Here is a 109,021-nt window from a genome sequence, read left to right on the forward strand (position 1 = left end):
TCTTCAGTTCCTGGTCGGAACTTAAGCTCTTTGACCTGGGTCTGCTTCTGCTTTTTCTTCGCAGCAGCCTTGGCCTTCTTCTCATCGAAGATTTTCTTGCCGTAGTCCATTATCTTACAGACGATCGGATCGGAATCCGTAACCTGAACCAGGTCAAGAGACGCTTCTTCGGCCTGCTTGAGTGCATCTTCGATCGATACGACACCGACCTGATTGCCTTCGGCATCGATCAGACGGACTTCCGTTGCGTCAATATTCTCATTGATCGGCGCTTTTGGTGTACGCCCACCCCGATTCGCTCGCTGTTTAATAATCAGATCTCCGTTTTGGTTCTGCCTTTGCGTTTGATTTCGTCAGCCATCAGCTGCTCAAACGCTTCCAGCGATAAAGTCCCTAAATCTTCGCCTTTACGGGTTCTCACCGCAACGGCGTTGTTCTCGACTTCTTTGTCACCGACAACAACAAGGAAAGGGACTTTGTTGATAGTATGCTCGCGGATTTTAAAGCCGATCTTCTCGTTTCTCAAGTCGGCATTAACCCTATAGCCAAGGGAATCCCATTTTTTTGCGAGATTCTGGCAATAATCACGCTGATTGTCGGTAATATTCAGCACCGCAATCTGCGTTGGGGCCAGCCAGGTCGGGAAAGCACCCTCGTATTCTTCGATCAGGATCCCGATAAACCGTTCGAAAGAGCCCAGAACGGCCCTGTGCAACATAACAGGAGTCTTACGCTCTGAGTTGTCTGCAACGTATTGCGCACCCAGGCGTCCCGGCATGGAAAAATCGACCTGAATGGTACCACACTGCCATACCCGACCGATGCAGTCTTTCAGGGAAAACTCGATTTTTGGGCCATAAAAGGCGCCTTCGCCCGGCAACAGCTCCCAGTCAACGCCTTCGCGATTCAGAGCCTCTTCCAGGGCTGCTTCCGCCTTATCCCAGACTTCATCAGACCCTACCCGCTTTTCCGGCCGGGTTGAAAGCTTATAGAGAATTTCGGTGAAGCCAAAATCTTTGTAGATCTCGTGAAGCATTTCAATAAATGCCGAGACTTCCTGCTGAATCGCATCTTCTTCGCAAAAAATGTGGGCGTCGTCCTGCGTAAACCCGCGTACCCGCATCAGGCCGTGCAAAGCACCAGACGCCTCGTTGCGGTGGCAGGAGCCGAATTCCGCCAGCCTCAGAGGCAGATCCTTGTAGCTCTTCAGGCCCTGATTGAACACCTGGACGTGACACGGGCAGTTCATGGGCTTGATGGCGTAATCGTGCTTCTCGGACTCCGTGGTAAACATGTCGTCCTTGAACTTGTCCCAGTGCCCGGACTTTTCCCACAACGACCGGGAGACTACCTGCGGCGTCTTGATTTCCTGGTAGCCGTGCTCGTGCTGCTTGCGGCGCATGTACTGCTCGATTTCCTGGTACAGGGACCAGCCATCCGGATGCCAGAACACCATGCCTGGTGCTTCTTCCTGCATGTGGAAAAGGCTCAGCTTTTTGCCGATCTTGCGGTGGTCCCGCTTCTCTGCCTCTTCCAGGCGATGGAGATAGGCCTTCAGGTCTTTCTTGTTGCCCCAGGCGGTACCATACACACGCTGCAGCTGTTCGTTGCTGGTGTCACCGCGCCAGTAGGCCCCGGCCACCTTGGTCAGCTTGAACGCCTTCAGCTTGCCAGTGCTGGGCACGTGGGGGCCACGGCACAGGTCGATAAAGTCACCCTGGCGGTAAAACGATAAATCTTCCTCACCGGGAATGTCTTCAATGATGCGGACTTTGTACTCTTCGCCCATCTCATCAAACAGGCGCACCGCTTCGTCCCGGGACATCACTGATCGGGAAACCGGAATATCCTGCTTCGACAGTTCTTCCATCCGCTTTTCAATCCGGCCCAGGTCTTCATTGGTAAACGGCCGATCGAACTTGAAATCGTAATAGAACCCGTTATCCACAACCGGGCCAATCGTGACCTGGGCGGCAGGAAACAGTTCCTTCACAGCCATTGCCAGCAGGTGGGCCGTGGAGTGGCGGATAATATCAACGCCGTCTTCATCCCGCTCCGTAACAATGGCGAGATCGACGTCTTCATCAATGGGGTAGCTGGTATCAACCAGCTTGCCGTTAACACGGCCGGCGATAGCGGCCTTGGCAAGACCGGCCCCGATGTCTGCGGCAACATCGTGAACGGTTACAGATTCGGCAAAACTGCGGTGACTGCCATCAGGCAGGGTTACTACTGGCATAGTTAGCTCCTTGAGTCCCAGAGGTGATCCGTACCAAAGACCACTTGTTGACGGTTGGCCGCGACACAAACCGCGGACCGTTGCGGGCAGGAGTTTAACAGAAAAAAACCCGGCAGGTTAATGCCGGGTTTCCGCATGTGGCAATCAGCCGTAAGCACTGGCCTCTTCCGGCGTTCGCCGCCGCAATTGACCGAAGGCCACAAGTCCCAGAAGAATCAGAGCCGGAATGAACATCAGTTCTTTTGGTGGACGCTCATTCTCGACCTGAACGGCATCAATGGTCCAGCCAAAGCTGATCCCGGCGTCTTCCGCAGGGCTGCCAAAGCCTACGAAATCCACCACCATCTGCTCACCATCACGGGAGAGCTCCAGGCCTGCCTCCATAAGCCTCTGCTCGGGGGTGTCGGCTTCCGGGAGTGGCAAACTGAGATAGGTCGACACTTCATCTCCATCCAGCGCCATACCAGAGGCCTGAACAACAAGGGAACCGTCAGCCGGCACGTTCTCAACGAGCTCGACAATGTCAGTGCCGGGCCGATCCTCGGTCGCCGGATACACCATATCCCACCAGTATCCGGGACGGAACAGGGTGAAGGTGATCAGCAGTAACAGCGCCGATTCCCATTTATAGCTCTTGGTAAACCAGTATCCCTGAGTGGCCGCCGAGAACACCAACATGGCCGTTACCGCACTGGCTATCGTGATCAGCAGATCCAGCCAGCCAGTAAGACCGATCAGCAACAACTGGGTGTTGAAGATGAACATGAATGGAAGAATGGCCGTGCGGATATCATAGGTAAAACCCTGGATCCCCGTTCGTATCGGATCAGCACCCGAAATGGCAGCCGCCGCGTAGGCGGCCAGCCCCACGGGCGGCGTATCATCCGCCAGAATGCCGAAGTAGAACACAAACAGATGCACCGCAATGAGTGGCACCAACAGTCCGTTCTGGGCACCGAGAGTGACGATCACCGGTGCCATCAACGTGGAAACTACAATGTAGTTAGCCGTTGTGGGCAGCCCCATGCCGAGAATCAGACTGATAAGGGCGGTAAAAATCAGCATCAGTAGCAGGTTGCCGCCCGAAATGAACTCCACAAACTGGGTCATTACCAGGCCAACACCGGTGAGGGTCACAGTACCAACAACAATACCGGCGGTGGCTGTTGCTACGCCAATACCCACCATGTTCCGCGCCCCTGTCACCAAAGAATGCATCAGGTCGAGGAAACCGGTTTTTGTTTCCGCCAGGAAGTCGCCTTTCTCGCGAAAAAAAGCCTTGAGCGGCTGCTGGGTTATGACGATGAAAATCATGAACACCGTGGCCCAGAACGCTGACAACTGAGGTGAAAAGCGCTCAACCGTCAGGCACCAGACCAGTACGACCACCGGCAGCAGGAAATATAAACCGGTCTTCACCGTAGGCCCAACGTCCGGAAGCGTATCCATTGCAGCCTCAGGATCGTCCTGCTCCAGCTCCGGGAAGCGGGTTGAATACCAGACCAAGCCGATGTAGACAAAAAGCAGAAGAGGGCTGAGAACCCACACCGCAGACTCGCCAAGCACAACCTTGAGCCAGCCAATACCGTAGTAGACCACGAAGGTAAGTGCACTGAGGCCAATCAGAATCACAACCCAGTTCAGCATGCGCTGAGCCAGTGTCGGACGATTGGGGCGTTCGATTCCTTTCATCTTCAGCTTGCAAGCCTCCAGATGAACGATGTAAATCAACGCCACATAAGAGATCAATGCCGGCAATATCGCATGCTTGATGACCTCCAGATAGGAAATCCCCACGTATTCAACCATCAGGAAAGCCGCGGCGCCCATAATTGGCGGGGTCAGCTGGCCGTTAGTGGAGGCTGCCACCTCAACCGCACCTGCCTTGGTAGCCGGGAAGCCGACCCGCTTCATCAGCGGAATGGTGAAAGTGCCGGTTGTGACCACATTGGCAATGGATGAACCGGAAATGACACCACTCAAACCACTGGACACCACAGCGGCTTTCGCAGGCCCGCCACGCATGTGGCCCAGCATGGCATAGGCAACCTTGATGAAGTAGTTACCTGCCCCGGCCCGTTCCAGTAACGCCCCGAAGAGAACGAACAGGAATACGAAGCTGGTTGAGACACCCAGGGCAACGCCGAAAACACCTTCGGTGCCCAGCCACATATGAGACGACAACTTGCTGAAGCTGGCGCCTTTGTGGGAGATAACGTCCGGCATGTACGGCCCGGCGAGCGCATAGACAAGGAAGACGCCGGCAACAATGGTCAGCGGCAACCCCAACGCCCGACGGGTAGCCTCCAGCAGCAACACCATACCGCCGAGGGCAACAATCAGATCCTGGGTTATGGGTGACCCTGGACGCGTAGACAGTTCGTCGTAGAAAAAATACAGATAGGACGCGGCAAAAGCAGCGGCCAGTGCAAGAATCCAGTCGTAAAATGGAACGTGATCAACATTCCTTCCCCGAATCATGGGGTACGCGGCAAAAGCCAGGAAGGTGGCAAATGCCAGATGGATAGATCTTGATTCCGTCGAGTTGAATATACCGAACTCGACAATATAAGGCAGCGGCGACGCTATCCATAGCTGAAAAAGTGACCAGAACAGGGGGACGATAAAGAGTATTCTGGCAGCCATACCAGTTGCAGCTCTTCCACCGGTTTCGGTCTGAAGAACCTCTGCAACCTTCTTGCTATCCATCGTATCCCCGGCTCTCGGTTCGCTATTGGCCATAGCTGGGTCCTGTAGAATATAGCGGGTCGGAGATCAAAACACCGCAGGCTGGAATGCCTGCGGTGCTGTTTTACCGGTTACAGGATCAGTCGATCAGGCCGGCTTCTTTGTAGTACTTCTCGGCGCCAGGGTGCAGAGGTGCACTCAGGGCATCCGATGCCATTTCTTCTTTATTCAGGACGCCGAATGCCGGATGCAGACGCTTGAAGCTGTCAAAGTTTTCAAAGACTGCCTTGACCACTTCATACACTACGTCCTCCGAAACATCTGTTGAGGACACAAATGTCGCTGCAACACCAAAGGTAGTAGTGTCCTCGTCGCTGCCCCGATACATTCCACCAGGAATAGTGGCTTCCCGATAATACGGGTTCTCGTCGATAAGCGCTTTGGTCGCCTCGTTATCAACACTGACGATCACGCTGTCGCAGGAGGTTGTTGCTTCCTTGATGGCACCGGAAGGGTGGCCAACTGTATAGAAGAAAGCATCGATGTTGCCGTCACACAGCGCCTGGGATTGCTCAGCTGCCTTCAATTCCGCGGCCAGGGAGAACTTGTCCATAGTCCAGCCCATCTCATCCATCAGAACCTCTGCCGTGGCACGCTGACCAGAGCCCGGATTGCCCACGGAAACCCTTTTGCCTTCCAGGTCTTCGAAGGTCTTGATGCCGGAGCCCTTGCTGGCTACCACAGTGAATGGTTCCGGGTGAAGCGAAAATACGGCACGGAGCTTCTCGTTCTTGCCGTCCTTTTCAAACTCACTGGTGCCATTGTAGGCATGGTATTGCCAGTCAGACTGGGCCACAGCCAGATCCAGCTCACCCTGACGGATGGCATTCAGGTTATAGACCGACCCACCTGTGCTCTCAACAGAGCAGCGGATACCGTGTTCCTTTCGGTCCATATTGACCAGCCGGCAAATCGCACCGCCGGCCGGGTAGTAAACCCCGGTTACACCACCGGTGCCGATGGTGACAAACTGCTGTTCCTGGGCACTCACAGCGGTAGAGGTCGCTCCGAAGCTGACTGCGGCCGCAACCGCAAGTGCGGAAAATTTCTGTTTCAGTGGCATGACTTTTCCCTTTTGTGTTCGTTATTGCTTTTTTTTGGCCTGTGCACTCACACAGACACTCTCCACTTTCGCCCTAAAACATAGACCAATTCTGGACATAAATAAAGCCAGGATTAGCACGCTAACCACTTGAGCAAGAAACAAAAAAGCCCGCAACGCGGGCTTTTTTGATCAAGCGCAAAGCTTATTTGCTTGCGCGGGCCTTGGCAACCATGCGGTCCGGGCGCAGCAGGAAGCGCGCCAGAGCCGGAAGTAACCAGATGGAACCGACCATGTTCCAGATGAACATGAAGAACAACAATAGCCCCATATCCGCCTGGAACTTGATGGGGGAGAAGATCCAGGTGACCACACCAATACCGAGTGTAACGCCGGTAAAGATAACAGCCTTACCCGTAGACCTGAGGGTCTCGAAATAGGCTTCCTGGAGCGTCTTGCCCTCAAGCAGGAACTTCTCAAGCTTGCTGTAGATATAGATGCCGTAGTCGACACCGATACCCACACCCAGCGCAATAACCGGCAATGTCGCGACCTTGATGCCGATACCGGACACCGCCATGATCGCTTCGGCCAGAATGGACGTCAGCCCCAGCGGAATCAGAATACACAACACCGCCCGGATGGAGCGGAACGTCAGCAGGCACAGGGAAGCGACCACACCATAGACGAAGATCAGCATCATGTTCTTGGCGCTGGAAATAACATCGTTGGTAGCAGCTTCCACACCTGCGTTACCGGCACCCAGCAGGAACGTGTGCTCATCGCTGTTATTATTGCTGGCAAACTCCTCGACTCGCTCCGTCACTGTCTTCAGTGTTTCGGCCTTGTGGTCCTCAAGGAAAACAAGTACTGGCGTCAGGTCACAGTTGGTGTTGATCAGCCCTGCCGGGGCCTCACGAATGGAGGCATTGATGATGGTCTGGTTGCGGGAAATTTCATACCACTTCCAGTTGCCCTCGTTCAGCGCCTTCGTGACCAGTTTGGACACGTTCGCCAGGGAGGCGGAGGACTGAACACCCGGGGTATTCTGCAGCTCCCACTGCAACGTATCCATGGCCCGGAGAGTGTTGTACTGGGTACACTGCTCTTCCTCTGTCTTGACCATGACTACCAGGACATCGGCACTCGTCGAGTAGTTATCGATGATGAAAGCATTGTCCTTGTTGTAGCGCGAGTCTGCTCGCAACTCCGGCGCGCCCTGATCAAGGTCACCAACCTTCAGATCCTGCTTGTAGTAAAGGCCAAGCCCAAGGCCAATCACTGCAATCAACAGCGAAATCGGAGCCACACCCGGGTGCGCAAAGTAAGACATGATGCGCCACTTGCGGTCCTGCTTCTCGCCGTGGTTCTGCACATGACGAACGCCACCTTTGGAAATACCCAGGTATGACATGATCAGTACATGCAGTACCAGGTTTGTCAGGATAACGAACGCCACACCAATGCCAGCTGCAACCGCGAGATCCCGGATAACATCAATCTCGATAAAGAACAGGGTCAGGAAGCCGAAGGCGTCGGAAATCAGAGCCAGCATGCCCGGGATGTAGAGAGCCCGGAAGGCCAGGCGGGCAGCAGTGACGGAATCAAACCCTTTCGCTGCTTCCACTGCCATGGCGTTGACGATCTGAACCCCGTGACTGATACCAATGGCAAACACCAGGAACGGAACCAGTACCGAGTACGGATCCAGCCCATATCCCAACAAGCGCAAGGTTCCCAGCTGCAGGAACACAGCAATGATAGAAGTAAACACCGGCACCAGTGTTCCGGTAATACAGCGGGAATAACCGTACAACAGCAGCGTGGTCAGAATGATGGTAATGCCGGCAAACCAGGCAATCGAGCCGATGCCTTCAATCAGGTCACCCACTTTCTTCGCAAAGCCGACAATATGAATATCAATGTTCGGATTCTGCGCTTCGTATTTGTCCCGGATCTTTTCTTCCAGTTGACGGGAAAACTCGCCGTAGTCCAGCGGCTCGCCGGTTTCCGGGTTGTTCTCGTACAAAGGCGCATACACGATGGTGGAACGGAAGTTGTCTGAAATCAGGCGTCCCACTTCGTTTGACCTGAGCACATTCTGGCGCAGTTGCTCCAGACTGTCCCTGGAAGAACCGTCGTAGTTATCCGGAATAACCGTACCACCCTGGAACCCCTGCTCAGTGACTTCCACCCAGCGAACGTTTGAGGTCCAGAGTGATTTCAGCCCTGAACGGTCAACCCCATTAAGGTAGAACACCTCATCGGTGATCTGCTTCAGGGTCTCCATGTATTCCTGGGTGAAGATATCGCCTTCTTCCACTTCCACGGCAATACGTACAAAGTTGCCCAGGTTCTCCAGGTCGTTCCGGTGCTCCAGCATGTTGACGATGTATGGATGCTCAAGCGGAATCATCCGCTCAAAACTGGCGTCCGGCTGGATTTTGACGGCGTTATAGCCGAGAAACAGTGTCAGGAAGAAAAATGCAATCAGGATAAGTGCCCGATTGTTGAAGATCAGCCGCTCCAGAAACGGTTCTGCCTTCGGTGTAGTCAGGTAATGCTCGCCCTTGTCATGCTTCGGGTTCGACATTCAAAAGCCCCTCTCGTTTTCAATCTGTTGGTGCCGCATCAGGGCGTTATTGAAGGTTCTTGCCGCGGGCATCGGTATGCTTCACGCCACCCTCGCCCACGATCAGGAGGTTGGTTCCAGAGAGCGGGACAACGTCCATCACACCTTCCCGGTCATCCCGGGAATAGGGCCGGAAAGACGTGCCGCCGTTGGTGCTCATCAGAACCGTGCCACCGTTACCAACCAGGGTAATTCTTCCGTCGTCTGACACAGCACCATTATTGAGCGTTGCGCCGGCCTCGTTCGGAACCACCTTCCAGCTCTTGCCCAGGTCGGTGGAGAGGAACATGTTACCGCGCAAGCCGAACGCCAGAACCTCGTTCACCTGGCCTGTGCCAATGGCACCAAACAGTGAACCTTCATAGGGGCTTTCACGTTTTTCCCAGCTTTCGCCGCCATCAACAGAGACGAAGATCTGGCCGGCCTCACCCACAATCACCAGCGCACCTCCGGTGATTTGAGTAATGGCGTTAAGGTGGAACCCGGTGGGATTCTCAAGCCTGGGCGCCCAGTCACGCCAGGTTTCGCCACCGTCTGTGGTACGCAGAAACATGCCGTAGGCACCTACCACAAAACCGTGGTCTTCGTTTTCAAACCAGACATCAAGAAACGGATTTACCGGACCAATTTCAAGATCAGATTCCAGGTTTTCCATTGAGAAGAACAGGTCATCCAGTGCCCACTCCAGATCGGCTTTTTCTTCTTCAGGGGCCTCTTCGATTTTCTGTTCCATCTCTTCGATCTGCTGCTGGCGGCTTTCGATGGCCAGCTCTGCAGCTTCAATGCCCGTCAGCTGCAGTTCCCAGGTCTTACCCGCGTCACCGGAATGGAGAACCACACCGCTATGCCCTACAGCCCAGCCTTCGGCCTCTGTGCCAAAGTCAACGCCGGTCAGGGTCGCGCTGACGGGGACCTGGCCCTGCACCCAGGTTTCGCCCTGATCATCAGAAAATATGATATGACCACGTTCACCAGCCGCCACGATACGCTCACCTGCGCGATCCGCGTCATTGAGCAGATTCTCTGCCGCAAGCATAGTGGGCCGGGAAGGGGTTTCGATGATATCTGCAAGCGCAAACACCGAGGGTGCAGACATTGCCATGGACACTCCAAGACAGGCCGCTCCCAGAGTCTTGCACATCAACCTTGTAGCCATTCAGATTGCCTATATGTTGTGTTGAACTGTGTCACTCTGATTACGCCGGTAATACCGGCCGATACTATGAATATACCGGTGGCCTTGCGACCACCGGTATATTCGTCGCCATCCGTCTCTGGCGAAAGCCTTTTTTTGCCAACAGGCGCCGTCGTTAACGTACACTCCTGCGACGCAGGGAAGCCGGGGAGAAATAGCGGCGGTTGGGCACATCATCCGTAAACTTACGGGTGGAGGGTTCTTCGGTATCAAGACCCAGCACGTGATAGCGACGTGCCTGGAGGTCGTGATACACATCCAGAACAGTCCACACGCCCGGCAGTTCATAATAGTTCTTCGCCATACCCATGGTCACGCGCCATAGTTCACCACGGCCGTCATACTGGTCCAGCAGCACGGTATTCCAGCTGTCCGCATCCACATAAAAACGACGCTTGCCGTAGATGTGGCGCTCACCCTGCTTCAGGGTAGCCTCGACAACATGCACACGGTGTAATTCCCAACGGGTCAGGTCCGGATTCAGATGGGAAATGCCCAGAATTTCTGAATAGGGAGTGCCTTTCTCACCCAGGCGGTAGTTGTTGTAAGGAATGTAGATCTCACGCATTCCCTCGTAGTTCCAGTTATACCGGTCAAGCGCGCCGTTAAAGATGTCGGTATCGTCGGCGGTTCTGAGGTTGTCGGCAGCTGCAATCGGAGAATCATAGCCCAGATTCGGGGCACGACGAACGCGACGCTGGCCCGCATTATAGCCCCATCCGTTACGTGGATTGATAATCTGGTTCAGGGTTTCGTGGATCAGGATGGCACCACCAGCCAGACGGGGTGGAGACTGGGTGAACGAAAGGTAGTAGAAAATAACGTTGTCCAGCTCTTTTTCACTGCCTTCCGGATTGTAGTAATTGAAGAAGGCTTCCTGCTGCGAGGTAACCAGGGAATAATCCCCGTCGGTCTGAACCGCAACTTCACTGGAGCGACGGGTTACGGAGACTCCGCGCCAGCGGGTCAGGTGGTTCCAGATTACCTGCCAGGCTTTTTCTTCATCGTTGCCGTGCAGAATCGGGAACGGATAGCCGGCAAAGGCGCCATCGATGCCCTCACCGTTACCGACGACCTCTGCTTCAACCGCATTCTCTTTGGTATTTTCAGCAACCCACTCCGGTACCGCATGGGTACGCCGGCTCTTGTAGATCGGGATACGGAATGTGGTGGGGTAGGTATCCAGCATGGCGCGAAGGCCGTCCGTCAGATACTCGTCGTACTGCTCCATGTTCGAGGCGTTGATGGTAAACAGCACTTCATCATCCGGGAACGGATTGATGTGATGCTGACCACTACCTTCATACCCGGCGGGGGCTTCAGTCAGCCCACCGGTCCAGGGCGGGATGGTTCCCGCATCGTTACCAGCTTTCACTGAGCCGAACGGAGTCAGATCCTGACCGAGTCGAGCGGCTTCACTGGAAGAGACAGCAGCACTGACTGGCATGGCGAAGACAGAAAACGCAAACAAACTGCCCAGAATTACGTTGTTTTTGTATTTCATTGTTTAACCTTAAACCTGTCTGAAAGCCCTGTATAAGGCTTTTCTTATTGTGTTGTCATGGAATATCGGCTCCTGACAGATTAGCGGATTGGCCGATATTGTCTATCGACCGAAAGTGCGATTTTGTATCCGTCTGAGACAGCCGCTGTGAATACCCAGACGGATACGCCTACTAAACGTTCCATCTACTGGCCGGCAAGGCTCTTGTGGACCACCTCGTAGACATCCCGTGACAGGCCGGCTTTGTCTCTGATGGCTTCAAGCGCGGTCTTCATCTGCTCACCATGCACCGGTGCGAATTTGCGCCACCGAGTCAGCGGAGACACCAACCTTGCAGCAATTTGCGGGTTGCTGTCGTCCAGCCGGCGAACCTGCTCTTCCAGGAACCGATAGCCTGAACCATCCTCCGCATGGAACGCCGGCAGGTTCTGGCCAGCAAACACACCAATCACCGAGCGGATCTTGTTGGGGTTTTTCCAGTCGAAAGCGGGGTGGGCCAACAGCTCGTGAATCGCGGGCAATCCGCCGGTACGGCTGCTACCCGCCTGGACGGCAAACCACTGCTCCACTACCTGCGGGTCGTCTTTCCATTGTTCATAGAACGCTTTCAATGCCTCTTCACGTTTCTGGTCATACCCGGAGTTCACCAGTGCCCGCAACGCCCCCATGCGGTCGGTCATATTATCCGCAGTTTCAAACTGGCTTACTGCCAGCTCCCGGCCCTGTTCGTCGTCTGTATGAAGCAACCAGGCAAGTGCAGTATTTCGCAGACTTCGGCGAGCGACCGCTTCTGGCGTCACCTCGTAACGTCCTTCCACGGTGTTGCGCTGGTAACAGGCAATCAGGTCATCCCGCAATTCGGTCGCAAGGTGCCCAAGCACAGTTTCGCGCGCCTGATGGATGGCAGGAACATTCGGCTTGTCTGCCAGTTCAATCAGATAGGCTTCAGAGGGAAGCTGCAGCATTTTCGCAACTAGTGCCTGATCCAGGGACGCATCCGTCAAGAGGCCGCGATACGCTTCCGTCAATCCGGAATCAACGGCTTTGCCTGCGGCGTCTCCCACAAGCCCGTTGATCACGTCAACCGCCAGTCGCTGGCCTGCATCCCAGCGATTAAAGCCATCCGGATCGTGGCTCATAAGGAACATCAACTGCTCCCGGGTCCAGGGGTAATAAACCCGAACCGGTGCCGAGAAATTTCTCAGCAGTGACGGAACCGGGCGCTCAGACACACCATGGAACTCAAACGTGTGGCTGGATTCGGTCAATTCCAATACCCGGTCTGTGGGGGCCTCTGTTTCGCCGGCGCTCAATTTCAGTGGCAAGGATTCACCGCCCGCTCCCAACAACCCGACGGCAAACGGAATGTGTTGGGGCTTCTTGTTCGTCTGGCCCGGAGTGTCCGGAATAGCCTGGTCGATGCTCAGGCGATAGACACCAGCCGCCTGGTCATATTCATCCCGCACTGTCAGCTCTGGCGTGCCAGCCTGTTCATACCAGAGACGGAACTGGGACAGATCCCGGCCGCTGGCATCTTCCATGGCCCGAACAAAGTCATCAGTTGTCACTGCCTGGCCGTCGTGGCGTTCAAAATAGAGATCACTGCCCTTACGGAACATGTCGGGGCCAAGCAACGTATGGATCATCCCCACCACTTCGCACCCTTTTTCATAGATCGTAAGGGTATAGAAGTTGGTTATTTCCATGTAGGACTCAGGACGCACGGGATGGGCCATTGGCCCGGAATCCTCGGCAAACTGGGCTGTTCTCAGCATGGAGGCATCTTCAATCCGCTTGACCGTGGGCGAGCCCATATCCGCAGAAAACTGGGAGTCCCTGAATACGGTAAATCCTTCTTTCAGGCTTAGCTGGAACCAGTCGCGACAGGTGACCCGGTTACCGGACCAGTTGTGGAAATACTCATGGGCAACGATCGACTCGATACGCTGGAAAGCCAGATCGGTTGCAGTTTCCTGGCTGGCCAGCACACAGGATGAGTTGAAAATATTCAGGCCCTTGTTTTCCATGGCCCCCATGTTGAAGTCATCCACCGCCACAATCATGAAGATGTCGAGATCGTATTCGCGGCCATACACATCCTCGTCCCAGCGCATGGAGCGCTTAAGGGAGTCCATGGCGTGCTCACACTTCTCGGCATTTCGCGGTTCGACGTACATACGCAGGTCGATGTCACGGCCGGACATGGTGTGGAAGCTGTCCCGTTTTTCCACCAGGTCACCGGCTACCAGGGCAAACAGATAGGACGGCTTGGGGAACGGGTCCTCCCAGGTCACAAAGTGCCTGCCGTCGTCCAGGTCGCCCTTTTCAACATCGTTGCCATTGGAGAGCAGAATTGGATATCTGGCCTTGTCTGCCTCGATGCGGGTCCGGAAGCGCGCCATGACGTCCGGGCGGTCGGGGAAGTAGGTGATACAGCGGAAACCCTCGGCCTCGCACTGGGTGCAGAACATGCCGGAGGACTGGTAGAGACCTTCCAGGCGGGTGTTGTTCTGTGGTTCGATCCAGGTCACCACGCCCAGCTCAAAGCTGTCGGGCACTTCATGAACCACCAGTTTATCGACGCGATCCTCAAAGGCCTCCTTTGCCAATTCACGGCCATCCACGCTGAGCAACTCCAGAGTGGTCAGGGTATCGCCATTGAGTTCAAGGCTTTTGTCGGCGCTATCGCTCTCAGGATTGCGACGCATGGATAAGACGCTGTGTACCCTTGCCCCGTCCTCGAACAGTTCGAAACGCAGGTCTACATGGTCCACCAGAAACACGGGGACGCGGTAATCTTTCAGATAAATGGTCTGTGGCTGACTGGTACGCATTCGCTTTCTCCAGAAATTGTGGGGTCTGTGTCAGTTCTTCGGAAAGACCCGGAAGCGGACTTCGTAACCGGTGTACTTACGTATGTTGATGACGCCTGTGTCGAGGATGAGATACTGGCCCTTGATGCCCTGCAGCACGCCTTCCGCAGTTGGCGATTTATCCAGATTATGGGTCTTGATCTTCTGGGGCCAAATCTGAACCGGATAACTCAGCGCAAGGCTGTCTTCTTCTACAATTCTGATGGCATTTTCACCATGGGTGGCCTGCAACCCGGCCAGGTCATCGGCTATCAGGCCCAGCATGCGCCGCCGCTCCTCGACCAGGTCCAGCTCCGGCACGTCGCCCTTCAGCATGGCCCGCCAATTGGTGCGGTCCGCTACATGATTTTTGCAGGCCACCTCCACAAAGCCGGCCTGCTGACGCGTGGCGACCCGCACCATGGGAATGGCATCGACAGCGCCCTGGTCAATCCAGCGGGTGGGCACCTGCGAGCCTCTGGTGATTCCGACTTTCAGCCCCGAGGAGTTGGCCAGATAAACCACGTGTTCCGTCATACAGTGGATTTCGCCCCACTCGGGCTCGCGGCAGGTCCCTTCGTGGTAATGACATTTTTCCGGGCTCATGATGCAACTGTCGCACGCCGCCAGTTTGCGAAAACAGGGATAACAGTAGCCCTGACTAAAACTTTTGCTGGTTTTACGGTCGCAGTGAATACAGCGTATCACGCCGTCAAAATCGAGTTGTAACGGAAAACCAACCATCTCGTTCAGAGGAACCCGGGTATCCCCTACCCGGATGGTATAGCTGACCGGGCTACCAGGCTCTGCCGGCATCTTGCGAAGGCGGCCGGTAACATCAACCAGTGTCGTCAAGACTTCACCTCGAAGAACTGGTCAGAGTCTGTCGTACCGTTAGCCGAGCTTCCGGCTGTGCGGGCCACACTCGGGTCACAGGCAGTCCCGGCCTTCTTTCCACGATCGAGGTAGCCGACCCTTTCTTCCATAGGGATCTGGTGGTGATCCTCGTAATAGATCACCGCCTCCATGCAGATCGAACGCTGTTCGTCGCTCAGTTTACGGCCGTCTGGCCACTTGCCCAACTCCAGGGCCCGCTTGAGGCTCTGATAGACCGCCGGATCCAGCCTCTTTATCAGCTCTTCGTATGTCATTTCGCTCTCCAGTCACTATCTCCAATCACTATCCCTCAGCTCTACAACAAAAAAAGTGGTTAAAGCCGTTGACAACAATAAACGATAATGATTATCATTAACTCACCAAATGACGAAGGTCGTGTTCATTTGGTCTCTCTCATCAGGAGCTAAACGCTCTTTTCATGCCCCGCGATTTCGCGGGGCTTTTTTTGGCACCGGCAAAATCGCTGCCAGGCCAAGGCCAGCCACAAAGCCACCCAGATGAGCCTCATTCGCCATTCGCCCCAATCCCAACATTTCGGGCAAGGGGGTGAACCCGATGACCATCCAAGCCACCGCAAAGGTCACCAATGCAGGAGGGAACTGGAAGCGGGGCACCCTCCGCTGGCTGAGCCAGCAATAACCAAGAATTCCGTAAACAACGCCGGACAATCCGCCGAATAGGGGGCCGGAGACTATGTACTGCAATCCATTGGACAGCAAGCTGGTGAACACCACCAGTACCAGGAGACGGACACGGCCATCAAACCACTCGACCTGACTGCCCAGGAACCAGAGCATGACTGAGTTGAAGATGATATGAGTCCAGCTGAAATGCAGAAAATCCGGGGTAAACAGACGCCAGAACTGGCCGCTCGCCAGTGTAGAAGACAGGGACTGAACACGCTCCGCCATGCTGCCCCATTCGTAAAATCGGGGATCCACAAACATCAGCAGAGTGGATAGCTGGTTCTGCCCCATGGCGGTGACCCAGGCCATCAGCAGCGCCAGCAGAATCATCCCCAGCACAAGGGGTGCGTGCCGTGGTGACGGCTGCCAGCGGCCACCCACAAACACCGGTGACCGTGCCGTGGTGTTCACTGCCTGCTGGATTTCAGGTTCGCTCAGAAAACGCTCAAGGGCTTGAAGAACCGGCTCGGTATGCTCCGGGTTGTCCAGCCAGAGTACCTGGGACCCACCCTCCTCGGTGATCCGGTGCCCCACTCCCTGCTCCTTCAGCCAGCGACTGAAGCCTTCGAGGTTCACCGTAGTGTCGATCTGCTTGATCCGATACACAGGCTACCTCGCTACGCTGTCTTCGCTGGTGGGATATTCCGGCTGCTCCGGGCGCTCAACATCCACCCAGACAAACTTGTCGCGGGAAAGCGTGCGCTCACCATCCAGTCGATAAGCCACCAGCTTGCCATATTTGACGGCACTGAAGTCGATACAGGCAACGTTGTGCTTAAGCGGCGCGGGCTCTCCTTCCATCCAGTAATGCCCTACAAATACTGGCGGCGCCGAGGCCGGATAGCTGATGAGCTGGCTGCGTTCGGCATCGGTGAGCTCGCGACATGCAACCTCTGCCGGCAGCGGGTCCGGCTGAAAAACCACGTCGGCATAGGTTTCAGGGTTGTCGGCCCAGAACTTGGTGCGGAAAAACTCCCGCACATAGCCGTCCTTGCCAGTAATCTTTACCCCGGGAGGCAACCGCAGGTCGGTGCCGCGCAGGAGCGTATCCATCACCTGGCCGGCGAAAGACTCAATGGCAGCGGAGGCGTGGAGGAAATCATCATCAATACAGGCCCCACCCTGACTTTCCTTGAATTTGTTGATCAGCTCACTATCCCAGCAGGCATGCACTGCGCGAAAGTCCGGCTCATCTATAAACAGCGGGATGGTATAGAACCATTCGAGAAACTCGTTCCACTCGTGGGGATGATGCTCGAACTGCTCAAGGGTCTCGCGGATCAGCCGATCATGGCGGGCGTTGTGTTCACGAAGAAACTTTCTGCCGCTGCCAGGCCGGGCACGGGTGCAGTAACCGAGGGCGTTGTACTCATGATTGCCCATCACAATGCGTGCAGAGCCATGTTCCACCATGTCCCTGACGAGGTGCAGGGCTTCGCGAATGCGCGGGCCCCGGTCAATGATATCGCCGATGAAAATGGCCTGCCGCCGTGCATGCTCATAGACTCCGTTTACCTTACGGTACCCCATCTGCTTCAGCAGACGTTCCAGAGTATGTGCGCACCCGTGAATATCGCCAATTATGTCGTAGCCGCGGCTTGCGGATCTTACCTGTCCGTCCATGTTTTTAACTCGCTGAAATCTCACTGGCCCAGCCCAGCTTATCCCGGCATGTGGCGTAAAAATTGTGATCCGCAGGGTGAATAAGGCGGATCTTGAAGGGCTTCTTGGTGATACGAATGATATCGCCAGGCGCGCAGGCGATATTCATCTGGCCATCGAAACTGATCTGTGGATAGGTTTCGTTGGTCTCTCCGATCACCAGTTTGATCTCGCTCTTGCCGTCTACCACGATGGGGCGACTGCTCAGGGTGTGCGGAAACATGGGCACCAGCACAACCGCATCCAGCTTGGGATGCATGATCGGCCCGCCGGCTGACAGCGAGTAGGCCGTCGAACCGGTAGGAGTGGACACAATAAGCCCGTCTGACCGCTGGCTATATACGAAATGTCCGTCAATATACAGATCGAACCCAATCATCCGTGTAGATTTGCCGGGATGGAGCACCACATCGTTCAGTGCCGTTCCAAAGCCAAGGGGCTGGCCATTACGCTCAACATGGCCATCCAGAAGAAAGCGGGTCTCTTCGATGTACTCGCCTTGCAGAACCTTGCCCAGTCGCTCCTCCAGATCAGACGGTGATATGTCCGTCAGAAAGCCGAGGCGGCCGCGATTGACTCCCAACAGCGGGATCTTCGATTTAGCCAGCTCCCTGGCTGCGCCAAGCAGGCTGCCGTCGCCGCCAACAACAATCACCAGATCACAGATTTCCCCCAGAAGCTTTTTGCTTGCCACCTGCAAGCCATGGCCCGGCAGCATGCTTGCCGTGTCTTCCTCGATGATCACGTGGTAATGGTTGTTCGTCAGGTATTGTTTGAGCTGACGCAGCGACTCGACCACCTTCACACTGCCCATGCGGCCAATCACGCCAATGTTTCTGAATTGATCCATGTAGCTTCCTGTGGATATCTGTATGGGCCGGGATCAAACTCGCGAATCTCCCGGGCACGTCTGGAAGACCATAGTAACGAAATACGGCCGGATTCTGAAAAAAGATCCCGCTCAGGGCAGAGCTACAACATTAATTCTCACTCGGAGGGCTGGTGCTTTTCGCAGCGGTCATCGATTCCCGCCCGGAAGTCGGCGGGCTGGCTCACACGCATGACCGGTTCGTTACAGGCGGTTCCGTCATCGTTCTGATGGTGACAGACAGGTTTCTCGTAATGCTCCAGCCACTCTCGGTAGGCGGGCTCATTGAGACCACAACGTTCTGCGGCATAAGCAACCGGGTTACGGAAATAGGTTTCAATATCATCGTACGGCAGGGTTATGTGGCCAACACCGGGATGATACGCCACGAGAAAAACCGACTGGCTTTGTAAATGCTCCATCACCGAGTTTTCGGCCGGCGCCTGGTTACGCAGCTCGTAGTTTTCCTGATCGAGAGCCACGATTTTCTCATCCCGGAGTTCCAGCTCCCGCTGCCTGCGCTCCAGTTGCTCCCGCAACAACACAACCTCTGCGTCGGTCGTGGCATCTTCGCGCTGCTTTTGCTCATCGCCGCCAGCGATCTGCTCCTGCATCGTCAGATACTGTTCGTTGCGCTCAGCAAGGCGCTTTTTCAATTGCTCGTTACTCAGTTTCTGGCGCTCGAATTTCTGCTGGAGCTCAGCCATTTCATTACGCAATGCCTGCATTTCGTGACGGTTTTCCCGCTGAATGTCAGACAGGGCATCGCGGTGAACACTCTGCAGGGTTTTGATCCGCAGCCGCTGCTCACGGATCACCCGCGCGAGGCGCACGCGATCCGCGGAGGATTCGAGGTCGTCAGGGCTGCGGGCTTCGTCACCAAGAACCGGAATATTCTCCTCCGGCGCGGGCTCCACTTTCCGCAGTTTCAGGCTGTTGGCCTCCAGGGCGCGGCGGATAGCCTGAAAATGGTTACTCCCCGGCGTCATATCCGGGTCCCATAGCTCTTCGGCGTTAGCCGACTTCGGGCACTGGCTGCGACATACCAGACGAATCGGGCCGGCCCCCATATCGGGGCCCTTGGCGCCCTTTTTCGCAAGCTTCTCCACCGGCAGGTTCCAGTGGCTGTCGGCCCGGCCCTCTTCATCAAAATAGATACGGAAAAACACCAGTGAGCGCACCAGTAGGTCTGTACCCAGAAGCACGTAAACTGCCCTGACGTCAGTATCTGCCAGGTCTGACAGCCCTACATAGCCATCCAGAAAGGCACCAAACTCCGACGCACGCATCTGCCGTGACACCTTGCTGCCATCCATGAAAAACACCGCCGAATAACCATCGTTTGCCTGGTCGGCAGACCCCATTGCTCACTCCCCGCTCTGCGAAAACCTGACAGCAACACGGTGAACGCCCCCAGAGCGTTCCGTTTTTACCGCCAGACACCAAAAACCGGCCGCGCACGGTCAGTACGGGCCGGTTTCAAACTGACAGACTTCCGGATAATAGTCTAGCGGGTCACTGCCCGCTCGACAGAGGAAAACTGCAACGTTTTGTGATCATGGGGCATGACACACGTTTGGAGCCATCAAAGTTCTGCGGCAAGGCGGCTCCCCTGATCAATGGCGCGCTTGGCATCCAGTTCTGCGGCCACATCGGCCCCACCAATCAGATGGACGGCCACCCCGGCTGCCTCAAGGCCGCCCTGCAACTCACGCAGCGGCTCCTGGCCGGCACAGATCACGATGGTATCCACCGGCAATACGCGATCTTCACCCTGCTCCGCGCCTTTCGGGGTCACGGTGATGTGCAGGCCTTCGTGGTCGATCTTGCGATAACTCACCCCCGGTACCATCTGAACCTGCCGGTTCTTCAGGGAGGTGCGGTGGATCCAGCCAGTCGTCTTGCCCAGATTTTTGCCCACCTTGGAGGTTTTACGCTGCAGCAGATACACCTCACGGGCCGGTTCAGGCACCTCCGGCTCCATGCCCTGGATGCCGCCACGATGCGCAACACTCAGATCCACACCCCATTCCCGCATGAAGTGCTCAGGGTCCAGTGCCGCTGATGTTCCCTTGTGAACGATAAACTCGGAGACGTCGAAACCGATACCGCCGGCACCGATAACAGCCACCTTCTGGCCAACAGGCTTGCGCCCCAGCAAGGCATCCAGGTAGCCGATGACCCTGGGATGCTCCACGCCCTCGATTTCCGGCGTGCGGGGGCTCACACCGGTAGCCAGGACCACGTGGTCAAAACCGCCCGCCTTCAGGTCGTCGACATCCACCCGCGTGTTCAGCCGAACGTCCACTCCGTGCTTGTCCAGCATCACTCGATAATAGCGCAGGGTTTCATAGAACTCTTCCTTACCCGGAATCAGTTTGGCCACATTGAACTGACCACCGACTTCACTGCCGGCATCGAATAGCGTGACCTTATGGCCTCTCTCTGCCGCTACGGAGGCAAACGCCAGCCCTGCAGGGCCGGCGCCCACTACCGCAATGGCTTTGGGTTCCGCGGTTTTCACATAGGCAAGCTCGGTTTCATGGCAGGCACGCGGGTTCACCAGGCAAGACGTCAGCTTGCCACTGAACGTATGGTCCAGGCAGGCCTGGTTGCAACCGATGCAGGTATTGATCTCGTTCGCACGATCTTCCGCAGCTTTAAGCACCAGATCGGGGTCCGCCAGGAAAGGTCGGGCCATGGAGACCATGTCTGCATCACCTTCCGCCAGAATCTTTTCAGCCACGTCTGGCATGTTGATACGGTTGGTGGTTACCAGGGGAATATTGACTTCGTCTTTCAGGCGCGCCGTGACCTTGGTGAATGCGCCCCGGGGCACGGACGTGGCGATGGTCGGTACGCGGGCCTCATGCCAGCCAATACCTGTGTTGATGATCGTCGCGCCAGCCTTTTCAATTTCCTTGGCCAGTTGTACCACTTCGTCCCAGGTACTCCCGTCTTCGATCAGGTCCAGCATCGACAGGCGATAGATCAAGATAAAATTGCTGCCGACACGCTCCCGGACCCGACGAACAATCTCGATGGGCAGGCGGATGCGGTTTTCGTAACTGCCACCCCACTGATCAGTTCGGTGGTTGGTATGGGCAACAATGAACTGGTTGATGAAGTAACCTTCCGAGCCCATGATCTCCACGCCGTCGTAGCCGGCTTTCTGAGCAAGACCGGCACAATTCACGTAATCCTCGATCTGTTTTTCGATACCGGCTTCGTCCAGCTCCCTCGGCTTCAACGGGTTGATGGGTGCCTGAATGGCGGATGGAGCCACCAGTTCCGGATGATAGGCATACCGTCCTGCATGGAGTATCTGCATGCAGATCTTGCCATCGGCTTCGTGCACCGCCCGCGTGATAACCTGATGTTTTTCCGCCTCTTCCTCGCTGCTCATCTTGGCGGCGTGCTGGAAGACAGCCCCTTCAACGTTAGGGGAAATACCGCCGGTCACAATGAGTCCCGCGCCACCACGAGCGCGCTCGGCATAGAAGGCCGCAAGCCGCTCAAAGCCGTTCCTGGCTTCTTCCAGGCCGGTGTGCATCGAGCCCATCAGGGTACGATTGCGAAGACGGGTGAACCCGAGGTCCAGTGGTTCCAGCAGATTGGGGTAGCGCTTAACACCTGGTGTTGACGCAGTCATGGTCTCTCTCCTCTTATATTTGGCCGGCGGTGCCGAATCATGGGCTCTAAAGTAGCCCTCTGACTTGCAGCGAACAATATCCCTGGAGCACAATCTGATATCCTTGGACAACTTGTAAGACAATACTTCCCCTATGCGCCCCACTGCCCGACACAAGAACCCCCTTGGTGACATCAGCGTGCTGTATGTTGCCGTCATGGCTCGAGCCATCCGCGCTGAGGGCTCAGACCCCACAGACCTGCTCCGACGTTTCGGGCTGGATGAACAGGCGCTGAGCGAGCCTGAGGCCCGCATCAGCATCCCACGCTTCATGCGTATGGGCCAGGCAGCGATTGCCCTTACGGGCAATCCCGCATTCGGGCTTACCATGGGGCAACTGTCGAGGCCGGTGGACGCAGGCATGGCCGGGCTGGCCGCCCAATGCGCGCCGACAGCCGGAGAAGCCATCAGTACCCTGGTTTGCTACGCCCTGCTTACCAGCCGCAATAGCCGTGGCGTGCCCTGGACGACGAACAACGGACGAGAAGCACACTTCTACTCGATCAGGCCCTACAACGTGTTCAACTTTTTCGTGGTGGATTCAGTACTCGCGGCATGGGCCCAGTTTCTGCGGACAGTCGTAGGCCACGACAGGGTCATTGAACGGGTGTCCATCGAGTACCCATCCCAGGGCCGTGACGAGGTATTCGAACAATGGTTCGGGTGCCCGGTAAAGTTCGGCGCAGAGGGCAACAGCCTGAGGCTCGCGGCGGGCATACGGGAGGCAGGCTCGCTGCAGGCGCAAGCAGCCATGTATGAGAAACTGGCCGGGGAGTGCCAGCGCGACCTGTTACGAATCCGTAGTGGCTGGAGTACCGGAGATCGCGTGAAGGACCTGCTGCCACCCTTGCTGCAGGGGGACACCCCGAGCCTGGCGACTATTGCAGAAAAGCTCGGCGTCGCACCCTGGACACTGCAGAGACAGCTGGCAGACGAACAGACAGGTTTTCGGGAACTGGTGGACGAAACACGCCGGGAACTGGCGATGGAATACATCCGGGAAACACGGGCATCCCTTTCGGAAATTGCCTGGCTGTTGGGGTTCGCCAATCCCGCGGCGTTTCACAAAGCGTGGCGCCGCTGGTTCGAGACCAGCCCGGGGGAACACAGAAAACACTACCTGGCGGAGCAGGCCAGCAAAGGTATTCGTTAAGCGCTACGACAGCGGTAGCGGTTACAGTTCCGTTGCGTCATCCAGACCATCGTCGTCGTCATATTCTTCAAACTGATAATCCATCAGCTCTTCTTCGTAATCCGACATGATTCATCTCCCTTGCATCAATCAGGGAAACAATAACATGCAACTATTACGTAGAGATGAAGCAGGGATGACAATAAAAAAAGGTAGTACAGGGAGGGAAAATGGCGGAGCGGACGGGACTCGAACCCGCGACCCCCGGCGTGACAGGCCGGTATTCTAACCAGCTGAACTACCGCTCCGCGTGAGCCGCCACCTCGGGTGCAATCAAGGGTGTGATTGCTCGGTGACAACGAGGGCGCATTATAAAGAGGCGGCCCCGCATGTCAACGTTTTTCATGAAAAAAGTTGGTTTTATGGGGTGCCTTCACATGGCATCAACCATGGCGTCCTTTCCCTGGGCGGTTTTGCGGTATTCAATGGGCGTCATTCCGGACCAACGCTTGAACGCCCGGTAAAATGTACTGGGTTCCGAGAAGCCTGTGAGATAGACAATCTCGTCGATGGATTCATCCGTAGTTGCCAGCAACTGGCGCGCAAGCCGGTAGCGGAAATCTGCCAGCACCTGGTTAAAACTGGTTTCAGCTTCTGTCAGGCGGGTACGCAATGTTCGTGGCTTTATGCCCAGGCGCCCGGCCACGGCATCCAGGGTAACCTCTCCACTGTCCAGCAGCTCTGCCACAATGCGTTCCACCTGCCCCACAATGTCCTTCTTCTCCAGGCGGGCAACCTGTTCGCTGGCAAACCGCTCATGGAGGTCCAGCAATTCCGGTTCTGCATGGGGTGAGGCATGGGATAACAGTGAGGCGGGGAAATACAGCCGGTTCTCCTCCGCCCCAAACACGACATCGCACCCCAGCACCTCGCTCACATGAGCTTCGCCATGGTCGCGCTCGTGCTCGAACTCAATCCGGGAAGGATAGAACTGGTCATCAGTAATGGATTTGAAGAAGGTAATCAGGCCCTGGACAAAGCATTCGTTAAAATGCCGGAGGCGGCTGACTTCGTCAGAGGCAGCGTCCAGTACCATGCAGGCCTCGTCTCCCTCGATGAAGAAATCGGTATTGGCCGCATCGCTCAGGAGTCGCTGGTAGTTTTGTGCCCGCCGCAAGCCCTCGCCAAAAGTGGGACTGCTGAGAAACAGGTACTCCAGAACCTGCCCTTTGTACGCCGGCAGAAGCTGCCCCAGGTGAAGGCCAGCGTCCGGATCACCGGAAACATCCTCAACCACCTGCCAGAAATAAAGCTGGGCGCTGTGAGGGGTTCTCAGTTGTTCGGTGTAGACGTACTCTTCATCCACCCCCAGCCGGGCAAAAATAGCATCGGTATCAATCCCTTTGCGTTTCATGGCCTGATAAATCAGGCGCAACATCACACCCGCATCGCGAAGTTCCTGCATGAATGTCCCGCTTTATAGTTGTTTATCAATCGGCTTGACCTACCGGACAACCTTGCCGGCACGCCAGGTCAATGCTCATACTGACCGGGTTTGCCAGACTTAAGTCCAATATTAGAGCATATCAGGCCAGAGCCGCACAGGTGTACCAGGAGAGTTAAGAATATGACAGATACTGCAATCTTTCGTAATCACCCGCCAGGCCTATGGTCGCTTTACAGCAAGGCGCTTCTCCCGAAAGGGAAGCCCTCCGGCACTGACATCAGCATTCCTGGATTATCCGCCAGGCTGATTGGCGTCAATACGGCGAACAGTAATCTGAAGCGCTACCAGGAAGTCTGCGGATTCGGCACACAAACCACTGTGCCTATCACCTGGCCCCATATTCTGGCGTTTCCGCTGCACCTGAAGCTGTTGACGGATACCGCCTTCCCGCTGCCACTGCTGGGCCTGGTGCATCTTCGCAATCACATAACCCAGCATCGCCCGATCGGGGCTGGTGAAAGTGTGGACATTTCTGTGCGACTGGAAGGCCAGAACAATACCCCTAAGGGCCTGGAATTCGACCTGATAACCGAGGTCTGGGCGGCAGGTCGCGTGGTCTGGGAGGAAACCAGCACGAATCTGTTCCGGCAGCCGGCCAAAACCGGTAAAAAATCGGGCGGCAAGCCACCAGAACTGCCCCGCTACCCGGAGTCGACCGAGATCAGTGCCCCGGAATCCATTGGCAGGCAATACGCCAGCGTTTCCGGAGACAGGAATCCTATACACCTGCACGCGCTGACTGCGAAGGCATTCGGTTTTCCCCGCGCCATCGCCCACGGCATGTGGAGCAAGGCCAGGGTATTGGCATTGCTGGAACAACAGAGCGGCTGGCGCCCGGAGGAGGTATCCGTATCCTGCCAGTTCAAAAAGCCGCTATTCCTGCCCGGAACGGCACAGCTCAACTGGCAGACGGGAAAGGCTGGCTGGGACTATCAACTGCTGAATGCATCAGGTGCGGCCCCTCATCTGAGTGGCGAAATTCGCTGGGGCAACTGATGAACTACTGCGCCGGCACCGGGGCATCGGCGTCCGGCGCGCAGGAAGCGCCGTCGGAGCCCGCCACGGGCAAAGTGAAATAGAAACAGGCCCCACCATGCTCCGGGCGCTCGAATCCAATATCACCACCCTGAGCCTGGATCAGGGAGCGGCAGGTAGGCAGGCCTATCCCCATTCCCTCCTCCTTGGTCGTGTAAAACGGAAGGAACAGTTTTTCTTCGGCATCATCCGGCAAACCAACGCCATGGTCGGTCACGGCAACCCTGACGCAGCGGCTGCCAGACATGGCCACTTTCACTTCCACCGGTGCCGAGGAATCAGCACTGCGGGTGGACTCCAGAGCATTACGGATGAGATTCAGCGCCACCTGCTGAACCTGAATGGGATCTGCCAGCACCTCGGGAACATCCTCCGCCACGGAGATTTCAACGCCACCTTCATTATTGCGAATATCCACTTCCGCAAACTGGCGGGTATCTTCAAGCAGAGCAGCGATGGACAGCACGTCCTTTCCTGCTGCCGGCTTCTTCATGAATCGCCGGATCCGTCGTATTACTTCGCTGGCCCGGTGTGACTGGGCTTCAATCTTTTCCAGGGTCTCTTCGAGCAACTTGTGATCCGGCTCTTCCTTCGCCAGCACGCGCCTGGCAACCCGAGCATAGTTGGTAATAGCCGTCAGAGGCTGATTCACCTCGTGGGCCACACCCGCGGCCATCTCCCCCATCGTGGTCAGGCGCGAAAAATGGGCGATCTGCTCACGCTGCTCCTGGACCACATGGCGGGCGTCTTCGAGGGCCTGTTCACTCTCAAGCTCGGTAGTAATATCCCGAAAAACCACGACGGCACCGTGCAGTTCCTCTCCATCGAGTTTGGGGGTGGATCGGTACTCCATGGGAAACGTAGTGCCATCTGCACGCAGCATCTCAATATCGCGCTGGTTTTCCGCAACACCCTGGGTGCAGGTGGCGTATACGGGGAGGGAGTCGCACCCCTGACCGGCCGTGCGGAAATGCAGAGCAAAGAAATTCTGGCCAATCAATTCATCAACGGGACTGCGCATGATCAGGGCAGCTGCAGGATTGGCGAACACGATGACCCCGGTCGCGTCCAGACCGTAAATGCCTTCACTGATGGAGTTCAGTATGCGGGCCTGGTCGTTTTCAAGCTGGCGATTGCGCGCCTGTAGTTCCCGCTCAAGGCGGATTACCCGGGCATGGGTTTTCACCCTGGCAATGACTTCCTGAGCCTGGAAGGGCTTGGAGATATAGTCCGCGCCACCGAGAGAAAAACCACGGACCTTGGCCTGAAGATCGTCAAGAGCGGACAGGAAGACGACAGCACTGTCGGAAGTGACCGGGTCCGCCTTCAAGCGTTCACACACCTGGTAGCCATCCAGCTCCGGCATCATGATATCCAGCAGGATGACCTCCGGCTGGTGACGGTGAGCCAGGTCGAGCGCTTTTTCCCCATCATTGGCAATTAACAGGCGATAACCCTTGTCTTTCAGGGTTTCATAGAGCACTTTCAGGTTCTGCGGATTGTCGTCAACAAGCAGAACTGTTACGTCTGTTGTCTCGGGGACAGCATCTGTCATATAAGTACGGCCGGTTACGATAGTGACTGCATAATGCCGGCCAAATCAGCGCGGGTCGATAAGGTCCTTTACGGACAGAACCATACGGACCAGGTGTGCCAGTGAATGGGTTCCCATCTTGTGCATGACCCGTGAACGGTGTATCTCCACGGTTCGCTGGCTGATTTCAAGCTCGATGGCTATGACCTTGTTGGCCTGCCCTGCAATCATCCGGTCCATGATTTCGTGTTCCCGCGGGGTCAGGCTCTTTACCCGGCGCAGGATTTCCTGTTTCTCACCAAGGGTTTTACGCTGCTCCCGGTCCTGCTCCAGTGCAGCCTCGATTTTCTGCAACAGGGCTTCTTCACGATAGGGCTTCTGGATGAAGTCCACTGCGCCTTCTTTCATGGCATCCACGGCCATCGGCACGTCACCATGCCCGGTCACAAAGATGATGGGCAGTATCGAGTGCTTTTCATTCAGCTTTTTCTGAAGTTCCATGCCGTCCATGCCAGGCATACGAATATCCAGCACAATGCAGCCAGCCATCTTTTCGGAATAATCCTTCAGGAAGGCGTTGGCATTTTCGTAAGTGCTGACGGGCTTGCCATCGGATTTCAGCAGCAACTCCAGCGAGTCGCGTACCGCCTCGTCATCTTCAACTACGTACACTGTTTGCTGGGTATCAGTCATGTGCCTTGTCTCTCCTTTACAATTGCCGCCGATGCACCTTAGTGAATCGACGGATCTTTGTTTTCATCCCGGGCATGCTCCTGGCGCTCGTGTTCACGCATCTTCTCCAGACGTTGCTGGATCATGCCAAAAACGCTCTGTTTGGGATACCTGCCTTTATTGTCTGCCTTGCCCGCCGGCTTACCCAGCAAAAGCGTGATCGCCTCTTCTGCACGGGTCACCGCGTGCACGTGAAACTGGCCGTTGCGTGCAGCCTGAACAACCTCCTGGTCGAGCATCAGGTTCTGCACATTCGTTGCAGGTACGATAACACCCTGTGTTCCGGTCAACTCTCCGGTCAGTTTACAGGTGCTGTAGAAACCTTCGACCTTCTCGTTGACGCCACCAATCGGCTGGACCTCGCCAAACTGGTTGACGGACCCGGTAATCGCCAGGTCCTGGCGCACGGGCAGCCCGGAAAGTGCTGAAACCAACGCGCACAGCTCGGCCAGAGAAGCACTGTCACCATCCACTTCGCCGTAGTTCTGCTCGAACGTCAGGCTCGCCGACAGATGCATGGGGTCATTGACGGCGAAATGGGCAGAAAGCCACGAACTGAGAATCATCACACCCTTGGAGTGAATGTTGCCCCCCAGCTTGACGTCCCGCTCGATATCCATCACCGCACCATCTCCATAATAGCAGGTGGCAGTAATTCTGTTGGACAGACCGAACTCGAAGCCGCCGGTGGAAAGCACTGACAGCGCGTTCACCTGTCCCACGCAGGTACCCGTGGTGGATACCAGGGTGGATCCGTCACGAATGGAATCGTAGAACTGATCCCGGATCCGGCTGCTGCGATAACGGGCACTCTCCAGCGCCTGATCCACATGAGAGTTCTGGATCAGCCGTGCGTTAGCCTGGCGCGCCCAGTAGTCCGACTCGCGCAACAGGTTGGCAATATCCGCGGCATGCAATGACAGGCGATCCTGATGCTCGGCCATGCGTGCGCTGTGTTCAATAATGCGTGCGACCGCCTTGTTGCTGCAGTGAAGAAGCTTCTTTTCATCCACCAGACTGGCGATGAACTTCGCGTACAGCACCTGACTTTCATCCGTACGCATCATCTCGTTCTCAAAATCCGCCGTTACCCGGAACAGCTCCGCGAACTCCGGATCGTGTTCCTGCAGTAACATCCAGGTTTCCCGGTCGCCGAACAGCACAATTTTCACGTCCAGCGGAATTTCTTCAGGCTCCAGTGAGATAGTCCCGGACAGAGTCAGTTCCCGTTCCAGCGAATTGATCTGGATGGTCTTCGAGCGCAGAGCCCGTTTGAGGCCATCCCACACGAACGGCTGTTCCAGAACCTTGATAGCATCCATCAACAGATAGCCACCATTGGCACGGTGAAGGCTGCCGGGGCGAATGAGGGAGAAATCGGTAAACACGGTACCCTTGAAGGTCACGCTTTCCACGTAACCAAACAGATTGTGATACGTGGGGTTATCCTCCACCACTACCGGCACTTCATCGGTTTTCTGGTGGACGAGCACATTCACCAGATACCGCCGGGGCATCTTTTTATCCAGCGACGCATAGGCTATTGCAGCCTGCTCTTCATTGTCTTCCAGAAAGATTTCCAGGCTCTCTGACAAATCCTTGCGCACCGCCTCGAAGTAGGAAACCACGTCCGGCTGGTCCTGGTATTTTTCAACCAGCTCATCGATCTGGTGGCCGGAGATCCCCTCCAGAGTTTCCTCATTAAGCGCCTGCTGGTCCTCGGCGTATTCCTGCTCCCAGTCCGCCAGCTTCCGCAACGCCTGTCTGAGTTTTTTCTCAAGTTTGTTGATCTCGGTTTCGAACTTGTCCCGCTGCGCTTCGGTCAGCGCCTGGAACGACTCGGCGGTATGAGGTTCGTCACCATTCATTGCCACCAGGCGATAGCCGCCCGGGGTTGTGATATTCAGACTGACTTTCTTGCGCCTGGCCTGGGCGGCGACCTTCTCCAGCTCGTCTTCCTGCTTTCGCCCGTAGTCGTTCTTCAGTTTTTCAGCACGCTCCAGGAAACTGTCGCTGTCGAACGTCTGGGGAATCATCTTCATCAGACGCCCCATCAGCTTTTCCATATCCTGCTTCAACTCGGTGCCCTTGCCCGCAGGCAGCCTGAGCATCCTGGGTACGCGAGGCTCCTCAAAGTTGGCGACATAGCACCAGTCGTGGCTCTGATTGTCGGTGTCCACATGGTGCTCAAGGTAGCGCAGCATCATGGTGCGCTTGCCGATCCCGTTGCGCCCCACCGCGTACACGTTGTAACCACCATGGGGCATGGCCAGGGCAAAACGTACCGCCGCCTGGGCCCGATTCTGGCCGACAATTTCTGCCAGGGGCTCAAGTTGACGGGTAGTCTTGAACGGTAAATCTTTTAAAACACAGGCTTTATAAAGCTGGTTCAGGGACAGTGACTTCAAGGTTCGGTCCTGTAACGGTATGAAAGCATTTGGTTATGGGCGGTCATTGTAGAATCTGGGGCCCGCCCTGTCGCGCACAGGCTAAAGTTTTAGCCAAACTTGTCGATAAATTGATCAATCGGGCATAATTATCCACCGCAGAAAGGCACAGACAGGGCACTTACAGAATGGATATTTACCGCAATCAATCGCAACCGCTGACAGTGCTGGAGTCACTGCGCAAGCGCAAACCCTTTACGCTACCTGAACCGCAGCAACCAACCCCGTCTCCGGAAAAGCCACAGGGAGATCGTCGAGTACAACCCGACCGGCGTCGTGCGCAGGTGGCTTTTGAAGGGCCGGACCGCCGCAAGAAACGTTCCAGGCGCAGCCCCCGCCTACTGCACCCGAAGACCGGCCAGGAAGCCCCGGTAGAAGACCGAAGAGGCCGATTGGTCAGTACCCGGGCGTAGAACATCAAGACTGCATGGGCATGGTTTGTTGACACAGGTACCGGCGTTTCGTTTTTGATAACCTGATCACAGTTCTTTGATTGGTCATTTTTCAGTCACTCCTTCGGGAACTAAACTCCATGTCCCGATGGAAAAACGGGCCGATAACAATCACAAGATCAGCAACGGATATCAACCTATGACGAATGATTCCGCAGACCGCAGAATCAAGGACCGCTACCCTGCGATGTGCCTGAAGGTACAGCTGCAGGAACGTGGTTTTTTCGGTCGGGGGAAGAATTCCATCGCGGTCACCTGCATTGATATGAACCGTTACGGCATGGCCGTGCTTTGCCCGAGGCCAGTAGAGGTCGGCACGCGGCTGTATATGGACTTTGATGGCAAGTATATCCGCGAATCCCGCGTGGCCGCTCAGGTAGTCAACTGCCAGCCTTTCCAGACAGGCTATCGGATAAGCCTTCAGTTCAGTTACTGCTTTGAGAAAAGAGGGTATTCAAGAACCGTGGATAATGCCCTTTCACGCATCGAAGGCTTCTATAACCGCTACGCCAGCTGACCCTTTCCTAGAACAAACCCGCATCCAGACTAGCCGCCATATAAAGCCCGAGTTCACGGCACTGTTCCTCGAATTCATCCCGGTACTCACCATGACAGAGCAATGGCTCCTGAACCAGGCGCCAGCGTAGGCCAGTGGTAATGGATTCGATGGCACGATGGGTGCCAGTGCCGTCGAGCCCGGCGCGGATATAAAAGGTGAAAGGCAGCCCCTGGGTTTTTTCCAGGCAGGGATAGTAACTACGGTCAAAGAAATCCTTGAGGGCCCCGCTCATGTAACCGAGGTTTTCAGTGGTGCCGAGGATGATTGCATCACAGGCCAGAACGTCATCCGGGCCGGCTTCCAGTGGCGGAAGGACGGTCACCTCCACATTTTCGATGTCTTCGTGCTTTGCGCCCTGCTCTACCGCTTCCCGCAGTTTGAGGGTATTCGGGGAGGGGGCGTGGGCAACGATCAACAGCTTTTTCGCGTCCATGACACCCCCCCCCTCAGCATCGAAAAAAACAGCGCTTACAGAAGCTCTCCGTTAGCGTCTGCTGTTGCCTCTTCAGCCGCTTCTTTCTTCACCGGCTTGGGCATCAGCTTGTCACGTACAGCAGCTTCGATTTCCTTGGCGATATCAAGGTTCTCTTCCAGGAACTTGCAGGCGTTGGCCTTGCCCTGGCCGATCTTGTCTCCCTTATAAGCGTACCAGGCGCCGGACTTGTCCACGAAGCCTTCCTTCACGCCCATATCGAGCACTTCGGCCATGTGGTAGATGCCCTTGCCGTACATGATCTGGAATTCGGCCTGCCTGAACGGCGGGGAAACCTTGTTCTTGACCACTTTTACGCGGGTTTCGTTACCGACCACTTCGTCGCCGTCTTTCACCGAGCCGATACGACGGATGTCCAGGCGAACGGACGAGTAGAACTTCAGGGCGTTACCACCGGTAGTGGTTTCGGGGCTACCAAACATAACGCCGATTTTCATGCGGATCTGGTTGATGAAGATCAGCAGGCAGTTAGCGTGTTTGATGTTACCGGTCAGTTTGCGCAGGGCCTGGGACATCAGGCGGGCCTGCAGACCTACGTGGCTGTCGCCCATCTCGCCTTCAATTTCGGCTTTCGGCGTCAAGGCCGCAACAGAATCAACAATAATTACGTCCACCGCATTGGAACGAACCAGCATATCGGCGATTTCCAGTGCCTGCTCACCGGTATCCGGCTGGGATACCAGCAAATCGTCCACGTTAACGCCCAGTTTTTCGGCGTAGATGGGATCCAGGGCGTGCTCTGCGTCGATGAAGGCGCAGGTTTTACCGGCTTTCTGGGCTTCGGCAATCACCTGGAGGGTCAGCGTGGTTTTACCGGAGCTTTCGGGGCCATAGATCTCACAGATGCGCCCGTAAGGCAGGCCACCAATGCCCAGAGCGACATCCAGGCCGAGAGAGCCGGTGGACACTGCAGGAATGGCTTCCCGGGGCTGATCGCCCATTTTCATCACGGCACCCTTCCCGAACTGGCGTTCAATCTGGCTAAGCGCTGCGCTCAGTGCTTTGTTGCGGTTGTCTTCCATTGTTACAAACCCTCTGTCGCCTGTGCCGTTATCGGGGCGGAAGCCCGGCGGCCGAAATCGTTAGCTCAGGAGCCCGGAAAAACCGGACTCCTGTATATTTGAACAGTATTAAAACATAACATCGGGGCAAGACCAACCCCTCCGCTTCAGGAGTTTTCCAGAAAGCTCCTAACCCCCTGTAACGCATGCAGAACAGCCTGGCGCCGCACCTGATCACGGTCGCCCGGGAAGGTTTCAACCACCGCTACGGTGTCTGCCGGAGAACGGCCCCAGGCAAACCATACGGTACCCACTGGCTTGTCGTCGCTACCGCCACCAGGGCCTGCAACGCCGCTGATAGCCACCGCAACACTGGCACCGGTTGTGGACAGTGCCCCGGCCACCATCTCTCGCACCACCGGTTCGCTGACCGCGCCCTGCTCGTCAAGGGAGGCCTCCGTAACTCCGAGCAATGCCCTTTTGGCGTCATTGCTATAGGTAACCAGCCCAGCCAGCACGTAGGCCGACGAACCTGCGCGGTCAGTCAATACCTTGGCAACCCAGCCGCCGGTGCAGCTTTCGGCGGTGGCAATGGTAAGCTCGCGCCGCTCCAGCAATTCGGCCAGTTGGTTACCTGCGTCCGCCAATGCCTGGTCAGTCAGTGGCATAATGATCTCCTTCGTTTCATCATGGCGGTTATTTTCTTACAATCCCTGCCTTCACATAAAGCCAATGGATCCGGAACCGTTCATGTCAGCAGCCCAGACCGATCTGTCCCAGCACACCCCGATGATGAGGCAATACCTCAAAATCAAAGGCGAACACCCCAACGAACTGGTGTTCTACCGTATGGGGGACTTCTATGAGCTGTTTTACGACGACGCCCGAAAGGCCGCCGAGCTGATGGACATTACCCTGACTGCCCGCGGGCAGTCAGGAGGCAGCCCGATTCCCATGGCCGGCATTCCTTACCACTCCGCTGAAGGTTACATTGCACGTCTGGTCCGAGCTGGTCAATCCATCGCCATTTGCGAACAGATTGGCGACCCGGCCACCAGCAAGGGGCCGGTAGATCGCCAGGTTGTGCGCATTGTGACACCTGGGACGCTCAGCGATGATGCTTTTCTGGAGGACCGTCGGGATAACCTGCTAGTGGCCATTTACAGCCACCGGGAACAGTTTGGCTTTGCCTCGCTGGATATTTCAAGCGGCCGCTTTACAGTATCCGAGCTGGATGACCTTGAGGGTCTGCAGGGGGAGCTTCAGCGCCTGAGGCCGGCGGAAATCCTTATCAGCGAAGATTTCCCCTATCAGGAGGTACTGGAAGGCTATACCGGCATTCGCCGCCAGGGCCCTTGGTTATTTGAAGCCGACACCGCCCGCCGGGTGCTGACCCAGCAATTACAGGTACGTGATCTGACCGGGTTTGGTTGCGAAGATCTCACCCTGGCGATCTGCGCTGCCGGTTGCCTGCTGCAGTACGCGAAGGAGACACAGCGCACCGCCCTGCCCCATATTCGCAAACTCAGCCGGGAGCGCCGCGAAGAGGCGGTAATTCTGGACGCCACGAGCCGCCGCAACCTGGAGATAGACACCAACCTGATGGGCGGCACCCAGCACACCCTGGCCTGGGTGATGGACCGTACGGCGACCGCTATGGGAGGCCGCCAGCTGCGGCGCTGGCTCAACCGGCCATTGCGTGATGTGACCCTCGTCGAACAACGACAGCAGGCGGTTTCCGCCCTGCTGGACGGGTTCCACTACGAGCCGGTCCACGAGCTGCTTAAAAGCATTGGCGATATCGAGCGGGTTCTGGCGCGGGTGGCGTTACGCTCTGCCCGCCCCCGGGATCTGGCGCGGCTCAGGGATGCTTTCCAGACATTGCCGGACTTGCAGCAGTCCCTCAAGCCGGTGAACTCCCACCATATCGTAAAACTGGCAACCACCATCAGCGAATACCCGGAGCTGGCAGATTTGCTGGAGCGTGCCATCATCGACAACCCGCCGGTGGTCATTCGCGACGGCGGCGTTATCCGGGAAGGGTTTGACGAAGAGCTGGACGAGCTACGTAACATCAGCGAGAACGCCGGCCAGTTTCTGCTGGATGTGGAAACCCGGGAAAGGGAGCGCACCGGCATCAGCACATTGAAAGTGGGCTACAACCGGGTGCACGGGTACTACATTGAAATTTCCCGCGCCCAGTCCGGCCAGGCACCTGTGGATTACATCCGCCGCCAGACCCTGAAGAACGCCGAACGGTTTATCACGCCGGAGCTGAAAGAGTTTGAGGACAAGGCCCTCAGTGCCAAGAGCCGCTCACTGGCACGGGAGAAAGCCCTGTACGACGAGGTTCTGGAAGCCGTCGCCGCTGAACTGGCCCCCTTGCAGGATGCAGCCCAGGCCCTGGCGGAGCTGGACGTGCTCAGCAATTTCGCCGAACGGGCCACGAGCCTGCGCTTCAACGCGCCTGAATTCAGCGACACTCCGGGCTTCGATATCGAGGAAGGCCGCCATCCGGTAGTGGAACAACTGCTGACCGACCCTTACGTCCCCAACGACCTGCTGATGGACGAACAGCGCCGCATGCTGGTAATCACTGGTCCGAACATGGGCGGTAAATCCACCTATATGCGTCAGGCGGCCCTGATTGCCCTGCTGGCGTATACCGGCAGCTTTGTGCCTGCGAACCGCGTGGTCATTGGCCCGGTGGATCGTATTTTCACTCGCATGGGTTCTTCGGATGATATCGCCGGGGGCCGTTCAACGTTCATGGTGGAAATGACGGAAACGGCCAACATCCTTCATAACGCCACCGAACACAGCCTGGTGCTGATGGACGAGGTCGGGCGCGGCACCAGTACTTTCGATGGGCTCTCCCTGGCCTGGGCCACGGCGGAACACCTGGCAAAACATATTCGCTGTTATACCCTCTTCGCCACCCACTATTTCGAGCTCACGCAACTGGCGGATGGCCTGGAGCATGCGGTTAATGTTCATCTGACTGCAACGGAGCACGACGACACCATCGTATTCCTGCACAATGTCCACGACGGCCCTGCAAGCCAGAGCTACGGGCTCCAGGTAGCAAAACTGGCGGGCGTGCCCCAGGAGGTTATCCGTAACGCCCGTGAGCAGTTGTCCCACCTTGAAGGTAGCGCGGCACCAGCCAACCCTGCGCTTGGCACGGCAACGAAAGCTGCCGTCGAGCCAGACAAAGCGAAACGCCCTCCCCGCGCCAGCGAACCGGTGATGCAGGGGGACATGTTTGCCAGCCTGGAGCCCAGCAAGGTGGAAGAAACCCTGGCGAAACTGGATGTTGACGGGCTGACGCCCCGGGACGCGCTGGACCGCCTGTATCAATTGAAGGAACTTCTGAACAAATAAGCGGAAAAATGCGTCAGAATTGACCCATGTAATAACGATATAGCCCCTCGGTGCTTGCGAGTGGGCAGGCCGCTCAATACAATATCGCGCAATTATTATTACACCGATGAGATTGACTACTGGACCAGGAAGCTGACTATGACATTTGTCGTTACCGATAACTGCATCAAGTGCAAATACACGGACTGCGTGGAAGTATGCCCGGTTGACTGCTTCTACGAAGGCCCGAACTTTCTGGTGATCGACCCGGACGAATGCATTGATTGCGCCCTGTGTGAGCCCGAGTGCCCGGCAGAGGCCATCTTCTCGGAGGACGAACTACCCGCAGATCAGGTCCAGTTTGTTGAACTCAACGCCGACCTGGCAGGGAAGTGGCCGAATATCACCGAGAAGAAAGATCCGCTGCCGGACGCCGAAGAGTGGGACGGCAAACCCGACAAGCTGCAGTATCTGGAAAAGTGATTATTGCGAAGCCAGCTTCGCACCAATAGCGACAAAGAAACCGCCGGTTAACGCATTCAGGGCGCGCTTCACGCCCTGCCCCACCCCCAACCGGCGGGATCTCACCACCACCCCCGCAAGTGCACACTGCCACATCATAGCAAGCACAAAGTGAACCGCCGCCAGAAATAGCGACTGCTGGAAGGCATTCCCGGCCGGATCGATAAACTGGGGCAACAATGCCATATAAAACAGGGCTGTTTTCGGGTTCAGTACGTTGGACAACAGGCCTTCACGGAACGCCACGGCAGTTGAAACCGATGCCATTCGATCAGTGGCAGCACCGGTGGCCTCCGCCTCTACTCTTTTTCCGGGGGCGCGCTTCATTGCCTGTCGCAATGAACTCAGCCCCAGCCAGATCAGATAGCAAGCGCCCGCCCACTTGAGCCCGGTAAACGCCCAGGCAGTCTCCACCAGCAACATGGAAATGCCCAGAGCCGAGAGGCTGGCATGAATAAAAAGACCGCTGCAAATCCCGACGCTGGTCACGCAACCATCCCGCAAACCGCCGCGTCCGGCATTCCGCATCACCAGCAGGGTATCCACTCCCGGCGTCACCGTCAGCAGCGAAATGGCCACCAGATAGGCCCAGAACAGCTCGGTCGGCACCCACATTCCCAAACACCCCTAGAAACAGAAAGTCCAAGGGCAGCAGGCGTCTTCAGCGCTACTGCTGCAGTAGTTTTTTCGCCGCTGCCGACTTGTAGAACGGTTCGAGGCGACGGCGAACCAGGGCTTCAAGATACCCCTCCTCTCGCAGCACGTCTATGACCGGAACTACCAGGGCATCCACTTCTGCCATCACCAGTTCATGGTCTACGCCCACATCGCTCAGCAGTTCGATCACTGGCCTGTCGCCGTACATGGTGAACAGGTGCTCCACCACCGCCGTGGCACAACCTTCAAAATACCCGGTCTTACGGAACTGCAGCCAGAACTCATACCCCAGTACCACAAATTCCTGCAACTCGACGTCACCCAGGCCTTCATGAAGCTCCTGGATAGTGCGGTCTTCCACAGCAACCCAGGCAGCCATCACGCTGTCACGCAGTTCGTCGTCCGTCAGTGCGCCGTGCAGGAATTGCTCGCTGCGAGCAATCAGCCCTGGCAGGCTGTCCGAAAGCCAGGCCTTGAATCGGCGCTCGAAGGATTCATCCAGCCCGGGTACCGCCTTATTGGCCCAGCGCTTGCCGAACTTCATCATCGAGCCTACGCCCGGAACGCTCTTGGTGATCAGGTTGTCTTCGTAGAGGTAATTCACCACGCCCTGGTAAACCACATTCGACACCAACTCCTGATAGACTGGATGAGCCATAATTTCACTGATGACCCTTTCCCGTTGCTGGCGTAGCTCCAGGGCTTCTTCGACGAAACCCGTTGCCTGATCGCGGGTGATAATATCCCGCAGCCTTGATGTTTTCTGTACCGGTGCGTTCAGTACTTCCGTGGCCATTTCGGCCGCCATTTCCGGTATCCCGGCACCCAGTTCCATATCAATCACGACGCGCCGTATCACGCCCATGACCTGTTCCACAGAGGTCAGGCGATTCAGGGTGACGCTACTGGCGTAGCCAAACAGTTCGTCCACTTCGGTCGCAAGAAAACGACGCAGTTTTGCCCCTTTCAGGGAGGCGAGTTCATGTTTTACATGCTGTTCGAGCAGGGCATTGGCGAGATCCGTTTTGCCTTTGGTCATAGTCACGGTCCGGTGCAATCTGAAAGTGGGTGATGAGGATTAGAGCAATATGAGGCTAACACGAAGCCGTGGCAGCTGCGTTTGCCGAAGATACAGTGGAAAGGGTGCGGGCAGGCCAACAGGCATTCTACCCCGGACAGGCATTCTACCCCCGAACTGCATGGTAGGGAGTTACTGGAAATCGTTGAATTCGTGGGGTTCCGCGGCAAGGGCCAGGCACAGGCTTCCGGGGCCCACGTAGATGCTGCTGGTAATCCCCATCTGGGAGAGCAACAGCTCCACCCCATTACTCTCACAGGCGTCCCTGAGGCGGTTCAGGCCGGGAAGATCCTCAATTTCAGTCCAGGTCAACCCACAGGAGAGGCTGACATAGGGGCTCAGCAGCCCGGCTTCCACCCGGCCAGCGGCATAGTTCATGACCTTTTCCACGGCCATCTCAAAACTGCGGGTTTTGGCTGCGGGCTGGCCTTCGGCACCCTGGCCGAAAATCACCGGGGTGATGTTCAGAGCCTTCCCCAGAAAGGCCACCAGCGCAGAGACGCTCTTGTCGCCGCGCTTGCGGGCCCGTTCCCGTATGTAATGCAGATCACGGGGAATCACGCAGGTATAAATCTTGTCAGTAAAGGTTTCGACTTCATTACGGAGGGCATTTTTTGACAGTTTCTGCTTGATCAGCCTGAGCGTGTGGGCCGCCAGCAGGCCCTGGCCAGCAAAAATCTGCTTACTGTCGATGACGCGCATGGAAAACTTACCCTCACGCCCGGCAGCTTTGCGTGCTTCCTCATAATGGGACATGACGCTGTTCATGGCTTCCGTGGCGTTCTGGAAAATCAGACTGCGGGAGCGGGTAACCGTTTCACAAATGGCGACATCAAACTGGGTGACAATCTTTTCCATGAACAGGTCATGAATCTGCTGGGGGGAAAAGGCCTGCGTTTCGGCGTGGTGACCCTTTTGCAGCAGCCCGCTCTGGTAGAACTCCTGGGTTCGCACCGGCTCATGCTCATCAATATAGGTCTGGCCGTCGATAACGGCGGTCACGGGCAGAACGAACAGGTCGTGTTTACGGCTGAAATCGTAGGGTAAATCACAAGCCGAATCCACTATAAGACCAACGCGCATGGGGCCTCCAGCTATGGGAAGTTGTTCCTGCCGGACACTCCCCTTTTATTGTCATTGTTCGTGGCAGCGCCCAGTCTTACACAAAGCCATGGCAATTTCAGCACTCTGCTAGCCGGCAGTTTGCTCCAGCTCAAGTTCATTGAGGTTTTTATCGATCAGGTCACGATTATCCTGTTGCCAGGGGTGAAAGCCCTCCCGGAAATAGGCAAGGAAGTCCGGCAGACACTTTCTCAACACCCCCGGCTTACCCCACAGAAAGTTGATTCCGCCAACCCAGGTGCCCAGGTTCCAGAGCTTGCCGTCAGTCTTCAGCAGGCTGCAGGTATTGAGAAAGGTGTACTTGAAGAAATTCCACGTCACGAACAGGAACACGATCTTTCGCAACCGCTCGTTGCCGACGCAATGGCGGTAGACATCAAAAGCCACGGATTTGTGCTCGGTTTCTTCAATGGCATGCCACCGCCACAACCTCGCCATACCGGGGGCCGCACCCTCCATCCACTCCGGGTGTTTGAGAATCGCATTTGCAAGTACGGCCGTGTAGTGCTCAGCACCACAGGTTCCGGCTAACTGCCGGCTGGGGGGCAGCTTGCCCACCCATTCCATGTGTTTGCGGAAGCGCTCATCAATGGCATCGATATCGTAACCACGGGCTTTCAGGGCGTCGTTGTAATGTTTGTGCTCCCGGCTGTGCAACGCTTCCTGGCCAATAAAACCGCGAATTTCCTCTTTAAGCTTGGGGTCATCTACCTGGTCACGATACAGGCGGACCGCATTGATAAACTGTTGCTCCCCGTCCGGGAACTGAAGGGAAAGTGCGTTAAAGAAGGCTGTACGGAACGTGTCGTTGCTGTGCCAGAGCGTTTCAAGATCGGCAGCAAGATCAAAGCGCAGGTGCCGCGGGGAAACGGAAACGCCCTCGGGGGTGGAACTGATAGTCATGACTGCCTCCGGTTTATTGTGATTATGGAGCGGCATTCACCGTACAGCGTAAAACCGCGTACGAAAATTGATCAGGGATACCAGTTTAAACCCGAATTCAGTTGGGAAGGAAGGCAAAAACAGAAAAAATTCGACAGGTTGTCACAAAATGACAGATCGTCAACGCTCATAAAAAAGGAGGTATGGCGAAGCCGATACCTCCAAGGACACACAGGGGGTGGTGGCCTCCGCCGAACACGGAGGCCACCGCTTAGTGCTCTTCCGCTGCCTTGACGCCCGGCGCCTCCGGGTCTGCCGTAAATCCGATCAGTCTGGTGCGCTCTATCAGTAAATACAGTACCGCGCCGGTGGCCAGACCCCAGCCTGCACCATAAACCGCCAGCACCACACCCATGGTGCCGGCGATACCACGCTCGGTGTTGTTCTCCAGTTGCTCGAGCCCCACCATCAGGCAGATATAGCCAGTCAGCAGCAGGGTGAGCGACAGTGCGATCGGCAGCACTGGCTGGAAGAAGCTCACCAGCGGCAGCATGAAGACGGCGATAAAACCGGTGATCCAGAAGGTACCACCACCGCTGTAGATGGACTCCATGGCATTGCGGCCGTACTTGTAGCGCTCCGCCATGGTAGCGGTAACCGCTGTCCAGATCGGACCTGCCAGGCCAGGATAGGGGGCAAAAAAGGCATGACCTCCGTTACGTAGGGCTGTTACCAGATGCACACGGTCAATGCTGTTGTCGATGTCTTCGTCTTTACGCAGGTGGTCCACGCGGCTCATCAGGGACTGGCCTACAACGATATCGCCGAACGCAATTACGTAGGCAATCACCGCGGTCGGAATGGCGTAAAGGAACACATTGGCATCCGGGAAGCCAACCGAGAACGGCAGGTAATTCCACAGCTCGCCAAACGCCGGGCTGGTAATGCCCCACTCGACATCGGGCACGGCGTATTCACCGGTGGCGAAGCCCACTGCAATGGCCACCACCATTCCCGGCACCATGCCGTAGTTGGCAATTTTCCGGGCGATACTGTTGCTGTCCACGAACCCCTTGAAAGAGACGGAGAACATCAGATAGAGACAGACCAGGCCACCGACAATCAGGGAAATCGGGGTTTCTGCCAGGCGGCCACCAGCTTCAATCTCCCCCATCAGGGCGGCAATACCGGCGCCTATAATGATCCCGCCCTTCATGGATCGGGGTATCAACTCCACCAGTTTGCTGCCAAGCCGGGTAATACCCAGTACCAGGAAGATAATGAACACCAGGAACTGCAGCGCAAACAGGGCCTGAATGGCCTCGGCGCCGGGTTGGTAATCACCCAGAAACAGCAGCACCACGGGAATACCCGGAGTGATCCAGCCCGGCACCAGCGGCACACCCAACAACGCCGGCAACATGAAACCGATGCCGCAGACCACCACGTAGGCAAGGGCCACGTCGTAGGGCACGCCGAGGTATTTCTCCAGCAGCGGAATCATGGCCAGGCTGACCACGAACATGATCAACCCCTGCACCATTTCCGCGAATTCCCAGCGGTAATGGACGAACGGCAGACGAATCTTGAAGGGGCCTGCAGGCCAGTACGGCTGCTCTTCCCCGTTCTTACGATGGTACATTTGCATACGGAAGTTCTCCTGGCGCGGAGCAAGCCGCGCCTGATGTTGTTTTTGTGTTGATGGGTTCGGGGCGTCGGGTTATGCCGGTACCCGGTCAGCCGAGTTCTTTCGCCTGGTCGCGCAGCACAAATTTCTGGATCTTGCCGGTGGAAGTTTTCGGCAGTTCCGTGAACACGATGGTTTTGGGCACTTTGAAGCGGGCCAGTCGCTCGCGACAGAACGCGATCAGATCCTCTTCGCTGACCTCGCCGGCTTCCGGTTTGAGGGTGATGAATGCGCAGGGCGTCTCGCCCCATTTATCGTCAGGACGTGCAACGACCGCTGCTTCAAGAACGGCTGGATGACGATAAAGGGTGTCCTCCACCTCGATGGTGGAAATGTTCTCGCCACCGGAGATGATGATGTCTTTCAGGCGATCCTTGATTTCCAGGTAACCATCCTCGTGCCACACCGCCAGGTCGCCGGTGTGGAACCAGCCTCCACGGAAAGCCTCCGAGGTGGCTTTGGGGTTCTTCAGATAACCTTTCATAACGGTGTTGCCGCGCAGGAAGATCTCACCAATGGTTCTACCGTCTTTGGGTACCGGTTCCATGGTGTTGGGGTCACCCACCATGGTGCCCGCGAGCGTGTGGTAGCGAACACCCTGACGCGCCTTGATGGTGGCCCGCTCATCCAGGGTTTTCTGGTCCCATTCGGACTTCCAGGCGCATACGGTGACGGGGCCATACACTTCCGTCAGCCCGTAAACGTGAGTAACGGCAATGCCCATCTCTTCAATGGCACCGATTACCTGGGCAGGGGGCGCCGCGCCCGCAGTCATTGATTTGACCTCGTGATCAATGCCCGCCTTGGCGGCTTCCGGCACGTTCAGCAGCGCATTGAGCACAATGGGGGCGCCGCACATGTGGGTCACCTGGTGGTCCCGGATCAACTGCAGGATTTTCTCCGGATCCACCCGGCGCAGGCACACATGCGTGCCTGCCAGGGCAGTCACCGTCCAGGGAAAACACCATCCGTTGCAGTGGAACATGGGAAGGGTCCACAGGTAGACCGGGTGCTGGCCCATGGACCAGACCGCCTGGTTGCCGAGGCTGTTCATATAGGCACCACGATGGTGATACACAACGCCTTTGGGGTTGCCGGTGGTGCCGGAGGTATAGTTAAGGGAAATGGCATCCCATTCATTACCGGGCAGGCTCCACTGGAACTGAGGGTCACCCTCCTGCAGGAAGGCCTCATAGTCCAGGTCGCTCACCTGTGTACCTTCGCCGTACTCCGGGTCATCCACATCGATTACCAGTGGTTTGACCTCCAGGCGGCTGACGGCGTCACGGACCACGTCGCCAAATTCACGGTCCGCCACAATAACTTTGGCTTCTCCATGCTCCAGCATGAACGCGATAGCCTCGGCATCCAGGCGCACATTCAGGGTGTTCAGAACCGCCCCGATCATGGGCACACCGAAATGACACTCCACCATGGCCGGAATATTGGGCAACATCGCAGCCACGGTGTCTCCGCGTCCTATCCCGCGGCCCGCCAGTGCCGAAGCCAGGCGGCGACAGCGCTCATAGGTCTGGCCCCAGTTATAACGAATGGCCCCGTGAATCACTGACGGATATTCAGGGTACACACTGGCCGTGCGCTCAATGAAATCGATGGGGGACAGTACCGAGTAGTTGGCGTCGACGGGCTCCAGGCCCTGATCAAAAATCGAGGTCATTGGTGTGGTCCTCAGGGTCCATTGTTCTTATGGTGTATTCAGTAAGCTAGCGGCAAAAGCTATACTATTGGCTGCAAGAAATGGTATTCGATAGTAAATATACTAGAAATTACACCAACGTATTATAGTATTAACACTATATTCCGGTTGATTCATGACAATGACCTCAGCAGTCACCGATTTCCAACTTCCCGACACCGATCCGGAAGCCGGGCTCGTACTTGGCGCCGACTCCACTGTGCTGGCGAGCAACCCGACAGCAAAAGCCCTGAGTCGGGAGGCCGGCAGAGTCGATATCGCTGAGTTGCTGCCAACCAACGCCCAGGCACTGATTAATGCCTGCCTTACCCAGGGGCGCGCCATTGAAGGGGTGGAGCGCCGACTTCCCGGCCTGATACTGCTGTGGACATTTATTCCGGATCCGGCCTCCGGCCAGGTTCTGGCCCGGGGCAGGAACGCCACTGATGACGTCCACAAGCTGGACGAAGCCACGCGTTCCAGCCGGCTTTACCGTCTGATCACTGAAAACACCACGGACCTCATCTCCCGCCATGCGCCAGACGGTCGGTTCATCGATGCCACCCCGGCATCCTGGCGGTTGCTGGGTTACTGGCCGGAAGAACTCAGAGGCAAGCCGCTGGAAGAGGTGTTCCGTAGCAGCACAATTAATGGCGAACTGGAAGACGTCCGTAACCGACTACGGGACGAAGGCTACGCGACCCTGACGCTGGACATCGTGCACCGGGACGGCAGCAAGCGCTGGTTTGAAATTGCCAGCCGGGCGATTCGGGAAACCTATACCGGCGCGGTGATCGAAGTGGTGAGTGTATCCCGTGACATCACCGCCCGGGTGGAGTCTGAAGAGAACAACCGGCGTCTTGCCGACGAACTGGCTCATACGGCACGTCTGGCAACGCTGGGCGAATTGGCTTCGAGCATCGCTCACGAAATGAACCAACCGCTGGCCACTATCGTTAATTTCGCCAGTGCCAGCCAGCGTTACCTGAAACACGCGAAGGCAAATCCCGAGTGCCTGGACCGTGTGGACGACGGTCTCCAGCGCATCACCCACCATGCCAACCGGGCATCGGAAGTGATCAGGCGTCTGCGAGCATTTCTGCGCAAGGGCCCGAAACGCACCGCCCCCATCAGCATCAACGACGCCGTGGTCAACGTGAAACGCTTGTGCCAGTGGGACGCGGAGAAAAACAACGTTGTCATTCGGGAACGCCTGAGTGACAGTAATCCGGTGATCACCGCCGACCCGGTCCTGCTCGAACAGGTGCTGGTCAACCTGATCCGTAATGGTATCGACGCCAACATTGAGGCTCATCCGGACGGCACGACTTCTTCACAGGTCACCGTGACTACCTGCGTAACATCAGGCCAGGAAATCCTGATCGAAGTTGCCGACCAGGGGCCGGGACTGGATGACGAAGGTTTGCGACAGATGTTCACGCCTTTCTATACCAGTAAGCCCCACGGACTCGGTCTGGGCCTTTCCATGAGCCGATCCATCGTCGAGGGTTTCGGTGGATTTCTGGACGCCCAACGGGGCGGTGACGGCGGCCTGGTACTTATCTGCCGCTTCCCTCTGCCCCATACCAATAAAAACAGATCCGATCACCCCAGGGAGAAAGGCCAGAATGAGTGAATTCCCCCATACCGTTTACGTGGTGGACGATGATGCCGGCATGCTTGAATCCACACAGTGGTTGCTGGAATCCGTAGGGTTGCAGGTGCGCCCTTATGCCGACGGACGCCAGTTCCTGGAAGCGGTCAACCCGGAGCAGACCGGCTGTGTGATTCTCGACATACGCATGCCCGGCCTGGGCGGCCTGAACGTTCAGGAGGAACTGCAGAAACGGGGCTCGCAGCTGCCCATTATTTTTGTGTCCGGGCACGCGGACGTCCCTATTGTGGTGCGGGCTTTCAAATCTGGCGCATTCGATTTCATAGAGAAACCGTTCAACGAACAATTGCTGCTCGATAGCGTTCAGCAGGCCTTACAGCAACATCAGCAGGCGAGCACACAGCATCAGGGTGACCAACATACTGATGCCCTGATCGCCTCTCTCACCCGCCGGGAACGGGACGTGTTCATACCACTGGCCCAGGGTTACACCAGCCGGGAAATTGCCGAGCGGCTGGACGTTGGCATCAAGACCATCGACCTTTACCGGGCCCGCGTCATGAAACGCCTTGGAGTGGACCGGGTGCCAGACGTTACCGGCATTGCTATTGCTGCCGGCCTGCTGGACCCTATCCATTTGCGCCGGGAAGCTTCCTGACGGGCCCTCAGGCTTCACGGGCTATGGTGGTGGCGATGGCGCCAAGACGGGCAATTGCCTGCTCCACCCGCTCGCTCCACGGGTTGGCACCGTTCAGCCGCAGGCAGTTGTCGTATTTGTCCGTGGTGGAGAACATCAGCCCCGGGGCCACATTGATATTCTCCTCGCGGGCCCGACGGAAAACCTCTGTGCCTGACGTACCACCCGGTAACTGAACCCAGAGCACGAAACCTCCCTGGGGGCGACTGACAGCGGTGCCTTCCGGGAATGATCTGCCCACGGCCGCCCGCATACGCTCCGTAGCTTCACGAAAGCGTGGTCGGACAGCGCGCAGATAGCGGTCATATCCTCCCTGCTCCAGAAAGTGGGCTACCGCCAGCTGTGGCACGCTCGCCGTACCAAGGTTGCTGAAATACTTCTGCTGGCGCGCCTCGGCCAGATATTTACCGGGCATCATCCAGCCCAGGCGCAGACCCGGCGAAATGGTTTTGGAGAAAGAACTGCAATAGATAACGTTACCGGTGCGGTCGAACGCCTTCGCCGGTCTGGGACGCTCACCGCTGTGGAACAGGTCGCCATAGATGTCGTCCTCAATCAGCGGTATCTCTGCCGCCTCAAGCATCTGTACAAGCTGCTGTTTGCGCAGGTCGGACATCAGCGAACCCATGGGATTGCTGTGATTGGGAACCACTACGCAGGCTTTCACCGGCCACTGTTCCAACGCCAGTTCCAGCCCCTCGAGACTTAATCCCTCAGCGGGATGGGTGGGCACTTCAATGACCCTTAACCCGAGGACAACCAGGGCCTGGAGAATCCCCGGAAACGAAGGTGACTCCACCACCACGATATCGCCCGGTCTGGTCACCGCCTGGAGTGCCAGGATAATCGCCTCCTGGGCCCCGTTAGTGGCCAGGATATCGTCCGGAGTCGCGATAATCCCAAGTGTAGCCATCCTCTGGGCCACCTGGCGGCGGTACTCGATCTTGCCGGGGAAGGCGTAGTCGAGAGTTTCCAGCCCCCGCCGTGCCGCCCACAGAGTCGCCTGCTGGATCTGCCGTACCGGCAGGAAATCCGGATGGGGGACGGCAGCCGCCAGCGGCACCATACGCTTCTCTTCATCGGCGCACAGGTCCAGCGCCATATCACGGGCACTGACCGGCACCGGTCTGGCCCGGTGCTTCTGCATCACCGGCTCCGGGGTATCCAGCCGTGGCAAACGCACGAAATACCCGCTTCGTTCACGGGGTTCCAGGTAACCCCGGGCCTCGAGAGTCTGATGGGCCTGCAGAATGGTGGAGACACTGACCCGGTATTGCCGGCTCAGTGTCCGAACGCCGGGCAGCCGCTCCCCTTCGCGATAAACCCCTTCACGAATCAAGGCCTGCAACTGGTCTGCTACCTGGTTATAGAGAATGCCCATGGCTTTATCCTGACAGATCCCACGGTAATCGGGGCAGTACAGATAGCCCACATTTCAACCGGCACAGATGGTGGATAAATCGTTCTGTACCGGTCCAAAACCACAATATCTGAATCTGTTATGGTTGTCTGCATCGGTGGAGAATGGTGATCAGCATCCAGAAGAAGGAGTTTCACCATGACCGCCTTGAAGAGATTGCAAGTACCCCAACTGCCAGAGATGCCGCCGGCCAGTCGCAAGGATTTGCTGGGGGTCAGCCATGCCCCCGGCCGGCCCCCAATGAGCAATTGCAGTGCCTGGAAGTGGCTGAAGAACCTCGGTTTTGAAGTCCGCCAGGTCCTCCCGGAACACTGGGTCGTTACCCATTCGAGGACCTCACCGGAGCTTCACTTTTATAGCAACTCGGAACTGAGCCAGTTTGCCGCCCACCGGGCACACCACTACGCTGAAACGTTCACAAGGGAGAAATCATGAAAACCTTACCCATCTACCAGGTCGATGCCTTCACCAGCGAAATCTTCAGCGGCAACCCCGCTGCTGTCATGCCTCTGGAAGCGTGGCTGCCAGACGAAACGCTGAGAGCACTGGCTATGGAGAACAACCTTTCGGAAACCGCATTCCTTGTGCCACTACCGGAAGAATCTGAAGCTGATTTTCACATACGCTGGTTCACACCTACCGTAGAAGTCCCCCTTTGCGGCCACGCTACCCTCGCCAGCGCCTGGATAGTCTTCAACAAACTGGGCTGGAACCGCGAGCAAATCAGGTTCGAATCGAAAAGCGGCTACCTCGGAGTAGAGCAGACCGATGATGGGTGGCTGGAACTGGATTTTCCGAACCTCCCCTTTGAGGAACGCCAGACACCCCGCCTGATTCACGAAGCCCTCGAAGGGGCCCCGGACACAGCCTTATTCGTGCCCAACGACACCAACTATCTGGTCGTCCTGAGGGACGAAGCAGCCGTAAGATCTGCACAACCGGATATCCGCAAACTCGGCGAGCTCGGCAACCAGGGCCTCATCGTTACCGCGCGCGGAGAAAACTGCGATTTCGTTAGTCGCTACTTCGCCCCTGGCGCCGGCATCGACGAGGACCCTGTCACAGGCTCAATCCACAGCGTTCTGGTGCCCTACTGGGCCGAACAACTTGGTAAAAACACTCTCCTAGCAAAACAGGTCTCCGCCAGAGGTGGCGTACTTCGCTGCGAACTCAAAGGTGACCGCGTCGCCATCGCCGGCCAGGCAGCGTTTTATATGGAGGGCTCAGTGCGTCTGCCCTGAGGCCAGCAGAAAATGTATACTGCGCCCAGTTAACACACAGCGGCAGGCAGCACAGATGTTTGGCAAGGCACGGGTTGGGGGCAGTCAGGGATCGTCAAAAACAGGGATGTTTTTGTCGAGCGTACAGGGACGTATTCACCGCGTATCCCTGACTGCCCTCAACCCGTGCCGGAACTCCGAAAGCGCGACCTCCATACCATGACCGCCCGGAACTACGACGTAATCATCATAGGCGCCGGCGCCGCAGGCCTTATGTGCGCCGCCACAGCCGGCTACCGCGGCCGCAAAGTCCTGGTGATCGACCACGCCAATAAACCCGGCAAGAAAATTCTCATGTCCGGCGGCGGCCGCTGCAACTTCACCAACCTGAACAGCACCCCGGCCAACTTCCTCTCGGACAACCCCCACTACTGCATTTCCGCCCTGAAGCGCTACACCCCCCAGCACTTCCTTGAGCTGGTGGAGCGCCACGGTATTGAGCACGAAGAAAAAGCCGCCGGCCAGCTCTTCTGCAAGGACAGCAGCAAAGAAATCCTCAACATGCTGCTCACCGAATGCGAATGGGCGGGTGTGACAGTCCGCCTGGAAACCAGTGTCAAAACAGTCGGAACCACAGATAACGGTTACCAGTTACAAATCAACTCAGGCACCCTCAACTGCGAATCCCTGGTAATCGCCTGTGGCGGCCTGTCCATCCCCACCATGGGCGCAACCGGTTTTGGATACGAGATCGCACGGCAGTTCGGACTCACTGTATTGCCCACCCGCGCGGGATTGGTCCCGTTCACCCTGCATCCGGAGCTGAAGGAACAGCTGGCACCACTGGCCGGCGTAAGCTGCCCGGTTGATGTCCACTGCAACCAGGAACACTTCCGCGAACCCATGCTGGTCACCCATCGCGGGTTAAGCGGCCCGGCCATGCTACAGATCTCCAGTTTCTGGCGACCCGGCGACAGCCTGAGTGTAAACATGCTGCCGGGCACCAACATCGAACAAGACCTCTACCAACTTAGAAAAAACAGACCCCAATCCACTGTTGCCCAATACCTGACACAACACCTGCCCAAACGCTTCGCCCAGGCCCTGAACGATCTCCACGGCTGGACCGGCCCGCTGCAAGGCTACAAGAACAGTGACCTTGAACAGGTAACGCGTGCGCTCGGCCAGTGGACCATCAAGCCTGCCGGCACCGAAGGCTATCGCACCCGCGTTTTCCGAACGCATTAATTTGTCAAAAGAAGGCACAACTCCCCCATTTTTCGCCTACACTGCAATGACCTACATGATCTGACAGCTACTATTTTTGACAGACATTTTTTGACACGTTTTGGTAGTGATCTCAACTGAGCGATGGCCGGATCGTGCAGATGCTGTTTTTGATATGCAGGCACCATTGCTTTGAGCGAGACCGACAGTTAACGGAAGAGATATAGTGAAAGTCACCATAAAAAATGGCGAGCATCAGTTAAGGGTAAAATCCGAGGCCGGGGCTTATAGCCACATCAATATTCACTATCTGTCTAAGGCCAAAGACTGGGAACCTTTCGCACAGCATGCAGTCAATTACTGCACGGGTAAAAAACCAATTTCAATAAAAAGTTGGTGGAGTCGTTTAAATAGCGTGTTGCGACCTACCATCATTGACTCAGAGATGAGAGCTTTTCCAAAGAAAGCCAACGATTGGTCGACGCTGATCAGAAATCTTTATCTGACGACATTGATCACTCCTGAAATTAAATCAAGCATTTATACAAGGGTCGCCATATGGAATAAAAATATCCTTCCATTTTTGGTGTACCTGCAAGACCGAGATCAAATACCAATTGAAGTTCTCATTCCCACCATGAAGCAGGTGGATCAAGTCCAAAAAAATTCCAGCTTTAATGTAAGCGTCATTGGTGAAAAGGCAGCATACAAAGTTAATCATAAAGACCAACTTGATAAACTAATTTGCCCGGTGAGTTTGAGTAGGACTGACTCTGAATATTTGGACGAGCTTTATTACGATCTTGAACGGAAAAGAAATAACTTGCATCGAGCGTTAGCAGATTATTGGAAGACCCTAAAAGAATTTTTTGAAACTGGCCAAAAATTATTAAGCGAAACTGATCTAGCCACCCTTGAGCGACGGATCAAAGCTAAAGATCTCTATGACATATATCCTCGCGAAAATGGCATACCCCCTATTAGACGGCAATTTTCATCTGGACATAACAGGAAATCTTTCGCCGCCTATCTACTATTGAGTAAGAAATATAAAGGATTCATTAAACTTTCATCCAAAATTGAAGACTGCGGGCTGGCAAGCAGAAGCGTCATGCGGGAAAACAAATCATTATGGATGAGTCAATTCCCACCGAGCTATATTGAAAAGGATAAAATCGGCTATACAGGGAAACTGAATTGGATGTTAGGGCTCTTGGGAAACATGGATGTTTCCTTTATCGTCGCACTTTTAATGATGGAAAATCCAAAATTTACTTTTTTGTCCTTACTTAACTGCAAGATTGAGGACAAAGATGGGAAATCACGGCTTGAAATTGGGGAAACTTCAATTTCCTTTACGATTGAAAAGAGTCGCGCCAAAGCTTTCAAGAAAGAGGGTTTGTCAAGTTTAAGTCTTGAGATTATCACAACGCTTTTAGAAATGCGCGCGGCCAACCTTTCGAATATCCCCACCGATTTATCTAAGTACCTATTCGTAATCCTCGCCGTAAATTCAAAAGATAAGATTTTTACCTGTCCGCAAAATTCGAGAGTAACAGCCTATTTGACCGGAAGAGAAGACGGCTCACTCTTCATAGGAAGCTTGTTTCCGTCTCTTGCTGATGCGGGAATTTCTCGAAACCAACTAACTCACTCAAAACTACGAGCTTCAGAGGGCGTTTTGGAGTATTTTCGAACTGGTTCAATTAGGGCTGTTTCTAGAAAATTAGGCAACGGAACAAGGGTAGCGCTTGAACACTATCTTCCAAAACCCCTCATAGCAGCCTATAACACAAGGCAGGTGAGACGGTTTCAGAATCTGATGCTTGTTTCCGCTTGTGCAAATGAGGATTATCTACTCGATGCAGTAGATTTTTGCAATTTGAATGAGTTACATAGCTTTATTCTTGAAATGCTTGACCTTGATTCCAAAGGTAACAATCCTCTAATCAACTATCTGAAGGATGAAATCGACGAAAAACACGAAAAGAATCAGGGCGATCTGATCGCAAATATTTCAGAGAAGTCTCTGACAGTCTTGTACGCTTATAAGCTTGTTGCCGAGAACAAAAATTTAAGCGCATCGACACTAGCACAGAAAGACTCAAAAACTGGTTTGGCTCCCATCGCGTTCATTACATTAGCCAAACATCTAAACAACACCCTCTCCCAGCATAACGAAACCTCTGTCAGGGAAACCAATTTTTCAGCAAAAGACAAAGCGTTATTAATGGCCGAAAAATTAGAATGGGATCGACTTATCATGCGGCGAGCAAACATTTCATGAAAAAACTCAATGCCCGGTTAGACTGGAACCGAGCAGACGTTATAAGCATTCAAAAGTACCTTGCTGGCTATGATTCTGGAATCACAATTTATTCCGGTGACTATACCGCGGATTGGTTGCTGTCTGGAATTTATGAAAGTAAATGGATCATTAAAACAGCAAAAACAGTTAAACGGGCTGACGGTAGTTATAAGTACGTGCGAACCCTAAATTGGAACAGAATGCTTCCTGACGGGACATTTCTCGATTCACCTCAAAATCTAGCCTTTCTTAACTTCTTTCAGAAAGCCATTTTTGTGATAGTAGAGTCATCTTCAATCGCCCCACACCTCTCAGTGGGTTCACTACCTGGCTTGGTTAATAACCTTCTTTCTTTTGCTCAATGGTGCTTCCGTAAGGATATTAATCTAAACCCACGGTCAGAGTTTCTTAGAAACCTCACTCAAGAACGACTTTTCTGCTACGTAAGAGAGAAAATTCACGGCGGAATCATGGAATTGTTCGGGGTTGCCGAGCTTTTTAAAGCTCGTTTTTTTGAGATGTCTGGTACAGACTTAATCAGCGACGATATTTACCGTCTAACGCCCGCTGATATTACCGAAGCAATCAGAGTCTTTAAGTCAAAAGGGTTTTACCGAATAACCAAATTCGGTGATTCCGTCATAGACCGCATGAAATTCGTCGAAGCATTTGGGCTTCCGGAACAAATTACGCATAGCGACAAATTCGGTGCGTTTTTGAGGCAATTTGAACCAGATCTGCTACGGAAAAGCCGAGATGTTCTCGTACCTGTTACCCTTGAGTACGAGTTTCCTGGACATACCACACCGCTTATCTCTGATGTAATAGGAAATCCAGAAAACATAAAACAGTTTTTAGGTTACTTTAAGATTTTCCTATCTACAAGGAAGTTGTTTCACCGGGAATTACCTGATTCAGAACGGTTTAGGTTCGGCGATATCCACACATACATACAAAACAACCAGTTGCAGATTAAACACACACCCTGGATTCCCCTTCCTACTTGTCTGCAGATAATCAATTCTTCGGTTGATTGGGTGCTCAACAAAGGGGATTCGATCATCAACGCTATGGTGGACGCTTTTGACACTTTGCACAAAGAAGATTTATTGGTCATTGAGAAACCATTTACTCACCTTTATCAAAAAAGAAACAGTGTTGTTGAAAAAGTACTTAAACGACATCAAAATCAAATAGAGATTGCTTCGTTTGATTATAATGTTCGCGATGTTAATTTATTTAGGTCAAAAGCGCCGCTGACTTACCTCATTGATATTCTACGAGGTGCTTGCTTAATTCTAATAGCTTCGATGAAACCAATCAGATTAAACGAACTATCTTCATTAAAGTACGATTGCTTGTATTTTAAGGATAATGATGGTTTTTGGCTAATGCAGGATATTGAGAAAGCGGGGATACGTGGAATTCTTCCAGAAGATGCGAAACCAATTCCGCGTGTTACTGCTAAAGCGATCACATTACTTCAAAAAATTAACGAACATGCGCGAAAGCATGTACCGTCAAACAAAGAAGAGAAATATCTGTTGTACGGGATAAACTATGGGTATGATTGGAAATCTGCTTCAGTTGCTGATCAAGAATTCATAAGATCACGGCTTTCCTATTTTTGTGATCATATCGAAGTCCCTCTCGATGAGTACGGAAGACGTTGGTATGTCAATACACATGAGTTACGAAAATCGTTTCTTCTAAACTTTTTTTGGACATTCAAATTTTCGTCCTTGGATAGCGCCAGGTGGATGGCAGGTCATTCCGATCCAGATCACGTCTTCGAGTACATTCAGGATAACTTTGAAGGCGAGGAAATGGTTGAGGTTGAATCTGAATATGCTTATCAGCAATTAAGGCTTTTCAAGGAAGGTAATAATCTATCAGACGTAAATAACATCGAAGAGATCTATGATGAAGTCTGCAATGAATTCAAAGTTAATTCTATTTCTGAGGTTAATGAAGACGAACTTAAACAGTGGCTTGAAATGCAAATTGAGTCCGGTCATTTCGAAGTAACTGTTTTCGGCATTGAGAATGTCGATGAAAACGTAAAGGCCCAAATTGCGATCAAGATTTCATAGGCGTTGAGATGTCCGATATAAAGAAAGAATCCATTAAAGTACTCTATCGTTCGATGATTGACGCACTGCAATATCCTGACGCATATCCTTGGATAACGTCTAAGTGCGGGAGCCAGGCTGCGATTGCTTCCGTTGAGAGAAGATCAATAGGCATTCATGCAATGACTCTGAATACATTCAAGAAATATTCAGACGCCGCTCTCGACGGCGGTTTCGAGCAACTTGAAAAATTAAGGGTTGCTATCAAAAGGAAGAGCAAAAATGCTAACGGCGAAACGTCGAAGGGAACTAAAAGTAAAACCGCTGTTTATAAAGAAAAACTCGATGAAGCTGAGAGGCTTCGAGCGATCCTCATCCGAGCATACACTGACTTGAACAGGATCTGTCTCGATGCGGTCAGAAAAAGCCCTGAATACCAATACGATTTGGACAGGCACAACGAATTGTATCGTGAGTATTTTTCTTTGACGCTCGTTGCTAATGATGACTAAACAACTGTATCGCCTCATTAAAAATGTTCGACTTCCGACAATAGATAGATTCGATAGTGAGACTGGTGAGATCTTTTTAAACGAGCGTGTGCAGCCAGGCTATTACTCGTTTGTTTGGCCTAATGGCTCCCCTTGCTTACTCGCAGAAATGTATTTATGCGATAAAAGTAAGACTTTGACGGTGAACCAAAAAGATGGTGGGACACTTGGGAATTATGCGCGAAACCTTACCCACCTAGTTCGATTTTGCTACGCGAAAAAGGTCGATTTCGCTGAGTTGAAGCACAGCCATATCGATGAGTTTATCTATGAGCTCTGTCACGAAACTGATGTCTACAACGAGCGCGTCAGGAACAACAATACGGTTAAAGCCATTGTGGCAACCTCCATTAATTTTCTGGTGTGGGTTCAGCAAAATATCGCCACAGAGAGACTGATTGCAGGCGTGGATGATGCTGATAAAAGGTATCAGATAAAGCTTAAGCAAGAGGTTTATGCACATAGAACTGGTCGGCAAACCATTCACAACGTTTTTCCGATGAACATACCAAGAGCGACCACTGCGAACGCAACCCCCATTTCAACAACTAACGTCAGAACATTGTGGGATACCCTTGAGGCTTCAAGAAGCGATACGAATGTGAGCAGAAAACTGCAAGGTCTTTTCTCTAAAAAGCAACAGGCGGACCATCTTGAATACATGCATAGAAGGCGTGAGCTGCAACTGGTATTGCTTGAAGCAACGGGGCTCCGGCCTCAAGAATTAATTACCGTACCTTGTTCTAACAATGTGGCAAGCCTGAGAAAATCGCAACTGATTCTCCCCACACTCAAAGGCCGGATCGATTCCAAGAATAATATGAGAACAATTCCAATTCCACGCAGCTTGGCGATGAAGACTGAAGTATTTATTAATTTTCATAGAAAGAAATTAATTGAACGCCTGCTTGCTTCAGGAATTATTCAATCAGAGAAGGATGTCGACAATGTAATCTATCTAAATTCTGAAAGCGGGAAAGAGGTGCTTCCAGATGCCGCTTACCAGGAATTCCGGAGGCTTACGGTAAGAGCCGGTATCAAACAAAAGAACTGTCAGAAAATGTTTAGACATCGCTTTGTCACCAATATGGTAAAGCTGCATTTTATTAGCTTCATGGATAAGAACCCATTGAAGACCCGCCACATCATTACCGACAGTGATTACCGAACAATTCTCAGAAAAGTCGCAAGTTTTACAGGCCATAAAAGTGTTGATTCATTGTGGCACTACATCGATTTGGCCTGGGAAGAGCTTGATGCCTTCGCACACTCCTATGAGGTGAAGGAGCTTCAGGACAGATTGAAGAGCATTTTCTACCTAACCAATGAGATGAAAGGAGATGTTCACAGTCTATCTGGAAAGAAGATTAGCAACGTAACCATCGAGAAGTTAAATGCCAAGCTCAATCAGATTGAGGATCTCGTCGCGAACTCCCGAACATAGACTGCGAGCCCTAGCCAATCATTGGCTCATTACACCGACTGCCCTACACTAGCGGTCTTTTCTTCAGGAGATACTATGTCCAGCACTTATGATGTGATTATTATAGGAGCAGGTGCCGCTGGGCTAATGTGTGCTTCAACAGCGGGATATCGCGGCAGAAGCGTATTAGTACTCGATCGTGCCAATAAACCTGGTAAGAAAATTCTCATGTCCGGAGGCGGTCGTTGCAATTTTACGAACCTAAACAGCACGCCGGCGAATTTCCTGTCTGACAATCCCCATTTCTGCATTTCGGCGCTCAAGCGTTACACCCCTCAAGACTTTTTAGAATTGGTAGATCGCCACGGCATTGAGCATGAGGAAAAAGCGGCGGGCCAGCTTTTTTGTAAAGTCAGCAGCAAGGAGATCCTTAACCTGCTACTCACTGAGTGCGAGTGGGCTGGCGCAGAAGTTCGACTCAAAACAAGCGTGAATAAAATCAGGAGTATCAATCACGGCTATCAGCTACAAACCAGCGGCGGCACCCTTACCTGTGAATCCCTGGTCATCGCCTGCGGTGGGCTATCTATCCCCACAATGGGCGCCACAGGCTTCGGATACGACGTTGCACGGCAATTTGGTCTTTCCGTGCTTCCAACCCGCGCAGGACTTGTCCCCTTTACACTGTGTCCAGAACTAAAGGAGCGACTGGCGCCACTCTCCGGTGTGAGCTGCCCTGTGGACGTGTACTGTAACAACGAACATTTCCGCGAACCGATGTTATTCACTCACCGTGGTCTAAGCGGTCCCGCCATGCTGCAAATATCAAGCTTCTGGCATCCCGGAGATACAATACGGATCAACCTTCTTTCGAGCGTGTCTGTTTGCGATAGGCTGCACGAACATCGCAAAACTAAACCACAGAGCCATATCCGCCACTTTCTCGAGGATTTCTTGCCGAAGAGGTTTGCAAAAGCTTTCTGTGAACTCCAACAGTGGAACAAACCATTTCAGTATTGCCGTAATGAGGACTTAGAGGCGATAGCTGACGTCCTAAGTCATTGGGAAGTGCGACCCGCAGGAACAGAAGGGTACAAAACAGCCGAAGTTACCTTGGGCGGCGTGGACACCCGTGACCTGTCATCAAAAACGATGTCAGCAAACAATCAGCCGGGGCTTTTCTTCATTGGCGAAGTGCTGGATGTGACTGGTCATCTGGGAGGTCATAATTTTCAATGGGCTTGGGCTTCTGGAGTAGCCGCTGGACAACATGCCTGAATGGTTTTTGGCATTTGAAATTCAATCAACCATTGCGGAAGAACAGACGACCTGGAGTCAACGGCTAAGTGAGCAGATCCTTAGGTGAGCACTGTAGATGATCTGCTAGCAGGTAGATTTTTTCGATAGTGATATTCACTTCTCCTCTCTCAATCTTCCCCACATAACTTCGATCAATTCCCGTTTCATGAGCGAGTCGTTCCTGAGAAAACCCTTTCGATTTTCGAATCGTACGCAAATTCCGGCCAAACGCCTCACAAATCGGTGAGCCCATTTCTTGCCCTCACAAAAGACAAGACTATGGTTTCTTGAGGCATGGGAGGCCACGGCATATACTACCCATTTTTCGGGGGTCGACCAGATCGACCTAAAGACCAAGTGGACCGCCTTATGAAAAAAACAGAGCGACTGCACGTCGACAAGATCCTGATCGAACTTCTCAGAAAGCAATCAGGCACCCCTTTTTCCAATACAAGCATTCGGGATATGTATCTTCTTCAATTACCCGAAGGCCAGCAGCCAAGCCGCAACCAACTCCGCAAGCATATATACAGAGAGCTTCTACGACTTGAATCGGCCAAAGTAGTCGAGCGCCATGCGGGATCGACCGGCCGCGGATGCAAGTTTATCTATCGTTCTGAGAACAAAGGCACTGTCCTGGAAGCTAAGCCCTCTCCGTTTAGTGGGGCAAATGAGCAGGTTGAATCGTCGATGGATGTTGAGACACAACGGGCATTGCAGGAGGAGCTCTCCAAAAGGAAGGTCGAACTGATTGCCAGTATTGGTGAAGCCGAGGAATACCAACGCCTATATCAAAAATACCCGGCGCTGCGAAGCGCCGTGAAGGCGCAGTACCATGAGTCTCGCGAGAGAAGCACGAAGCTTCTAGGCCAACTTCGTGCTGTAGAGTCGATCATCACAACAATTGGGTTTCCCGCATGATTCAATTGCGAGCTTGGCAGAGCGAGTGCATTGATCAAGCCCTCGAAGCGTTTGAGCACCAAACTCACTTCCTGTGTCATGCAACGCCAGCGGCCGGCAAAACCGTAATGGTGGCGTCTGTTGCAAAAGCTCTCTTGGAACTCAATAAAATTGATTTCATCTTATGCTTCTCCCCGTCAAGGGCAGTGTCAGAAAGCGTTGCTTCGACATTTAGTCAAGTCCTCGGGCGAAGCTTCAATGGGCAGATTGGCGCAGCAGGTGGCTCTTACACCTATCAGTCGATGAGCACGCTTCCCACAGAGCTATGGCAAGTAATGAGTGAGCACAAGGTTCTCGTGGTATTAGACGAGATTCACCACTGCTCTGGAAGCAGTTGGAACGAACTCACAATTGGCAACAGTTGGGGCCGAACAATTCTGGACAGGATTCAAGGTAAGGCTTCCTTCACAATGGCGCTATCAGGAACGCCTTGGAGGACTGACGACACCCCAATCGTACTTTCTCACTACACGCGTCCTGACGGTGAGCTCCAATGTGATTACGAGTACGGCTTGAAACGGGCGGTTACAGACGGCGTTTGCCGAGCCCCAAAGATCGTGCTCACTGATAATCGGCAAATCAGTCTGAGGTCATCGGAACTCGGCCTTAAAACCTACTCCAGCATCCGGGAAACAATCAGTCAGGGTCATATTACCTATCCTGACTTTCTGTTTCGGGACGAAGTGATCGACCATACACTCTCGGAAGCATCCAAAAAGCTATTAGAGATCCGGAAGCAAGTTCCCACCGCTGCCGGCCTCGTCGTAGCTGCGACAGCGGCACATGCAGAGCAGATTGCAGTTCGGCTTACGGCGCTCGGAGAAAGGCCCGTTGTTGTCACTTACAACACGCCCGGAGCCCATCAAATTATTTCTAACTTCAAGACATCATCTGATCGATGGATCATTTCTGTGGGTATGATCAGCGAAGGAACTGACATCCCCAGATTACAGGTATGCTGTCACCTCAGCAGGATTCGAACAGAACTCCATTTTCGGCAAGTTCTCGGCAGAATACTCCGGCGTCAAACAGGGGAGCCCTCTGACATTGGTGGCTGGCTCTACGTCCTTGCAGAACCCAATTTGACGGAGTTTGCACGCAGAATTGGTGATGACCTACCAGGGCAACATGTGGTTTCTTTTTCGCCAAAATCATCAAAGCAAACCACGGATGAAACAAAAAGGTCTGAAGTGCTCCAAAAAGAGGATTACGCACCGGAGTGGGAACTCGATATCGATAATACGGGCACATGGGATATCGCATCGGAACATAACGGCGCTAGGGAAACTATTGATCTATGTGTGAGCAATCAATACTGGAGTGAGGTGTTGTCCCTATTCGGGGAGAGGGTATTGTAGTTTGGTCGGAAAATTTTATATGGCAGGGTATCTCAAGACGCCATACAGGCTCTATTCAACATAGGTGGCTCATTGGTTTCGAGTGCCGCCTCAGCATTGCTGGGACTTCTGCAAAGTACTAACACCTAAAAACGTAGGGCTTCAGATGAGTTCTCTGAATAATCACTCACCGCTTCTGGTCGTTGATCTAGAGGCGACCTGCTGGGAAAGTCGAAAGGCCCCCTCCAGTGAGCCACAAAGCATTCACAACATGGAGATTATCGAGCTTGGGTGCGTATTGGCGAGCAGACGAGGCACAGTATTGGATGCCCGCTCTTTTCTTGTCAGACCCACTCGTAATCCCTTGCTGAGCGATTTCTGCACTGAGCTGACGAGTATCACCCAGTCGATGGTAGATGCAGCACCGGCGTTTCCGGAGGTAGTTCAGACAATGAACCTTTGGCTTGCCGATCTTTCCAGCAAATTCGTATGGTGTAGTTGGGGGAATTACGATCGCTTGCACCTAGAAGCGCAGAGCCAGCTGGATGGGGCTCAACCGACGATATTGGCTTACCCACATTTGAACTTGAAACGTATCTGGCGGCGCACCACTGGCCAGAAGAAAAAAAATGGGCTGGCCCATGCCCTCGCATTTCATGACTTCGCGTTTGAGGGCGCCCACCATCGAGGCATAGACGATGCCCGTAACATTTCAAGACTGCTGCCATTTATGGATTGGTCTCTCGAGCGCGAGTTCCGGACACCACCCTCGCTTCACCTTAATCAGTGAGTTAACCCTGGCTCCGCTGCTCGAGGAAGCGCAATGAAAGTGAATTACACATCGTCCGTTACCGGAAAAAGAGCGACCGTGCACGTGGACCAAAGCACTTGGTCGATATTCAAAAAAACACTGAAGATCACCTGCGGTGGCAGAGCATCAACAGATCAGAGGCTATCGGTCGATTACTGGGTCACTGCTTGGAATACCGTACTTGGGCGAAAGACGAAACACTGACATTCGACGCTTACGTATCAAAGCGGCTCGGTGAGGAAATTTTCATTGACCTGGATACTATCGGTCGGCATCACCGGAAAGTTGACTAATCGACGGGCTCTATCGTGACGGCGCCAGCGCAGTCCAGTCCATTATTGACCAGCAACGTGAAGTCATCCCCCGGGTGGATTCCCTGGGAAGATGTCTGCACTTTCCGTGACCACCCTTCTGAGCAAAGACCGCTGAAATAGGCCGGCAAGCCCGTCTCTGATACATACGGCTCCGAACGTAATGGCATACTCCAACTCAGCGGCTGGCCAGCCATGTTCAAATATTCCTCTGCGTACTGAAACTGAGATCCGCTGCCGGCCCGTTCCAGGTAACCAGCCAGTCGATCGTGCATATACACAACCGCCTTCGTGTGTCTGATTGTCATCGAAGGTTCCTTATCGTTTGAGAATGAGGTAGAGAGTTAGAATTCTATATTAGGAGACGAGGCATACGCAGTGAAGCTGATCTGTATTTCGGACACCCACAGTCTGCACTGGCGAATTCCGGAGATCCCAGATGGTGATGTGTTGATCCATGCGGGTGACTGTCTTGGTCAGGGCACACTGGAGAACATCGAAGACCTCAACGATTGGCTGGGAACGTTGCCGCACCGGTATAAAATCGTGATTGCCGGGAACCACGACCGGGCCTTCCAGGAAATGCCGAAGCAAGCTCGGCAGGCCCTCACCAATGCCATTTATCTGGAGGACAGTGGTGTCGAAATCGGAGGCGTTCGTTTCTGGGGTTCGCCCTGGACGCCCACGTTCTTGGATTGGGCGTTTATGCTGGATCGCGGAGAGCCGCTGCAGGAGAAATGGCAGCTCATATCGAGCAATACCGATGTGCTGATCACCCATGGGCCACCCAGAGGCATTGGTGACGAAGCCAATATGGGGTTCAAAAGCCAGAACGTTGGTTGTGCTGACCTACTTGCCCGCATTCAGGAGCTCGCACTCAAAGTACACATTTTTGGCCACATCCACGAGGGCTATGGGGAATACCAGCACAGACAGGCAAAGTTGATCAATGCCAGCACCTGCAACGCACGGTATGAGCCCCGGAACGCGCCGATCGTATTTGAGCTTTGAGGTGGCCAACGTTGAACAGAGGAAGCGGAATGACAGCCGAAGAACTCATCGCGCAGCTACAAAAGCTACCGCCGGAAACACCGGTGCTGGTTGAGGGCTACGAAACCGGCTTTGATGACATTGTTGAGCTCACCCCTGAACAGGTTGTCCGATACCGGCATGCTCAGGAGTGGGATGGCGAATATCAGACGCTGGACCGGTTCTCCAGTGCAGAAAACAAAAGGCTGCTAGCCGCGGTAATCCATGGTCGCCGAGGCCACCGGAGGTAACGTCATGACAGAGAAGAAGACCTATCGCTTGAATGACCTGGTAGCTCAGTGTGATCCCGGCGCGCCCATGCCGGAGGCGGTTCAGGAGTGGGATCAGGCAGTCTCGGTTGGCCTGGAACAAACTGTGATGGGTGACCAGGTGGATATCCGGAATGCGGTCCTGGTGTTTCATGAAAAACTGGCGAATCAGTTCGATGCCATCCAACTGATCCTATTTGGCAGCCGGGCACGCGTCGATTATCACGACGAAAGCGACGCGGATGTGGCGGTTATTTTGGCAGGTCAGCCTCGTGATTTTGTGGACACCAAGCTGGCGATGGCGGCCGTAGCATTTGATGTGCTCACTGAAACCGGCATTCTGATTCAGGCGCTGCCGGTTTGGGAGAGTGAGTGGGCCAATCCGGAAGACTACTTCAACCCGGATCTACTCCAGAACATCACCCGGGATGGCATCGTTCTCTGGCTTGCCACGTGACGTCACCGGCAATGTCTCGTCCAGATACCGGCCAAGCAACTCAACCATCTGAGTGCCCGTGATCAATTGCGCTCGTTTTAGCGCAACAATCAGATCTTCAATCTCATCGGTCACCACCTCATCACCAGCTAGCCGTGTGGCAACGACAGCCAACCTATCAGCGGGTGTCTCTTGGTAGCGGATACCATGCTGAGCGGCTAGGTCGATCACGTAAGATTTGGCGCTGAGTCCGATATCATTCACAAGCGCTCTCCCAAAGATCCATCAATCTTCCGCTATTTCCTAAACATCTACCTCTGGGATGTTTACCCAGCAACAGTTCCGATAGTGAGATTTTTGGAACCGTAAGCCAGTGGTGATTGCTCTTTAGGCCAGTCTTTATCCAAAGACTCGTCAATTTCCACAAAGCTTCGCCCGGAAAGCTCCTGCCGGAAAACGAAATTCTCCCGAAAACACACCCTCCGATGTATCCTCAGCAACGGCTGTGAGTAGTGAGTTTTATGGAACCTTAAGTTGGTGTTGGTGTTGGCATCGTCACGACTGAATTTTTACCCAGGGATCGTCTGCCTTTAACCAGCTCCGCATGGCCGCTCCATGTTCTAAGTGGCCAGATCGCTCCCAATCCCAAACCCAGGCTGTGATCAGCTCAAAGTCGACCACATCATCAATGTCAGTCGGCTGGATGTTCGGAACCACCCGGTTGTTCGGCACCATCCGGTTGTTCTGCTCAATGTAGTGATAAAGCAGATCAAAGACAGCGCGTTCGTAGCTGGCACACCTGAACAAATTCACCGGCATTCCGGACAGTGCCAGAAACTCCGATATTTCTACGATCTCCCGTTCCCCGAACAGATAGGAGGTGTCCGGGAAGTTTTGACCGGCGATGGCCCAGACAGCGGGTGATCCCATGTCATGCCAGAAAGGTTTTAATCGTCCCGGCTGCAGCGTGCATAACGCGGTCTGTCCGGTGATGTATGGAGCCACCATTATTTTCGCTCTTTCGGGGCTTGATCTCGATCTTCCAGGAAATCGTCCGTTACGCCCTCAGAATCAGAATATTCTTCCCATACGGGATCGGTTGGCCGCTCGTAGCGCTTGACCGAGCCTTTTAATCGTTCGAGCGGCGTCAGCTCCTGAGGTAGCGGTTCGGCGAGTTCGTCAGCATGGGCTGTTTGAGCATCAAGGCCTACCAGCAACTCCTGCTCAGTGAACGTTTTCTTATTCATAGGGCCTCTTTGTAGGCGAACCGTTATCCATCTGCCATAGCAAGCGGTCAGCTGCGACATCTATTTAGGAAGGACTTGAACCATTTGGCTTCCGCCGAAGAGGGCCGAAGATTGTATTGCTTCACGGTGCGGAGAAATCTCGCTACATAACCGCATTGGCCAGTCGGTGGCAACCACTCTTCCGGGCCCCGGGCACCCTTGCTTCTGTTCAGGCTTAACTCAACGGGCCAGAGATTGACCATATCGTTCGCGAACGTTTCTCTCTTGGCCTGCGACCAGTTCTTCGCCCCGCGATTCCAGGCCCATTTGAGCGGCACTAAGTGGTCAATGTCAATCTCGCCACTGTTTTGGATGACATTTCCGGTGAAAGGACTTATCCAGCGGCCCGCAATAACCCGGCACTTCCTATCAGTCGCGAAACGCACTGTTGTGCTCGATGTTGCGATCAACGCCTCGGCGCGGCTGTTCTGGCAATCGCCATCGACATCTTCCCATCCATAACCGAACGCTGATCTTTCGTAAGACGTTGAATCGTCTCTCGCTGCCTGTGCTGACTGGTTTTGTGCCAATTTTTTGGGCAATCGCCCACCACTGGCTAGACAAGCATCAACAGAATCAAAAGGCCTGAAATTTTTGGTGCGTTCGTAGTATGAGCTTGCCGGAGGGTGACAAATGCCGGAAGAGGTCCTTTTGACCGTCTCGGCGGCGGCAACCCCGGTTATCGTAGGCAGTATCGCAGCCAATAGACCAAGCTGGAAAAACCTCACTGACCTTCCCCGTATTTAAATTGCTCAAGCAGCAACGTTATGTCGCAACGATGGTTAACAATGTCCTCTGTAGGATAAATCTTACCCGCCCTACAGATTTATCCGCTTTGGTTCATTGGCTGAAAATCAGACAATGTCATTGAGCCACTTGATCAGGAAGATCGGGGCTCAACGCCGGCAAGGATGCCAGGCAAACGCGACACCTGCCAAGTGGTGTGACTCGCCGGGGAGAGACCTGGTGTCGATTTCCGTTCCTTGCCCCATTTCAGGGATAGCGTTAAACCAACTGAGTTTGAAGAGATGTACCTGCTGCGAAAAGCTCGGTTAAAGCCCTTCAAGCTTAAAGTAAGCCACCAGCGGGCCTAGAGCCTTTATGTATAACTCAGCACATTCAGTACTCGCAGAGAATATCTCATCAAGATCGGATCGCAGTAACAGTTGATCTCTGACACTTGCTCACCCAGAATACTGTATAAATAACGCTATGTTGGTATTGGCTGTTGGTTTACGCCCATCGCAATTCGCAGCCAAGCCTCTTCGGAAGGTTGAGCGCGCTCAAATAGCCGTCGCCATGCCAGATAGCTCGGCAGATATGCCGTCCCAACCCCATGAAACCGCGCCATCCAGCCCTTCAAACGACTCATATAACTGTTGACGTTCTGTATGTGGTATTCCTTGCCGATCACGCGCTGATTATCGAGTGTGACCAGTCGGTGGTGGGCAATGCCGTGCTCTCTGGAAAAGGTTTTATACCAGCTGTGACCATCTGAACACAGAATCGAGTCAGGATTGATAATCGGCGTCAGAAAAGCATGAACCGTCGGTTTGTTTAATGCAGGATCCGCCAAATCACTGATGTTACCGTTGCGGTCCCGTGCAATAAGTACCGGAATTTTATCCGCCTTATGCTTCCTGTTACTTTGCCCACCACGCTTCCTGGAACTGCGATGCGTGATGTTGCGCTTGCCTTTGCAGGACTCGGCAAAGAAGGTTTCATCCACTTCGACAATGCCGGAAAGGACATTCGCGTTGGCGTTTGCACTGGCCGTTAGAAAACGGTGACGCCACCGGAAAGCTGTTTTTAAATCAATACCTACTCGAAATGCTGATACGCGCAGAGTCAGGCTGTCTCGCATACATCTCAGGTAATCAAACCACTTGTTGCGGTGATGCAACCTGGCCAGTGATGTTCCGGTAACGGCATTAAAAGTCTTGTGACAGCTCAGACTCTGGCACCGATATCTCTGCAATCCACCGGAATGACCCCATTTGACGACGTGCTCATGACCGCAATGCGGGCATGGGCGATGAGATCTGGCGGTTTCAAGCAAGGTGTGAGCCTGAGCGTTGATCTGTCCAAGAAGCTGATGGGCAAGGTGTTGTTTGAGATCAACCGGGAGGTGGGCCAAGGTCTTTTCGAGGGCATTAAGGTCGGCTTTTTTCATGTTGCGCTCCACCGAAGGACTGTTTATACAGTAGTATATACAGTACTATCAGAACGTACCAACATCAGAAGCCAACATAGCCATAAATAAACAGTATCCTGGTGCGCTTCATGATCTGCATTTTGCTCGGCAACTACGAACCCCTGTCCCGTCTCAAGATCCCCTTGTTCCTTGAACGCCTCTCAGCCGGCTTTCCCTCCCCAGCGGAAGACTACGTCGAGAAAACCATCGACCTCAACGAGCTGTGTATTCAGCACCCTGCTGCCACGTTTTTTGTGCGTGTCCAGGGCGAGTCGATGATCGAGGGCGGTATCTTTCCAAATGATGTACTGGTGGTGGACCGGTCTCTGCGGGCAAAACACGGAGATATCGTAATCGCTAGCCTGGAGTCGGAGATGACGGTGAAGGAGCTCCATCTCGACCCACCACCGGTCCAACTTTTGCCAAGAAACGCAGCGTACAAGCCGATCATCATTGAGGGTGACATGGAAATGGAGGTCTTCGGTGTTGTTACTAATGTGATTCGATCGCTGAAGCGAGGTGGCCAGGGTTGAGCGATTGCCGCAAAACGAATCAGGTCTTTGCGCTGGTCGATTGCAATAACTTCTATGCATCCTGCGAGAAGCTGTTCCGGCCGGACCTCAGAGACACCCCAGTCATCGTTCTGTCCAATAACGACGGCTGTGTCGTCGCTCGCTCAAAAGAAGCAAAAGCCCTGGGCATTAAAATGGGCGTACCAGTGCATTTGATTAAAACCGACATCCGGCGCCACCGCATTCAAGTGTTCTCTTCGAACTACACGCTTTATGGAGATATGAGTCGACGGGTCATGACAAACCTGGAAGCCATGGCGCCACGAGTTGATATCTACTCGATTGATGAAGCTTTTCTGGATCTCACCGGCATTGACCAAGTGATTTCTTTTGATGCGTTCGGCCGCCAGGTGAAAGATACCGTGTATCGAAACGTCGGGCTTCCAGTTTGTGTCGGCATTGCGCCCACCCGGACACTCGCCAAACTGGCCAATTATGCGGCCAAGAAATATTTAAAGACCGGTGGCGTTGTCGATTTGACCGACCTAGCTAGGCAACGGCGTTTGATGGCCCGTGTGCCCGTCGATGAGGTTTGGGGCGTTGGGCGCAAGCTTTCTACCAAACTGCAGGCTATGGGCATCACAACGGCTCTGCAGCTTGCTGATACCGACCTGGCCACGCTGCGCAAACGTTTCTCCGTCGTCCTCGAGCGAACCGCTCGAGAGCTCAACGGCATTTCATGCCTTAGTTGGGAAGATGCACCAGCACCCAAGAAGCAGATCATGTGCTCTCGATCCTTTGGCCAGCCCATTCGGACCTTATCGGACCTCGAAGCCGCCGCAGCGCAATACGCCACCAGAGCCACTGAAAAGCTCCGGAAAGGCCAACAGTATGCAGGGGAGCTGATGGTGTTTATCAGAACCAATCCGTTCCGACCTGGTGTTCCTCAGTATTCCAAAAGTATCTCGGTCAGATTGGTGAACCCAACCCAGAATTCCCGGATGATTGTTCAGAAAACACTGAGCCAACTTCGGTCCATTTATCGGGCCGGTTACGACTATGCAAAGGCCGGAGTTATGCTGAGCGAGTTGGTCGATGAAACTGGGCTGCAAGAAGACCTGTTCGAGTCGTCTTGTACCGGAGAGGAGGATGCTGGCAGGTCTTATAGATTAATGGCAGTTATTGACGAAATAAACCAAAAGTCACGGGCTTCGGTGTTCATGGCAAGAGCGGCCGGCCCGGCTGCCCATACGATGCGACGGGGGCATTTATCGCCAGCGTACACGACTGACTGGAATGACCTCCCAACAGTTAGGTGACATCGACAACATTGATCTGTCGCGCAGCAGCAGAGAATAGCGCGGACGATCCCTTAATCATTTATTGCTGTCAAAAATCAGTCAATGAACAGCGAAGGAGAGGCATTCATGTGCGGCCGATACAACATCACCGATTCTCCGGAGATCTTGGCTCTGATGGAGCAGCTGAAGCTGCCCCATCAGAGGCCAGCTCCACAATTGGACGTGCCGCCGGGTGGCACTGGTGAGTTCGTTATCGAATCAGGTGGCGACCGCTATTTGCTGCCGGGTATCTGGTCTTTGCTGATTGAGCCGCGGCCCGCAGTGAATGGCTATCGGCCGAATCCAAAATTCCAGACTTTCAACGCCCGAAGTGACAGGTTGACCAGCAGCCCGCTCTGGAAGAAAGCGTATCCTTCCAGGCGCTGCATTGTGCCTGTGAGTGCTTTCCATGAATGGAAGGGCAAGCAGGTCTACAACATCCACCCGGAAAACGAGGCGGCGGCCCTAGCCGGGTTGTGGCAATCGTGGACATTTGGAGATGAGAACGTAAATTCTTTTACAGTCATTACACTCCCGCCTCATCCCAGGTTTAGCCATATTCATCCTAAGAGTATTCCAATGATGCTCCGGCCCTGCGACTTTGATCTTTGGCTCGACCCGGAGTTCGACAAAGTCGATGCATTTCAGACGTTGTTGAAGACACACATTCCGGCGCCATTGGTGTGCGAGCCCATCCGAAATCCAAACGATTTGAGCCGAGCGGGAGATGTCGAGATCCTGCATGCGGATTGAGGCCGGCACCACGTAGTTTAGGGTCCTCTATAGTCTATGCTATGACCATTGGTCGCCCACCCGAATGAACATAACCTTAGATTATGCGCAGTGGGTTTGCGCTAAACACAAGCACGCCACCAGAGCCGGCAGAGAGGTCAAAGGCACGTCCGTGTGCCCGTATCGCTATTTTTTCTTCCGAGACGATTTGCTCTTTTCGCCCACGGTTTCCCGCGGGTGTTTCTTAGCAAAGGTCTCGGTTACATAACGGCCCGTTACAGCGCTTCGGTATTTTTTGGACATGCGTCACCTCACATGAATGAAAAGATTCTAGTGATGCCGAGGGATGCCCTCTGCATCGTCCTCATTTAGTGGTTTGGCCAACTCCGGAAATGGGCGCAAACACGCTGGAGCGTGCCATTGACCATTCGGAAGTAAGCTCGAACGTAGACAGCGGGTCTGATGACCATGGCTGATCTCCTGTACGAGATAGCCAGTGAGGTGATGGGCGCTTCGTCACAGACTGGGACCTTATAACCAATTGGTCTTGGCAGGAAAATCCTCAGTTTTGTACTATGCTCTACCTATCAGCCTCACTGGCTGGTGGATTTCGGTAAGGGCCTTTCCGCCAAGATTGATCCCTTACCCCTTGCTTGCTAAAAACCTCAGGACTCAACCCCTGGGGTTTTTTATTGCTTGAAAATCAAGCAACACCTCGATGATACAAGATATGGTGACGGAAACAATAAGGTCATTATGAAAGAAACATGCCTGTTAATATCGATTTTTAGTTAAAACAAATGCTTAACGATTTATCCACACTTATGTGCATAACGAAATTTTATCAACATGTTGTGTTTGTGAGTTCTGAGTGGTGAGCAAATAATGGCGAACAGGACGTTCTGCCATGTTAAGACAGATTTTTTTATTCTTTGGTCTCGCCCAGAGAGGCCTCCCATTGATCCAGGATATCGTCGAGCTTTGCATGTTTGATTTGCTCCTGGAGCTCTTCAGAAGGGTTGGTAGCCAGCGCGATTGATCGGAAAAAAGTCTCCATAAACGCATGCAGATCGAAAGCTTCCCCTTCGTCTTGATTAGCCATTTTTCTGCGTTTTGCCCCTAAAAACCAACTGTAGACCCAGAACCACAACCCTGCGCTCCAGCTGACACGGCGTATGATTTTTTCCAGGTTAACGACAAGTTCTCGGAGTGCTCTCTCGTTCGATGATTCGAGCTCTTTTTGTCCGATCGCGCTTACCAGCGCTGCCTCTTCGCTATCGGGCAGTGCCTCAGTCATTGCAGCGGCTATGTTCGTCAGGTTTTCTGATAACTTAGGGAGAAGCTTCATTCCGCGAACGCGGTGAGCCAACAGAGGATTGATTCTTGAGTAGTTGTATAAAGCCGTCTCATAGCTGTCGAGCAACTTTGGGTCTGCCCTGACCAAGCCATCCATCAGCGTTGTCAGAATAGTGGCGAAGTATTCCTTGGGAAACTCATTGACCATAATGCTTTTCAAATTCGGCCTGTTTCCAAGTATCTTCTTGAACTCGTCCTGGAATTCATCCACTGCCGCATTCAATTTTGGGCGTTCGATCAGTAGTTCGTGCCGTATTTCCAGCAAGTGAAAAAGCAAGACACGAGAGCCTTCCCGGCGCTCCAGACTCAGCTTCCAAAAGTAACCAATGACGGCTAGCCCCGCAGTTACGAGTATCCCTACATCAAACACTATTTCTTGCATGGTCAATCCTGCTATCGCCACAAGGCTACGATTGTGACGAGGCGTCGTTAAGCGTCCCTTTGTGAGACGGACTCTTGAGAAGGCTAAGAATTAGCAGTGCGAACGCTCTCTGTTTTGGTTCACTCTCCAATATTTCCATCGATAATTTTTCATGGTCCGTCATGGAGTCCAGCACCAGGTCAGTTAGCCGCTTTGGAAGCAATCCGTGCATCACTTGATCCGGTGAGTGGCCGTCTACCTGTGCCATCACCGCTTCATCTCGGCGAACCCGGTCAGCAATCCCGTTCGCAAAATGAAGCTGATCCTCATCGCTGACTTCAGCGCCGAAGATGTCATTCAGCTTTTCGATGATTTTGGACAAACGTTCCTTCTCCGGATCGTGGGGCTTTCCGGTGCCGACACCCGTAATCGGATCCAGTCCGTCCGAATCGTCCTCACCTTCTAATCGAAGCTCGTGCTCCTTGCGCTTGGTGATCCGGTAATGGCTCAGCTCCAGCTCTGAAATATCGATTTCGTCCTCATCTAAAATTTCCTGGCGCAGCAACGGCAGCAGGTGTTTGGCAAAAACGCATAGCTGCTCCAGCTCCGGGTCTTCAAAAAACACGATCTGGGATAGGAATTCATAGGCACGAACAAAGCTGCCAAGGTTCTTCTTGAACAGATCCAGCTGATCCAGGCCCTCTCCGATATCTTTCAACGTTGCGTCGGCCTGTTTTAGGCCTATGGTGTTGCCATCGGCTTCTGACTGCTTTCGGGCGGCCCGTAATTCGGCCCGTTCATCACGAAGCAGTTTGTACCGCTTGTTGAACCGCTCCCTTGCTGGCTGGCAGTAGTAACTGAGCTTGGAGGCTTCGGCCTTCGGATCGAAGAAGGCGCGGGCAAAGGCCTTCACCTCGTCCCAGTGGTACACCTGCTCGGCATCGAGCGCCTCCTGGATGTCGTAGACGACCTGAGCATCGGAGACTCCCGTCAGCTCTGCTTTGTTGTAGTAAGGCAGGAACGAATCGAGGATATCCTGGGCATCGTTGATGAAGTCGAGAATAAAGGTCTCCTTGCCAGGAAACAGCCGATTCAGGCGCGAGAGCGTCTGTACGCACTCCACACCCTTGAGCTTCTTGTCGACGTACATGGCACACAGCTTCGGCTGGTCGAAGCCAGTCTGATACTTGTTGGCGACCAGCATCACGTTGTATTCGTCAGTGTCGAACGCCCTGGCATGATCCCGGCCATTCAGGCCTGGGTTCAAAAGACTGCTGGTTTCGGTGACCTCTTCCGGGATCACCTCATCCGGTGGCAGGCTGCCTGAGAAGGCCACCAGGGGGTGAACGTCCTGGTAGCCCTGACCTTTGATGTACTGCTGCATGGCCAGCTGGTACCGGACGGCTTCCTGTCGACTACTGGTGACCACCATGGCCTTTGCCTGGCCATCCAGCAGGTGCCGGACGTTCTCCCGAAAGTGCTCAACGATCACCTCAACCTTCTGGCTGATGTTGTAGGGGTGCAGGCGCACCCACTTTGCCAGTGTGGTTCGGGCCTTCTTGGAGTCGACCTCATCATCCTCTGCGTCCGGATGGGCAAGTTTCCAGGCCACGGCATAGGTTGTGTAGCGCCTCAGGACGTCGATAATGAATCCCTCTTCGATGGCCTGGCGCATGGAATACACATGGAAGGGCTCAGGTTTGTTCGATTCACTGCGGTCCTGTGAGGGATCTGGCTCACGACCAAACAACTCGATGGTCTTTGCCTTGGGAGTGGCGGTAAAGGCGTAGTAGCTGATCTGTTGGCTCGGTTTACGGGCGGAGACGGCGGCATCCAGCAACTCTTCCGCACTGATTTCTTCACCCTCAGGCAAATCACAGCCCAGGATGGCCTTCAGCTTGGTGGCCGATGAGCCGGTTTGTGACGAGTGCGCTTCATCGGCAATCACAGCGTACCGTCCGGACGCCAGCTTGGGGTACTTCTCTAGCGCATCGAACAACGCGGGGAAGGTCTGGATGGTCACGATAATAATTCGGGTCTGTTCGGCCAGAGCCTCAGCCAGCTGCTCCGATTTACTCTGGTTGCCCAAATCACGATTGATGGGTCGAACCACGCCCTGAGCGTGCTCAAACTGGTAGATGGTGTCCTGAAGCTGGCTATCCAGAACCGTTCGGTCGGTCACGACGATGACCGAGCTGAACAGCTTGTTGCCGTCGTGATCGTAGAGCTGAGCCAGTTGATGGGCTGACCAGGCGATGGAGTTGGATTTGCCGGAGCCCGCACTGTGTTGGATTAGATAGCGCTTACCGGCACCTTCTTCCCGGGTCGCTTGAATCAGCTGGTTGACCACATCCCATTGGTGGTACCGGGGGAAGATCAGAGTTTCCTTGGTCTTGCGGTTTCCGTAGAAGTCCTCTTCGGTTTTCTTCTCAAGGTGAAGGAAGCGGCCGATGACCTTGAGCCAAGCGTCTTTCTGGAACAACTGCTCCCACAAGTAGGCCGTAGAGTAGCTGCCCTCATCCTCGGCCCGAGGGTTTCCGGCCCCACCGTCTGCGGTGCCTCGGTTAAACGGAAGGAAAAACGTGTCCTTGCCGTTCAGACGGGTAGTCATAGCGGCTTCGTCCTGGCTAACTGCGAAATGCACCAGCGCACCGCGTTTGAAGGTCAGCAGCGGTTCCGGCTTTCGTGTCACCGGATCCTTTACCGGGCGATCCTTTTTGTACTGGCGCTTGGCGTGTTCTACGGTTTGCTTGAACTCGCTTTTGAGCTCCAGCGTCGCCGTCGGAATCCCGTTCACGAAGAGCACTAGGTCCAGCCGTGGGTTGTAGTCACCAGTGCGGGCATGAGGCGAATAGGAGACTTCCTCGACCACGCGTAACCGATTGGCGTTGTATCGACGCTCTGTGTCCGGATTCATGCCGTGATCCGGCTTGAAGCTGCAAAGATCGATTTTTACACCCGGTACTTTGAAGCCATGGCGGAGCACATCGAGGGTGCCCTTTTTCTCCAGCTCCCGAACGGTTTTCTGGATAAGCACCTTTTCCGGGTTCTGAGGGTTACCCTTGCAGAACTTTTCCCATCGATCTGGCCAGGCCTCTTGGAAGTAACCAATCAGGTCTTCCGGATACACCGCATGCACCTTGTCGTACTCAGACGCCTTGCCGACAAGCCAGCCCTGATCACTCAGAGACCCAATGATGTCGTTCTGGAACGCTCTCTCTCGGCTGTCAGCCATGACTACTCCTTGTATCCCTTGACCCGCTTGGTAACCGGTTTTCGCTTAAATACCTTGAATATTGCTTTGTACTTGATAGCGGATGACCTGGTTGCCCGCTTCAATGACGTCAATGCGAGCCCCTCGATAACCGATGGTCTGGCTCTCCGAGAGATCATATTTCAGGTCTGCAGAGAATGCCGGTCTGGCAAGGCTCCCCGAGAACTCACGGTATTTAAACGACAGCTCGTCGCCAGAGCGTCCTAGATAAATCAACTCTTGCCGGAAGGTTTGGCCATAATCAGAGAATTTGTAACGCTTCGTACACTGATCGTCTGGTACATCAACGGCAAATAGAGCACTTGAGCCCCTAAGAATTGAACCACTCAAAATGGTTCGACCGCCTATCGCGATGGCATTCTCGTCCTGCTGCTTAGTTTGATCACCCGATACCCAGTTTGTGATCAGCTTGCCGTCTCGATCGATCAGATTCAGATTGGAAACCTGCAGGGTACATCCAGAGTCTGTCGGGCCTGAAATAAGCTGAAAATTCGAGCCCGAGATGGAAATACCCTCGTTGAGAGATCGAATATTGCCGTATCCATAGGCGACACTCTTTCCCTCCTGAGATTCGTAGTTGATCTGGTAAAGGGCTCCGGGCAAGAAAAATCGGTAGTCACCCTGCTCGAATTCCAGGTCTTTGACTCTGAATCCGGGAGCTCCATATCCTCGGGTACGCTCCAACACCGATTCGCCAATCTCAGCGCTCACGACCTGTCCGATAGGTGGATACATCTCGGTATGAAGTTTCTGCGTGACACCGGTCGTCTGACATCCGGCAAGGAAAACGCTTCCAATGGCCGCAATACAGCCCAACCAATTCGGTGATTTCATTAGGTACTGCCTTTTTTATGTGATTTTTGGCTCAGTCTTTGAGCTCTTCATTGGTACTTTGAGCCTCGACAAGAGAGCTTTGCCAGTCTCCGTAGGGTTTCCTGCTGTTTTCTTCAATCCAGACAATACGGCCATTTGCCGAGCGTCCTGATACCACTGCAGCAGCAGCGCTGGGACTTGAGAACGACTGGTCTTGTGTGAAGCGCACCGCGCCGGAGGCGTCCGGCACCAGCACACCATCTGCCGTCAACTGATCATACAAAGGGCGATAACTGGTGTAGCTACTGCCGCTCACCCACTTGTCTCGTGCCTGGCTTCCCTCAAGCACCACAAATTCACCATCAACTTCGCGGGCTGTGGCACGAATGCCGTGTTTAGGTAGCTCCATGTAAAAATTCGGAGCCGCCCCTTCAGAACCAGGCTCTCCCTGAATCTGCGCTGCAATTTTTTGCCGATCACGGAGAAAGTCGAAGCCCAACACGGGCAATATGATGCGGACCTGTTCAATAAAGAACGCCATATCGGCCTGATCGGACTCTGGGAGTACTGTGTAATCGTGGGCGGTGCCGTTGACGAGACCACAGCGCCCGGATTGCTTGGCGATCGCGATAAGCTGGCTTTCCAGGTACTTCACATGGGCTTTGGTGAGGTTTTGGTCTTTGCTGGTGATCAAGCAAACCCTTTCCCAGAAATCCTTTCCGCCTTGAGGCTCAGGACGGTTGTGCTGTTTCAGTCGCTTGGCCACATCATCGGATTCGCCGATGTAAACCAAAGGACGCATGGCATTTTCGGGATCTGGGCCCACCAGAAAATACACACCGGTTCGGCCGCACTCGGGCCGCTGCACCAGTTCAGTCAGTTTGGTTCGAGGCCCAGTCAGAGCATGGCCGGTCCAGTTCATGATTTCGGCAGTCAAAAGACCGTTCGGAGTGCCATCAACAAGGAACAAGCGGATGCCGCGACCGTGGCTCATGCGGTTGTCTCCAGACCAGCTTGGTGTATGTCCTCGTCGAAAGCGCTTTCATCTTTCGGTGGCTGCCAGCCGCGGACATCAATCTTTCCAGTGACGGCTGCGGAGATCAGTCCTGAACGTCGTTCCTGCAAAAGCCTGTTTACACCAACAGCCTGCCTCGACAGCTCGTCAATTTGTTTTAACCGCTTTTCAACTTCCAATACTGAGTGTCTCTGCTCCCCTAATCGTGGTACCGGTAATTGGATTCCTTCAAACCTTTCCCACTCAAGCTTTTTTGTGCCGTGCGCAGACGAATCAATGTACTCGAACACTGCGTCTCTAATGCCTGATAGCAGTAGAAGCAGGTAATCGGGGTTAACGTTTGGCCCTGCTTCAAGCGCTTTCATATCCTGATTGATGGTTACAGGCACCTCTGTGATAGCAACCGGAACAGAATGCGCCAGGATCATTCCCCTAACCACGATCAAGACAGATTGACTCTTGATTGATGACAGCCCTGTTTCTAAAAGCGCCTTTTCGGATATATGGTCGCTACTATCTGAGATTCGACTTTTCTTCATATCCTTCGGGGAAACCCATGGAATCTCTCCTTCCCAATATTCTTGATTCTCCTTGGATGGGGTGCTCCCTCCCTTTGTGCGAACCAGGTGCTTAAGTCTTGCAACGTGCCAATGCGCCGGCACCTCCCCAAGCCACTTCACCCCGGAATCCTTCATCGGCACATCCGGATCCAACCCCTTGGTCACCGCATGGGAAATCACTGCCTGGCGCTTTTCCTGAAGCAAATCTATCAGGCGCTCCTGCTCGCGGATCAGGGCGTCGATTTTGGCAGTTTCGTGGTCTAGGAAGCGGGCGATTTGGGTTTGTTCATGTTGTGATGGGACAGGGATCACTATGTTCTTCATTTCGGAGAAGCCTGTGCTCCAAAGATCAGCAACAATACCCTTACCGTTCCGGTAAAACTCCTCTTGGAAAACTTCTGACCTCAGAAGATGGTGAGCAAAACGGCCATAAACTCCATCTGGCTCCAGCACGATACAGATAAGAGATACAGAGCCGTCTAGTTCCGACAACCCAGATGAGCCCTTTCTGTCCGAGCGACTATTGATGACAAAATCTCCTGCAATAACTCTCTTCCGATTATCGCCATCTTGGGTTTTAGCTGCTGTCTCAAGCCTCGGTACAATTCCATGTTTGGTAACCGAGAGAGGTTGAAACTCCTTATCACTAACTTTTTCTCTTCGTTCAGAAAAAAAGTGCCCCAGCCGCTTTAAAGACCAATGCTTTGGTACCGCCCCCAACCACGCCAGACCTGAATCATAATTCTCGGTGTATTTTGCAATGGTCACGCTGACAACTCCTCAATCATTCGCTTGATCCGGTCCGTGCATTGCTTCAGGTCAGCATCGATCTCTTCCAGAGGCCGAGGCGGCGTGAACTCATAGAAGTGCCGGTTAAACGGAATCTCGAAGCCCACGATACCTACTTCACCATCCTTCTCGTCGCGCTTGGACTCATCAATCCAGGCGTCGGGAACATGTGGTTTCACTTCCCGTTCAAAGTAGTCATACACGGACTCTGAGAGGGGCACGTTCTCATAGTCCCGAAGGCCGGTATCGGCTTCTGGATTGCCCTTGCTGTCCGTGCAGATCTCCGCTTCTGGGTCGCGCTCACTCAAGGCATTCAGCAACGACTTCAGTTGCGGCGCACTCAGGTACACCTGATGATCGGTGAGCGAAGTCTTCAGGGCCTTCTGGAACTGCTTGCGATTCCGGTAGAGCGTCTCGGCATCCATAGCACGACAGGCAGCGAAGATCTTGTCCTGGTCTTCCTTATCCATTTTCTGGATGGCTTTTTCGTCCGCAATCCGCTTAAGGCGTTCTTCCGAGGTTTGGAAGTTCAGCTTCAGCGGACGTTCAACCGTGATGCGTCGGTAACCGAAGGCTTCGATGGGGAAGATCTTGCTCTTTTTGGTTTCCTGAAAGTCCCCATACATCCTCACGATCTCGTCCTGATCGGACTCACTCACAAACTGGCGCTTACTACCAAGGGACTTACGCATCTTGGTTGCCCGGTCAGTAGCGTCGATCAGTTGGACCTTGCTTTTGCGTTTGGCCGGTTTGTTGTTGGAGAGCACCCACACATAGGTGGAGATGCCGGTGTTGTAGAACATATCCGTGGGCAGGGCCACGATGGCCTCGACCATGTCGTTCTGCAACAAATAGCGCCGGATTTCAGATTCGCCACTGCCAGCACCACCCGTAAACAGCGGGCTACCATTGAGAATGATGCCGATCCGGGAACCGCCCTCACGGGCATCCCGCATTTTGCTGACCAGGTGCATCAGGAACAGCAGGGAGCCATCGGACACACGGGGTAGACCAGGCCCAAAACGACCATCAAAGCCTCGATGCTTGTGCTCATCAGTGACCTGCTTCTGAACCTTTTTCCATTCCACGCCAAACGGCGGGTTACTGAGCATCAGGTCAAACTTATTAGTAGCTAGCTGATCATCTGACAACGTGTTGCCTAGCTTGATGTTGCTGACTTCCTGTCCTTTGATCAGCATGTCGGCCTTACAGATGGCGTAGGACTCCGGGTTCAATTCCTGGCCGTGTAGCGAGACGGTGACACTCTCGCTGATCTGCTGGATGTACTCGTCGCCTTCGGACAAGAACCCGCCCGTTCCAGCTGTAGGGTCGTAGATGGTCACAATACTATTAGGCGTTAGCCGACTCTCCTGTGCGGTCAGCACAAGGGAGGTGGTCAGATGCACGATGTCACGAGGCGTGAAGTGCTCCCCCGCCGTTTCGTTGGAGCTTTCCGCGAACTTCCGGATCAACTCCTCAAAGATGATCCCCATACCGAAATTGCTGATGGTCGTCGGACTCAGGTCAATGCTGGCAAACCGCTGAACCACCTGGTAGAGCAGGTTGTTGGCGCTGAGCTGTTGAACGAAATCCTCGAAATGGAAGTGCTCGAAAATCTCCCGGGCATCCTGGCTGAACGACTGAACATAGCTCATCAGGTCGTCAGCGGTTTGGCTGTCAGACAGGGTAGCCAGGCTTAATGGCGAAGCATTAAAGAACTGCTGGTCAGCGGCCCGGAGTAGGAGCTTCTCACGAACCGCATCTGGTTTGGTCTGATGTTCTTGAGCTGCTGACAGTACCTGAGCTTTAGTTGGCTCCAGCACGCACTCCAGGCGGCGCAGTAGGGTAAACGGCAAAATCACGCGCCCATACTGGCTCTGCTTGAAATCACCACGCAGAAGGTCGGCAACCGACCAGATAAAAGCGGCGGTTTGGGAGTGGTTGGTTTTGTCGTCAGTCATCCGTGGAGCTCCATTACAGCATGTCGTAGGGCAAGCCTTTATTTCAGGCTGCATCCAATCTTTTTAAGGAAGAATTCAATGTGGCTCGGGTTACGCCAAAGTGGGCAGCAACTTCCGTTTTCGTGATGCTGGGATCCGTTAACATCGCTGCAGCTTTACGAATGTCAGAGTCGGACAACACAGGCTTCCGCCCTCCTTTGCGTCCTCGGGCCCTGGCCGCTGCCAGTCCTGCTTGAGTACGTTCTCGAATCAGGTCGTGTTCAAACTCAGCCAAAGCACCAAAGATATGAAACACCAGACGGCCACCTGGGCTGGTCGTGTCGATGGATTCTGTAAGCGACTTAAAGCCAACTTCTCGCTGGCTGAGATCCTGGACAATCTCAACCAGGTCTCTCAGTGACCGGGCCAATCGGTCCAGTTTCCACACAACCAGGACATCGCCCTTACGGAGCATACGGAGGCAGAGCGACAATTCAGGTCGCTCACGAACTTTGCCGGTAAACTTTTCCTGGAAGATCTGTTCACACCCAGCTTTCTCCAGAGCATCAATCTGGAATTCCGGATTCTGATCCTGAGTGCTTACCCGCGCATAACCTATGATCATTAAACGCCCCTTTTTTATACATAGATTTTTATACGGGATTTTTATACGCAAAACAATGGGAAATTCGACTATTTCGGGCGACCACGGCGAGCGTTCAAAAAACGACCGTTTTCTGATAAAAGCATAGCTCAGCAAAGGATGTGACCTTAGATCAGGATGCGGGAGAGACCGAAACACTCCAGTGACCACGAAACAACGGCCGTCCAAGCCGGGTTTTAAACATAAGCGAACATTCACGGCTGCTCTTTCGCACACGCTTCTTTCAACAAAAACACTTCGATATTTATCAAATCGTCTAACTGAGAAGCTGGCTTTTTGGTTTGGCTATGTACTGCAAGAAGGTCCGGGCTGTTCTTGGCGTTTGGAATGTCTTGTCAACAGCGCAAAGAAAAGCAGAACAATCAAATTGCCTCTTGCACATCTACCTACTAATAGGTAGATTAATTGGCGCATGTTTAATGACCAACAGAGGCAATCAATGAAAATCTACGATATCGAAGGCTTCCCGAACCCGCTCCGCGTTCGCATCGCTCTGGCAGAAAAAGGCGCAACAAACCAGGTGGAATTCGTCCCGGTCGATGTCATGGGCGGCGAGCACCGTTCCGAGGCGTTCAAGACGAAAAACCCGGATGCCACCGTGCCCATGCTGGAACTTGACGACGGCACCTGCATCGCCCAGTGCAATGCCATCACCGAATATATCGACGGCGTCTTTGATGGTCCGTCCCTTATGGGTACAACCCCAGCGGAGCGTGCCCGTATCGCAATGATGAATCTGCGGGCAGAAAACGGTCTGATGAACGCCGTGGGTGCCTATTTCCACCACGCGACCCCGGGGCTTGGTCCGGATCTGGAAACCTGGCAATGCGCTGAGTGGGGTAATAAACAGAAAGAAATTGCCAGCGCAACCATGGCCTACCTTGACAGCGTTCTGGCGGACAACGAGTTTCTCGCAGGCGACAGCTTCTCGGTCGCAGACATCACCGCCTTTGCCGGCCTGGGGTTTGCGGATTTCGCGAAGGTTGACATTCCCGAGTCTCTGACCAATCTCCAGGCCTGGCGCGCAAAAGTCGCAGCCCGTCCTTCAATTGCCGGGTAATCCGAAACCTTCGGATTTAATGCAAGCGCTGAAAACATGAAGGGCACAAAAGGGAGGAATATCATGGAGATTAATGCAGATTTCTCCAAACCGGTGGTTATGCATTCCGACCAGATTGAATGGCAGCCCTCGCCCATGAAAGGGGTGGAGCGGCGCATGCTGGACCGGATCGGGGACGAAGTTGCCCGCGCCACGACCATCGTGCGTTATGCGCCGGGCAGTCATTTCTCGGCGCATACCCATACCGGTGGAGAAGAATTCATCGTACTCGATGGCGTGTTCCAGGACGAGCACGGTGACTTCCCTGCTGGCACCTACGTGCGCAACCCCCCAACCACGTCACATATTCCGGGCTCTGAAACGGGCTGTACGATATTTGTGAAACTGTGGCAGTTCGACCTGGCCGACCGCACCCAGTTCAGCAAGAATATGGAGGCCGAGCTGGGCGCCCCAGTGGGCGGCGTTGCCACCGCAAAGCTGCATGAGGACGATCGTGAGATCGTGACCTACAGCCAGCTCGATGCGGGGGCGACACTGACCTCTGAGGCGCCCGGCGGAATCGAACTGCTGGTGGTCGAAGGTTCGGCTATCAGGGATGGCGAGGTGCTGGCCAGGCATGACTGGCTGCGCCTCCCTGAAGGACACAGGTTGTCCGTGACGGCCGGGGACGACGGCGCCAAGATCTGGATGAAAACGGGGCACCTGCGATTTGCCGGGGCACCGAGGGTATAAGCCCGGCAATAGCGGGATTGAAAAGGCAGACAGGTGAACAACCATGAACCGTGATACCAGAACAGCCCTGATGGATCTTGCCGAGCACACCGTCCGGTCACGGGGCTTTGACGGGTTCAGCTACGCGGATCTGGCCGAGGCCATCGGCATTCGAAAGGCCTCGATCCATTATCATTTCCCCACCAAGGCGAAGCTCTCCGAAGCCTTGATCGAGCGCTATCAGACCAGTCTGCAGCAGGGTCTGACCGAGATAGACGCAGCCCATGCCAGCGCTGGCGCGCGCCTCAAGGCACTCATTGCCCTGTACCGCGGGGCGTTGCATGATGGCCAGACCGTGTGTCTGTGCGTTGCCTTTTCGACCTGCCGCGAAAGCCTGTCCGACACCGTTATTGCCAGAGTCGGCGCCGTTCGCGCAATGGTTCTGCAGTGGATTACGGCAACGTTTGAACTGGGACAAAGGGATGGATCCGTCTCGGCCATCCTGGGTGCCGCCGATGAAGCGCAGGCGACCCTGGCGATGCTGGAAGGGGCCCACCTTGCCGCGCGCACCGAAGAAGACCTCGCCGTGTTTGATGCCGCAACGCGACTGCTGCGCGCCCGCTGCCAGTAACGACGGGACAGGAATCGCGCTTTGATGTACAGAATCGCTACGCAAATTGACTCATAACGAGCGAAAAGGAGCAAACAGATGATGAGCACCCTGAAAACAGCACTGGCAGCAGCCACGCTGTCACTCACTGTTGCAAGTACGCAGGTACTGGCAGAAACGCAAACCAGAACCATCGAGTATCAAGTCGGCGACGAGACCTTCACCGGCTACATGGCCTGGGATGATGAATTCGGGCAAAAGCGTCCGGGGGTTCTGGTGGTCCATGAATGGTGGGGGCACAATGAATTTGCCCGGAATCAGGCAGAACGACTTGCCTCGGCCGGCTATACGGCGTTTGCGCTGGATATGTATGGCTCTGGCAAACAAGCCGACCATCCCGATACCGCCCAGAAGTTCATGCAGGAAGCCACTCGGGACATGAGTCAGGTCAAGGCGCGCTTCATGAAGGCGATGGACATCCTGAAGAACCACGAAAGTGTTGATGCGTCCCGAATTGCGGCACAGGGTTATTGTTTTGGCGGCGCCGTGGTTCTCAACATGGCGCGCATGGGCGTCGATCTGGACGGCGTTGTCAGCTTCCACGGCGCGCTCGGCAGCCCCCTCACGGCTGAACCCGAGTCCGTGAAAGCCAGGATCCAGGTGTACACCGGCGGTGCCGACAAGCTGGTCCCCTCGGATCAGGTCGCGGGCCTGGTCAAGGAGATGCAGGATGCCGAAGTCGACCTGACACTGGTGAGCTTTCCCGGAGTACTGCACTCATTCACCAACCCAGGCGCCGACAAGATCGCCGAGGAGTTCGGCATGCCGGTTGGTTATGATGAAGAGGCTGCCAGCCGTTCCTGGGATGGCACCATGCGTTTCTACAAGGCCATCTTCACCCAGTAACACAAGCGAGTGCAAACAAACCGAAACCGGCAGTATTTACAGTGAATTCTGGAACACCAACCGAAAAGCATGATGAGGTGCAACATGGCAACTGAGAGTTTACCACTGTTCGATGGAGACAATCGTCCAGGCTACAAGTCGCTGGGCAACTCGGGGCTGTTCGTATCCGAACTGTGCCTGGGCACCATGACCTTCGGCGGCGATGAGGACATCTGGGGCCTGATCGGCCAGTTGCAGCAGGAACAGGCCGACGAACTCGTGAAGATCGCCCTGGAGGCGGGGGTCAACTTTATCGATACCGCCAACATCTATGGTTTCGGCGCCAGTGAGCGCATCGTCGGCCAGTCCCTGAAGAATCTCGGCGTTCGCCGCGAAGATGTGGTGCTGGCGACCAAGGTGCTCGGCCCCATGGGCGCAAGCCCCAATGCCCGTGGTGCTTCCCGCGGCCATATAATGAGCGAATGCAAGGCGAGCCTGGCGCGCCTGCAAACGGATTATATTGACCTGTACCAGATCCACGGTTTTGACCCGGCCACGCCGATCGAGGAAACTCTGGAGGCACTGAACACCCTGGTGCAGCAAGGCCATGTGCGTTACGTGGGCCTGTCCAACTGGGCCGCCTGGCAAGTGATGAAAGCCATCGGCATCACCCGGGCCCGCAACCTGTGCCCGATCATATCCATGCAAGCCTACTACACCCTCGTAGGTCGCGATCTGGAGCGGGATATTATTCCGATGCTGAAATCTGAGAACGTTGGTCTGATGGTGTGGAGCCCACTGGCCGGGGGTTACCTGTCCGGTAAATACGAGGGGCCGGACGTTTCCGAAGAAAACCGGCGCGCCAAGTTTGACTTTCCACCCGTCAACCGCGAGCGGGGCAGCGAAGTCATCAAGGTTATGCGGGAGATTGCCGATGGCAAACAGATCGACGGCGAACCGGTCAATGTGGCACAGATTGCCCTGTCATGGCTGCTACACCAGAAGCCTGTGACCAGCATCATCGTTGGCGCCAAGCGGCCCGAGCAGCTCAGGGACAATATCCGCGCGGCCCAAATCCGCTTGTCCGACGATGAACTGGTAGCCCTGGATGAAGTCAGCCGCCTGCCCGAGGAGTACCCGGGCTGGATGATGGCAATGATGGCCGGGTACCGAAACTCTACCGAGTCCTGATTCCAAAACCGACCCAACCCAACCCAACCTTCACATCGTGCTGCGCCCCGACGGCGCAGCCGCTATGCTGGAAAAACCGTTAATGCTGTCAAAACGTAGACGTCCGTGCCTACTGGCCACTTCGACGACTCTCCTGGCTGCTTCAACACCTGACTTTACCGGTTCTGGTGTTGTCGGCAAAACAGGTCGTGTGTAAGGGTTATTTCAGAACTCAATCACCTTCCTGGAAGACTTAAGTGAGTTGTAATTGCTAACAAAATTGGCGCTCATTCAAACCTACCTCAATCTTTTATCTGTAAGCGAAACCAAAGGGCATAAAGCGCCGGGACAAACAATAGCGTGATCAGAGTGCCCACTGCTACGCCACCTATAAGCACATAAGCCAGCGGCCCCCAGAACAGGTCAAAGGTCAGAGGAACAAACGCCAGAACGGCCGCCAGAGCGGTGAGCACCACGGGGCGGGAACGTTGCACTGCCGCCTCGACAACGGCTTCTCTCGCAGCCATCCCCGCTTTGAAGTTGTCCTGCACCTGCTGCGTCAGAATCATGGTGTTTCGCATCAGGATGCCGCCCAGGCCAATCAGCCCCAGCAGCGCGGTAAAGCCAAAGGGTTGATTAAACAGCAGCAGAGCCAGCACAGCCCCAATCAGCCCCAGTGGCGCGGTGGCAAGAACAGTCAATGTGCCGATAAAGGAACGCATCTGAAGCATGATAAAGATCAGCATCAACGCCAACATCACCGGTTGTAATGTCTGGATTGAAGCATTGGCTTTGGCTGATTGTTCCACCGTACCGCCGATTTCAATACGGTAACCCTCCGTCAACTGTTCGCGCAGGCCCGTCATCGCACTCCATATCTCCTTGGTAACATCCGGTGGCTGGGCACCTTCTACATCGGCCTGAACGGCCAGGAAGGGGTCACGGTTGTAACGCTTTATGACGGGGTCCTCGTAACGAACCTGCCACTTGCCCAGTTGCTGTACGGAAAGTTTGCGGTCGTCGCGGGTTTTGATTTCAAGATCTTCCGGCATGATCACTTCGCCACGGGCATTACGCGCCACCAGTTGAACACTCCTTATGCCCTGACGTAGTTCGGTGACGGCCACTCCGCGGAGTTGGAACTGCAGTTGCCGGGCAACTTCCGCCGGGGTCAGGCCCATCCAACCCAGGTTTTGCGGGTCCATATCAAGATAGAGAGTGGGCACGCGCTCATCCCATTCGAGATGCGGCATGACGATATTCGGATGCCCGGTCATGAGAGTGCGGATCTGGTGCGCGATCTCTCTGAGTTGATCGGATTCCGGACCCAGCACACGAAAACTGACCGGCCAGACCACCGGGGGACCGTACAGCAAACGCGTCACCCGCACTCGTGCCTCCGGAAATTCACCCGCCGCGATTCTGGTTTCCAGCGCCGAGATGATGCGATCGCGCCCTTCAACGTCCTGCCCAATGGCAATCAACTTGGCAAATGCCGGGTCCGGCTGCTCGGGGTTGGCCGATACGAAGAATCGGGGCGCACCGGCACCGATGTAAGCAGAAAGGCTTTTCACCTCCGGCATGTCCATCAGAATCGCTTCCAGGCGTCTGACACTTTGATCCGTGGTGGCAATAGCGCTCCCCTGCGGAGCATAGACACTGATCAGAACTTCGGGGCGATCAGAACTGGGAAAAAATTGCTTCTGCACCTGGGTTGCCATACCGAAAGCACTGATCGCCAGCAAACCCACTGTTATCAAAACAACGGTTTTCCGGTACTGTACACACGCTGTGATCACCCCGCGCAACCGCTGATAAAACGCGCTTTGGTATAGGTCCTGGCCCGTATGCCCGGTGTAATCGGGCAAGAGCTTGACGCCCAGATAAGGCGTAAAGGTTACCGCCACCACCCAGGAAATCAACAACGAAAAAGCCAGCACCCAGAAGATGTTGCCGGTGTATTCTCCCACCCCGGACTGGGCAAATCCGATGGGAACAAATCCGGCCACCGTCACCAGCGTTCCAAACAGCATGGGCGCGGCGGTTACGCTCCAGGCATGACTGGCTGCCCGTACCCGGTCCCAGCCGCTCTCCATCTTCACAATCATCATTTCAATGGCGATGATCGCATCGTCCACTAACAGGCCTAGTGCGATAATCAACGCACCCAGGGTGATGCGATCAAGGTTAATGCCTGCCATTTTCATCAATAAGAAAGTCAGGCCGAGAGTCACGGGAATCGCAATACCCACCACCAAACCCGCGCGCAGACCGATCGCCAGTATGCTGACCCCCATCACCACGACCAACGCAACCAGAAACTTGACCTGAAAAAGATCAACCGCCTGAGTGATGGCTTCCGCCTGATCGGTCAGGGTCTGTATTGACATTCCCAGCGGCAGCCTGCCCTGTTCGGCACTGACAAACTCGCGCAGCCGCTCACCAAACTCCAGGCCATTTTCACCCGCGCGCATGACGACACCTAACAGGATCGCATCCTCACCGTTGGAGCGGACGATGTAGCTCAAAGGATCTTCATAACCTAAACGCACCTCGGCCAGATCAGACACGGTGATAAGCTGGTCTCCGATACGCAGAGGTACTGAGGTGAGGCGCTCAAGGTCAGACAGGTCGATGTTGCTGCGGACATAAACCCGCGGGCCGGCAAGATCAACAAAGCCAAGAGGCTGAAGACGGTTGTTGGCCTCTATCGCCTGCAACACCTCTTCTGCCGACAAACCGAGGTTGTTGAGCCGGTCCTGATCAAATTCGAGATACACCCGCTCAGGACGCTCCGCCAGGAGCTGTGCTTTTTGCAAGCCGGGCAGCCGTTGCAAGCGATCCCGTATCGATTCTGCCTCTCGGGTCAGTTCACGCATTGGCATCCCGGGTGCCGTCAGCGCCAGCAGGGAGAAATACACATCCGCGAAATCATCGTTGACGATGGGGCCGATCACACCCCGGGGCAGATTGGGCTTCTCATCGAGCATGCGTTTGCGGACTTGATAAAAGAGGTCCGGCACTTTTTCGCTGGGCGTCGAATCCTGGAATCGGATAAGCATGGCGGCCTGCCCGGGCCGAATGGTTGTTTCAATGGTATCGGTATACGCCACCTCCTGAATTTGCTTTTCCAGACGATCCACGACCTGATTCTGCAGCACCTCGGGGGTTGCTCCTGGCCAGGCTACCGAGACCACCATCGCCCGGACGGTGAACGCAGGGTCTTCCGCCCGACCCAGGGACGAGAACGCGTAGAAACCGGTAACAACGGACAGCAAAAGAAAAAAGAGGGTGACCGAACGCTCGCGCACTGCCAGCGCGGAAAGATTCGGTAAGCTCATTGAGCCAGCTCCCGCACCGCCATGCCAGGCGTGAGTAGGTGTGTCCCCAGCGCGACGATGGGCGTTCCCGCCTTGATGTCGACCTTGATCTTCGCATACTCCTCACCCAGATCGATAACATCGACCGCCAGGGGCGTTACCGTGCCGTCGGAAACCAACCAGATCTGCGGCGTTTGCCCTCTCTCATCCAGGGCACCCAGCGGTACGCGATGGCTGGGGGCGGTTTGCTTCTGCGCTAACCGCACACTCACCACCGACCCCAGGGTTAAAGACGAGGGGTAGGGCCCCTCCAGGCTGTATCGGGCACGCCAGCTCCGGCTTGCGCGGTCGGCAGCCCCGGCAATTTCTCTCAGGCTTACAGCTAGCTGTTCGCCATTGGGCAAAGGAACATAACCACGCCTGGCCGGGTTACTGCCCTCTGGTAAAAAAACTTCCACTTCCAGCGATTGATCTTCGGCCAGAACGGCAAGGGTTTGTCCGACACCCACAACCTGACCGGGTTCAACGTTGACCTCAGTGACCACGCCTGCATGGGCGGCTTTCAGTTCCGCATACCCCAGGGCATTCTGAGCCTGCTGATTGCGTGCAGAAGCCGTTTGCACCTGGCTGCGCGCCTCACGCTCTGCCAATTCAAGGCGTTGCAGGGTTTGTTCGCTGACAAACTGACGCCCCACAAGTTGCTGTTGGCGCTGGAGCTCATTGGTGGTAATTGCCAGGGCCGCTTCTGCACGCTTCAGATCCGCGGCGGCTCCCTCCGCCGTTGCTACAAGGTCTCGTGTATCGAGTTTGAACAGTAAGTCGCCTTTTTCCACGCGTTGACCGGCATCAATGTAACGATGTTGAATCCGACCGGCGGTCTGAAAGGCCTGAGGAACTTCGTGGCGGCCTCGCAGGGTTCCTGAAAATCTGTGCGCTGTTGGGCCGGCGTCCTTTAGTTCAACTGTTTTTACCCAGGGGATAGGGGCGCGGGCCTCTGGGGGCGGTTCCGAAGACTGCTGACAACCAGACAGAATGAGCAGCGAGATAAACAGTGTCAGCATACAGCGCATGGCAGGTGTCCCGATTGGCAAAATCAAGGTGTGGGTATCAGTTCTCGCGGTGTCTGGACAAAGCAAGTTGCAGGATGGCATCGCGAACGGCTTCCTTCTGTTCCATGGGCAGAAAATGAGTCGTACCCTCAAGAACCCTCACGTCAGCCGAGGGCAACAAGGTCTGCAGACGTTTTTGCGCCGCCGGCGAGAAGGTTGACCCGCGTTCCGCCGCCAGCGCGATAACCGGGCACCGCAACTGACGAATACCGGGCCAGGGGTTGTGTTCGGTATGGGCAAAGGTGGTGCTCTCCCACTCCGGCGCACACGCCAGGCGAACTTGATCGTCCTGCGGCAGAAAAGCGTGTTGGATGTAGGCCTCCAGCCATGCATCGGGCCAGGTCTTGAAGCCACCGCGGCCCCGATAGTTGTCCAGCGCAGCAGCGTGCGAGTCGAATACCCGGCGCCGACGGGCGGCTCCGGCGGCCAGTGACAACCGATGTGACTGGCGTAGCAGCTTGGCCAGCCACAACTTCAGGCCCTGCCCCGGATCCATGATCACCGGTTCCGCCAGAATCAGGCCCAGCACTTTGTCTGGCCGTCGGGCAGCGGCCATGATGCTGGTGGTGGCACCGATAGAATGGCCGGCGAGCCAGACCGGCTCGTCCAGGCTACCCAGCAGAGCGGTCATGTCGCGATAGTAGGTTTCCCAGCCCCGGAATGTCGAAAAGTTCGCCGCACCGGCGCTGGCCCCGTGCCCCCGCATGTCCCAGGCCAGGACATTGACGTCCGTGGCAAGCCCATCAAGGAGGGGGCGGTACAGGCGGCCATGGAAACCCGTTGCATGCGCCCAGTGCACCGTGGGGCGCGCTTTGGATTGCGGCCAGCGCCACAGTGCGATCTCCGCGCCATCCGGCGCCTGGAATTGGTCGCGTTCAGGGTTGTTGTGCTTATTGTTCATGAAGATCTGCTTCTTTGGCCGCCACTGTCGGGAGCAACAACTGAACCTGACCGCTGGCGATCGGTTTGCGCTTATCGCCCTGCCAGCAGGTCACCCGGACCAGGCTGCTCCGCCTGCCTTGTCGAACAATTTCGGCGCTGGCGAACGTCGATCGGGCCTGCGCGGAACGGAGGTAGTTAATGTGGCTGTCGAGAATGCGTGGGCAACGTTTGTCGGTATCCTGGCTTTGCGCAGCGACCCGCGCGGTGAGTTCGATCAGGGCGCCAAGCACGCCGCCATGGAGGGCGGGTAGCATAAAGTTGCCAATGAGCGCTTCACGACACGGCATATGAACCACTAGACCTACATCGTCGCGTTGAACCTCAAGCCCAAGGTGCCGTGCGTAGGGAATGCGCTCCAGCAGAGCCTGCCAGTCGGAACATTCTTTCCCGCTTTCGGTAGGGCCTGAGATGGGTTGTGCCGAATCGCCAGTCGTGCTCATGCGCCCTCCTTTTTTCGTCCACCGGCCTGGAATCGCTGGCCCTGGGTGTTGCGCATGAAGGTGGCGTTTGCCGTCGCTAACAGTGCACTATCGCTCTCGCTGAGGATGTCGCAATGGATGAACGCGACCTCGTCCGTTAAATGACGACAGGTGGCCACCGCCAAGAGGGCACGGTCGCCGATGGCGGGCCGCAGATAATCCATGCGCAGATCCAGCGTGGCAATGGGCATCAACTCCAGGGCCCCCGCGAATACCGCCAAGCCTCCGGCGGAGTCGGCCAGCGAGTAGAGCACGCTGGTGCAGATTTCTTTTGTATCCTCTTCGGCGAACATCCACGGCTGTGGGGTCAGGCGCATGCAGACCTGGTTTCCGTTCACAGAGACAACCTGCATACCCAGATCCCTGCCGTGGGGAACCTGTTCGGTGAACTGCCACGCCGTCGTCACAGCGTCACTGTGCTGAGCTCTGTTCGACTCCGTCATCAGATCTGCCCACCCCGGTTTGCATTTCGCACAGGGGCGGAAGTGGCGGGAAACAGCTGATTGTCATATGTCATTGCCATGTCAGTTTCTTCCGAATAACATTGTTGCTGGATTTTGGTTGGTTAACCAACCAAAAGTCAAGAATCTGTTGAGGCAAATGGCACGCCACCCGTGCAATGGCGTACGATCAGTGTAACAAGTCAGGTGGTGGCCGCTCTGATGAATAACGAACTGGCTTGCTGAGGAGATACTTAAGCGATGGTTAACAGACAGATGGCTCCTCCAAGCAAACTGGGCGACCAGGGCGACGTTTTGTCTAACGCAGCCAGGCTTTTTCGTGAGAAAGGCTTTGAAAGGACGTCGCTCAAGGAGATTGCCGAGGCCTGCAATATGCTGCCCGGAAGTCTGTATTATCGTTACAACAGCAAGGAAGCGCTGCTTGTCGAGCTGATGCGCCGGGGGGTGGACCTGGTTACCGCAGAGGTCGAGTCGGCTTACGCCAGTTCGGATGACCCGGTTGAGCGTTTACGTCTTTGTATCAACGCGCATCTGCGAGCCCTGTTGGTCGATTCGGACGCGGTTTACGTGCTGCTGTTTGAATGGCGGGCGCTGGGCCCGGAGGCTCGCGAGGAAATCATCGAACTGCGTGACCAGTACGAGTCCCTGTGGGCCGGTATCCTCGAAACAATGATTGCGCAGGGCGTGGTCCGCAAGAATATTGATGGCCGCCTGCTTCGCCTGATCGGCCTTGGGGCGCTCAACTGGGTTGCAACCTGGTTCGACCCGAACGGGGCTCATTCACTCGACACCATTGGCGACTTGATCTGGCAGATCGCTATGGACGGTGTGATCAATAAAGGGGGGCAGGCATAGGTTCTGGCTTCACAAACGCAAGCAAGTAGCCTCTGTTTATGATCGCTAATCATGCGGATGCACGGTTTGTGATCTGACATTTTGCCTGAACTGCTCAGGCGACTGGTCAAACCAGCGCTTGAAGGCGCGTCTGAAATTGGCACTGTCGTGATAGTTCATCAACGCGGCAATGGCCTCGATTGACAGCTGGCTGTCACGCAAGTAGGTCGCTGTCTGCTGGGACAGAATCTCGTCGCGAACTTTCCGAAAACCGCTGCGTTCCTGTTTGAGTTTGCGTGCCAGGGTGCGTTTGCTCATGAACAACGAGGCTGCTGCTTCGTCTTCACTGAGCGTTCCGGGCGGTCGGGACAACATCATCATCTTCAGCTGGGTCTGATAGCTCGGTTTATCCGACTGAAGTTGCGCAAGCATCGATTCACACTGTTGCAAGGCCAGACGATAGTTTTCGTGATTGGCGGAGGCATTCGGTTCCTGACACAACGACATCGGCAACGTAAGTTTTAACTGGTCGCAATCAAAGCGAATCTGCCCGGGCAAAAAATCGGCATACATTGCCTGATACGGGGGTTCAGGATGAGCGAAGCATATTTCAGCCTCATGCAAAGGGCGACCAATTATAAACTCGCCAAATTCAAAAAGGGCCTTAACCATCGCATCCGACAGGCACCGCTGTATGTCATCGTCCAGCGACTCCTGGTAGTCCAGAATACATTCCAGGCGCTCGTTGACTTGCCGCAAATGCAGTTGGATGAAGCTCGCGCGCGTGGGCAGAAAAGTATGAATCGCTTGCAGCGCAGTGAGAAAGTCGGGGCTGCTGTAGGCCACGAATCCCATCGCACCATGGGTTGCCGGGGTCAGTCGCTTGCCTAGCCATAACCCTAATTCCGGCTGGCCGGACAAATCCAGTGCGTTGCGCAGAATCCGCACCTGCTGCGCTGCGGTAAGCAGGCTTTCCTCGCTCAGGAATTGCGTCACACCAAGCCCGGTGCCGAGCAGCAGACGTGGCAGTTGTTTGGCTGTTAAATCGAGCTCACGTGCAATGAGCCGTGAGTAATTCGATGGAATACCGGGACCGGATTTTTGCAAATCACCCGTCTTCTGCGTCGTCATCATCGATCTTCCCCGTCCTAAATGATCGTCATTTTGTCTTTAAATGACCTCAGCTTGTCAAGAAATGACCTGACAGGAGTGTCGTCAGACAGACAATATCTATTACTGAACACTACTGGCAGGAGAACAATAATGGGCAAGATTACTTTTATAGAACATGATCAAACTGAACATGTTGCTGAATTCAAAGCTGGTTCCTCGGTAATGCAAATCGCCGTTGACAATCTGATTCCCGGTATTGACGGGGATTGTGGGGGAGAGTGTGCCTGTGGTACCTGCCACGTGATCGTCTCGGACGATTGGTTCAGAAAGACAGGTACGCCTGGTGGTGAGGAAGAGCAAATGCTGTCAATGACCCCGGAGCGGGCAAGCACTTCGCGCCTGGGCTGCCAGGTGGTCATTACTGATGAAATGGACGGCATGACCGTGCATTTACCCGAGTTCCAGATGTGAACATAGGAGGACGCATGCCAACACTGTCCAAAACATTTGACGACATTCAGTCCCGAGTGATTAATGCTACCTCCAGGGTGGTGCCGATGCACAGGCAGATCCAGGGGCTGAAACTGTTAATGGGCGCCAAGAAGAAGGCCTTCGGCCCACGCCGGCCCGTGCCCGAATTTGTTGAATCAGCCATCCCGGACGTTAACACGCTGGCCCTTGAGGACATCGATGTCAGCAATCCGTTTTTATATCGGCAGGATCAGTGGCGCGCCTATTTCAAACGGTTGCGTGATGAGGCTCCGGTCCATTACCAGAAGAACAGCCCCTTCGGCCCCTTCTGGTCGGTGACTCGCTTTGAAGACATCATGTTCGTGGATAAGAGTCACGACCTGTTTTCCGCCGAGCCGCAAATCATTCTGGGTGACCCTCCAGAGGGGCTGTCGGTGGAAATGTTCATAGCCATGGATCCGCCAAAACACGATGTGCAGCGCAGCTCGGTTCAAGGCGTGGTGGCACCAAAGAACCTGAAGGAAATGGAGGAGCTGATCCGATCGCGTACCGGCGATGTGCTTGACAGCCTGCCTCTGGGCCAGCCCTTCAACTGGGTGCCCACTGTATCGAAGGAACTCACCGGTCGCATGCTCGCAACCCTTCTGGATTTTCCTTACGAGGAACGTCACAAGCTGGTTGAGTGGTCGGATCGGATGGCCGGGGCAGCATCGGCAACCGGCGGCGAGTATGCCGATGAAGAGATCATGTTTGACGACGCGGCTGACATGGCCTGGTCCTTCTCCAGGCTCTGGAGGGATAAGGAAGCGCGCCGCGCGGCGGGCGAAGAGCCCGGTTTCGATTTGATCAGCCTGCTACAGAGCAACGACGACACCAAAGATCTGATCAATCGCCCGATGGAGTTTATCGGCAATCTGACGCTGCTTATCGTTGGCGGCAATGATACCACTCGCAACTCAATGAGTGGTGGCCTGGTGGCCATGAACGAATTCCCAAAGGAGCTCGAAAAACTGAAGGCAAAACCGGAACTGATTCCGAACATGGTGTCGGAAATCATCCGCTGGCAAACGCCGCTGGCCTATATGCGCCGAGTCGCCAAGCAAGATGTTGAGCTGGGCGGCCAGACCATCAAAAAGGGCGATCGCGTTGTGATGTGGTACGCCTCGGGCAACCGTGACGAGCGCAAGTTCGAAGACCCCGATCACTTCATTATCGATCGCAAGGACGCACGAAACCATATGTCATTTGGCTACGGTGTTCACCGTTGCATGGGCAACCGCCTGGCCGAATTGCAACTGCGTATCCTATGGGAAGAGATTCTCAAACGCTTTGACAAGATCGAAGTCGTCGGCGAGCCGGAGCGCGTGCAGTCCAACTTCGTGCGGGGCTATTCGGAGCTGATGGTCCAGCTGACACCAAAAAGTTAATGAACAGGCTAACCAGGATGACGACCGAACAATTTGACTATGTCGTGGTTGGCGCGGGCTCGGCCGGATGTGCTGTCGCCAGCCGCCTGTCGGAGAGCGGTCGCCATTCTGTGCTGCTGCTTGAAGCCGGTCCGGAGAGCCGCCGCAACCCTTTCGTGAACATGCCGCTGGGTTTCCTGCAGCTAATGTTCAGCCGCCGCTACAACTGGCAGTTCAATACCGAACCGCAGCGTCACATGCACGACCGGGCGCTTTTTCAGCCGCGGGGCAAGATGCTTGGCGGTTCCAGCGGCATGAACGCGCAGGTCTATATTCGCGGGCATGCCCGGGACTACGACGAGTGGGCACGGCTGGGGTGCAAAGGGTGGTCATACGCCGAGGTGTTGCCCTACTTCCGCCGATCGGAACATTTCGAGCCCAAACTTACGCCGAATGAGGCAGAATTTCATGGTCAGGGTGGTCCGCTGAACGTTGCCGAGCGCCGCTATACCAATCCGCTGAGCACGGCGTTTGTCGAGGCGGCGACCCAGGCAAAGTACCGGCTCAATACAGATTTCAACGGCAGTGAGCAGGAGGGCGTGGGCTTCTACTACGCCTACCAGAAAGACGGCACACGCTGTAGCAACGCGCGGGCCTATCTCGAACCCGCCACGGCGCGTTCCAACCTGACGGTTTGCAGCGGCGCGTATGTCACCCGGGTGCTACTCGAAGACACCCGCGCCACCGGTGTCGAATACCGCGATACAAAGGGGCTGACGCAGGTTCGTGCCGGGCGCGAAGTTGTGCTCTGCGGCGGCGCGTTCAACTCGCCGCAACTGCTGATGCTGTCCGGGATCGGTCCGCGGGAGGAGCTGTCCCGGCATGGCATAGAACTGCGCCATGCGTTGGAGGGCGTCGGGCAGAATCTCCAGGATCATATCGACGTGTTCGTGCGCGTCAGCGCCCGCAGCCGCCAAAGCATCTCGATGCATCCGAGCTACTGGCTCAAGGGGCTGTGGGGCGCTTTGACGTATCTGAGCGGTCGGCGGGGCGTGCTGTCGAGCAACGGCGCCGAGGCCGGCGGGTTCATCCGCTCCCGGCCCGAGGAGCCGGTACCCGACCTGCAGCTGCACTTCGCGCCAATGCTGTACGACGATCACGGGCGAGACCTGAAGACCGCGATGAGCGGTTATGGCTACGCGGTGATGATCTACGGGCTTAGGCCGTCGTCGCGCGGGCGCGTCGGTCTGCACAGTGCCGACCCGTTTGCCGCGCCGCTGATCGACCCCAACTACATGGCCGAGTCCGCCGATGTCGAGCGACTGGTGCGCGGTGTCCACCTGGTGCGCAAGATCCTGGCGCAGGCGGCGTTTGCCCCGCACCACGAGGTTGAGGTCTTGCCCGGGCCGGCGCTGCAGAATGACGACGATCTCGCCGCATGGGTACGGCGCAGCGGTGAATCAGCGTACCACCCGGTTGGCACCTGCAAGATGGGTGTTGATCCGATGGCGGTGGTCGATCCGCGCCTGCGCGTGCATGGCCTGCAATGCCTGCGGGTGGTCGATGCCTCCATCATGCCGACGCTGGTCGGCGGAAACACCAATCAGCCGGCAACCATGATCGGCGAGAAAGGTGCCGCGATGATACTTGAGGATGCCGGGGAGATGGTCGGCTGAGCTCCGCGCGCGCGGGCGTCACAGGGCTCAGTTGGCATCTGGACTTCTGATCAATCTGATTCCAAAGAACAGTAGAAAGAGACAGGCTATGGCAAACCAACAGAAAGAGACGACAGTCATCGTTGGCGGCGGGCACGCAGCAGGTGCGCTCCTGACAACCTTGCTGCAAAAGAAATATCAACATGAGGTGGTCCTGGTGGGCGAAGAGCCACATCCACCCTATCAGCGGCCGCCCCTGTCCAAGAACTACCTGGCAGGCGAGGTGGATCAGGAGTCGCTGTACCTCAAGCCGCGCTCGGTGTACGAGAACGCCGGCCATCAGTTGCGGCTCGGTGTACGTGCCGAACAAATTGATCGGGACAACAAGACCATCAGTTTGTCGGACCAGAGCACATTGAAATACGATCGACTGGTCCTGGCCACGGGGTCACACGTTCGACGCCTGAACGCACCCGGGGCTGACTTGAAGGGCATTCATTACCTACATGACATAGCTGACTCGGATGCCCTGCGTGAACAACTGGTTCCGGGGAAACGCTTGGTCATCGTGGGTGGTGGTTACATTGGCCTTGAAGTGGCAGCCAGCGCTACCAAAAAAAGCGTTGATGTCACGGTACTGGAAGCGGCCGAGCGTCTTATGCAGCGTGTAACAGGCCCGGAAATGTCGGAGTTTTTTTACACCAAACACAGTAACGCTGGCGTGGATCTACGCCTGAACACGGCGGTAACCGGTTTCGAAGCTAGCGATCAGGGGCATGTGGCTGGCGTGACATTGGCGAGCGGCGGCACTGTACCGGCCGACATCGTGCTCGTTTCAGTGGGTGTTGTGCCGGAAACCGCGCTGGCTGAGGCCGCCGGCCTGCCCTGTGATGACGGCATTATTGTTGACGAGTTTACCCGCACAGAAGATCCAGCCATCCTGGCGATCGGCGACTGTACCCGCCACCGGAATCTTTTCTTCGAGAAGATGCAGCGCCTTGAATCTGTCGCCAACGCGGTTGATCAGGCCCGGACAGTGGCGGCAACCCTGATGGGCGAGAAGAAACCCTATAATAGCGCTCCATGGTTCTGGTCGAACCAGTATGACGTGCGTCTGCAGATGGTGGGGTTGTCGCAATATCATGATCAGCGTGTGCTGCGCGGAAGCCCGGAAGACAAGGGATTTGCGGTGTTCTATCTCCGCGATGGCTGTGTCATTGCTGTTGATGCGGTCAACCTGCCCATCGCTTTTATGGTCGGCAAGACCCTCGTTCAACAACGCAGGCAGGTCAATCCTGAAATGTTGAAGGATCCGGATATTGAACTGAAGTCCTTGGTGAGCGGTCAGTCCATAAATTGAAATTGACGACCGAGTAGAGCTGTGCCCTTAGTTTGCCCAAAATTGCGAAAGCAATGCACAACTCATACGGCCTATGGATATCATATCCTACGACCGACAGCTTTCAGTGAGCGCAAAGGATGCGTGAGCCACAACCGGCGGAATTTCCCGTAGCCAGACACATTACTGTTGCTCTGGTAAACCGAGAGCACCATAGCGAATGATATGGACTCCCCCTGCTCCCACGGCATCGATGTGCCACATTGAAGGTGTCTGACATCTTCAATCAAAAGCAGGAGGAGTCATCATGAATGTTACAACCATTGGCATCGATCTGGCGAAAACTGTGTTCAGTATTCATGGCACCGATCAACACGGCAAGGTCGTGGTTCGCAAACGACTGAACCGGCCCAAGCTGTTGCCTTATATCGCTCAGCTCCCACCCTGCCTGATTGGCATGGAAGCCTGCTCGGGTGCCCACCATTGGGCTCGGGAAATGACCAAACTCGGCCACGATGTCCGAATCATTGCACCCCGGTTTGTCGCGCCCTATCGCAAGAGCAGCAAGAACGACGACAACGATGCCGAGGCCATCTGTGAGGCAGTAGGTCGGCCGAATATGCGGTTTGTTCCAATCAAGACCGAAGACCAGCAAGCCGTACTGTGCCTGCATCGTATTCGCCGTGGACTGACCAAAGAACGCACCGCGCAGATCAATCAGATTCGTGGGCTGCTGGCCGAGTTCGGACTGATCATTCCCCAGGGCCGTTACGCCGCACGGCGCCGGGTTCCCGAAATCCTGGAGGATGCCGAAAACGACTTACCCATGCTCGCTCGCCGCTTAATCAACAACATCAACCAACGCATTCGACAGCTCGATGAAGAAATCCTGGCTTACGATCGGGAGGTCGAAGCGATGGCCCGGAGCGATGAGCAGGCCAAGCGCCTTATGGCCATACCGGGTATCGGACCACAGACCGCAACAGCCCTGCTGGCCAGTGCGCCTGACCCCAGACAGTTCAAAAGTGGGCGACACTTTGCCGCATGGTTGGGTCTGGTGCCCCGACAATACTCGACCGGTGGCAAGGTGCGACTTGGCCGAATCACCAAGCGCGGGGACAAATACCTGCGAACGCTGCTGATCCATGGCACCCGGGCAGTGATTGCAAAATTACCGGATAAGAATGATCGACTCAGTGACTGGGCCAAAGACCTGGTGGAACGACGTGGATACAAGCGGGCCGCCGTTGCGATGGCGGCCAAGAACGCCCGGATTATATGGGCACTACTCATGAATCAAACCGAGTTTAAGACACAGCCTGTGGAGGGCTAAAACCGAGCACCAACGACAGGCAGAACAAGCCTGCCAGAAGAGTCTTGCAACGGCAAGCGATGACGGAACGGTCAGACCGAGAGTGGGAGAACCTGTTTATTTCTGCGGCTCAGCGAAGCCGACTAACGAATAAGGTCCCCGCTCACACGCATCATCATCCTGGCCCGGGCAAAAACGCCCACAAAGAGGCCGAATGTAGAGCCGCAGTCTCAAACCGCTTCGGATTCAAATGGCGTTGCTTGACCGCAGGGGGAGTCCATGTAGGTGAAATAATTCTCTATATGTCCCACTAATAACCTCACCTTGCAATTACCGACGAAAATATGAACTTGATTTTACCCACAAAGAAAAAGCGAAGTCTCTATCGGCCATTATGGGTAGAGGTTCCGATCACTCAATCCTTCATAAGCAACATCGCCCATTCGGTGTCGACCTCTTGTTTTGGTTCATCTGAGCATATGCTTTTTCATGCGGATGGGTGGTGGCAGCCAAGACAGGGCTTTTCAGACTGCAAGCTTCAAGCGGTGTGTAAATCAAACACAGTAAGATTCCGGCTTATTGATGGTGGACATCAAGAACCGATAGTTACGAGCGGTATTAATGTTAAGACACTTGCTCGATTAAATGAAACTTGCGGGACTACTGAAAAGGTTTTCTATAGTAAGGACGTGCCGGTCCTGATGGCTATATACTACTCGACTAAACGATACGAGACCTTTAAATGATGCATAAGGCTGGGGCTATATACCTAAGGAAGATCTGAATAACCGCTGGTTTTTGCCCCTTTTCCGCAATCTTGGCGGAAAAGGGGCGCATTGGTCTTACGCTGCAGGTTTTTATCAATCAGCAGGTTGCTGAAAGCGACCAGCAAATGCAGACGGTTGGTATACTTGGCATTTAAAAGCGATATGCAACACCGATGCTCACGATAGTGGGGTCCACTTCCACTTTTGCCTGAACAGGGGCCGGGCCCAGGTTACCGGTGATATCCGCCTCGAAGGGTGCATATCTAACGTCAAAATTTGCCGACCAGTTATTGTGTATCCTCCAGCGAAAACCAGCCTGAACCGCAGGGGCCCATGTATCTTCGACGTCGAAGTCGGTTAGTGCGCGATCCTTCTCATCTAAAAAGAGAATCCGTCCTACACCCGCTCCAAAGTACGGAGAGAAGTTGCTACCCGTCAAAACATGATACTGAAGCGAAAGAATTACCGGACCATAATCTGTTTGACCAAGAAAAAGACCGGAGAGAGACTCTTCGCCCTGGAGGTCCGCACTAGCGGGAATGCCGCCAAAAATGTTAAATGCCAGCTGATTACTCAGAAAATACGACACGTCGAATGATACGGTCGTATCGTTGTTAATAGACAGGTTGGAATTTGGAACGGGGGCACTCCCCGCAGAGGCTGATCGCAAATCTTCATCGGTTAGAACTCTAGTGGCATTCAGCCCAACCACCCAGTCGCCTCTACTGTAAACCGGCTCAGATTGAGCGTTGGCCAGGCTCGCAGCAAGTGAAAGTAAAAGGAACGCCACTAACGAGACTTTACTAATTATTTTAGGTTTCATTTTTTATTATCCTTTTTGGTATTAAAACAAATTGGCTTTAGGTAAAACTGCAATTTTTCGTAACACAAATGCCACTCATTGAAGCTAGCTTGCCGGTTTATTGACTAATACTTCCCCATACTCAGAACGCAGCTTGTTTTTTAATACTTTCCCAGTGGCATTGCGTGGCAATCCTTCCACAAAGATCGCGCGATCCGGGATCTGCCACTTGGCGACTTTCCCTTGATAATGAGCAAGAAGTTCCTCCTCAGTAATATTTGCGTCGGGTATTTTTACTGCCAACAGGATCGGTCGTTCGTCCCATTTATCATGGGAGGCCGCCACTACGGCAGCTTCATTGATGGCAGAATGGCCCATTGCGATTCCCTCCAATTCGACTGTAGATATCCATTCACCACCAGATTTAATAATATCTTTTGAGCGGTCACGTATTGTCATAAATCCATCATCATTGATCGAAGCAACATCACCTGTCTCGAACCAACCGTCTTCCTCAAGAGTCTGATTTGGTTCAACACCGAAGTAATCGGCTACCACCCAATGACCACGGATGCGGAGATTTCCCTGAGCAATGCCATCTTCGGGCAGTTGATGGCCGTCTTCACCCACAATTTTGAGCTGCACCCCGTAGGGAGGCCGTCCCTGGCTTTCACGGATTTTGTTTCTTCCTTCCTCCGAAAGAGTATTGTGTTTCGACAGCAGTGCATTGACGGTTCCGATCGGTGATGTTTCTGTCATTCCCCATGCATGGACAACTTCTACGCCATACTTACCACGAAACTCCGACATCATTGAGGGCGGACAAGCGCTACCCCCTATCACCGTCCGTTTAAGCGACTGTGCCGAGGAGCCAAGCTCGTCCAAAGCCGAGAGAAGTCCCTGCCAAATCGTAGGCACACCCAGCGCAATCGTTACGCTTTCTGAATCGATCAGCTTGACCAAACTTTGCCCATCCAGGCCAGGACCAGGCAACACCAGTTTGGCTCCAACCATCGCCGTAATGTAGGGTACCCCCCACGCATTTACGTGAAACATAGGAACAACCGGCATCACCACATCCCGTGCCGATAAATTCAGTGCGTCGGGTTGAGCAGCTACCAGCGCGTGCAGAACGGTGGAGCGGTGTGAATAGAGCACCCCTTTGGGATTTCCAGTGGTGCCCGATGTATAGCAGAGGCTTGAAGCCTGGTTTTCGGCGATTTCAGGCCAATTCGCGTTAGGCGTTCCTCGCTGGAGAAACTCTTCATAAAACAACAATCCTGGAAATTGCGCTGCAATTTCTTCGTCCGGTTCGGACATCAATACAAATTCCTCAACCGTCTCCAGTCGGTCTCGGATATTTGAAACAATGGGAAGGAACGTTTTGTCAAAGAATATGACTTTGTCTTGAGCATTGTTGATAACGTAAACGAGTTGTTCTGGAAACAGTCGCGGGTTAATAGTGTGACACACCATCCCGCCACCAGAGATGCCAAGATAACATTCCAGGTGCCCCACGTTATTCCAACAAATGGTCGCGCACCGATCCCCCTGGACATAGCCTGCCGTTCGAAGCGCTGACGCAAGTTGTCGCGACCGCTCCGAAACAGTTGCCCAGTCAGATCGACTGGGATTTCCATCCGTTCCTATCGACACAATCTCAGCGTCTCCATGGTAGCGAGCAGCATGGTCGATCAAGGAATTCACGGTGAGCTCCATGTTCATCATTTGGCCAAGCACGTTTATCTCCTGTCGTTTTTGTAGTTGGTTGACGCGAGTATCTGGCGTCATTAAGGTCCAATGTAGAAGGCATAATCCGGGTTTGAACCTAAACATTTCCCAAGAGGATGTCGGCTGCATTTTCGGCAATCATCATGGTGGGTGCGTTGGTGTTACCGGCAACCAAACTGGGCATTATCGAGGCATCGACAACTCTTAGCCCTTCAATCCCTCTGACTTTCAATTCCGGATCAACGACTGAATCCGGATCCGCGCCCATACGACAAGTGCCAACGGGGTGGTAAATAGTCTCTGCATTTTCCCGGATAAAGTCCGCAATCTGACCGTCCGAAGACACCAAGTTTCCGGGCTTAATTTCTCGTTCACTATGTAAAGCCATTGTTGGTGCCCCGAGTATCCGTCGTCCAAATTTAACGGCCGAGATCATTGTTTTGATGTCTTCGGGGTTACTGAGATAATTGGGTTGAATCAACGGGTCGGCCAATGGGTCAGGGCTTTTGAGGCCAATAAAACCGCGGCTTCTGGGCATTAGATCGCAAATATGCAAGGTGTACCCATACCCGGCCATCACTTTTCGTCCATGATCCTTCAGGTAAGTTGGCAAAAAGTGGAATTGCACATTTGGCCGTTCGCACGAGCGCTCGGATTTAACAAAGCCTCCGGACTCGGCAACATTACTGGTAAGAAATCCACGTCGCGCAAAGATATATGAGAATAATGCGCTCACGCCCCGAAACAGGAAACTGGGAGCAACGCCAATGGGCAAACGTGAGTTCGCCGCGTGCATGATCGTAATATCCAAATGATCAACCAGATTCTGGCCGACCTCAGGAAGATGATGCACAAGGGGGATCCCGTGTTTTCCAAGCTCTTGGCTATCACCGATTCCCGAAAGCATCAGCAGTTGTGGTGAATGAACCGCACCACCAGACAATATGATTTCACCGCCGTTATTGAGTCTAAGCTGGCGATATTCGCCCCCCTGGTTCAGTGTCACACCGACTGCCCGCTTACCGTCCATTACCACCCGGGTTACCCGCGCGTCCGTTAGCACATCAAGATTAGGCCGGTTCTCCGCGACACGCAGAAATGCCTGCGCTGAACTCCAACGCCGACCATTTTTTTGTGTCACCTGGTAGAGTCCCAATCCCTCTTGCGTCTCTCCATTAAAGTCCGTGTTTACCGGGAGCTCTACATGAGGTGCCGCTCGAACAAAATCTCGACTCAACGGATTGACTGATTTGAGTTCACTTACGGTGAGCTCACCGCCCTCCCCATGGTAAGAATCTGCGCCAAAACGTTTATTATCTTCCAGTCGACGAAACAATTTTAAAGCGCGATCCCATCCCCAGAGGTCGGTCCCGGCAACTTGACCCCAGTGGTCATAATCGGCTTTGTGACCTCTGATATAGACCATGGCGTTGATAGAAGAGGACCCGCCAAGCGTTTTACCACGAGGCCAAAACAGGCGGCGCTCCTTCAGATGTTCTTGAGGTTCGGTTTCAAGAGCCCAATTCAGCTTTTTACTATTGGAAAGGAGTGCTATACCTATAGGCATATGTATGAGTGGATTTTTATCCTTTGGGCCCGCTTCTAGCAACACTACTCGCTTTGAAGAGTCCGCCGTAAGCCGATTGGCCAATACACAGCCCGCCGATCCCGCACCGACAATAATGTAATCGTACATAATAACTCTCTTATTATTTGATTATGCTCAGCCCAGAATTCGAACAGCTGCCTCTATAAGACGCCGGACCCAGGCTGTATAGGGTGGGAAAAGAAGATGCATAAGAGAATGTTTATCCTCCATCAACGCCTTTTCATGCGAAAAAGCGCGGAAGCCGTATTCACCGTGTGCCGCCCCTATCCCGGAATTATTAACTCCACCAAACGGCAGACCCGGATGTAGAAAATGCACAACTGTAAGGTTGACTCCTACAGCGCCGGAGCTCGTTCGCTCGATAATATCCGTGGCAAAAGACTCTTTTTTGTCGAATATGTAAAGCGCAAGCGGTTTAGGGTTATCGTTGATTTTCTTGATAACCAGATCAATATCGTCGAATTCAATAACGGGTAAGATCGGGCCGAATAACTCCTCACGTGAAATATCCATGTCACTGGATACATTTGAAATTAACGTCGGAGCAATAAAATTCTCTTCAGCATCTGTAACACCGCCTTCAAAGACTCTTGCACCTTTGCTTTTGGCATCATCTATCAGGTTTGAAACTCGCTGGAAATGACGTCGATTTACAATCCGGCAATAGTCGGCGGTCGATTTCTGGGCTTCTGGTGTTTTTCCATAGACTCGCCCAATTTCCGTTTTAAGTGCTTCATTGAATTGATCTGCGATATTAACGTGCACAAAAACATGATCTGGGGCGATACAGGTCTGTCCATTATTGGCAAACTTACCCCAGACAATGTTTCTTGCAGCCCTCTTTATGTTGGCATCTGGACCGACAATGGTCGGGGACTTACCCCCCAATTCCAGTGTCACTGAGGAAAGATTCTTGGCGGCAGCCTCCATGACCAGCTTGCCGACCGCAGGACTGCCCGTGAAGAATATATGGTCGAAGGGCAAGGCCAACAGTTTCTGCGCTACCGCGGCATCACCCTCAATCACGGAAACCAGATCGGGAGGGAAGGTTTCGGCGACAATGTTGGCAATCACCTTTGAGGTATGGGGTGTCATTTCCGAGGGTTTAATGATGGCTCCGTTCCCTGCAGCTAACGCTGAGACGAGAGGTCCGAGCGCAAGATTGAGCGGATAATTCCACGGTGCAATAATCAGGCACACTCCCTTTGGTTCTGGCCGAACATAAGATTTCGTGCCCAGAACACCAACGGATGCAGCCACTCGCTTCGGACGCATCCATTTACGCAAGTGTTTTTTAGTGTGTCGAATTTCCTGAAGCACCGGCAGGAGTTCAGTTAATTTGACTTCTGGAGCGGGTTTTCGAAAGTCCGCCGCGCACGCCGCAATGATGTTTGATTCGTGGCGTTTAATTGAATCCCGCAGCTGGTCGAGCTGCGCTATTCGAGCCTCCAAGGTAAAGCTTCCGCGACGCGCAAGTTGTGCCCGCTGTAGGGCCGCGAACGTTGAATCAATCGTATCGCTGGTTGACACATTGGTCACCCCAACCTCCGCCAGACTAGCAATCTGCATTATAAAATCACCTCTTGCTGAACGAGACTGTTGTTATTTTCAATCGGATTACTAGTCTTCATAGAGGACATAGTCCTCTTTTGTGGCACCACAGTCCGGACAGCACCAATCGTCTGGAATATCTTCAAAACGAGTGCCCGCAGGGAAGCCTTCGGCTTCATCTCCGAGAGCTTCATCGTAGATATGGCCGCAAGTGATGCAGACCCACTTCCGATAGGTATCTTTTTGAGTCGAGTCTTTGGGCGATTTTGAAGAGGTGGGCTTCGGTTTCGCTTTGGGCTTTGTTTTATTTTTAGCTGAAGGAGTAGATGCGTCCGTTGCTTTCTGCGATGCTCCCTCGGTCTTAGCTTGGCTGGCAGGGCGGACCGCTGTATTGGTTGCGGACACCGAAAGTTCCGGGTTCGCTTCTTGAAGCGCAACGAAGTCAACCTTATCCCTGACGGCACAGTCTGGACAGGACCAGTCTTCAGGAATTTTTTCCCATGTCGTTCCTGCAGGAAAGCCTTCGTGCGGATCACCAACCACTTCGTCGTATACATAACCACAATCAGGGCATTGATATTTAGCCATTTAGAGCACCTTTCAAACGATATTATTGTCTTTGTTTTGGTAGCGCCCGACGCGCACCCTCTTTCAGGTGCACGTCAGAGGCTCTTTTTCTGCAACGTAAATAAAGTAAACGAGGTATATAAGTTCCGATTAGCCGATCATTTAGCCGCGGCGGTATCGACTGATTCAGAATCAGTCCCACCAAATTTACGCTCATAGAATTCACGCTTGCCGGGTTGAATCTGAATCTTGTCGAGATCTCCTTTAGCCCAATCCAGCACCCGGTGGTCCATTATCGAACGAAACCATGAGGGAAACATTGCGGCCAGGAACATTCCGGGATATCCCGAAGGTAAGGAAGGCAGGTCTTTGAAATCGCGAAGCGATTGATAGGACCTTGTAGGATGGGCGTGATGGTCGGAATGTCGTTGCAAATGAAACAGAATCAGGTTCGACATAATATGGTTTGAGTTCCATGAGTGGTGCGGTTGTTGACGCTCATAACGTCCATCCGACATCTTCTCGCGCAGCAATCCGTAATGCTCAATGTAGTTGGCGCTGGTCAGCTGCCACCAGCCAAAGGCCATTTGAATGGGCAAAAAGATCAGCATTAAGGGACCAAAAAACGCCAGCAATCCCGCATAAAGCACAGCGGTCAAAATCATAGGCTGAAGAACTTCGTTCTCCAGGCTCCAGACACTTTTTCCACAACGACTGAGGCGCTGTTCCTCTAAATCCCATGCCCGCTTGAAAGCACCGGGAATTTCACGCAGTGAGAATGAGTAAATGGACTCACCCATGCGGGATGTCGCCGGGTCCATCGGCGTAGCCACATCACGGTGATGCCCCTTATTGTGCTCAATGAAGAAATGACCATATCCGACCACGGCGAGGACAAGCTTCGCCATCCAACGGTCAAACGTTTCTTTTTTATGGCCAAGTTCGTGGCCTGTGTTCAGAGCCAGGCCATTCACGATTCCCAGGGAAAGGGCCAATGCCAGAAACTCGAAAACACTCATTGGTTGCGTGGATACCCACCAGGCACTGACAATCAAGGCGGCATAGTGAATAGGAACCGTCAAGTAGGTCAGTACCCGATAGTAACGATCCTGTTCAAGCCGAGGCACAGCCGACTCGGGGGGGTTTGAAAAATCCTCTCCAAACATGGCATCAATCAAGGGAACTGCGCCATACCAAAGGATCAACACCAATCCGTACCAAATGCTCCATCCAGTCTGGGATACCAAATAAAGGCCAATAAGAGGCGTCGCTGGCCACAGCACAGAAAGGACCCAGAGGTGGCGTTTTCTGTCGACATAACCTTCGGCATCAGGGTCTCTCTGAAGAGACTCTGTTGTTAAGACATTTTCTGACATTGACATTAGGATCACCTTATTGTTTTTCAGCTTGATCATTTTTCTACATTGTGCGAACACCGAGTCCCTCAGGTGAACTGACAAGTTGTAGGCATGAACAGGTTTGGCCAGAACCGGATATCAAACAACTACCCTAAGGGGTAGTTTTCGCACTAGACATCTATCAATATGCTTTCACCCCATAGCGCCCTCGCGTTTCGGGGAGACGAAGCAGGAGATCGGATTGTCATGACCCGCCATAGCTTGGAAGACTGGTGTCGGAGGATGTCTGAAAGGATGTGGGCTCGTCAGTGTTTCATTACTCAAGGGTGTTTAGACCGCTATTGCCTGAGCGCTTCTGCTACGCCTGAATCAAAGGTAGTTCTGTATCGGGCCCCGCCAGGCTATGGAAAATCTGTACAAGTGGCCTTTGCAGCAAACACTCGCGAACTGGAACTTGAGAGCGTCGTTTACATCAATACCCGATCTTTCCCTGACTCATATGGCGTTAATGACAGTTTGTTTGCAGCGTTAGTTTTATATCAAATCGAAGGAGTTGAATCTTGGCGCACGATAAAAAGTGACATCGACACCATCGAAGCTCTTCGAAACGCACTGTGTAATGCAAAAAAGACGATAAGAATTTGCCTTGATGGGATTGGCGAGGCTAAACATACCGCGGATTTGATTGAGGATTTAATCTGTGAAACACCGAGCAATGTGAAATTTTTCATTGCACCGAGTCGCGTCGGGGCGTTGGCGCGTTTGTCTATGATGACGGGTGTTGTAACGTATGGTGCTGATGAACTTGTATTTACAGAAGAGGAGGTTAGTGAATTATCGGGTATGGGTGGCCCCGAAGCCAGCAACATCATAAAAGCCACCGGTGGATGGCCAGCACTTGTCAGGCTTATGTGCCAAACCCCAAACCCAAATCTCCCCGCAGCGACTTGGCCGGAAACTCGCTCGTATTTCAGGGACAACCTCTTAACTGCATTACCCGATAGTACGAGGACCTTTCTTTGCAATGCAGCGATGCTCGAAGTAATCAGCGCTGAATGCTATGGCTATGTCTATAAGACAGAAGAGGCCGACCGGGAAATTACGTTTCTTAACGAACATTATGCTCTTTTAGCTCCCACCGGAACTTCTGGTGATCGTATGGATATGCACCCTGTGCTGCGAGAGTATTTGCGTAGTTTATTTAACACCACCCAACGAGAACGTCGCTCGTATGTACTGAAACGGGTCGCGTTCTGGCATTGGCGTAGGGGAGAGTACCTCCATTCAATCAATGCAGCTCTGGAAGCCAGTGACCATCGTTGGGCTCGCGTCGTAAGTGACAGCATTATTCTGGACGTGGCTCTGAGGCAGGGTGAAATCGAAGTACTTCGCACCTGGTTTGGAAAAGTACCGGCTCGTACGATAAAAAAAATCGCTGCCTTGAGCATAGGTTACGCGTGGATTTTGTATTTCAGCCAACAAGCTCGTCAAGCAGAGGAAATACTGGTTAGTTCGCTTCATCCGAGCTCCAGGGGGGTGGGCAATCTTGATGAGGAAGGATGGCGGGAATTGGTTAATGCGATAGGCAAAGCTACACAGGATGAATTACTGGAGAGTCAGGTTCTCTGTCAAAAATGGATAGACTCCTTTGGCGACCGTAACATGGTTGGCAAAGGCGCAGCACTTACTTGCCAGGCATTCATTGCCTCCAGTGGACGCCATTTTGAAGAGTTGGAGCGATTGTCCCATCGAGCGGCTGTGGCCATCCAGTCATCCAATCAACATTACGCTTTTATCTGGCTTAAAACTGCAGAAATTCAGGCTGAACTGTTCAAGGGTGACATCGCCCGAGCAATGAGTGTGTTGATCCAGGCGAATAAAACAGCAGAAAAGATTGGTAATCCCCCCATTTTTAGCGGGGTTCAAAAGTAGACCTTAGGCCATCATGGCCAACTTCTGTTGAGGGGTAATCCCTCCGAGTCCCATATTGGGTCGTTCGTGATTGTAGTGCCAGAGCCAGCGA

Annotated in this window: 92 protein-coding genes and 1 tRNA gene (1 of these 93 cut by a window edge); 37 read left to right on the forward strand and 56 right to left on the reverse strand. The window is 54.3% G+C overall.

The genetic code is table 11. The features are described from left to right. The 15 genes from infC to FO268_RS14305 form a co-directional block, all read right to left on the reverse strand. Positions 1–317: the 5' portion of a translation initiation factor IF-3 gene (infC, locus tag FO268_RS14235; protein ID WP_150993986.1), read on the reverse strand. Its footprint begins 229 nt before the window's first position; the window shows 317 of its 546 coding nt (coding positions 1–317); the start codon lies at positions 315–317; the stop codon falls past the left edge of the window. Next, positions 314–2,239 (reverse strand): threonine--tRNA ligase, encoded by a 1,926-nt coding sequence (thrS, locus tag FO268_RS14240; protein WP_150993987.1) that lies wholly within the window; start codon positions 2,237–2,239, stop codon positions 314–316. Before thrS ends, infC begins: the two co-directional genes overlap by 4 nt. Positions 2,240–2,383: 144 nt before the next feature. Continuing rightward, a complete protein-coding gene (locus FO268_RS14245; protein ID WP_150993988.1) occupies positions 2,384–4,981 on the reverse strand; it encodes a TRAP transporter permease in 2,598 nt (865 codons plus the stop codon). 85 nt (positions 4,982–5,066) lie between these two features. Beyond that, a complete protein-coding gene (locus tag FO268_RS14250; protein ID WP_150993989.1) occupies positions 5,067–6,050 on the reverse strand; it encodes a TAXI family TRAP transporter solute-binding subunit in 984 nt (327 codons plus the stop codon). A 184-nt stretch (positions 6,051–6,234) separates the two neighbouring features. Next, positions 6,235–8,622, reverse strand: coding sequence for an efflux RND transporter permease subunit (locus tag FO268_RS14255; protein ID WP_150993990.1), 2,388 nt, complete (start codon positions 8,620–8,622; stop codon positions 6,235–6,237). A 46-nt stretch (positions 8,623–8,668) separates the two neighbouring features. Next, a complete protein-coding gene (locus FO268_RS14260) occupies positions 8,669–9,817 on the reverse strand; it encodes a YCF48-related protein (RefSeq protein WP_225316727.1) in 1,149 nt (382 codons plus the stop codon). A gap of 154 nt (positions 9,818–9,971) precedes the next feature. Next, positions 9,972–11,360, reverse strand: a complete 1,389-nt coding sequence (locus FO268_RS14265; protein WP_150993991.1) for a DUF1329 domain-containing protein — start codon at positions 11,358–11,360, stop codon at positions 9,972–9,974. 185 nt (positions 11,361–11,545) lie between these two features. Further along, positions 11,546–14,194 carry an aminopeptidase N gene (gene pepN / locus FO268_RS14270; protein WP_150993992.1) on the reverse strand — a complete coding sequence of 883 codons (2,649 nt, stop codon included), beginning with the start codon at positions 14,192–14,194 and terminating at the stop codon, positions 11,546–11,548. Positions 14,195–14,224: 30 nt separating this feature from the next. Then, entirely contained in the window at positions 14,225–15,028 is an 804-nt protein-coding gene (locus FO268_RS14275; protein WP_404802928.1) for a DUF2797 domain-containing protein, read from the reverse strand. Between the two features lie 35 nt (positions 15,029–15,063). Continuing rightward, positions 15,064–15,363, reverse strand: coding sequence for a YeaC family protein (locus FO268_RS14280; protein WP_150993994.1), 300 nt, complete (start codon positions 15,361–15,363; stop codon positions 15,064–15,066). A 162-nt stretch (positions 15,364–15,525) separates the two neighbouring features. Beyond that, positions 15,526–16,401, reverse strand: a complete 876-nt coding sequence (locus tag FO268_RS14285) for a rhomboid family intramembrane serine protease (RefSeq protein WP_150993995.1) — start codon at positions 16,399–16,401, stop codon at positions 15,526–15,528. A gap of 3 nt (positions 16,402–16,404) precedes the next feature. Beyond that, positions 16,405–17,418 (reverse strand): metallophosphoesterase, encoded by a 1,014-nt coding sequence (locus FO268_RS14290; protein ID WP_150993996.1) that lies wholly within the window; start codon positions 17,416–17,418, stop codon positions 16,405–16,407. A gap of 4 nt (positions 17,419–17,422) precedes the next feature. After that, the gene (locus tag FO268_RS14295; RefSeq protein ID WP_137437754.1) at positions 17,423–18,307 is read right to left on the reverse strand and encodes an NAD(+) kinase; all 885 of its coding nucleotides are present in this window, start codon (positions 18,305–18,307) and stop codon (positions 17,423–17,425) included. A gap of 137 nt (positions 18,308–18,444) precedes the next feature. After that, positions 18,445–19,689: a DNA repair protein gene (locus tag FO268_RS14300; RefSeq protein WP_150993997.1), complete on the reverse strand. Its 1,245-nt coding sequence runs from the start codon at positions 19,687–19,689 to the stop codon at positions 18,445–18,447. 221 nt (positions 19,690–19,910) lie between these two features. Further along, positions 19,911–21,977 carry an NADPH-dependent 2,4-dienoyl-CoA reductase gene (locus tag FO268_RS14305; RefSeq protein ID WP_150993998.1) on the reverse strand — a complete coding sequence of 689 codons (2,067 nt, stop codon included), beginning with the start codon at positions 21,975–21,977 and terminating at the stop codon, positions 19,911–19,913. A 133-nt stretch (positions 21,978–22,110) separates the two neighbouring features. Here FO268_RS14305 and FO268_RS14310 point away from each other — a divergent pair, with 133 nt between their 5' ends. Further along, on the forward strand, positions 22,111–23,169 hold the full coding sequence (locus tag FO268_RS14310; protein ID WP_150993999.1) for an AraC family transcriptional regulator: 1,059 nt from the start codon (positions 22,111–22,113) through the stop codon (positions 23,167–23,169). Between the two features lie 210 nt (positions 23,170–23,379). On the opposite strand, the gene FO268_RS14315 is transcribed toward FO268_RS14310, so the two are convergent. Both FO268_RS14315 and FO268_RS14320 read right to left on the reverse strand, forming a co-directional pair. Next, a tRNA-Asp gene (locus FO268_RS14315) sits at positions 23,380–23,456 on the reverse strand. A 125-nt stretch (positions 23,457–23,581) separates the two neighbouring features. Then, on the reverse strand, positions 23,582–24,613 hold the full coding sequence (locus FO268_RS14320) for an AraC family transcriptional regulator (RefSeq protein ID WP_150994000.1): 1,032 nt from the start codon (positions 24,611–24,613) through the stop codon (positions 23,582–23,584). Positions 24,614–24,775: 162 nt separating this feature from the next. Here FO268_RS14320 and FO268_RS14325 point away from each other — a divergent pair, with 162 nt between their 5' ends. After that, positions 24,776–25,651: a MaoC family dehydratase gene (locus FO268_RS14325; RefSeq protein ID WP_150994001.1), complete on the forward strand. Its 876-nt coding sequence runs from the start codon at positions 24,776–24,778 to the stop codon at positions 25,649–25,651. A gap of 4 nt (positions 25,652–25,655) precedes the next feature. Here the strand turns inward: FO268_RS14325 and FO268_RS14330 are convergent, their stop codons facing one another. From FO268_RS14330 to FO268_RS14340, 3 genes are read right to left on the reverse strand one after another with little or no spacing between them, the layout of a single operon-like run. Continuing rightward, positions 25,656–27,245, reverse strand: a complete 1,590-nt coding sequence (locus tag FO268_RS14330; RefSeq protein WP_150994002.1) for an ATP-binding response regulator — start codon at positions 27,243–27,245, stop codon at positions 25,656–25,658. Positions 27,246–27,290: 45 nt separating this feature from the next. Continuing rightward, a complete protein-coding gene (fixJ, locus tag FO268_RS14335) occupies positions 27,291–27,917 on the reverse strand; it encodes a response regulator FixJ (protein ID WP_150994003.1) in 627 nt (208 codons plus the stop codon). Between the two features lie 38 nt (positions 27,918–27,955). Then, a complete protein-coding gene (locus FO268_RS14340) occupies positions 27,956–30,364 on the reverse strand; it encodes a Lon protease family protein (RefSeq protein ID WP_150994004.1) in 2,409 nt (802 codons plus the stop codon). 167 nt (positions 30,365–30,531) lie between these two features. Here FO268_RS14340 and FO268_RS14345 point away from each other — a divergent pair, with 167 nt between their 5' ends. Both FO268_RS14345 and FO268_RS14350 read left to right on the forward strand, forming a co-directional pair. Continuing rightward, positions 30,532–30,816: a hypothetical protein gene (locus FO268_RS14345; RefSeq protein ID WP_150994005.1), complete on the forward strand. Its 285-nt coding sequence runs from the start codon at positions 30,532–30,534 to the stop codon at positions 30,814–30,816. A 178-nt stretch (positions 30,817–30,994) separates the two neighbouring features. After that, complete coding sequence (locus tag FO268_RS14350; protein ID WP_150994006.1) at positions 30,995–31,372, forward strand: PilZ domain-containing protein; 378 nt, start codon at positions 30,995–30,997, stop codon at positions 31,370–31,372. Between the two features lie 7 nt (positions 31,373–31,379). Here FO268_RS14350 and FO268_RS14355 read toward each other — a convergent pair whose 3' ends face one another. The 3 genes from FO268_RS14355 to FO268_RS14365 form a co-directional block, all read right to left on the reverse strand. Next, positions 31,380–31,847 carry a flavodoxin family protein gene (locus tag FO268_RS14355; RefSeq protein ID WP_150994007.1) on the reverse strand — a complete coding sequence of 156 codons (468 nt, stop codon included), beginning with the start codon at positions 31,845–31,847 and terminating at the stop codon, positions 31,380–31,382. A 35-nt stretch (positions 31,848–31,882) separates the two neighbouring features. Next, a complete protein-coding gene (recA, locus tag FO268_RS14360; RefSeq protein WP_150994008.1) occupies positions 31,883–32,929 on the reverse strand; it encodes a recombinase RecA in 1,047 nt (348 codons plus the stop codon). A 146-nt stretch (positions 32,930–33,075) separates the two neighbouring features. After that, the gene (locus FO268_RS14365; RefSeq protein ID WP_150994009.1) at positions 33,076–33,576 is read right to left on the reverse strand and encodes a CinA family protein; all 501 of its coding nucleotides are present in this window, start codon (positions 33,574–33,576) and stop codon (positions 33,076–33,078) included. Between the two features lie 82 nt (positions 33,577–33,658). Between FO268_RS14365 and mutS the strand changes: the two genes are divergently transcribed. Continuing rightward, entirely contained in the window at positions 33,659–36,292 is a 2,634-nt protein-coding gene (gene mutS / locus FO268_RS14370) for a DNA mismatch repair protein MutS (protein WP_150994010.1), read from the forward strand. Positions 36,293–36,430: 138 nt separating this feature from the next. Next, positions 36,431–36,754 (forward strand): ferredoxin FdxA, encoded by a 324-nt coding sequence (gene fdxA, locus FO268_RS14375; RefSeq protein WP_114613659.1) that lies wholly within the window; start codon positions 36,431–36,433, stop codon positions 36,752–36,754. Here fdxA and FO268_RS14380 read toward each other — a convergent pair whose 3' ends face one another. From FO268_RS14380 to FO268_RS14405, 6 genes are all read right to left on the reverse strand, one after another. Then, a complete protein-coding gene (locus FO268_RS14380; RefSeq protein ID WP_150994011.1) occupies positions 36,755–37,408 on the reverse strand; it encodes a LysE family translocator in 654 nt (217 codons plus the stop codon). Positions 37,409–37,460: 52 nt separating this feature from the next. After that, the gene (locus FO268_RS14385; RefSeq protein ID WP_150994012.1) at positions 37,461–38,489 is read right to left on the reverse strand and encodes a hypothetical protein; all 1,029 of its coding nucleotides are present in this window, start codon (positions 38,487–38,489) and stop codon (positions 37,461–37,463) included. A gap of 171 nt (positions 38,490–38,660) precedes the next feature. Beyond that, positions 38,661–39,611 (reverse strand): DegV family protein, encoded by a 951-nt coding sequence (locus FO268_RS14390; RefSeq protein ID WP_150994013.1) that lies wholly within the window; start codon positions 39,609–39,611, stop codon positions 38,661–38,663. A 108-nt stretch (positions 39,612–39,719) separates the two neighbouring features. After that, the gene (locus tag FO268_RS14395; RefSeq protein WP_150994014.1) at positions 39,720–40,553 is read right to left on the reverse strand and encodes a metal-dependent hydrolase; all 834 of its coding nucleotides are present in this window, start codon (positions 40,551–40,553) and stop codon (positions 39,720–39,722) included. 250 nt (positions 40,554–40,803) lie between these two features. Continuing rightward, positions 40,804–42,180 carry a solute carrier family 23 protein gene (locus FO268_RS14400; protein ID WP_150994015.1) on the reverse strand — a complete coding sequence of 459 codons (1,377 nt, stop codon included), beginning with the start codon at positions 42,178–42,180 and terminating at the stop codon, positions 40,804–40,806. An 88-nt stretch (positions 42,181–42,268) separates the two neighbouring features. Then, positions 42,269–43,897 (reverse strand): acyl-CoA synthetase, encoded by a 1,629-nt coding sequence (locus FO268_RS14405; RefSeq protein WP_150994016.1) that lies wholly within the window; start codon positions 43,895–43,897, stop codon positions 42,269–42,271. Positions 43,898–44,051: 154 nt separating this feature from the next. On the opposite strand from FO268_RS14405, the gene FO268_RS14410 reads away from it, so the two are divergent. Together FO268_RS14410 and FO268_RS14415 are read left to right on the forward strand one after the other, a co-directional pair. Beyond that, positions 44,052–45,551 (forward strand): sensor histidine kinase, encoded by a 1,500-nt coding sequence (locus FO268_RS14410; RefSeq protein WP_150994017.1) that lies wholly within the window; start codon positions 44,052–44,054, stop codon positions 45,549–45,551. Further along, a complete protein-coding gene (locus FO268_RS14415) occupies positions 45,544–46,188 on the forward strand; it encodes a response regulator transcription factor (RefSeq protein WP_150994018.1) in 645 nt (214 codons plus the stop codon). The genes FO268_RS14410 and FO268_RS14415 overlap by 8 nt, the downstream gene beginning before the upstream one ends. 7 nt (positions 46,189–46,195) lie before the next feature. Here FO268_RS14415 and FO268_RS14420 read toward each other — a convergent pair whose 3' ends face one another. Beyond that, positions 46,196–47,608 carry an aminotransferase-like domain-containing protein gene (locus FO268_RS14420; protein ID WP_150994019.1) on the reverse strand — a complete coding sequence of 471 codons (1,413 nt, stop codon included), beginning with the start codon at positions 47,606–47,608 and terminating at the stop codon, positions 46,196–46,198. Positions 47,609–47,785: 177 nt separating this feature from the next. Here FO268_RS14420 and FO268_RS14425 point away from each other — a divergent pair, with 177 nt between their 5' ends. From FO268_RS14425 to FO268_RS14460, 8 genes are all read left to right on the forward strand, one after another. Continuing rightward, entirely contained in the window at positions 47,786–48,082 is a 297-nt protein-coding gene (locus tag FO268_RS14425) for a hypothetical protein (RefSeq protein WP_150994020.1), read from the forward strand. Next, complete coding sequence (locus tag FO268_RS14430; RefSeq protein ID WP_150994021.1) at positions 48,079–48,888, forward strand: PhzF family phenazine biosynthesis protein; 810 nt, start codon at positions 48,079–48,081, stop codon at positions 48,886–48,888. The genes FO268_RS14425 and FO268_RS14430 overlap by 4 nt, the downstream gene beginning before the upstream one ends. A gap of 198 nt (positions 48,889–49,086) precedes the next feature. Further along, positions 49,087–50,115, forward strand: a complete 1,029-nt coding sequence (locus tag FO268_RS14435) for a BaiN/RdsA family NAD(P)/FAD-dependent oxidoreductase (protein WP_150994067.1) — start codon at positions 49,087–49,089, stop codon at positions 50,113–50,115. 205 nt (positions 50,116–50,320) lie between these two features. Further along, entirely contained in the window at positions 50,321–52,381 is a 2,061-nt protein-coding gene (locus tag FO268_RS22840) for a hypothetical protein (RefSeq protein WP_191966968.1), read from the forward strand. Continuing rightward, entirely contained in the window at positions 52,378–54,495 is a 2,118-nt protein-coding gene (locus FO268_RS14445) for a hypothetical protein (protein ID WP_150994022.1), read from the forward strand. Before FO268_RS22840 ends, FO268_RS14445 begins: the two co-directional genes overlap by 4 nt. A gap of 8 nt (positions 54,496–54,503) precedes the next feature. Beyond that, on the forward strand, positions 54,504–54,986 hold the full coding sequence (locus FO268_RS14450) for a hypothetical protein (protein ID WP_150994023.1): 483 nt from the start codon (positions 54,504–54,506) through the stop codon (positions 54,984–54,986). Further along, on the forward strand, positions 54,976–56,469 hold the full coding sequence (locus tag FO268_RS14455) for a site-specific integrase (RefSeq protein WP_150994024.1): 1,494 nt from the start codon (positions 54,976–54,978) through the stop codon (positions 56,467–56,469). The genes FO268_RS14450 and FO268_RS14455 overlap by 11 nt, the downstream gene beginning before the upstream one ends. Positions 56,470–56,544: 75 nt before the next feature. Next, entirely contained in the window at positions 56,545–57,726 is a 1,182-nt protein-coding gene (locus FO268_RS14460; protein WP_150994025.1) for a BaiN/RdsA family NAD(P)/FAD-dependent oxidoreductase, read from the forward strand. 64 nt (positions 57,727–57,790) lie between these two features. Here FO268_RS14460 and FO268_RS14465 read toward each other — a convergent pair whose 3' ends face one another. Beyond that, positions 57,791–58,000, reverse strand: a complete 210-nt coding sequence (locus tag FO268_RS14465; RefSeq protein WP_150994026.1) for a helix-turn-helix domain-containing protein — start codon at positions 57,998–58,000, stop codon at positions 57,791–57,793. Between the two features lie 116 nt (positions 58,001–58,116). Here FO268_RS14465 and FO268_RS14470 point away from each other — a divergent pair, with 116 nt between their 5' ends. The 3 genes from FO268_RS14470 to FO268_RS14480 all read left to right on the forward strand — a co-directional run bounded on the left by FO268_RS14470 (position 58,117) and on the right by FO268_RS14480 (position 60,834). Further along, entirely contained in the window at positions 58,117–58,668 is a 552-nt protein-coding gene (locus tag FO268_RS14470) for a hypothetical protein (RefSeq protein ID WP_150994027.1), read from the forward strand. After that, positions 58,665–60,065 carry a DEAD/DEAH box helicase gene (locus tag FO268_RS14475; protein WP_150994028.1) on the forward strand — a complete coding sequence of 467 codons (1,401 nt, stop codon included), beginning with the start codon at positions 58,665–58,667 and terminating at the stop codon, positions 60,063–60,065. The genes FO268_RS14470 and FO268_RS14475 overlap by 4 nt, the downstream gene beginning before the upstream one ends. A 145-nt stretch (positions 60,066–60,210) precedes the next feature. Continuing rightward, entirely contained in the window at positions 60,211–60,834 is a 624-nt protein-coding gene (locus tag FO268_RS14480) for a 3'-5' exonuclease (protein ID WP_150994029.1), read from the forward strand. A gap of 310 nt (positions 60,835–61,144) precedes the next feature. Here the strand turns inward: FO268_RS14480 and FO268_RS14485 are convergent, their stop codons facing one another. Then, positions 61,145–61,474 carry a HipA N-terminal domain-containing protein gene (locus tag FO268_RS14485; RefSeq protein ID WP_150994030.1) on the reverse strand — a complete coding sequence of 110 codons (330 nt, stop codon included), beginning with the start codon at positions 61,472–61,474 and terminating at the stop codon, positions 61,145–61,147. 70 nt (positions 61,475–61,544) lie between these two features. Between FO268_RS14485 and FO268_RS14490 the strand changes: the two genes are divergently transcribed. From FO268_RS14490 to FO268_RS14500, 3 genes are read left to right on the forward strand one after another with little or no spacing between them, the layout of a single operon-like run. Beyond that, positions 61,545–62,177 carry a metallophosphatase domain-containing protein gene (locus FO268_RS14490; RefSeq protein WP_150994031.1) on the forward strand — a complete coding sequence of 211 codons (633 nt, stop codon included), beginning with the start codon at positions 61,545–61,547 and terminating at the stop codon, positions 62,175–62,177. Positions 62,178–62,206: 29 nt separating this feature from the next. After that, on the forward strand, positions 62,207–62,446 hold the full coding sequence (locus FO268_RS14495) for a hypothetical protein (RefSeq protein WP_150994032.1): 240 nt from the start codon (positions 62,207–62,209) through the stop codon (positions 62,444–62,446). A 4-nt stretch (positions 62,447–62,450) separates the two neighbouring features. Continuing rightward, positions 62,451–62,921 (forward strand): nucleotidyltransferase domain-containing protein, encoded by a 471-nt coding sequence (locus FO268_RS14500; RefSeq protein WP_150994033.1) that lies wholly within the window; start codon positions 62,451–62,453, stop codon positions 62,919–62,921. Here the strand turns inward: FO268_RS14500 and FO268_RS14505 are convergent. The 5 genes from FO268_RS14505 to FO268_RS14525 form a co-directional block, all read right to left on the reverse strand. Then, entirely contained in the window at positions 62,871–63,164 is a 294-nt protein-coding gene (locus FO268_RS14505) for a hypothetical protein (RefSeq protein WP_150994034.1), read from the reverse strand. The two genes, FO268_RS14500 and FO268_RS14505, sit on opposite strands and share 51 nt — an antisense overlap. A 291-nt stretch (positions 63,165–63,455) precedes the next feature. Continuing rightward, the gene (locus FO268_RS14510) at positions 63,456–63,908 is read right to left on the reverse strand and encodes a hypothetical protein (RefSeq protein WP_225316729.1); all 453 of its coding nucleotides are present in this window, start codon (positions 63,906–63,908) and stop codon (positions 63,456–63,458) included. After that, the gene (locus tag FO268_RS14515) at positions 63,908–64,147 is read right to left on the reverse strand and encodes an AbrB/MazE/SpoVT family DNA-binding domain-containing protein (RefSeq protein WP_150994036.1); all 240 of its coding nucleotides are present in this window, start codon (positions 64,145–64,147) and stop codon (positions 63,908–63,910) included. The genes FO268_RS14510 and FO268_RS14515 overlap by 1 nt, the downstream gene beginning before the upstream one ends. A 47-nt stretch (positions 64,148–64,194) precedes the next feature. Beyond that, positions 64,195–64,914, reverse strand: a complete 720-nt coding sequence (locus tag FO268_RS14520) for an HNH endonuclease family protein (RefSeq protein ID WP_150994037.1) — start codon at positions 64,912–64,914, stop codon at positions 64,195–64,197. A 482-nt stretch (positions 64,915–65,396) separates the two neighbouring features. Continuing rightward, positions 65,397–66,359 (reverse strand): IS1595 family transposase, encoded by a 963-nt coding sequence (locus FO268_RS14525; RefSeq protein WP_150994038.1) that lies wholly within the window; start codon positions 66,357–66,359, stop codon positions 65,397–65,399. A 110-nt stretch (positions 66,360–66,469) separates the two neighbouring features. Here FO268_RS14525 and umuD point away from each other — a divergent pair, with 110 nt between their 5' ends. The 3 genes from umuD to FO268_RS14540 all read left to right on the forward strand — a co-directional run bounded on the left by umuD (position 66,470) and on the right by FO268_RS14540 (position 68,985). Beyond that, positions 66,470–66,913 carry a translesion error-prone DNA polymerase V autoproteolytic subunit gene (umuD, locus tag FO268_RS14530; protein WP_150994039.1) on the forward strand — a complete coding sequence of 148 codons (444 nt, stop codon included), beginning with the start codon at positions 66,470–66,472 and terminating at the stop codon, positions 66,911–66,913. Then, a complete protein-coding gene (gene umuC / locus FO268_RS14535; RefSeq protein ID WP_150994040.1) occupies positions 66,910–68,211 on the forward strand; it encodes a translesion error-prone DNA polymerase V subunit UmuC in 1,302 nt (433 codons plus the stop codon). The genes umuD and umuC overlap by 4 nt, the downstream gene beginning before the upstream one ends. Before the next feature lie 108 nt (positions 68,212–68,319). Continuing rightward, positions 68,320–68,985 carry an SOS response-associated peptidase gene (locus FO268_RS14540; RefSeq protein ID WP_150994041.1) on the forward strand — a complete coding sequence of 222 codons (666 nt, stop codon included), beginning with the start codon at positions 68,320–68,322 and terminating at the stop codon, positions 68,983–68,985. Between the two features lie 904 nt (positions 68,986–69,889). Here the strand turns inward: FO268_RS14540 and FO268_RS14550 are convergent. From FO268_RS14550 to FO268_RS14580, 7 genes are read right to left on the reverse strand one after another with little or no spacing between them, the layout of a single operon-like run. After that, complete coding sequence (locus tag FO268_RS14550; RefSeq protein ID WP_150994043.1) at positions 69,890–70,702, reverse strand: hypothetical protein; 813 nt, start codon at positions 70,700–70,702, stop codon at positions 69,890–69,892. 25 nt (positions 70,703–70,727) lie between these two features. Continuing rightward, positions 70,728–73,916 carry a type I restriction endonuclease subunit R gene (locus tag FO268_RS14555; RefSeq protein ID WP_150994044.1) on the reverse strand — a complete coding sequence of 1,063 codons (3,189 nt, stop codon included), beginning with the start codon at positions 73,914–73,916 and terminating at the stop codon, positions 70,728–70,730. Positions 73,917–73,961: 45 nt separating this feature from the next. Beyond that, entirely contained in the window at positions 73,962–74,789 is an 828-nt protein-coding gene (locus tag FO268_RS14560) for a hypothetical protein (RefSeq protein WP_150994045.1), read from the reverse strand. A gap of 31 nt (positions 74,790–74,820) precedes the next feature. Then, positions 74,821–75,762 (reverse strand): GIY-YIG nuclease family protein, encoded by a 942-nt coding sequence (locus FO268_RS14565; RefSeq protein WP_150994046.1) that lies wholly within the window; start codon positions 75,760–75,762, stop codon positions 74,821–74,823. After that, on the reverse strand, positions 75,759–77,111 hold the full coding sequence (locus tag FO268_RS14570; RefSeq protein WP_150994047.1) for a restriction endonuclease subunit S: 1,353 nt from the start codon (positions 77,109–77,111) through the stop codon (positions 75,759–75,761). The genes FO268_RS14565 and FO268_RS14570 overlap by 4 nt, the downstream gene beginning before the upstream one ends. Next, positions 77,108–79,093, reverse strand: coding sequence for a type I restriction-modification system subunit M (locus FO268_RS14575; RefSeq protein WP_150994048.1), 1,986 nt, complete (start codon positions 79,091–79,093; stop codon positions 77,108–77,110). Before FO268_RS14575 ends, FO268_RS14570 begins: the two co-directional genes overlap by 4 nt. Positions 79,094–79,136: 43 nt before the next feature. Further along, positions 79,137–79,697: a recombinase family protein gene (locus tag FO268_RS14580; RefSeq protein ID WP_113270587.1), complete on the reverse strand. Its 561-nt coding sequence runs from the start codon at positions 79,695–79,697 to the stop codon at positions 79,137–79,139. Between the two features lie 478 nt (positions 79,698–80,175). Here FO268_RS14580 and FO268_RS14585 point away from each other — a divergent pair, with 478 nt between their 5' ends. The 5 genes from FO268_RS14585 (at position 80,176) to FO268_RS14605 (ending at position 84,193) form a co-directional block, all read left to right on the forward strand. Further along, positions 80,176–80,796 carry a glutathione S-transferase family protein gene (locus FO268_RS14585; RefSeq protein ID WP_041654905.1) on the forward strand — a complete coding sequence of 207 codons (621 nt, stop codon included), beginning with the start codon at positions 80,176–80,178 and terminating at the stop codon, positions 80,794–80,796. A gap of 63 nt (positions 80,797–80,859) precedes the next feature. Further along, complete coding sequence (locus FO268_RS14590) at positions 80,860–81,528, forward strand: cupin domain-containing protein (RefSeq protein WP_008170339.1); 669 nt, start codon at positions 80,860–80,862, stop codon at positions 81,526–81,528. Between the two features lie 43 nt (positions 81,529–81,571). Then, complete coding sequence (locus tag FO268_RS14595) at positions 81,572–82,138, forward strand: TetR/AcrR family transcriptional regulator (RefSeq protein WP_014422282.1); 567 nt, start codon at positions 81,572–81,574, stop codon at positions 82,136–82,138. A 78-nt stretch (positions 82,139–82,216) separates the two neighbouring features. After that, positions 82,217–83,023, forward strand: a complete 807-nt coding sequence (locus FO268_RS14600) for a dienelactone hydrolase family protein (RefSeq protein ID WP_008170335.1) — start codon at positions 82,217–82,219, stop codon at positions 83,021–83,023. Between the two features lie 84 nt (positions 83,024–83,107). Next, the gene (locus FO268_RS14605; protein WP_041654908.1) at positions 83,108–84,193 is read left to right on the forward strand and encodes an aldo/keto reductase; all 1,086 of its coding nucleotides are present in this window, start codon (positions 83,108–83,110) and stop codon (positions 84,191–84,193) included. 281 nt (positions 84,194–84,474) lie between these two features. On the opposite strand, the gene FO268_RS14610 is transcribed toward FO268_RS14605, so the two are convergent. From FO268_RS14610 to FO268_RS14630, 5 genes are read right to left on the reverse strand one after another with little or no spacing between them, the layout of a single operon-like run. Beyond that, complete coding sequence (locus FO268_RS14610; protein ID WP_014422284.1) at positions 84,475–87,513, reverse strand: efflux RND transporter permease subunit; 3,039 nt, start codon at positions 87,511–87,513, stop codon at positions 84,475–84,477. Then, positions 87,510–88,562 (reverse strand): efflux RND transporter periplasmic adaptor subunit, encoded by a 1,053-nt coding sequence (locus tag FO268_RS14615; protein ID WP_150994049.1) that lies wholly within the window; start codon positions 88,560–88,562, stop codon positions 87,510–87,512. The genes FO268_RS14610 and FO268_RS14615 overlap by 4 nt, the downstream gene beginning before the upstream one ends. A gap of 37 nt (positions 88,563–88,599) precedes the next feature. Then, on the reverse strand, positions 88,600–89,502 hold the full coding sequence (locus tag FO268_RS14620; protein ID WP_014422286.1) for an alpha/beta fold hydrolase: 903 nt from the start codon (positions 89,500–89,502) through the stop codon (positions 88,600–88,602). Next, positions 89,492–89,983, reverse strand: coding sequence for a PaaI family thioesterase (locus FO268_RS14625; protein WP_014422287.1), 492 nt, complete (start codon positions 89,981–89,983; stop codon positions 89,492–89,494). The genes FO268_RS14620 and FO268_RS14625 overlap by 11 nt, the downstream gene beginning before the upstream one ends. Next, positions 89,980–90,465, reverse strand: a complete 486-nt coding sequence (locus tag FO268_RS14630; protein WP_014422288.1) for a PaaI family thioesterase — start codon at positions 90,463–90,465, stop codon at positions 89,980–89,982. Before FO268_RS14630 ends, FO268_RS14625 begins: the two co-directional genes overlap by 4 nt. Before the next feature lie 258 nt (positions 90,466–90,723). On the opposite strand from FO268_RS14630, the gene FO268_RS14635 reads away from it, so the two are divergent. Next, a complete protein-coding gene (locus tag FO268_RS14635; RefSeq protein ID WP_014422289.1) occupies positions 90,724–91,338 on the forward strand; it encodes a TetR/AcrR family transcriptional regulator in 615 nt (204 codons plus the stop codon). Between the two features lie 45 nt (positions 91,339–91,383). Here FO268_RS14635 and FO268_RS14640 read toward each other — a convergent pair whose 3' ends face one another. Next, positions 91,384–92,451 carry an AraC family transcriptional regulator gene (locus FO268_RS14640; RefSeq protein WP_014422290.1) on the reverse strand — a complete coding sequence of 356 codons (1,068 nt, stop codon included), beginning with the start codon at positions 92,449–92,451 and terminating at the stop codon, positions 91,384–91,386. A gap of 129 nt (positions 92,452–92,580) precedes the next feature. Between FO268_RS14640 and FO268_RS14645 the strand changes: the two genes are divergently transcribed. The 5 genes from FO268_RS14645 (at position 92,581) to FO268_RS14665 (ending at position 98,634) form a co-directional block, all read left to right on the forward strand. After that, positions 92,581–92,901: a 2Fe-2S iron-sulfur cluster-binding protein gene (locus tag FO268_RS14645; RefSeq protein ID WP_008170311.1), complete on the forward strand. Its 321-nt coding sequence runs from the start codon at positions 92,581–92,583 to the stop codon at positions 92,899–92,901. A 14-nt stretch (positions 92,902–92,915) separates the two neighbouring features. Then, positions 92,916–94,328 (forward strand): cytochrome P450, encoded by a 1,413-nt coding sequence (locus FO268_RS14650; RefSeq protein ID WP_041654913.1) that lies wholly within the window; start codon positions 92,916–92,918, stop codon positions 94,326–94,328. A 17-nt stretch (positions 94,329–94,345) separates the two neighbouring features. Further along, a complete protein-coding gene (locus FO268_RS14655; protein ID WP_225316732.1) occupies positions 94,346–95,983 on the forward strand; it encodes a GMC family oxidoreductase in 1,638 nt (545 codons plus the stop codon). 88 nt (positions 95,984–96,071) lie between these two features. After that, a complete protein-coding gene (locus FO268_RS14660) occupies positions 96,072–97,322 on the forward strand; it encodes an NAD(P)/FAD-dependent oxidoreductase (RefSeq protein ID WP_041654915.1) in 1,251 nt (416 codons plus the stop codon). Between the two features lie 286 nt (positions 97,323–97,608). After that, positions 97,609–98,634 (forward strand): IS110 family RNA-guided transposase, encoded by a 1,026-nt coding sequence (locus FO268_RS14665; protein WP_008170306.1) that lies wholly within the window; start codon positions 97,609–97,611, stop codon positions 98,632–98,634. An 897-nt stretch (positions 98,635–99,531) separates the two neighbouring features. Here the strand turns inward: FO268_RS14665 and FO268_RS14670 are convergent. The 6 genes from FO268_RS14670 to FO268_RS14695 form a co-directional block, all read right to left on the reverse strand. Then, positions 99,532–100,203 carry an OmpW/AlkL family protein gene (locus FO268_RS14670; RefSeq protein ID WP_008170303.1) on the reverse strand — a complete coding sequence of 224 codons (672 nt, stop codon included), beginning with the start codon at positions 100,201–100,203 and terminating at the stop codon, positions 99,532–99,534. Between the two features lie 84 nt (positions 100,204–100,287). After that, on the reverse strand, positions 100,288–101,973 hold the full coding sequence (locus FO268_RS14675) for a long-chain fatty acid--CoA ligase (protein WP_227716479.1): 1,686 nt from the start codon (positions 101,971–101,973) through the stop codon (positions 100,288–100,290). A gap of 37 nt (positions 101,974–102,010) precedes the next feature. Further along, a complete protein-coding gene (locus tag FO268_RS14680) occupies positions 102,011–103,609 on the reverse strand; it encodes a GMC family oxidoreductase (protein ID WP_014422295.1) in 1,599 nt (532 codons plus the stop codon). A 27-nt stretch (positions 103,610–103,636) separates the two neighbouring features. Next, entirely contained in the window at positions 103,637–105,091 is a 1,455-nt protein-coding gene (locus FO268_RS14685) for an aldehyde dehydrogenase family protein (protein ID WP_014422296.1), read from the reverse strand. 51 nt (positions 105,092–105,142) lie between these two features. Continuing rightward, entirely contained in the window at positions 105,143–105,661 is a 519-nt protein-coding gene (locus tag FO268_RS23330; RefSeq protein WP_014422297.1) for a rubredoxin, read from the reverse strand. A gap of 137 nt (positions 105,662–105,798) precedes the next feature. Beyond that, complete coding sequence (locus FO268_RS14695) at positions 105,799–107,022, reverse strand: alkane 1-monooxygenase (RefSeq protein WP_197463861.1); 1,224 nt, start codon at positions 107,020–107,022, stop codon at positions 105,799–105,801. A gap of 222 nt (positions 107,023–107,244) precedes the next feature. Between FO268_RS14695 and FO268_RS14700 the strand changes: the two genes are divergently transcribed. Next, positions 107,245–108,930, forward strand: a complete 1,686-nt coding sequence (locus FO268_RS14700) for a MalT transcriptional regulator family protein (RefSeq protein WP_225316736.1) — start codon at positions 107,245–107,247, stop codon at positions 108,928–108,930. Positions 108,931–109,021: the final 91 nt, after the last annotated feature.

The organism is Marinobacter denitrificans, assembly GCF_008795955.1.
In the GTDB taxonomy this organism is placed as follows: Bacteria; Pseudomonadota; Gammaproteobacteria; order Pseudomonadales; family Oleiphilaceae; genus Marinobacter; species Marinobacter denitrificans.

Bases quoted from the DNA above. Each gene is read 5' to 3' on its own strand.
- FO268_RS14670 (WP_008170303.1), bottom strand. From the start codon at position 100,203: ATGAAACCTAAAATAATTAGTAAAGTCTCGTTAGTGGCGTTCCTTTTA.
- FO268_RS14250 (WP_150993989.1), bottom strand. From the start codon at position 6,050: ATGCCACTGAAACAGAAATTTTCCGCACTTGCGGTTGCGGCCGCAGTC.
- FO268_RS14475 (WP_150994028.1), top strand. From the start codon at position 58,665: ATGATTCAATTGCGAGCTTGGCAGAGCGAGTGCATTGATCAAGCCCTC.
- FO268_RS14330 (WP_150994002.1), bottom strand. From the start codon at position 27,245: ATGACAGATGCTGTCCCCGAGACAACAGACGTAACAGTTCTGCTTGTT.
- mutS (WP_150994010.1), top strand. From the start codon at position 33,659: ATGTCAGCAGCCCAGACCGATCTGTCCCAGCACACCCCGATGATGAGG.
- FO268_RS14540 (WP_150994041.1), top strand. From the start codon at position 68,320: ATGTGCGGCCGATACAACATCACCGATTCTCCGGAGATCTTGGCTCTG.
- FO268_RS14385 (WP_150994012.1), bottom strand. From the start codon at position 38,489: ATGACCAAAGGCAAAACGGATCTCGCCAATGCCCTGCTCGAACAGCAT.
- FO268_RS14680 (WP_014422295.1), bottom strand. From the start codon at position 103,609: ATGTACGATTACATTATTGTCGGTGCGGGATCGGCGGGCTGTGTATTG.
- FO268_RS14600 (WP_008170335.1), top strand. From the start codon at position 82,217: ATGATGAGCACCCTGAAAACAGCACTGGCAGCAGCCACGCTGTCACTC.
- FO268_RS14640 (WP_014422290.1), bottom strand. From the start codon at position 92,451: ATGATGACGACGCAGAAGACGGGTGATTTGCAAAAATCCGGTCCCGGT.
- FO268_RS14630 (WP_014422288.1), bottom strand. From the start codon at position 90,465: ATGACGGAGTCGAACAGAGCTCAGCACAGTGACGCTGTGACGACGGCG.
- FO268_RS14575 (WP_150994048.1), bottom strand. From the start codon at position 79,093: ATGACTGACGACAAAACCAACCACTCCCAAACCGCCGCTTTTATCTGG.
- FO268_RS23330 (WP_014422297.1), bottom strand. From the start codon at position 105,661: ATGGCTAAATATCAATGCCCTGATTGTGGTTATGTATACGACGAAGTG.
- FO268_RS14455 (WP_150994024.1), top strand. From the start codon at position 54,976: ATGATGACTAAACAACTGTATCGCCTCATTAAAAATGTTCGACTTCCG.
- FO268_RS14550 (WP_150994043.1), bottom strand. From the start codon at position 70,702: ATGCAAGAAATAGTGTTTGATGTAGGGATACTCGTAACTGCGGGGCTA.
- FO268_RS14420 (WP_150994019.1), bottom strand. From the start codon at position 47,608: ATGGGCATTCTCTATAACCAGGTAGCAGACCAGTTGCAGGCCTTGATT.
- FO268_RS14485 (WP_150994030.1), bottom strand. From the start codon at position 61,474: ATGACAATCAGACACACGAAGGCGGTTGTGTATATGCACGATCGACTG.
- FO268_RS14310 (WP_150993999.1), top strand. From the start codon at position 22,111: ATGCGCCCCACTGCCCGACACAAGAACCCCCTTGGTGACATCAGCGTG.
- FO268_RS14350 (WP_150994006.1), top strand. From the start codon at position 30,995: ATGACGAATGATTCCGCAGACCGCAGAATCAAGGACCGCTACCCTGCG.
- FO268_RS14685 (WP_014422296.1), bottom strand. From the start codon at position 105,091: ATGCAGATTGCTAGTCTGGCGGAGGTTGGGGTGACCAATGTGTCAACC.
- FO268_RS14665 (WP_008170306.1), top strand. From the start codon at position 97,609: ATGAATGTTACAACCATTGGCATCGATCTGGCGAAAACTGTGTTCAGT.
- FO268_RS14405 (WP_150994016.1), bottom strand. From the start codon at position 43,897: ATGACCTCGATTTTTGATCAGGGCCTGGAGCCCGTCGACGCCAACTAC.
- FO268_RS14345 (WP_150994005.1), top strand. From the start codon at position 30,532: ATGGATATTTACCGCAATCAATCGCAACCGCTGACAGTGCTGGAGTCA.
- FO268_RS14645 (WP_008170311.1), top strand. From the start codon at position 92,581: ATGGGCAAGATTACTTTTATAGAACATGATCAAACTGAACATGTTGCT.
- FO268_RS14425 (WP_150994020.1), top strand. From the start codon at position 47,786: ATGACCGCCTTGAAGAGATTGCAAGTACCCCAACTGCCAGAGATGCCG.
- FO268_RS14295 (WP_137437754.1), bottom strand. From the start codon at position 18,307: ATGGATCAATTCAGAAACATTGGCGTGATTGGCCGCATGGGCAGTGTG.
- FO268_RS14660 (WP_041654915.1), top strand. From the start codon at position 96,072: ATGGCAAACCAACAGAAAGAGACGACAGTCATCGTTGGCGGCGGGCAC.
- FO268_RS14620 (WP_014422286.1), bottom strand. From the start codon at position 89,502: ATGAACAATAAGCACAACAACCCTGAACGCGACCAATTCCAGGCGCCG.
- FO268_RS14565 (WP_150994046.1), bottom strand. From the start codon at position 75,762: ATGAGCCACGGTCGCGGCATCCGCTTGTTCCTTGTTGATGGCACTCCG.
- FO268_RS14625 (WP_014422287.1), bottom strand. From the start codon at position 89,983: ATGAGCACGACTGGCGATTCGGCACAACCCATCTCAGGCCCTACCGAA.
- umuD (WP_150994039.1), top strand. From the start codon at position 66,470: ATGATCTGCATTTTGCTCGGCAACTACGAACCCCTGTCCCGTCTCAAG.
- fdxA (WP_114613659.1), top strand. From the start codon at position 36,431: ATGACATTTGTCGTTACCGATAACTGCATCAAGTGCAAATACACGGAC.
- thrS (WP_150993987.1), bottom strand. From the start codon at position 2,239: ATGCCAGTAGTAACCCTGCCTGATGGCAGTCACCGCAGTTTTGCCGAA.
- FO268_RS14500 (WP_150994033.1), top strand. From the start codon at position 62,451: ATGACAGAGAAGAAGACCTATCGCTTGAATGACCTGGTAGCTCAGTGT.
- FO268_RS14355 (WP_150994007.1), bottom strand. From the start codon at position 31,847: ATGGACGCGAAAAAGCTGTTGATCGTTGCCCACGCCCCCTCCCCGAAT.
- FO268_RS14595 (WP_014422282.1), top strand. From the start codon at position 81,572: ATGAACCGTGATACCAGAACAGCCCTGATGGATCTTGCCGAGCACACC.
- FO268_RS14245 (WP_150993988.1), bottom strand. From the start codon at position 4,981: ATGGCCAATAGCGAACCGAGAGCCGGGGATACGATGGATAGCAAGAAG.
- FO268_RS14280 (WP_150993994.1), bottom strand. From the start codon at position 15,363: ATGACATACGAAGAGCTGATAAAGAGGCTGGATCCGGCGGTCTATCAG.
- FO268_RS14430 (WP_150994021.1), top strand. From the start codon at position 48,079: ATGAAAACCTTACCCATCTACCAGGTCGATGCCTTCACCAGCGAAATC.
- FO268_RS14695 (WP_197463861.1), bottom strand. From the start codon at position 107,022: ATGTCAATGTCAGAAAATGTCTTAACAACAGAGTCTCTTCAGAGAGAC.
- FO268_RS14525 (WP_150994038.1), bottom strand. From the start codon at position 66,359: ATGAAAAAAGCCGACCTTAATGCCCTCGAAAAGACCTTGGCCCACCTC.
- FO268_RS14460 (WP_150994025.1), top strand. From the start codon at position 56,545: ATGTCCAGCACTTATGATGTGATTATTATAGGAGCAGGTGCCGCTGGG.
- FO268_RS14650 (WP_041654913.1), top strand. From the start codon at position 92,916: ATGCCAACACTGTCCAAAACATTTGACGACATTCAGTCCCGAGTGATT.
- FO268_RS14480 (WP_150994029.1), top strand. From the start codon at position 60,211: ATGAGTTCTCTGAATAATCACTCACCGCTTCTGGTCGTTGATCTAGAG.
- FO268_RS14300 (WP_150993997.1), bottom strand. From the start codon at position 19,689: ATGGGGTCTGCCGACCAGGCAAACGATGGTTATTCGGCGGTGTTTTTC.
- FO268_RS14615 (WP_150994049.1), bottom strand. From the start codon at position 88,562: ATGCGCTGTATGCTGACACTGTTTATCTCGCTGCTCATTCTGTCTGGT.
- FO268_RS14265 (WP_150993991.1), bottom strand. From the start codon at position 11,360: ATGAAATACAAAAACAACGTAATTCTGGGCAGTTTGTTTGCGTTTTCT.
- pepN (WP_150993992.1), bottom strand. From the start codon at position 14,194: ATGCGTACCAGTCAGCCACAGACCATTTATCTGAAAGATTACCGCGTC.
- FO268_RS14305 (WP_150993998.1), bottom strand. From the start codon at position 21,977: ATGACTGCGTCAACACCAGGTGTTAAGCGCTACCCCAATCTGCTGGAA.
- FO268_RS14580 (WP_113270587.1), bottom strand. From the start codon at position 79,697: ATGATCATAGGTTATGCGCGGGTAAGCACTCAGGATCAGAATCCGGAA.
- FO268_RS14365 (WP_150994009.1), bottom strand. From the start codon at position 33,576: ATGCCACTGACTGACCAGGCATTGGCGGACGCAGGTAACCAACTGGCC.
- fixJ (WP_150994003.1), bottom strand. From the start codon at position 27,917: ATGACTGATACCCAGCAAACAGTGTACGTAGTTGAAGATGACGAGGCG.
- FO268_RS14325 (WP_150994001.1), top strand. From the start codon at position 24,776: ATGACAGATACTGCAATCTTTCGTAATCACCCGCCAGGCCTATGGTCG.
- FO268_RS14495 (WP_150994032.1), top strand. From the start codon at position 62,207: ATGACAGCCGAAGAACTCATCGCGCAGCTACAAAAGCTACCGCCGGAA.
- FO268_RS14395 (WP_150994014.1), bottom strand. From the start codon at position 40,553: ATGACTATCAGTTCCACCCCCGAGGGCGTTTCCGTTTCCCCGCGGCAC.
- FO268_RS14560 (WP_150994045.1), bottom strand. From the start codon at position 74,789: ATGAAATCACCGAATTGGTTGGGCTGTATTGCGGCCATTGGAAGCGTT.
- FO268_RS14450 (WP_150994023.1), top strand. From the start codon at position 54,504: ATGTCCGATATAAAGAAAGAATCCATTAAAGTACTCTATCGTTCGATG.
- FO268_RS14675 (WP_227716479.1), bottom strand. From the start codon at position 101,973: ATGACGCCAGATACTCGCGTCAACCAACTACAAAAACGACAGGAGATA.
- FO268_RS14585 (WP_041654905.1), top strand. From the start codon at position 80,176: ATGAAAATCTACGATATCGAAGGCTTCCCGAACCCGCTCCGCGTTCGC.
- FO268_RS14260 (WP_225316727.1), bottom strand. From the start codon at position 9,817: ATGGCTACAAGGTTGATGTGCAAGACTCTGGGAGCGGCCTGTCTTGGA.
- FO268_RS14700 (WP_225316736.1), top strand. From the start codon at position 107,245: ATGACCCGCCATAGCTTGGAAGACTGGTGTCGGAGGATGTCTGAAAGG.
- FO268_RS14470 (WP_150994027.1), top strand. From the start codon at position 58,117: ATGAAAAAAACAGAGCGACTGCACGTCGACAAGATCCTGATCGAACTT.
- FO268_RS14275 (WP_404802928.1), bottom strand. From the start codon at position 15,028: ATGCCGGCAGAGCCTGGTAGCCCGGTCAGCTATACCATCCGGGTAGGG.
- FO268_RS14320 (WP_150994000.1), bottom strand. From the start codon at position 24,613: ATGCAGGAACTTCGCGATGCGGGTGTGATGTTGCGCCTGATTTATCAG.
- FO268_RS14400 (WP_150994015.1), bottom strand. From the start codon at position 42,180: ATGCAAATGTACCATCGTAAGAACGGGGAAGAGCAGCCGTACTGGCCT.
- FO268_RS14555 (WP_150994044.1), bottom strand. From the start codon at position 73,916: ATGGCTGACAGCCGAGAGAGAGCGTTCCAGAACGACATCATTGGGTCT.
- FO268_RS14515 (WP_150994036.1), bottom strand. From the start codon at position 64,147: ATGAATAAGAAAACGTTCACTGAGCAGGAGTTGCTGGTAGGCCTTGAT.
- recA (WP_150994008.1), bottom strand. From the start codon at position 32,929: ATGGAAGACAACCGCAACAAAGCACTGAGCGCAGCGCTTAGCCAGATT.
- FO268_RS14655 (WP_225316732.1), top strand. From the start codon at position 94,346: ATGACGACCGAACAATTTGACTATGTCGTGGTTGGCGCGGGCTCGGCC.
- FO268_RS14510 (WP_225316729.1), bottom strand. From the start codon at position 63,908: ATGGTGGCTCCATACATCACCGGACAGACCGCGTTATGCACGCTGCAG.
- FO268_RS14445 (WP_150994022.1), top strand. From the start codon at position 52,378: ATGAAAAAACTCAATGCCCGGTTAGACTGGAACCGAGCAGACGTTATA.
- FO268_RS14255 (WP_150993990.1), bottom strand. From the start codon at position 8,622: ATGTCGAACCCGAAGCATGACAAGGGCGAGCATTACCTGACTACACCG.
- FO268_RS14465 (WP_150994026.1), bottom strand. From the start codon at position 58,000: ATGGGCTCACCGATTTGTGAGGCGTTTGGCCGGAATTTGCGTACGATT.
- FO268_RS14590 (WP_008170339.1), top strand. From the start codon at position 80,860: ATGGAGATTAATGCAGATTTCTCCAAACCGGTGGTTATGCATTCCGAC.
- FO268_RS14635 (WP_014422289.1), top strand. From the start codon at position 90,724: ATGGTTAACAGACAGATGGCTCCTCCAAGCAAACTGGGCGACCAGGGC.
- FO268_RS14380 (WP_150994011.1), bottom strand. From the start codon at position 37,408: ATGTGGGTGCCGACCGAGCTGTTCTGGGCCTATCTGGTGGCCATTTCG.
- FO268_RS14610 (WP_014422284.1), bottom strand. From the start codon at position 87,513: ATGAGCTTACCGAATCTTTCCGCGCTGGCAGTGCGCGAGCGTTCGGTC.
- FO268_RS14415 (WP_150994018.1), top strand. From the start codon at position 45,544: ATGAGTGAATTCCCCCATACCGTTTACGTGGTGGACGATGATGCCGGC.
- FO268_RS14605 (WP_041654908.1), top strand. From the start codon at position 83,108: ATGGCAACTGAGAGTTTACCACTGTTCGATGGAGACAATCGTCCAGGC.
- FO268_RS14290 (WP_150993996.1), bottom strand. From the start codon at position 17,418: ATGGACGGACAGGTAAGATCCGCAAGCCGCGGCTACGACATAATTGGC.
- FO268_RS14390 (WP_150994013.1), bottom strand. From the start codon at position 39,611: ATGCGCGTTGGTCTTATAGTGGATTCGGCTTGTGATTTACCCTACGAT.
- FO268_RS14410 (WP_150994017.1), top strand. From the start codon at position 44,052: ATGACAATGACCTCAGCAGTCACCGATTTCCAACTTCCCGACACCGAT.
- FO268_RS14435 (WP_150994067.1), top strand. From the start codon at position 49,087: ATGACCGCCCGGAACTACGACGTAATCATCATAGGCGCCGGCGCCGCA.